General features: G+C 68.1%; 41 protein-coding genes and 12 pseudogenes (1 of these 53 only partly in view). 35 read left to right on the forward strand and 18 right to left on the reverse strand.

What is annotated here, in order from left to right; translation table 11 throughout:
• The 10 genes from OG963_RS43960 to OG963_RS44005 all read left to right on the forward strand — a co-directional run.
• A protein-coding gene (locus OG963_RS43960) for an amino acid adenylation domain-containing protein (protein WP_371800411.1) crosses the window boundary here: on the forward strand, window positions 1–11,217 show its 3' portion. It extends 804 nt beyond the left edge of the window; 11,217 of the gene's 12,021 nt are visible here — the last part of the coding sequence; its start codon lies off the left edge, out of view; it ends in the stop codon at window positions 11,215–11,217.
• A complete protein-coding gene (locus OG963_RS43965) occupies window positions 11,211–12,776 on the forward strand; it encodes an amino acid adenylation domain-containing protein (protein WP_331750237.1) in 1,566 nt (521 codons plus the stop codon). Before OG963_RS43960 ends, OG963_RS43965 begins: the two co-directional genes overlap by 7 nt.
• On the forward strand, window positions 12,773–16,015 hold the full coding sequence (locus tag OG963_RS43970) for an amino acid adenylation domain-containing protein (RefSeq protein WP_331750240.1): 3,243 nt from the start codon (window positions 12,773–12,775) through the stop codon (window positions 16,013–16,015). Before OG963_RS43965 ends, OG963_RS43970 begins: the two co-directional genes overlap by 4 nt.
• Complete coding sequence (locus OG963_RS43975) at window positions 16,012–20,484, forward strand: amino acid adenylation domain-containing protein (protein ID WP_331750242.1); 4,473 nt, start codon at window positions 16,012–16,014, stop codon at window positions 20,482–20,484. Before OG963_RS43970 ends, OG963_RS43975 begins: the two co-directional genes overlap by 4 nt.
• Before the next feature lie 264 nt (window positions 20,485–20,748).
• On the forward strand, window positions 20,749–21,474 hold the full coding sequence (locus OG963_RS43980) for a kinase (RefSeq protein WP_371800412.1): 726 nt from the start codon (window positions 20,749–20,751) through the stop codon (window positions 21,472–21,474).
• 10 nt (window positions 21,475–21,484) lie between these two features.
• The gene (locus OG963_RS43985) at window positions 21,485–22,597 is read left to right on the forward strand and encodes a pyridoxal-phosphate dependent enzyme (protein ID WP_331750246.1); all 1,113 of its coding nucleotides are present in this window, start codon (window positions 21,485–21,487) and stop codon (window positions 22,595–22,597) included.
• 11 nt (window positions 22,598–22,608) lie between these two features.
• On the forward strand, window positions 22,609–23,826 hold the full coding sequence (locus OG963_RS43990; RefSeq protein WP_371800413.1) for an ATP-grasp domain-containing protein: 1,218 nt from the start codon (window positions 22,609–22,611) through the stop codon (window positions 23,824–23,826).
• Window positions 23,823–25,295 (forward strand): argininosuccinate lyase, encoded by a 1,473-nt coding sequence (argH, locus tag OG963_RS43995; protein ID WP_331750250.1) that lies wholly within the window; start codon window positions 23,823–23,825, stop codon window positions 25,293–25,295. The genes OG963_RS43990 and argH overlap by 4 nt, the downstream gene beginning before the upstream one ends.
• Before the next feature lie 10 nt (window positions 25,296–25,305).
• Window positions 25,306–26,376 (forward strand): GntG family PLP-dependent aldolase, encoded by a 1,071-nt coding sequence (locus OG963_RS44000; RefSeq protein WP_331750252.1) that lies wholly within the window; start codon window positions 25,306–25,308, stop codon window positions 26,374–26,376.
• The gene (locus tag OG963_RS44005) at window positions 26,373–27,641 is read left to right on the forward strand and encodes an MFS transporter (RefSeq protein ID WP_331750254.1); all 1,269 of its coding nucleotides are present in this window, start codon (window positions 26,373–26,375) and stop codon (window positions 27,639–27,641) included. The genes OG963_RS44000 and OG963_RS44005 overlap by 4 nt, the downstream gene beginning before the upstream one ends.
• A gap of 375 nt (window positions 27,642–28,016) precedes the next feature.
• Here the strand turns inward: OG963_RS44005 and OG963_RS44010 are convergent, their stop codons facing one another.
• Entirely contained in the window at window positions 28,017–29,162 is a 1,146-nt protein-coding gene (locus OG963_RS44010) for an XdhC/CoxI family protein (RefSeq protein ID WP_331750257.1), read from the reverse strand.
• Between the two features lie 645 nt (window positions 29,163–29,807).
• Between OG963_RS44010 and OG963_RS44015 the strand changes: the two are divergent.
• A pseudogene (locus OG963_RS44015) lies at window positions 29,808–30,054 on the forward strand (helix-turn-helix domain-containing protein); the annotation flags it as partial.
• A gap of 66 nt (window positions 30,055–30,120) precedes the next feature.
• Window positions 30,121–31,119 (forward strand): annotated as a pseudogene (locus OG963_RS44020) (IS3 family transposase); the annotation flags it as partial.
• A gap of 94 nt (window positions 31,120–31,213) precedes the next feature.
• On the opposite strand, the gene OG963_RS44025 reads toward OG963_RS44020, so the two are convergent.
• Window positions 31,214–31,756, reverse strand: a complete 543-nt coding sequence (locus OG963_RS44025) for a hypothetical protein (protein ID WP_371800414.1) — start codon at window positions 31,754–31,756, stop codon at window positions 31,214–31,216.
• A gap of 101 nt (window positions 31,757–31,857) precedes the next feature.
• On the opposite strand from OG963_RS44025, the pseudogene OG963_RS44030 reads away from it, so the two are divergent.
• Window positions 31,858–32,615: pseudogene (locus tag OG963_RS44030) on the forward strand (transposase family protein).
• Between the two features lie 19 nt (window positions 32,616–32,634).
• Window positions 32,635–32,825, forward strand: a pseudogene (locus OG963_RS44035) (integrase core domain-containing protein); the annotation flags it as partial.
• A gap of 356 nt (window positions 32,826–33,181) precedes the next feature.
• Here the strand turns inward: OG963_RS44035 and panD are convergent.
• A complete protein-coding gene (gene panD, locus OG963_RS44040) occupies window positions 33,182–33,601 on the reverse strand; it encodes an aspartate 1-decarboxylase (protein ID WP_331750328.1) in 420 nt (139 codons plus the stop codon).
• 705 nt (window positions 33,602–34,306) lie between these two features.
• A pseudogene (locus OG963_RS44045) lies at window positions 34,307–34,492 on the reverse strand (winged helix-turn-helix domain-containing protein); the annotation flags it as partial.
• 398 nt (window positions 34,493–34,890) lie between these two features.
• Here OG963_RS44045 and OG963_RS44050 point away from each other — a divergent pair.
• The 11 genes from OG963_RS44050 to OG963_RS44100 all read left to right on the forward strand — a co-directional run bounded on the left by OG963_RS44050 (window position 34,891) and on the right by OG963_RS44100 (window position 50,968).
• Window positions 34,891–36,705, forward strand: a complete 1,815-nt coding sequence (locus OG963_RS44050; RefSeq protein WP_331750261.1) for an asparagine synthase-related protein — start codon at window positions 34,891–34,893, stop codon at window positions 36,703–36,705.
• Window positions 36,706–36,791: 86 nt separating this feature from the next.
• A complete protein-coding gene (locus OG963_RS44055; RefSeq protein ID WP_331750263.1) occupies window positions 36,792–38,375 on the forward strand; it encodes a condensation domain-containing protein in 1,584 nt (527 codons plus the stop codon).
• Complete coding sequence (locus OG963_RS44060; RefSeq protein ID WP_331750265.1) at window positions 38,372–39,619, forward strand: MFS transporter; 1,248 nt, start codon at window positions 38,372–38,374, stop codon at window positions 39,617–39,619. The genes OG963_RS44055 and OG963_RS44060 overlap by 4 nt, the downstream gene beginning before the upstream one ends.
• Window positions 39,620–39,765: 146 nt before the next feature.
• Window positions 39,766–41,067 carry a condensation domain-containing protein gene (locus tag OG963_RS44065; RefSeq protein WP_331750267.1) on the forward strand — a complete coding sequence of 434 codons (1,302 nt, stop codon included), beginning with the start codon at window positions 39,766–39,768 and terminating at the stop codon, window positions 41,065–41,067.
• Between the two features lie 281 nt (window positions 41,068–41,348).
• Window positions 41,349–42,296, forward strand: coding sequence for an amino acid--tRNA ligase-related protein (locus OG963_RS44070; protein WP_371800415.1), 948 nt, complete (start codon window positions 41,349–41,351; stop codon window positions 42,294–42,296).
• A 77-nt stretch (window positions 42,297–42,373) separates the two neighbouring features.
• Window positions 42,374–43,219: a class I SAM-dependent methyltransferase gene (locus OG963_RS44075; protein WP_331750271.1), complete on the forward strand. Its 846-nt coding sequence runs from the start codon at window positions 42,374–42,376 to the stop codon at window positions 43,217–43,219.
• Between the two features lie 92 nt (window positions 43,220–43,311).
• A complete protein-coding gene (locus OG963_RS44080) occupies window positions 43,312–44,202 on the forward strand; it encodes an FAD binding domain-containing protein (RefSeq protein WP_331750273.1) in 891 nt (296 codons plus the stop codon).
• Window positions 44,199–47,090 (forward strand): molybdopterin cofactor-binding domain-containing protein, encoded by a 2,892-nt coding sequence (locus tag OG963_RS44085; RefSeq protein ID WP_331750275.1) that lies wholly within the window; start codon window positions 44,199–44,201, stop codon window positions 47,088–47,090. The genes OG963_RS44080 and OG963_RS44085 overlap by 4 nt, the downstream gene beginning before the upstream one ends.
• A complete protein-coding gene (locus tag OG963_RS44090; protein WP_331750277.1) occupies window positions 47,087–48,328 on the forward strand; it encodes a His/Gly/Thr/Pro-type tRNA ligase C-terminal domain-containing protein in 1,242 nt (413 codons plus the stop codon). Before OG963_RS44085 ends, OG963_RS44090 begins: the two co-directional genes overlap by 4 nt.
• Complete coding sequence (locus OG963_RS44095) at window positions 48,325–49,401, forward strand: LD-carboxypeptidase (protein ID WP_331750280.1); 1,077 nt, start codon at window positions 48,325–48,327, stop codon at window positions 49,399–49,401. The genes OG963_RS44090 and OG963_RS44095 overlap by 4 nt, the downstream gene beginning before the upstream one ends.
• A 385-nt stretch (window positions 49,402–49,786) precedes the next feature.
• Entirely contained in the window at window positions 49,787–50,968 is a 1,182-nt protein-coding gene (locus OG963_RS44100; RefSeq protein WP_331750281.1) for a cytochrome P450, read from the forward strand.
• A gap of 391 nt (window positions 50,969–51,359) precedes the next feature.
• Here OG963_RS44100 and OG963_RS44105 read toward each other — a convergent pair.
• Both OG963_RS44105 and OG963_RS44110 read right to left on the reverse strand, forming a co-directional pair.
• A pseudogene (locus OG963_RS44105) lies at window positions 51,360–52,136 on the reverse strand (transposase).
• Between the two features lie 632 nt (window positions 52,137–52,768).
• Window positions 52,769–54,334 carry an amino acid adenylation domain-containing protein gene (locus OG963_RS44110; protein WP_371800416.1) on the reverse strand — a complete coding sequence of 522 codons (1,566 nt, stop codon included), beginning with the start codon at window positions 54,332–54,334 and terminating at the stop codon, window positions 52,769–52,771.
• Between the two features lie 484 nt (window positions 54,335–54,818).
• Between OG963_RS44110 and OG963_RS44115 the strand changes: the two genes are divergently transcribed.
• Together OG963_RS44115 and OG963_RS44120 are read left to right on the forward strand one after the other, a co-directional pair.
• Window positions 54,819–56,813: a BTAD domain-containing putative transcriptional regulator gene (locus tag OG963_RS44115; RefSeq protein ID WP_331750286.1), complete on the forward strand. Its 1,995-nt coding sequence runs from the start codon at window positions 54,819–54,821 to the stop codon at window positions 56,811–56,813.
• A 648-nt stretch (window positions 56,814–57,461) separates the two neighbouring features.
• Window positions 57,462–57,830 (forward strand): hypothetical protein, encoded by a 369-nt coding sequence (locus OG963_RS44120; RefSeq protein WP_331750288.1) that lies wholly within the window; start codon window positions 57,462–57,464, stop codon window positions 57,828–57,830.
• Window positions 57,831–57,849: 19 nt separating this feature from the next.
• Here OG963_RS44120 and OG963_RS44125 read toward each other — a convergent pair whose 3' ends face one another.
• Window positions 57,850–57,993 carry a hypothetical protein gene (locus OG963_RS44125; RefSeq protein ID WP_371800417.1) on the reverse strand — a complete coding sequence of 48 codons (144 nt, stop codon included), beginning with the start codon at window positions 57,991–57,993 and terminating at the stop codon, window positions 57,850–57,852.
• Window positions 57,994–58,330: 337 nt separating this feature from the next.
• Between OG963_RS44125 and OG963_RS44130 the strand changes: the two genes are divergently transcribed.
• The 3 genes from OG963_RS44130 (at window position 58,331) to OG963_RS44140 (ending at window position 60,690) form a co-directional block, all read left to right on the forward strand.
• The gene (locus OG963_RS44130; RefSeq protein WP_331750290.1) at window positions 58,331–59,080 is read left to right on the forward strand and encodes a hypothetical protein; all 750 of its coding nucleotides are present in this window, start codon (window positions 58,331–58,333) and stop codon (window positions 59,078–59,080) included.
• Complete coding sequence (locus OG963_RS44135) at window positions 59,061–60,302, forward strand: ISAs1 family transposase (RefSeq protein ID WP_371800418.1); 1,242 nt, start codon at window positions 59,061–59,063, stop codon at window positions 60,300–60,302. Before OG963_RS44130 ends, OG963_RS44135 begins: the two co-directional genes overlap by 20 nt.
• Window positions 60,303–60,456: 154 nt before the next feature.
• Window positions 60,457–60,690 carry a hypothetical protein gene (locus OG963_RS44140; RefSeq protein ID WP_331750294.1) on the forward strand — a complete coding sequence of 78 codons (234 nt, stop codon included), beginning with the start codon at window positions 60,457–60,459 and terminating at the stop codon, window positions 60,688–60,690.
• A gap of 532 nt (window positions 60,691–61,222) precedes the next feature.
• Here the strand turns inward: OG963_RS44140 and OG963_RS44145 are convergent.
• The 7 genes and pseudogenes from OG963_RS44145 to OG963_RS44175 form a co-directional block, all read right to left on the reverse strand.
• Window positions 61,223–61,492: a hypothetical protein gene (locus OG963_RS44145; RefSeq protein WP_371800419.1), complete on the reverse strand. Its 270-nt coding sequence runs from the start codon at window positions 61,490–61,492 to the stop codon at window positions 61,223–61,225.
• Window positions 61,493–61,609: 117 nt separating this feature from the next.
• A pseudogene (locus OG963_RS44150) lies at window positions 61,610–62,015 on the reverse strand (transposase family protein); the annotation flags it as partial.
• A 572-nt stretch (window positions 62,016–62,587) separates the two neighbouring features.
• Window positions 62,588–62,992, reverse strand: a pseudogene (locus tag OG963_RS44155) (transposase); the annotation flags it as partial.
• A gap of 55 nt (window positions 62,993–63,047) precedes the next feature.
• A pseudogene (locus OG963_RS44160) lies at window positions 63,048–63,149 on the reverse strand (IS5/IS1182 family transposase); the annotation flags it as partial.
• Window positions 63,150–63,458: 309 nt separating this feature from the next.
• Complete coding sequence (locus OG963_RS44165) at window positions 63,459–64,613, reverse strand: acyl-CoA dehydrogenase family protein (protein WP_371800420.1); 1,155 nt, start codon at window positions 64,611–64,613, stop codon at window positions 63,459–63,461.
• 119 nt (window positions 64,614–64,732) lie between these two features.
• Entirely contained in the window at window positions 64,733–65,569 is an 837-nt protein-coding gene (locus OG963_RS44170; protein ID WP_331750298.1) for an N-acetyltransferase, read from the reverse strand.
• Between the two features lie 353 nt (window positions 65,570–65,922).
• On the reverse strand, window positions 65,923–66,870 hold the full coding sequence (locus OG963_RS44175; protein ID WP_331750300.1) for an RNA polymerase sigma factor: 948 nt from the start codon (window positions 66,868–66,870) through the stop codon (window positions 65,923–65,925).
• A gap of 589 nt (window positions 66,871–67,459) precedes the next feature.
• Between OG963_RS44175 and OG963_RS44180 the strand changes: the two are divergent.
• Window positions 67,460–68,930 (forward strand): annotated as a pseudogene (locus OG963_RS44180) (NF041680 family putative transposase).
• 757 nt (window positions 68,931–69,687) lie between these two features.
• A complete protein-coding gene (locus OG963_RS44185; protein WP_331750302.1) occupies window positions 69,688–70,290 on the forward strand; it encodes a DUF4232 domain-containing protein in 603 nt (200 codons plus the stop codon).
• A gap of 118 nt (window positions 70,291–70,408) precedes the next feature.
• Here OG963_RS44185 and OG963_RS44190 read toward each other — a convergent pair.
• Window positions 70,409–70,705: pseudogene (locus OG963_RS44190) on the reverse strand (transposase); the annotation flags it as partial.
• Window positions 70,706–70,774: 69 nt separating this feature from the next.
• On the opposite strand from OG963_RS44190, the pseudogene OG963_RS44195 reads away from it, so the two are divergent.
• Window positions 70,775–71,086, forward strand: a pseudogene (locus OG963_RS44195) (transposase); the annotation flags it as partial.
• A 301-nt stretch (window positions 71,087–71,387) separates the two neighbouring features.
• Here the strand turns inward: OG963_RS44195 and OG963_RS44200 are convergent.
• From OG963_RS44200 to OG963_RS44210, 3 genes are all read right to left on the reverse strand, one after another.
• The gene (locus OG963_RS44200; protein WP_331750304.1) at window positions 71,388–72,860 is read right to left on the reverse strand and encodes a SagB family peptide dehydrogenase; all 1,473 of its coding nucleotides are present in this window, start codon (window positions 72,858–72,860) and stop codon (window positions 71,388–71,390) included.
• A 202-nt stretch (window positions 72,861–73,062) separates the two neighbouring features.
• Entirely contained in the window at window positions 73,063–74,346 is a 1,284-nt protein-coding gene (locus OG963_RS44205) for a YcaO-like family protein (RefSeq protein WP_331750306.1), read from the reverse strand.
• A 69-nt stretch (window positions 74,347–74,415) separates the two neighbouring features.
• Entirely contained in the window at window positions 74,416–74,577 is a 162-nt protein-coding gene (locus OG963_RS44210) for a hypothetical protein (RefSeq protein WP_319741337.1), read from the reverse strand.
• Between the two features lie 1,117 nt (window positions 74,578–75,694).
• Between OG963_RS44210 and OG963_RS44215 the strand changes: the two genes are divergently transcribed.
• Together OG963_RS44215 and mobF are read left to right on the forward strand one after the other, a co-directional pair.
• On the forward strand, window positions 75,695–78,832 hold the full coding sequence (locus tag OG963_RS44215) for a S8 family serine peptidase (RefSeq protein WP_331750308.1): 3,138 nt from the start codon (window positions 75,695–75,697) through the stop codon (window positions 78,830–78,832).
• Between the two features lie 1,103 nt (window positions 78,833–79,935).
• Window positions 79,936–84,444 (forward strand): MobF family relaxase (gene mobF / locus OG963_RS44220; RefSeq protein WP_331750309.1); only part of this gene is annotated, 4,509 nt, incomplete at its 3' end.

Below are 84,444 nucleotides of genomic sequence, written 5' to 3' on the forward strand. Positions count from 1 at the left end.
ACCTTCTGGGGCCATGGCGCCCGCCGACTGCTGTCCGCCGAGGCGAGCACCGCCCTGCGAGCCTACGCCCGCGACCAGCACGTCACTTTGTACACAGCCGTCCTCGCTGCGTATGCCGCGTTCCTGCATCGCTGGACCGGCGGACAGGAGCGCTTTTCAGTCCTGACTCCCGTGTCGGGGCGCGTCAGCGCCGCCACAGAACCGCTCATCGGCATGTTTGCCAACACGCTGCCCGTGCCCATGGACACCACCGACGCCCCCGACTTCGCGACGCTGACAGACCGAGTCCACTCTGCCGTCATGGGCGCGCTGGAGCACCAGGACGTCACCTTCGAGCAACTGGTCGCCGACGCCGGTCTGCCCCGGGACGGCTCCCGCAACCCCCTGGCGCAGGTCATGTTCCAGTGCATCGAGGCCCGCGAGCACGTCTGGGAGCTGCCCGGCCTCGTCGTTGAGCGCCCGCCCGTGCGCGCGGCGTCGGCGAAGGTCGACCTGTCCCTGATCGCCGTAAACCTGGAAGAGGGTGTCCGGCTCGACCTCGTCGGCGAGACCTCGCTCTTCGAACCCGCCACGGTGGAGCGCATGCTCGACTCGCTAGTCGAGGTGCTCACGCGTGCCGTCACCGCCCCAGACGTCGCCGTCGATTCCCTGGATCTGCTGGCAGCCGTCGACCGCGACCTGCTGGCCAAAGCGTGGAACCCTGCCGCGAATGCCCCGCCGGATGGCACCGTGTTGGACCTGTTTGGTGCCGCCGTGGCGGCCACCCCCGATGCGCCCGCCGTCGTCTTCGGCGAAGTCACCCTGACCTATCGCGAACTAGACGCGGCCTCTGACTGGGCCGCACGCACGCTGACGCTTGCTGGCGTTGCGCCCGGCGCCCTCGTCGGCGTCCACCTCCCGCGCAGCGAACGCCTAGTCGTCGCGCTGCTCGGCCTGTGGAAAGCCGGCTGCGCCTATCTGCCGCTGCCCCTAGACCATCCGGCTGACCGGCTGGAAGCGATGCTCGAGGACGCCGGGGCCGCCCTGGTCCTCGCCGAGCGCGGTCGGTCCGCCCCCGGCTCGGGACTGCCGGTCCTGCACCTCGAAGACGGATTTGCCGAGTCTGGCGACCCCCGCGCTCTCACGGCCGCCCGCGCCGACATCCCCCCGGTCAGCCTCGCGTACGTGTTGTATACCTCCGGCTCCACTGGCCGCCCCAAGGGCGTCGCCGTGCAGCACTCAGGGGTGCTCAACTTCCTATCCGGTCTGGGGGACCGCCTCGGCTCCGGGCCCGACGATGTGTGGCTGGGCCTGACCGACCTGTCTTTCGACATCTCGGTGGCTGAGATGTTCCTGCCGCTGATCACTGGCGGTCGCGTGGTCCTGACTCCCGAGGGCACGGCACGCGACGCCACCGCCGCGGCGGAGATCGTCCGCACCAACGGTGTCACCCACGTTCAGGCCACCCCGTCCGGTTGGCGCATTCTTCTGACGGCCGCCGCCAGGCTGCCCCGGCTCGCCCTGGCCATGACTGGCGGGGAGACTCTGCCCCCCTCGCTCGCCGCCGACTTGCGACAGACCGCCCGACGCGTACTGAACTGCTATGGGCCCACGGAGACGACTGTCTGGGCAACTTACGACGACGTCACCGACTCCGATGCCGAGATCACTGTCGGCACTCCGACCGCCCACGTCCGCGCCTATGTGCTGGACGCGTCGATGCGGATCGTGCCACCCGGTGTCCCTGGCGAGCTGTACATCGGCGGCGCCGGCGTCGGGCACGGATATCATGCCCGGCCCGCCCTCACGGCTGGCACCTACCTGCCGGACCCGTTCGGCCCGCCTGGCGCGCGCCTTTACCGCACTGGCGATAAGACCGCCCGCCGGCCTGACGGCCGCATCCGGTTCCTGGGACGCAACGACCATCAGGTCAAGATCCGCGGCCACCGCATCGAACTCGGCGAGATAGAAGCCCGTCTGAGCGAGCATCCCGACGTCTCCGACGCCGTTGTCGTGGTCCAGCAGACGCCTTCCGGTGCCAGCCTGGTTGGCTACCACGTCGGTGCCGCCGACGAAGGCGACCTGCGCCGCCACCTCGTCGCTACCCTCCCGGCAGCCATGGTGCCTGCCACATTCGTCCCTCTGGAGAGCATGCCGCTGTCCTCCAACGGAAAGGCCGACCGCAAGCGTCTGCCCGCACCGCGGGCCATCGCGGACGACGACGCGCAGGAACCTCCCGCGGATGGGCCGCAGCGCGTGCTCGCCGGGCTCTGGCGCGACCTGCTCGGCGTTGAGAAGGTCGGCCCCCGCGACAACTTCTTCGCTCTCGGCGGCGACTCGGTCAGCGCCGTCTTCCTGGTGTCCAGGGCCCGTGAGGCTGGCTTCACCCTCACTGCCCGACAAGTGTTCGCCCACCAGACGCTTGCCGAACTGGCTGCCGTCGCCGTCGTGCCCGACACCGCGTCGCAGTGCCCCGCCCCCGTGCCGGAGGACTATCCGCTCGCGGGCCTAGACCGCGCAAGCCTCGACCGCGTCCTTGACGGCACTGATCCCAACGGCGTCCAAGACATCTACCCCTGCACGCCGCTCCAGGCCGGCATGCTTTTCGAGGCCGTCCACGACCCCGGTGGTGACGCCTACTTCATCCAGTATCGCTGGGAGATAGAGGGCGACCTCGCCCCGGACACCGTCGCTACTGCCTGGCAGCATGTGGTCGACCGGCACGATGCCCTGCGCTGTTCCTTCCGCTGGGAGGGACTGCCCCGTCCGCTCCAGGTGGTGCATCGGGGCGTCCCCGTCGACCTCACCGTGCTCGACTGGCGGGACACCCCCGCCGCCGACCTCGAGGCCCGGCTGGAGCGCACACTCGCCGAGGAGCGCCACCGCGGCTTCGACCTGTTTCGCAGCCCGCCGCACCGCCTTCACTTGATCCGCACTGGCCCTGCCACCCACCACCTGGTCTGGCACAGTCACCATGTCCTCGCCGACGGCTGGAGCGTCGGACCCATCGTCAACGAGGTCTTCGCCACCCTCACTGCCCTGCGCCGGGACGGACATCCGCCGCGCAACCTGCCCGCCCCCGTCTCCCACCGTACCTACGTGGAGTGGCTGGAAAACCAGGACCCCCGCGCCGCCGAGCGCCACTGGCGCGAGACACTTGCCGGACTGACCGAGCCCACCCCCGTCCCCGTGGTACGCCCCGCGGACGCAGACCGGCCCCCCGGCCGCGCCCGCACTGTCGAACTCTGCCTGCAACCAGAGCTGGTCGAGGAACTCTCCCGACTGGCACGTGCCCGCAGCAGCACGCTCGGCACCCTACTGCAGGGCGCCTGGGCGGTCCTCCTGGGACGGTGGAGCCGACGCAACGACGTCCTGTTCGGACTCACAGTCTCCGGACGTTCGGTCGACCTCCCGCACATTGAACGCACCGTCGGCCTGCTCTCCAACACCCTTCCAGTCCGGGTCTGCTGGAGTGAGGACGACCGCTTCGGCCCCTGGCTCGCCCGGCTCGGCGCAGAACTCGGCGCGCTGCGCGACGTCGAGCACTGCGCCCTGGTCGACATCCAAGGATGGTCCGACGTACCTGGCGATCGTAGGCTCTTCGACAGCATCTTGGTCGTGCAGAACCTCGCCGCCACCGAGCGCGCCGACCTCGACGGGCTGCGGGTGCGGATGGGCCCGGTGCACCAGAGCAGCGGCTACCCGCTGATGCTGAACATCCGGCTCACCGCCGGCGGGGCGAACGCCGAGCTCATCCACGACGACGCGCGCGTGGACATGGCCGACGCCGAACGCATGCTGGCGTCCTTCGGCCAGCTTCTCGCCTCAGCCGCGGAGACCCCGGACTCTCGCATCACCGACCTCGCGATCCTTCCGGACAGCGACCATGACCTCGTCGTCCGCCGTTGGAATGACACCGCCCGTGCCTACCCCGCCGCTACGACCGTTCCGAGCATGTTCGCCGACCAGCTCGCCCGCACCCCGTGTCAGCCGGCCGTCACCAGCGGAACCGACACCTGGTCGTACGCCGAACTCGACTCCCGTGCCGAAGCGCTGGCGCAGCAACTGAGCGCCGCGGGCGTCCGGCCGGGTGACCGCGTGGCGCTGCGGATGGATCGCTCGGCGGCCCTGTTCGCCGCCGTCCTCGCCGTGTGGCGGGTCCGTGGGACATACGTGCCCGTCGACCCGGAGTACCCCGAGGAGCGGGTGGCCCACGTCCTCACCGACGCGGGCGTGCGCGTTCTGCTTACCGATAGCGACGCAACCGTCCCGTCCGGAATAACAGCGGTCGATGTACGCGCCGCAGTACCTGCGGAGCACGCTAGCGCCTCTCGCGAGGCGTGGCTGCCCCACCCGGACGACCTCGCGTATGTGCTGTACACCTCGGGCTCCACCGGCAGGCCCAAGGGAGTCGAGATCACCCACCGCTCGCTCGCCCTGCTAGTTGCCGCCATGACGGACGTACTTGCACCAGCCTCCCCACAGGTGTGGCTGGGGTTGACCGCACTGTCCTTCGACATCTCCACCGTCGAGATGTTCGTCCCGCTGACCACTGGCGGCCGAGTCGTTGTGGTGCCCGAGGAGGCCCGCTGGGACGCTGCCGCCCAGCGTGCCTTGATCCGCGCTCATGGCGTTACCCACCTCCAGGCCACCCCATCCGGCTGGCGGCTGCTGCTCGCCGCCGGATTCGGCCTGGGTGACGGCGTCTGTACGGGCGTCGTCGGCGGCGAGGCCCTGCCAGGCGCGCTTGCCACCGACCTCACTGCCCGGCTACCGCGCCTGGTCAACGTCTACGGCCCCACCGAGGCCACCGTCTGGGCCACCTACGACGAGGTCGACGGCGACGATGTCACCATCGGCCGCCCCTTGCCCAACGTCACCGCCCATGTGCTGGACGCGTCCATGCGGCCGGTGCCGGCCGGCGTTCCCGGCGAGCTCTACCTTGGCGGAGCCGGCGTCGGACGCGGTTACCGCGCCCGCCCCGCCCTGACAGCCCGTGCCTTCGTGCCCGACCCGTTCGGCCCGCCCGGCGCACGCCTGTACCGCACCGGCGACCTCGCCGCCTACCGCGACGACGGCCGGATCCGGTTCCTGGGACGCACCGACCATCAGGTCAAAATCCGTGGCCACCGCATCGAGCTCGGCGAGATAGAAGAGGTGCTCGCCCGTCACCCCCGAGTGGCTTCTGCCGCCGTGACGGTGTGCCGGGACTCGAACGGCGAGGAGTTCCTCGCTGGCTACGTGGTGGGCGCCTCCCCCGACCCGGCGGAGGTGCGCGCTTACCTGCGCACCGAACTGCCCCGGTCTATGGTGCCCGCTCGGCTGACCGTCCTGGAGCGGATGCCCCTCAACCCGGCTGGCAAGGTCGACCGCCCCGCCCTGCCTGCCCCCGACTCCGCCTTGACCGACACACCCCAGGTCGCCCCGCGGACACCCATCGAGCAGACTCTGGCCACGATCTGGTCAGAGATTCTCGGAGCCGCCGAGGTCGGCGTCCACGACGACTTCTTCGCCCTCGGCGGCAACTCGATGAAGGCGGTCCTGGTCGCCGCCCGCGCCCGGGAGGCTGGGCTGTCCGTCACTACCCGCCGGATTTTCGCCCACCCGACAGTCGAGGCCCTGGCCGCAGCCGCGGCCGACCTTGACTCCGCCCCGGCGCCCACCCGTGAAGCCGAGCCCTTCGCGCTCTGTGGACTAGAACCTGAGACCCTCGACACGCTCCTTGTCTCCGTCGGCCGCGAAGAAGCCGAGGACGTACTGCCGATGTCCCCGCTCCAGACCGGGCTGTTGCTGCACACGCTTGCGGAGACCGGCGACTACGTCCGCGCCTTCGCCGTGGACATCGACGGCGCCTTCGATCCGGCCGACTTCGAGGAGGCGTGGGCCCGCCTCGTTGACCGGTACGCCATCCTGCGGTCCACCTTCCGCTGGGTCGGCCTCCCGCATCCCGTGCAAGTCGTCCACCGCGCCGCGCCGCCCCGCTTCGAACAGACCGATCTGACCGGTCTCCCCCCACAGGAGCGGCAACGGCTGCTGGACGAACTGACCACGGAACACGGGCGGACCGTCTTTGACCTCGCCGCCGCGCCGCCCGCTCGCTTCTTGCTGATCCGCGTCGCCGACGACCACCACCGCTTCGTGTGGACCACCCACCACATCGTGTTCGACGGCTGGAGCCTGCACACCTTGTTCACGGAGGCGTTCGAGACCTACCGCGTCCTACGTGACACCGGCCGACTCCCCGACACACCGGCACCGCCGCCGTACCGGGAGTACCTGCACTGGCTCACGGAACGCAATGCCGCGGACACGCGGGATACCGGTACCGGCCACTGGCACACGGCCCTGGCCGGCTTTACCCGGCCCACCCCGCTGCCTGGTGCCCGCACCACTGGCCACGCCGGTGGGCTATGGAGCGCCCGACGCACCCTCGCCCCCACCCTGCTCGCCGACATCGAGGCCACCGCCCGCAGACGCCACGTCACCGTCGGCACCCTGGTGCACACCGCCTGGGCCTTGCTGCTCGCCCGCACGAGCGGGGAGGGGGACGTCGTCTTTGGCACCACCGTCTCCGGCCGCTTCGGAGACGTACCCGGCGTCGAACGCATGGTGGGCCTGCTGATGAACACCCTGCCCCTGCGGGTCGCCGTCGATTCCGGCCTGCGGCCGGGCGACTTGCTCGCCGACATCCATGCCCGCCTTACTGAGGTCGCCGCACGCGCCCACGTCGCGCTCACCGACATCCGCCGCGCCGCTGACGTACCTGCCGGACGCGAACTGTTCGAAAGCCTCGTGGTGTTCACCGACACCGGCGGTGCCACCCTCCCGCCAGGTGTGCGCTCTGTGGCGGAGGTTGAGGCCCGCCCCACTGGCTACCCGCTCGTGCTGGAGGCCGCGCACGGCGACACGCTCACCCTGGAGGTCGGCTGCGCACGCACACACTACGACCAGGCCACCGCTGAACGCCTGCTCAGCCAGACCGAGGCCCTGCTGGCTGGTTTGTGCGGCACCGCGCACGCCACCGTGGCCGACGTGCCGATGCTGTCCGCCGACGAGCGCTGGCAGAACCTGCACGGCTGGAACGACACCGGCACGCCATTCCCTGACGACCGCACCCTGCACTCCCTCGTCCAGGACCAGGCCACCGCCACCCCGGACCTGGTCGCCGTCCGCACCGCGACCGAGACCCTCACCTACGCCGAACTCAACACCCGGGCCAATCAGGTCGCCCATCGGCTGCGGCGCACCGGCATCGGCGCGGGAGCCCTGGTGGCGCTGTGCACCGAACGCTCTCTTGCTCACGTCGTCGGACTGCTCGGCATCCTCAAGGCGGGCGCCGCCTACGTCCCCGTCGACCCCGAGCACCCCACCTCGCGGCAGGAGTACCTCCTGGATGACGCCGATGCCAAGGCCGTGCTCACTCAGATCCACCTCGCGGGCTCCTTCCCCGGGGACGACGCCACCGCCGTTCCGGTCCTTGCCGTCGACGACCCCGCCGTGTGGGCCGACGAGCCGGAGCACGACCCCGACCCCCTGGCCCGCCCCGCCGACCTGTGCTCGCTCTATTACACCTCCGGCTCCACCGGCGCCCCCAAGGGAGTCGCCTCCCACCACGCCGGTTGGGTCAACAGGATGGCGTGGATGCAACGCCGCCACGGCCTGCGACCCGGCGACGCCGTGCTCCACAAGACGACGCTCACCTTCGACGACGCGGCCGTGGAGATTCTTTGGCCGCTTCTGTACGGCGGCCAGGTCGTCCTGCTGCCCCCCGGTGCGCACCGCGACGCACACGCCATCGCCGACGCTGTCGCCGCACAGGCCGTTGTCCACGTGCAGTTCGTGCCGAGCGTCCTGGAAGTCTTCCTGGACGTGCTGACCCCGGCGTCGGCCGCCCGGATGACCGCCCTGCGTTCAGTCCTCACCAGCGGCGAGGCCCTGCGGCCGGGCCTGGTACGGCGGTTCCGAGAGCTGTTCGGGGACCGTGTGAGCCTGGACAACACCTGGGGCGCGACCGAGGTGTCCATCGACTCCACCTGCCGGGTGTGCACCGCCGAGGACGCCGCCGCCGACAACGGAGCGGTCGCCCTCGGACTGCCCATAGACAACAACACCGTCCACGTTCTTGACCAGAGCCTGGCCCCGCTGCCCATGGGCGTCACCGGCGAACTCTTCATCGGCGGCCCCGCACTGGCTCGGGGCTACCACCAGCGCCCCGCGCTGACAGCTGAACGGTTCGTGCCCGACCCCTACGGACCGCCCGGTAGCCGGCTCTACCGGACCGGGGACCTGGGCCGCCGCCGCGCCGACGGCGTTCTGGAGTTCGTCGGCCGCAACGACCACCAGGTCAAGCTGGGCGGCGTACGCGTCGAACTCGGCGAGGTCGAGGACGCCCTGCGCCGTATTCCCGGGGTCCGCGACGCGGTCGCCGACGTCCGGTTCGTGGACGGCATGAAGTTGCTCGTCGCCTACTTGACGGGCGACAACGCCGACCCCGATCGCATCCGGACCGCGCTCCGCGCCGAACTGCCCGGCGTGATGATCCCCCGGGCCTTCGTCTTCCTGGACGCCCTCCCGCTCAACGCCAATGGCAAGACCGACCGTTCCGCCCTGCCCGACCCGCAGCCCGACAGCACGGCGAGTGACCCGGACACCCACGTCGCCCCCCGCACCGCAACCGAACAGGCCATTGCGGAGATCTGGGAGCGCGTTCTACGGATTCGGCGGATCGGCGTCCACGACAACTTCCGCGACCTGGGCGGCGACTCGATCCTGCTCATCCATACGGTGGCCCGTGCCCGCGAGGCCGGCCTCACCGTGACTCCACGTATGGTGTTTGACCACCCCACGGTCGCAGCACTCGCCGCCGCCGCGGACGCCGAGGCCACCCGCGGCCAGATCCCCGTTCATGCCGAACAGGGCCGGATCACCGGTGAGGTCCCTCTGGGACCGATCCAGGCCCACTACGCGGACCTCGGCCCCCGCGACCGTTTCAATCAGACGCTTTTGCTGCACGTCGACCCCTCCGTGACCGCAGATACCCTGCGCGCAGCCCTGCGAACGCTCGTCGAGCACCACGACGCTCTGAGGCTCCGCTGGACCCGCGACAAGGACGGCTGGCATCAGTACCTCACCGACGATCCCGCTGGCGACGACCCGCTGCTCGTGACCACAGACCCGGCCGGTACCGACACCGCCGTCGAGGTGGCGCACGCCGGACTCGACCTGGCCCGCGGGCGCCTGCTGCGGGCCGTGCTGGACGAATCGACACGTCGCCTGCTGCTCGTGGTACACCACGTCGCCGTCGACACCGTCTCCTGGACCATCCTTGCTGAGGACCTCGCCACCCTGTGCGCCGGCGGACGGCTGCCCGCCAAGACGACCTCCGTGCGTTATTGGGCCGAGCGGCTCGCCGGGCACGCGGAGAGCGAGGAGTTCCGGGCCGAGGCCGCTTTCTGGACCCTGCCCCGGCCCGCCGTCGCGCCCCTGCCAGTGGATCGCGCTGAGGGCCGCGACACCGAGGGCCGCTCCCGCACCGAACGGGTCGTCCTGCCCGCCGCGCTCACCGATGCGCTGCTGCGGCAGGCCGCCGCGGCCTACAGCGCTGAGGCCGAACACCTCATGCTCGCCGCTCTGGCGGACACCCTCACCCGGTCCACCGGCGGCGGCACTTGCATCGTCGACGTCGAACGCCACGGCCGGGAGCCACTGTTCGACGACGTCGACCTTTCCCGCACCGTCGGCTGGTTCACCAGCGTGCAGCCACTCGTCCTGACCCGTCCCGCCTCCGGCGACCCCGGCGACTGGGTGGCTGTGGTCGCTGAGCACGTACGCACTCCCGGAGACCGTGGCATCGGTTATGGCCTCGCCCGCCACCTGCGCCGCAGCGACCCCCGGCCGACCGGGCCCGGCGCCCAGGTCTCCTTCAACTACCACGGCCGCCGGGACACCGCCCCGACCGACGGTGCACTGCTGCGGCCCATGCCGCACACCCTCGGCACGCCGGTTGACCCCGACCAGGCGCGCTCGCACCTCCTGGAGATCGACTCGGCAGTCCTCGCGGGCGAACTTCACATGGAGTGGCGCTACGCCGGAGACTTGTTCGACGCCGCCACCGTGCGCGGCCTTGCCGAGGACACCGTGCGCCGACTCACCGCGCTGGTGAAGCGTGGCACCGCGCCTGGCGCAGTACGACGGCCCGCAGAACCGTTCGTCGCCCGGCTGTTTCCCGGCACGCCCGTCCCGCTGCCGCCGATGCTGCGCCACCGGGTGCCCGGCGTGGGCATCGCGATGATCGCCGACGGTGAGCTGCGCGGCGCGTGGGGGTTCGGCACCCTCGGTGCTGACGACCCCACCGCGGTCGACGACCGCACCCTCTTTCAGGTCGGTTCCGTCAGCAAGCACGTCACTGCGCTGGCCGTGGTCCGACTGGCGCAGGAGGGTCGCCTCGACCTCGATGCCGACGTCAACGCCCTGCTGACGTCATGGCGGCTGCCCGGCGAAGGGGTTACCCTGCGCCACCTGCTCACCCATACCTCGGGCCTCGGCGCCCAGGACTATCACGGCCACCGGTTCGGCGAGCCGGTGCCATCCCTCCGCGATGTCCTCGACGGCCGCCCGCCCGCCCCGACCCAGGCAGTCCGGCCCGACAACCCGCCCGGCTCGCCGTATCTGTACTCGAGCAGCAACTACAGCGTCGTCCAGCAGGTCCTCCAGGACGTCACGGGACAGGACTTCGGCCTTCTGATGCGCTCCCTCGTCCTGGACCCATTGGGGATGACCGACAGCGACTTTGCCCTTGATGCCCCCCGGCGCCACTGCGGGACTGTCGCGCGCAACCACGACACGACGGGCCACCCCTACCCCGAGGGCCCGCACCTGTACCCGCAAGCAGCGGCCGGCGGCCTATGGTCCACCCCACGCGACGTGGCTCGCGTTGCCGTCGAGATCCACCAGGCCATCACTGGCGGGCCCACCGCCTTCCTGCAGGCCGGGGCCGCCGCCGAGATGCTTCGCCCCCACCCTGGCACACCCGGTGGCCTCGGCGTGGTCGGCAAACCGTACGGCGACCGCCGCTGGTTCGGCCACACAGGAGGCGTGCCCGGTTTCCGGGCCCTGACCTGGTCGGACCCCGACCGCGGCAACGGACTGGTCGTCATGGCCAACTCCGACGCCGGCGAGGACTTTCTGCGCGAGCTACTGCACGAACTGGGCGTCGGACTGGAGAACGCACGATGGTGACGATCGACGAAGCATTCCGGCACTGGGTGAACCGCACCCCGGACGCCACTGCATTGCACGGCGACGACGCGCAGCTCACCTATCGCGAACTGGACACGGCAGCCACCCGTCTAGCGGACCGCCTGCGCCACCTCGGCGTACGGCACCAGGAGATGGTCGGCGTGGCGGCCGTGCCCTCCACGCAGTTCGTGGTGAATGTCCTTGCCGTCCTGCGGGCAGGAGCCGCGTACGTGCCGTTCGACCTGGGCTATCCCGCTGAGCGGCTCGATCACATGCGCCGTGACAGCGGCATCCGTGTCATCATCGCCGACTCCGGTGAAGACCTGCCCGCCGGCCTAGCCGACTGCCGGATCGTCGACCCACACCATCCCGCCGGCGACACCACCCCAGTCGGTCCCCTGCCGGACCCGGTGCCACCGACCTCGGGCGACCTCGCCTACGCCATGTACACCTCCGGCTCGACAGGCCTGCCCAAGGCCGTCCTGGTCGAACAGCGCAACGTCACTGCCTTCTGCCGCGCCCAGGACCTCGCCGACCTCGGCCCCGGTCGCACCATGCTTCAGAGCAGCTCCTTCTCTTTCGACGCCTCCGTGCTTGAGATCTGGGGCACGCTCCTCAACGGCGCCTGCCTGGCCTTCCCACCGGAGGACGTGCTGTGCGCCGCTGACCTCGCCCACGCCGTCGTGGCTCGCAAGGCCACCGGTTTGTGGCTCTCCGCCGGGCTTTTCCACCAGCTCGTTGAGGAGGACCCAAGAGCGCTCGCCCACCTGCGCAACGTCGTCACCGGCGGCGACGTCGTCTCGCCCACCCAGGTGCGGCGCGCCCTCGCCGCCAACCCGGGCTTGACCGTCACCCATGTCTACGGACCGACCGAGACCACCGTGGTCGCAGTTCGCCAAATCCTCACCGATCCCACCCGGTTGGAGTCCCCGTTGCCCCTGGGCACCCCGCTGCCCGGCGTCCGCATCCACGTCGTTGACGAGGAGGGCCGCCCGCTGCCGACGGGGGAGACCGGTGAACTCCTCATCGCTGGCGACACCGTCTCGCGCGGCTACCACGATCGTCCCGACCTCACCGCCCGCCGCTACGTCCCCGAACCCGGGACGGGCCGTCGCGCTTACCGCAGTGGCGACCTCGGCCGGCTGCGCCCCGACGGCACAGTGGAATTCGCCGGTCGCGCCGACCATCAGGTGAAGATCCGCGGCTACCGCATCGAACCCGGCGAGATCGAGGCCGCCCTTGGCGCTCTCGATGGCGTGCGCGCCAGCCTGGTCGTCGCCCGCCCCGCGCCCCCGGGCGACAAGCGCGTCGTCGCCTACGTCGTGCCCGACACTCGAGTCCGGCCGACCGCGGCCGGCCTTCACCGAGCCCTCGCCGACCGGTTGCCCCAGCACATGCTGCCAGCCGAGTACGTGGCCCTCCACGCCCTGCCCCTTGACGCCAATGGCAAGGAGGACCGGCGCCGACTGCCCGAACCCCAGTGGGGGCGAGGCGTTCTCGCTGACCTGGACCCCGCCACCGCGCCTCACCCCGCCACGAGAGGACCTAACTCACCGTGACCGCCGCCGTCGGCCCCACTGGGGTCCAGGTACCGCTCAGCCGAGACCAGGAACGTACCTGGTTTGTTGACCAGCTCAGCAGCCATCCTTCGGATTACCTCATTCCGCTGCGCCTGCACCTCGTCGGTCCCCTCGACCGGCGGGCTCTGCGCCGCGCGCTGACCGCGCTGGCTAACCGGCACGAGGTGTTGCGCACCGCCGTCGTCCCGCACGGTGAGACGCCCACCGGACTGGTCCTGCCCCCCGAGTCCGTCACTCTCCGCGAGACTGACGCGGCCGACCCTGCCGAGCGTGACCGCCTCCTGGCAGCGGAGGCCACCGCCCCCCTTGACCTCGCCGCCGGACCGCCGCTGCGCGCCTTGCTGGTGTGCCACGGACCCGAGGAACACACCCTCGCCCTGACGGTCCACCATGTCGCTGCCGACGACTGGTCCTGTGCTCTCCTCTACGAGGAACTCGCCGCCGACTACGCGGCCTTCACCTCGGGCGCCGCCTCCCCGGTGCCGCCGCTGGCCGAGCCCTACCGCACCGTCGCCGCCAGGCTGGACGAGCGGGCCGCCGCCGAGGCCGACGACGGGGGACTGGAGCACTGGCGCGACATCCTCGCCGACCACATCCCGTTTGAGCTGCCCGGCGATCAGCCGCGGCCCACGGTGCGCGCCGGGCGCGGCGCCGGCCGCACCGCCTTCGTGCTGGAGCCCGCGGTGGCTGACCGGCTAACCGCGCTCGGCCGCTCCCTCGGTGCCACCCCCGCCATGCTGCTGACCACCGCCGTCCAGACCGTCCTGCACCGCTACACCGGCCGAGACGACATCACCACTGGCACCACCTACGCACGCCGTGACGACCCTGCAACCGAACGCCTCGTTGGCGTCCTGATCAACATGCTCCCGCTGCGCGGACGACCACACCCGGATCTGACCTTCGAGGACTACGCCCGGCAGATCCGCGACGTCGCGCTCGACGCCTACGACCACGCCGAAGTCCCCTTCGACCGGATTGTGGAGGAGATCGCCCCCGAGCGCGACCCCGCCCGCACCCCTCTCTTCCAGATCCTCGTCAACTTCCGCAGCGGCCGCCGCCGCGCCCCCCGACTGCCGGGCCTGACGGTGACCGAACTGCCGATGCCGTTCGAGGGGGCCAAGTACGACCTCTGCGTCAGCTTCGAGCACGTCTCCGACGGCCTGTGGTGTGGCGTTAACTGGGACACCGACCTCTACGACGCCACCACCGTCGACCGTGTTACCGGCTGGTTGGAGCGGCTCCTGCGGCATGTCGCTGTGGAATCCGGAACCCGCCTCGACGACATCCCGCTGTTGTCCGACGCCGAACACGACGGGGTGCGCGCCTTGTCGTTGCGTTCGCCTGTCGACATCCCAACCGCGGGGCTGCACGACCTCGTCGCCCGCCGCGCCGCCGCCGCCCCCGACGCGGTTGCCCTGGTCGCCGACGACGGCACCACGACGACGTACGCCCAGCTGGACACTGCCGCCAACGCTGTTGCCCACGGCCTCGCCGATCACGGCGTCGGCCCCGACACACCCGTGGGCCTCCTCCTAGACCGGTCGGTGGAGATGGTTGTCGGTCTGCTGGGCATACTCAAGGCGGGCGGTGCCTATCTGCCTATCGAGACCGCCACGCCGGCTGCCCGCGTCGCCACTCTCCTCACCGACGCCGGTGCCTCCGTCTGCCTCACCGCACCCGAGCAAGTTGGCACCGTTACAAGTGCGGGAGCCGTCGCACTGACCGTCGATCCGCACGCCTCTGCCAGCCCACTACCCGTCACCACCCACCCCGATGACCTGTGCGCCGTCTACTACACCTCCGGATCCACCGGCCGCCCCAAGGGCGTGGCCTGCACCCATCGCGGCTGGGTCAACCGGATGACGTGGATGCAGCGTCGCCACGTGCTTCGCCCGGGTGAGACCGTCCTGCACAAGACGACGCTGCCGTTCGACGACGCCGCCGTGGAAATTCTCTGGCCGCTTATCGAAGGCGGCACTGTCGCCCTGCTGCCGCCCGGACTGCACCGCGACCCCCGGGCTCTTGTCGACGCTGCGGTGCGCCACCGCGCAGTGCACGTTCAGTTCGTGCCGAGCGTCCTCGAACTGTTCCTTGACGAGCTGACCGCGGAGGACATCGGCGCCCTGCGCCGCCGACTGCGCAGCGTCCTCTCCAGCGGCGAGGCCCTGCGCCCCGCACTGGTACGCCGCTTCCGCGACGCGTTCGGCGACGCCATCAGTCTCGACAACACCTGGGGAGCCACCGAGGTGTCCATCGACTCCACCTTCCACGTCTGCGAAGCGACTGACACCGAAGGCACCGGCGCGGTCCGGCTCGGACGCCCCATGGACAACAACGAGGTGCTCGTCCTGGACCACCGGCTCCGCCCGCTCCCGCCCGGCGTTCCCGGCGAACTGTGCATTGCCGGGATCGGACTGGCCCGAGGCTACCTTGGCGACCCGGCTAAGACCGCCGGCGTCTTCGTCCCGCACCCTTACCGCCCCGGCAAACGCGTGTACCGCACCGGAGACAGGGGGCGGATGAACTCCGACGGCACCTTCTCCTACCTGGAACGGATGGACCGCCAGGTCAAAGTGCGGGGCGTACGCGTGGAACTTGGCGAAGTCGAGGCCGCGCTGCGCGACCACCCCGCCGTCACGGACGCCGCGGTAATCGCCCGCCGTGCCCTCGCCGGTGACCTGCGGCTCGCCGCGTACATCGCCGTCGACTCCGGCACGACGGCCGCCCAGGTCCGCGAGAACCTCATGGCCCGGCTGCCCGGCTACGCGGTGCCCAGCACCATCACCGTGCTGCCGGAACTGCCCCGCTCCGCCAGCGGCAAACTCAGCCCGGCAGCGCTGCCCGATCCCGATCCCGCCGACCAGCCGCAAACCGACCACCTTGCCCCCCGCGATGAGACCGAACGCATCATCGCGGAGATCTGGTCGGAGGTGCTCGGCATGCCCCGGCTCGGCGTACTCGACGACTTCTTCGGCCTCGGCGGTCACTCCCTGCTGGCCACGCGCGCCGTCAACCGCATGCGGCAGGCGTTCGCCACCCACCTGCCGCTCAGCGTGATCTTCGAGTGCCCCACCATCGCCGCCGCGGCGGAGCGCATCCACGACTTGGTCCTCGCCGAGATCGAGGCCATGTCCGACGACGAGGTACAGCGCTTGCTCGCCGACCCCGCCGATTCCCCCGTCCCTGCGGACAGTGAACGAGGTACGACACGATGAGCACGCCCCTGTTGCACGAGGCGTTCCTGGCCCACGCCGCACGCACGCCCGACGCCCCGGCTCTCCTGTGGCGCGGCGACACCATTACCTACGGCACCTTGGAGCGCCGCTCGGCCGACCTCGCCCGCCGGATCGCCGCCGCAGACCTGGGACCGGACGGCTTGGTCGGCGTCTGCGTCAGTCGCGGACCAGCTCTGGCCATGGCCCTGCTAGCTGTGATGCGGGCGGGTGCCGCCTGGGTCCCGCTGGATCCGGCCTATCCCCAGGATCGGCTTGAGTACATGCTCCACGACTCCGGCGTCCGCCTGGTCGTCGCCGACGACGTCTCGGCTGCCCGACTCCCCGATGGCGTTCGTCTGCTGGACCCTGACGGGCCGGCCCCGGTCGGCACCCCGCCCGCGGACACCCTGCCAGCCCGTACGCCCGGCGACCTCGCCTACGTCATCTACACCTCGGGCTCCACCGGCCGTCCCAAGGGCGTCCTCGTGGAACATGGGACCGTCGCGGCCACCGTCGCCGGCATGCGCACCGAGTGGGGCGTCACCGCCACCGACCGGGTCCTGCAGTTCGCCCCGTCCAGCTTCGACGCTTCCGTCTGCGAGCACGGCATCGCCCTCACCGCTGGCGCCGCCCTGGTCCTAGCCGATGCTGACAGCATCGTCCCCGGACCAGGCCTGGTCGACCTGCTGGCCCGTAGTGGCGCCACCGTCGCAGTTCTCCCCCCATCGGTCGTCGCTGCCCTGCCCGACACGCCGCTCCCCGCCCTGCGCACCCTTGTGTGTGCGGGTGAGGCCCTGCCCGCAGAGGTCGCCGCCCGCTGGGGCCGCGGCCGACGCATGATCAACGCCTACGGCCCCACGGAGACTTCGATCTGCGTCACCACTGGCGACGTCACCGGCCCCGGCGCCCCCGACATCGGCCATGAGCTGCCCGGCGTTTACGTTGACCTTCTCGGCCCTGCCGGGCAGCCCGTGCCGTCTGGCGAGGTTGGCGAGATGATCGTCTCCGGCGCGGGTGTCACCCGCGGCTACCTCGGCCGACCGGCTCTGACCGCCGAACGGTTCGTGCCCGTCGCGGGAGGCCGCCGCGGCTATCGCACCGGCGACCTGGCCCGCCTCCTGCCTGACGGCCGCATCGCCTACGTCGGCCGCGTCGACCACCAGGTCAAGGTTCGCGGCTTCCGCGTCGAACCCGGTGAGATCGCCGAGGTCCTGCGCGCCCACTCGGCCGTCGCCGACGCCGTCGTCGTCCCCCGCGACGGGATCCTCGTCGGCTACGTAGCCGCCCCCGACACGTCCGCCGATCCGCTGGAACTGCGAGCCTGGTGCGCCCGAACCCTGCCCGCACACATGATCCCCAGCGCCGTCGTAGTCTTGCCCGCCCTGCCCCTTACTCCGAGCGGCAAGGTGGACCGCGAGGCCCTGCCCCCGCCCGGCCGTGCCAGCGCTGGGCTCGCCGGAGACCGCGAGGCGCCCGCCACCGCAGCCGAGCAAACCGTCGCCACTCGCATGTCCGAACTGCTCGGCGGTACGGACGTCGGAGCCACAGACGACTTCTTTCAGCTCGGCGGTCACTCCCTTCTGGTGGGCCGCCTCGCCGCCCGGCTCCGCGACGACCTGGGCGTCTACATTTCCCTCGACGACCTCTTCCACGACGCGACTCCGCGCGCCGTTGCGGCCCTCGCCGAAGCGAACAGCACCCCCAACCCTGCCCGGAGCACCGCGCCCGCCCCGCCTCCACTCCGGCCCGCCGACCGCACCCGCCCGCTGCCGCTGTCGTACCCGCAGGAACGCATCTGGTTCCTCGAACAGATCTCACCCCTCAATCCCGCCTACCGCGTCCAGGCCGCGCTCCACCTCACGGGCGCACTGGACCTTGCTGCACTGCGCGCCGCGCTCACCGAACTCGTGCGCCGCCACGAGATTTTCCGCACCGCCTTTCGGGAGGTCGACGGAGCCCCAGCCCAGTGCCCCGTCGATATGACTGACATCGACGTGGACGTGCCCCTGGTGGATCTCTCCGAGCTGTCCGAGAGCGCGCGTGAGGACGCCTGGCGGGACCTAGTCGCCCACGAGAAGGACCGCCCCTTCCACCTCGACCAGCCGCCGCTCGTACGCTGGGTTATTGCCCGCACCGCCCCCAACGCTCACCGCCTGCTGCACCTCGAACACCATCTCGTCCACGATGGCTGGTCGTTCGCCGTGTTCATCGATGAGCTGACGCGCCTCTACGCTGTGTTCGCCGAGGGCGCTCCCGCGCTGCCAGAGCCCGACCTCCAGTTCGCCGACCTCGCCGCCTGGCAGCGCGGCTGGCTCACCGGCCCGGTCCTTGACCGCTATCTCGACCACTGGCGTGCTGCCCTCGCCGGTGCTCCCGCCGCCCTGGAACTGCCCACCGACCGGCCCCGCCCGCCGGAGTTCACCTTCCGCGGTGATGTTGTGCGATTTGAGTTCGCCCCCGACGAGTACGCCCTGCTGCGTTCCCGGGCTCGGGAGGCCGGCGTCACCCTTTACTCCCTGATGCTCACCGCGTTCGCTGCGCTGATGTCCCGCTACAGCGACCAGGACGACTTCGTGCTCGGTGTCGGCGTCGCCAACCGCAGACTCACCGAGGCCGAGCCGCTGATCGGCATGATGGTCAACACCGTGCCGCTGCGGGTTCGCCTCGACGGCGACCCCACCTTCCGTGCCCTCCTCACCAGGGTGCACGCCACCGCCGTCGAGGGCTACGTCTGGCAGGACATACCGCTGCAGAGCCTGGTCAAGGACCTTGTACCCGTTCGGGACCTCTCCCGCAATCCGATCTTCTCCGCCCTGTTCAGCTTCCACGACTCTGCCGTACCCGACCTCGACTTCGCCGGACTTCGCGGTCACGTGTCCGTGGAGCACAACGGCTCCGCCAAGGCCGACCTGAACGTCGTCGTCATTCCGCGAGCAGAACAGCGCGCGAGTCTCGGCCCTAGTGGTGAGGACGACTCGATCACCGTCCTGTGGGAGTACGCGACCGACCTGTTCGACACCGCCACCATGCGCCGGATGGCACAGGCCTACCAGGATCTGTTGCGAGCAGTCCTCGACGACCCGGACAGGCCTGTATCCCGGCTGCCCCTGAGTTCGGCCGCCCCGGACGCCTCAGCCGCCCCCGCCATCGGCCCCGGTGTGCTCGAACAGGTGGAGCACCACCTTGCCCAGCGCCCCTGCGACCCGGCACTGACGATCGGCGCGCACACGCTCACTTATGGCGACCTCGGTGTCCGTGCGGACACTCTCGTCCACCGGCTCACCAAAGCGGGCGCGGGGCCCGGACGGACCGTCGCGATACGCCTGCCCGCGGGAGCCGACCTTGTTGTCTCCCTACTCGCAGCGGCGCGAACAGGCGCAGTGTGCACGGTCCTCGACGCTGACGAGGAGCCAGACGCTGCGGCGGTGCTGGTAACGGCTGCCCTTCACGGTGACCTGGTCCGGGTGACACCGGCCCTTGAAGCAGATGGGAAGGAACCGGACAGCTCAAGCCCCCGGCCACGGTCTGAGCCCTCGTCCGAGGCCGACACGCTAGCCGTCGCGGACGGAGCTGAGGTGACGCTCGGCGCCCTTCGGTCCGCCCTCGCAGCCCTGGATGCCCTCCGTCACGGACCGGGGCAAGTGCTTCAGGCCGCCGCGGTGACCAGTTCGCTGTTCCTTGTCGAACTCTGGACGACACTGGCCCGGGGTGGCACCCTCGTCGTCCCGGAGACGCCCGTTGACTCCGCCACGGGTCTTGCCGCGCTACTGCGCGCTCGCGTGGCACCGTTCACCGCGCTCATACTGCCCGACACCGTTGCCACCTCCCTACTTGCACACCATGACGGTGCCGTCGCCGAGGGTACGGAGGCCCTGCTGGTGCACGGCTCCAACACCGACCCATCCGCGCTGAGCGCCGCGGCAGGCGTTTGCCGCCTCGCGACTGGATGGGGCACATCTGCCCTGCCTTTGGCCTTCACCCGCGACTATCCCCCGAAAGCCGCGCGCGACGCCCTTGTCGTCCCCGTTGGCACCCCGGCCCCCGGCGTCACTGCCCTGGTCCTGGACACCCATGGCACCCCCGTTCCCCTTGGAGTTCCAGGTGAACTCCACCTCGCTCACAGCGAGTCGGGACCGCCCCGGCCCACTGGACAGCGTGCCCGTCGCACCGCCGCTGGCGAGTTTGACGTACTCGGACCGGTCGGCGCCTGGCCGATGGTTTCCGGTTTCCGGGTCGTCCCCCAGGAGACCCGCGCTCGGTTGACCGCTCATCGCGCGATCGCCGAGGCCGCCGTCCTGACCGCCGACGGCGAACTCCGGGCCTACCTAGTCCCACGCACGGGTGACCGTGTCCCCGACGATGGCGACCTCGTCGAATTTCTCGCTGGATGGCTGCCCGATTACCAGATCCCGAAGCGTTTCATCCCTGTGCGCGCGCTGCCCCCGAATCCGGCCCGTGTCTCGCGGTGAGACCGGTAGCCCGAGCGTGACCACAGCCCAGGTTACGGTCCCCACGATCTCGAGGAAGTCATGCCTTACGGTGCCTCCATACCCCTCGCTAGGACGACGGTCCGCGTCCTCGGCTCCCACCAAACCACTGGCCACCACGGAGAGATCCTGCAAGGCGTCTTCGAGACCCCCCGCGGGCTACGACGTGGCCTGATCACCCTGCCCTGCCCGTTGTACATCTCCCGCGCCAACTTCGAGCCATCCTCTGCTACCGATACCGTCACTGTGGACGAACCCTGGCGGATGAAGGCCGCCCGCGCAGCAGAACTAGCCCTGCGCACCCTTGACGGCCCCTCCACCGGCGGCACGCTCCGGGTCAGCAGCAACATTCCGCCCGGTCGGGGCTTCGGCTCCTCCACCGCGGACGTCCTCGCTGCCATCGGAGCGGTCTACGACGCGGCCGGACGCATTCCGGATCCGAAGGAGAGCGCCGTCCTGGCCGTGGCCGCTGAGACCGCCTCGGACGCGCTGATGTACCCGGACCGAGCTGTTCTCTTCGCGCACCGAGCGGGTGAGGTAGTCGCGGACTTGGGTGGCGCACTGATGCCGCTGGCCGTACTCGGCTTCGGCACCAGCCAGGCCGGCGCCGGCCTCGCCACTCTCGAACTGCCCCCAGCCCGTTACACGGTCTGGGAGATAGAGGCCTTCCGCCCACTCCTGGGTATGGCCCGCCGCGCCATCCGGACCAGAGACCTCGACCTGCTCGGACGGGTGGCCACCGCCAGCGCCCGCCTTAACCAGAGACACCTGCCCGTGCCCGGATTCGAGGACCTACTTGGGATCGGTGAGGCGGTGGGCGCGGCCGGACTCCAGGTTGCACACAGCGGGGACGTCGCGGGCCTCGTATTCGACCCGTGCTTGCCCGATCTCGCCGTCCGCACCGACGACGCTCGTAAGCGGCTCGACGCACTGGGTGTCCGAGAGACCTGGTACTTCACCACCGGAGGATGAGAGGCACCCAATGTCTTCACCCACTCTGCCTGCGCCCAGTGACTCTATCGTCGAGGCGAGCGCCCTGCCCCGTCTGATCCGTCTGGGCCCCAACCTGTGTGGGGCCGCGTTCACCCTTATGAAGCTGCTGCCTGCCCGATTCATGCTCGATCGGGCCGAGCAGCGGGGGGACCTCCGTCCAGGGACTACCGTTCTTGAGACGTCCTCCGGCACCTTCGCACTCGGTCTCGCAATGGTATGCCGCCTGCGCGGCTACCCCCTGGTGATCGTCGGTGACCCGGCGATCGATCCAGCGCTCCGCCGCCGTCTGCTGGAATTGAACACTCGCGTGGAGATCTGCCACGAGCCGAGCCCGGAGGGAGGTTTCCAGCGGGCCCGGCTGGACCGGCTGGAGGAACTGCGCGCTGAGTACCCCAACCACTATGTGCCGGGCCAGTACCACAACCGTGACAATCCCAATGCCTACGCCGCCGTCGCCGAGCAACTCACCGAAACGCTCGGGCTCGTGGACTGTCTGGTCGGCCCGGTCGGCTCTGGCGGCTCCACCGGCGGTACCGCAGCTTTCCTCCGGTTGCTCCAACCCCAGTTGCATCTCATAGGCGTCGACACCTCGCCCAGCGCCATCTTCGGCCAGCCTGACGGGCCGCGCACCGTGCGCGGACTGGGCAACAGCCTCGTACCGCCGAACGTGCGGCACGCCGCATACGACGAGGTGCACTGGACGGGTCCCGCCGAGGTCTTTCAGGCAACTCGCGAGCTCCACGCTCAGCACGCCCTGTACATGGGCCCCACCAGTGGTGCCGCCTACCTTGTCGCCCGCTGGTACGCGGAGCGCCACCCCGATGCGCAGGTAGTGGCTTTGCTCCCGGACGAAGGACACCGCTACCAAGACACCGTCTACCAGGACGACTGGTTGGCTTCTCAAGGCTTTCTCGACAAGCCATATGCCAGTGAGCCGCGCAGTGTCACCCACCCTGGTGCGGCGCTCGGCGGCTGGGCCCGCATGGACTGGCGCCGCCGCACCCTGGAGGACGCTCTCCGAACTTCGCACTCATCGGACACTCCGCAATCGTCCAACGACCCTCGGTCATCCAATGAACCTGCCATCGAGGAGCCCCGATGAATCCGCCGACCTTGGTCCTGGTCGAGTCCAACACCTCAGGCACCGGGCGGCTGTTCGCCCAGCGTGCGCGGGAGATGGGCGTGCGGCCGGTGCTACTGGCCGAAGACCCCGGCCGATACGCCTACGCGCAAGCGGACGGCGTCGAAGTGGTCCGCGCGTGCACCTCTGCGCCCGCCGGCGTCCTCGATGCGATAGCCGCACTGCCCGACGGTTCACCCGCCGGTGTGACCACCAGCTCCGACTACTTCGTGCCGGTCGCGGCTTCCGTAGCCGCGGTGATGGGACTGCCAGGCCCTGAGCCGGATGCCGTTGCCCGCTGCCGTCACAAGGGCACTCAGCACGTCACGCTCGCTGCAGGCGGAGTGCCAGTTGCCGCGCACGCCCTCGTCACCTCCGTGGACATGGCGCTCGACACTGCCGAACGGGTCGGCCTTCCAGTGGTCTTGAAGCCTGCCGATGGCTCCGGCAGCACGGGTGTACGGCTGTGCGTCACCCGGGAGGAGGTCGTGGAGCATGCCTCCCGTCTGCTTGTGCGTACCCACAACGAGCGGGGTATGCCAACTGCGCCTGGATTCCTGGTCGAGGAGTACGTCGACGGGCCGGAGTTCTCTGTGGAAGTGTTCGGCTGCACTCCGGTTGCCGTGGTGGCCAAGCACCTCGGTGCCGCCCCGCATTTCGTGGAGATCGGACACGACGTGCCAGCCCCGCTGCCAGCCGCGCAGGCCGAAGCCCTGGCCACCACTGGTGTGATGGCAGTCAAGGCCCTCGGTCTCGGCTTCGGCGCCGCCCACGTCGAAATGCGCTACGGCATCAACGGCCCGGTTGTGATCGAGGTCAACCCACGGCTTGCCGGCGGCATGATCCCGGAACTGATCCGCTCCGCGCTGTCCGTTGACCTGGTGCGCGCCCAGGTCACTGCGGCTCTCGGCCGTCACGAGGAGCTGGAGCCCCGAACCGCCATGCACTCGTCGCTGCGATTCCTGGTTGTTGACCGCCCTGCGACGCTACAGGAGCCGAGAGCCCGCCATACGAATCCGGCACGGTATGTCTCCGAGGAGACTCTCACCGGCCGTCGTGACGAACGCCTCGTCCCGCACCACGACCATCGCGACCGGGTTGGACATGTCATAGCGACCGCATGCACCGCTGGGGAAGCAGCGCTTGCGGCGGCCACCGGGCTCGACCGCCTGCGCACGGCGCTTCGCCCTGTTTCCAAGGCGGCCGTATGACCGCCGCGAAGGGACGCCTGACCTCCGCCGTCGCCCCTGCCGCCGCCGAAATCCTCTTTGACCGGCACCTACGGCCTCCAGCCGACCCGGTCGCCGGCGAGCTCTGGCCCACCAGTGACGTCGATCGTGCCCACGTTGTCATGCTCACCGAACAGGGGATCGTTCGGCGGGGTACGGCCGCCCGGCTGCTCGCCGGCATCGATGCCCTGCGTGCCGCCGGCTTCGCCCCTCTGCGGGATCGCCCCGCCCCCCGCGGCCGCTACCTGGCCTACGAAAGCTACCTCGTGGAGACTCTCGGCGAGGAGACCGGCGGTGTCCTGCACAGCGGTAGGTCCCGAAACGATCTCAATGCCACCGTGCTCAGGCTTCAGCTGCGAGGGCCCTACGACCGCCTACGGGCGGAGACGGACGCCCTGGGGCGCGCTCTGACCGACCGAGCCCACCGGTCGCACAGGACAGTCATGCCCGCCTACACTCACCATCAGCCGGCAGTACCAGTCACCTACGGTCACTATCTCGCGGGTGTGGCCGCTGCTCTTGTACGCGACCTCGAGCAACTCGAACACGCAGGTCGGGAAATCGACGAGAACCCCCTGGGGGCGGGGGCCACAGGCGGGACCACATTGCCGGTCGACCCCCGACGCACGACAGAACTCCTGGGCTTCGCGGTGCCCTTGGCTAACTCCCTGCACGCCGTCGCGTCCCGTGACCTCGTGCTGCGGCTGCTGTCCGCCTGCTCCGTCCTCGGCGTGCTCCTCACCCGTGTCGCACACGACCTCCAGTCCTGGACAAGCGCCGAAAACCCGCTGCTCAGGCTGCCGGACGACCTGGTCGGGAGCAGTTCGATGATGCCGCAAAAGCGCAATCCGTTCCTGCTGGAGAACATCCAAGGCAAGGCCGCTGTGGCCCTCGGCGCGTTCACAGCCGCGACCACCGCCATGTCCACTGCCCGGTACACCAATGCCATAGCGGTCGGCACCGAAGCCGTTGGCCACATTTGGCCCGCCCTGGAGGCCACCACCGATGCCGTACTCCTGCTGCGGCTAGTCGTTACAGGAGCCGAACCCGACGCCGAGCTCATGCGTCGTCGCGCTGCCGAGGGGCTCACAGCCGCCACCGCGCTGGCCGAACGCCTAGTCGTCGCCGGAATACCATTCCGCACCGCCCACCACGAGGTAGGCGACATCAGCAGGGTCGCCTTGAATACCGGCAGACCGTTCGAGGAGGTCGCCGCTGAACGCCTGGCCGGGCGCGCGCCCAACGCGCTCACCGCCCTCGACCCGTCCTCCATCGTCTGCGCCGCCACGGCGGGCGGCGGCCCGGCACCGGCCTCTGTGCTCGCAGCCCTTCAGGACACCACCGACCGCCTTGACGCCAACCTCGCTAGCGCCGCCGTGCGCCAGGCACGCTGGGCGACCGCCGAAGAAACTCTGGCCGACGCAGTGTCGGCCGTGACCTACCGATCGTGAGGTTTCCCCGATGAGCCATATCGTCGAACTGCGCAGCGACACCTTCACCCTGCCCACGACTCGCATGCTGGAGGCGGCGGGCCGCGCCCGCCTAGGCGACGACGTATACGGCGAAGATCCGACCGTGGCCGACCTGGAGCAACTAGCCGCCAAGTTGCTCGGCAAGCCCGCCGCGTGCCTCATGCCCAGCGGCACGATGGCCAATCTCACCGCGCTGCTTACGCACAGCCCGCGCGGCGGCAAGGCGATCGTCGGCGCTGAGTCCGACATCTACGTGTACGAGGCAGGCGGCGCATCCGTGTTCGGCGGCATAGTCTACGAGCCGGTTCCGGCTGCAGCCGACGGAATTCTGCCGCTTAACGTTGTCGCCGAGGCCTGTGAGGTCGACGCCGACGACCCACAATTCGCGCTACCGGCCGTCCTGAGCGTCGAGACACCACACAACCGGCGCGGTGGTATCCCCCTGCCCCTCGACTATCTCGCTGAAGCAGCCGCCCTTGCCCGGCGGTACGGCATTGCCTTCCACCTGGACGGTGCCCGGATTTTCAACGCGGCGCTGGCGCTGGGCGTTTCGGCGGCGGACATCGCCGCCCACGCGGATACTGTGCAATTCTGCCTGTCCAAAGGGCTTTCCGCCCCCATTGGCTCGATTCTGGCCGGCGACGAGGTCTCGATCGGTACCGCCCGCCGCTACCGCAAGATGCTGGGTGGCGGCATGCGGCAGGCAGGACTGATTGCTGCCTGCGGGATCGTCGCGCTGACCGAAATGCTTGACCGGCTCGCCGATGACCACGCCCACGCAGCCCGGTTGGCGTCCGGCCTCGCCAGCGTGGACGGATTGCTGCTGGACCCCGAACCGCCGCACACCAATATGGTGTTCTTCAGCGTGGACACGGAGCGCACCGCGCACACTACTGCCTCCCTCCTTGCAGGTGCCGACGAACGGGGTGTGCGACTCGCGGAACTCGGCCGTGATCGCATTCGAGCCGTCACTCATTCAGGCGTTACCGCCGACGATGTCGACCGGGCCGTCGAGGTGCTGAAAGAGGTTCTGGCCGCTGCCCCACGAGCCGCCCGGTGAGTGGGCCAGGCGCGATCACCGGGTCCCGGCCATCCGGACTACTCCTTCACCGTGCGTTCCGGACGTTCTGGGCCGCGGATACGGTCAGTCAGTTCGGTACATATGTCGGGAACACCGTGCTTGCGCTGGTGGCTGCCACGACACTGGCGGCCACTCCGCTGGAGATGGGGCTGCTCGGTGCCGCCGAGACCGCGGGCTACCTGCTGATCGGACTGCCTGCCGGAGTGTGGGTCACGCAGGCGAAACAGCGCCGATTGATGCGCCGGGTAGGCATCGTCCGCGCTGTGCTGATGGGGACAATCCCAGTGGCCTGGTGGGCTGGGGGCCTGACAGTCCCCCAGCTGATAGTCGTGGCACTGCTGTGCGGGGTCTGTGCGGTCCTCTTCGACATCGCCTACCAGTCTCACCTCCCGGTGCTGATCGCGCGCGACCAACTCCTTGAAGGCAATGCGCGGCTCCAGTCCAGCCAATCCCTTGCACAGATCACTGGTCCGGGCCTGGGCGGCGCCCTCGTCCAACTCAGTGGCCCCGCCTTCCCGGTGGCCGGCACGGCTGTCGGACACCTGACGGCCGCGCTGCTACTGGGCCGGGTGCGTGGGGATGACCCGGCGCCGTCGTCCACCTGCGGACACCCGTCGCTACTTGCTGAAATCCGCGCCGGGCTGCAGTTCACCGCGCAGACGCGCACCCTGCGCGCGATCACCGCCTGCACGGCCACCGCGAATCTCTTTAGCGGCATATTCGGCGCCACCCAGGTGTACTTCCTGACGCGCTACCTAGGCCTGTCTGACTCCGCCGTCGGCACGACGCTCAGTGTGGCCGGGGTCGGTGGAGCCCTCGGCGCGATATCGGCGCACCGCGTCCTCCGGAGCGTTGGCCAAGCACGTGCCGTGTGGCTGGTGCCAGCGCTCACCTTCCCTTGGCTACTTCTTGTGCCTTTGGCCGGTCCACACCTGTCGATCGCCCCTGCCCTGGGCGGGCTTCTGATCACCGGGTACGGCTATGTCGTCTACAACGTTGCCCAGGTTAGCTACCGGCAAGGCGCCTGCCCTGAGGACATGTTGGCCCGGGTCAATGCCACCGTCCGGTTCTTGGGCTTTGGCGCCCTTACTGTCGGTGCGCTGGCTGGCGGCGCACTCGGGGAACTTCTTGGTGTACGTCCGACTCTATGGATCGGCGCAGTGGGCACCTGCCTTGCTGTCCTTTGGGTGGCGTGCTCTCCGCTGCGCCGCATGCGTGACTTTGAGGTTGATCGCCGGCGGTAAATACAGGATTCACGCGGCAAATGACAGCGTAGTCGACATGATCAGCCGCTGTTCGAACTCGATCGGTGTGAGGTAGTCGTGGGCGGAGCGCCGTCGGTGTGTCCGCACCACAGGGGGCACCTCACTTCCAGCTTCACCCCCGACCCAGGGCTCCGCCTACCTCCAGCTTCAACCGGTCACTGCGATGACCAGCAGCGGGTTCTCCCGCCAGCTCGATTCCTCAGCGCCTCGTGGCCCACACCCGGTGTCGTCGATGATGAGAATCCCGCGATCCTTGCCGAGGAGCAGGGGAGGCCGTTTGCTCCCAGCTGCGCTGCCCAGGACTTCGCGTCGCTGTGCGGAGCGCACGCCTTAGCGCCGTGCCACTCCGCCGTATCAGACCGCCGATGTACCGTGGATCTGCCGCCGCGAGGCGTTGTGGTGGATCGGGCCGACGGCCCCCGTAAGCGGCGTTCCTGTGCCGCCACGGCCTACCGCGACGATCTCCGCGGCTATGGACAGGGCGGTCTCCTCTGGGGTGCGAGCACCGAGGTCGAGACCGATCGGAGAGCGCAACCGGGCGAGCTCCCGCTCCGTTACACCCGCCTCCCTAAGTCGCTCCACACGGTCGAGGTGAGTGCGGCGAGAGCCCATCGCGCCCACGTACGCGGCGGGCAGTCGCAACGCCCGCCGCAGCAGCGGGACGTCGAACTTCGGGTCGTGGGTGAGCACGCACAGCACTGTACGGTTGTCCGTCGCGGCACGGTCCAGGTGGACGTGCGGCCATTCCACGACGATCTCGTCCGCTTCGGGGAAGCGGGCCCGGGTGGCGAACGCCGGACGGGCGTCGCACACCGTGACGCGGTAGCCGAGAAACTTCCCGATTCCGACGAGGGCGCCCGCGAAGTCGATCGCACCGAATACGAGCATCCGTGGCGGCGATTGCGCGGACTCCACTAGCAGGGTCATCGGGCCACCGCAACGGGCCCCCTCCTCGCCGATCTCCAGCAGACCGGTGCGGCCCGCATCCAGGAACGCCCGTGCCTCGTCCGTGACCGTACCGTCCAAACCAGGGCCGGCCCCTAGGCCCCCTGCCAGGACGCCGTCGGGCCCAACGAGCAGTGCCCGCCCCAGCCGCCGCTGCGGGCCGGACACGACCCGGGCCAGCGCGACCGCGCGGCCGGCCGCTACGGCAGAGAGTGCGGCGGCGACCACCGGGCGCACCGGATCGGCAGTTCGCACCGGTGCGACGAGGACCTCCACGGTGCCGCCGCAGGTCAGAGCATCCAGACCAGTATCGTCGGCGGGACCGAAACGCTGTAAGACGTTCTCCCGGTCGCGGAGAGCCTGCTGGCACAACTCGTATACCGCCGCCTCCACACATCCCCCGGAGACCGAACCAAGGGCCGCGCCGCTGGCGTCCACGGCGAGCGTAGCGCCGGGTCCGCGCGGGGTGCTGCCCTCGACCGCCGCCACCGTCGCCACCGCGAAGTCACGGCCCTGCTCGGCCCACCGGTGCAGTTCCTCGGCGATTTCCAACATCGTTCGGCCCTTCTCAACGGCGGCGGGGGGAGCGGCAGCATCGCACAACCGCGCGACGCTTCTTGTCCCTAGAGTGCAGTTTCTCCTCTTTCGCTCCTCGTGGTCCTTGGTGTCGTGCAGCTATGTGAGCGGACCATCGGGGTCCCACCGCCGCGCGGATCACGAAAATCGACGGCGAGGCCCCCGCCCGGGGGCCAGCAGAAGGAGCGTGAACAACATGATCCTGCCTCTGCCTCTCATGCCCGGAGCGCACCGCACCTCGCCCGAGGACCCCGACAGTGGATGGGGTGGTTGAGCGCCGGGCCCGTGGCAGGCCGTCCGGCAGCAGATGACGAGACCAGGGCGAGGTCGCTTCGGTCGGTTGCCGCACCGCGACGTCTGGCCGGAAGGCCCCAGAGAGGACAACGGACGCGACGTCACTGCCCGACGGCCGATTCGACCAGCTCCTGTCGGGCGTGGGGCGTTGCGTTGTCATTTGGCATCCGGCCGTGACCAGCTCGTGATGGTATGCCCGTGCAGCGCGGACCTTCTTACCCAGACCCTAGGTGTATTGATCACGAGCGCTTTGGTACTCACGGGTCTTGATGATGGCGAAGACCTTCGGCGTGGTGGAGCTATGTAGGACTGCACCACACGGAGGTCTTCGTGGCCCACCGAAATGCCCGGCTGACCGTCTTCGGGAGACGGTTTCTTGCCGAGTGTCCGCGCCAGCCGGCCGGTCGCCCACGTGGCAGCCGAGATGGGTCTCTCGCGGGCGACCGCTTACCAGGGATGTGTTGGTGGCGGACCGAGGGCGAGGTGGGTCTGCACGACCGCTTCAGCCAGTACCACCCCGCATCGCACAGCACCCGAGGTGGAAGCCGGTGTCTGCGATCTGCGGCAGGCTCGCAAGTGAGGCTGATCCCTTGGAGTGGACACCCTGACAATGGATCTCGATGGTCCAGGGAGGGATATCCAGGTGGGACATAAGTCTCCGTACCCTGAGGAGTCCAGGAGAGACGCTGTCGCGCTCTATCGCGTCGCGGCCGGGAAGCGGACGTATGCGTCGGCGGCTACTGATCTCGGAATCCCCGCGGAGTCGCTGCGGACGTGGGTGCGCAAGGACGAGGCTCAGGCCGCGCCCGAGGACCGCGATGGCGGCGTGAGCGCGGCGGAGCAGCTGGCCCGGCTGCGGGCGGAGAACACTCGGCTGCTGAAGGCCGAGCCGGAGTGGCAGCTGGAGCGCGAGATTCTGCGCCGGGCAATGGCCTATTTCGCGCCGGAGTGAAGTGAGCCCTCCGCCGCTGGGACGTCATCTCCGAGAACTGCGCCGACTTCGGCGTCATGCGGATCTGCCGGGTCCTGGGGGTATCCCGCGCTGCCTACTACCAGCACTGACCACAAAGCAGGCCCGCGCCGAGCGCCGGGCGGAGGAGAAGCGGACCGTGAGCGAGACCTTGTGCCATACATGCTGAACACCAGGGAGCATATGGGGCTCCGCGCGTCCATGCTGAGCTGCGTGCGAGAGGACAGAGGATCTACCGCAAGTGTGTCACCCGGCTGATGCGGATCAACCTCATCGTCGACCGTCACCTGCGGAGCAAGAAGCGGTCGACGATCGCGGACAGAACCGCGTTGCCCGTGCGGGACCTGGTGATGCGCGACTTCACCGCGGACAGGTTGAACACCAGGTGGTTCGGCGGCATCACTTACATAGCCGTCGGCGGGACGTGGCTGTATCTGGCGACGGTGATCGACGTCTTCGAGGCAGGCGGTGGGCTGATCGATCGTCGACCACACGCACACCTCACTGGTCTCAGACGCGATCGAGATGGCCGGCCGCGGAGGCCTGGTCCGCAGCGTCGTTTTCCACACCGACAGGGGTGCCTAATACAGCGCGGCCGCCTTCGCCGAGTTCTGCGACCGGCGCGGCATGGGCCGGACCGGCTCGAGCTCCGACAATGCCCTCGCCGAGTCATTGAGCCCTTTCCACTCTGCCGCCAGAGACTCTTGTCTGCGGGCCTGCTCTTGCTGTCGGATGTCCTCAAGGTGAACCCGTGAGCTTCCGCTCGTCATGTTTCGCGGCTGCGGCACTTTGCTGCGGCTGCGCTGTGGCGTTGATACTGCTCCCGCCCGAGCTCTCTCATCCCGAGGCCACGGAACAGACCGTCTACTAGGTCGTGGACTAGCAGGTCCGGGTAGGCCCGCGTCACCTCGTCCAAGGCGGTCTGGGCAAACCTGAGGATCGCAGCCAGGAGGTCGACGAACAGGCAGGACGCTGATCGCTGGTCGTAGGGAGACGACAGGATCACAGTGGAGGCGTCACAAAACAGACTGACTTGCTCCCCGTTGTCCGCCAGCTCAACACACCCCTGGCTCCTCAGGGTCAGCTGCTCCAAGCCGAAGCGCCAGGACATGATGAAGTCGACGATGGCGGCACGCTGAAACCGGAACTCGGTGTCACCGACCCTCAGGGTGACGTCGCCGAAGAAGCTCCGCTCTCGGATTCGCCACTCTGACACGTCACGCAGCGCCTGCCAACCGTCGCGGGACAGAACCTCGCCGGCGACACCCACGTCGCCCAACTGCCAGGTCACTATGACTTGGCCAACCACGGGTGTGCACTCGCCTCCTGGTTCTCCTCCGGCTGCCGAGGTCGGCCAAGCTCTTGATGACGAGAACCGCAGTGACCGACACCGACTTCCAGGAGCTTCGTGTGCTTGTGTATCCATCGGCGATCGATCTGTCCAGCTCCGGGTTACGCCTGCTGTCGCGTGAACTGGCGGCCCGGCGGCGCCGCATCGGCATCCGTGGCGGCGGTTGACCTGTCACCGCTAGGCTCTGCTTTCCCTGGCCCATCTACGGTGCGGTGACACCTACCCCCAGCTCGCCGCAGCCTTCAACATCGGAATCGCCACCGTCTACCGGTACATCACCGAGGCCGTGGAGGTCCTGGCCGCACTCGCACCCACCCTCGAGGAGGCTGTGACTGTCGCGACCACCAAGGCGTTCGTCATACTGGACGGCACCCTGGTGCCCATCGATCGCATCCCTGCCGACCGACCCTTCTACTCCGGGAAGCACAAGCGCCACGGCATGAACGTCCAGGTGCTTACTGACCCGTTCGGGAAGCTGATCTGGGCATCTCCGGCCCTTCCCGGCGCGGTGCACGACATCAAAGCCGCTCGTACCCATAACATCCCCGAGGCCCTGACCCAAGCGGGCGTTCCGTGCTGGGCGGACAAGACGTACCAGGGGGCCGGCCCGGCCATCCGAGTCCCCTACCGCGGCCACTGGGACAAACTCTCCACAGGGCAGAAGGCGGTCAACCGCGCTCACGCGAAGATTCGCGCGGTCGGCGAGCAGGCTATGGCCACCCTGAAGGCCTGGAAGCTGTTGCGCAAACTCCGCTGTAGCACCACCCGCATCACAGACATCGTCAAGGCAGTCCTCGCCCTACAGGTCGCCGCATGAGCGCGAGGTTGGAAAACCCTCATTCTTCCAGGGCACCAAGCGCGAATTGCTCTATGGAGGCGCAGCACCGCGAAGGCGCAGACTTGGCTGGAGCTGTTCCGCTGGCTGTCGTACTACGACCGGTGCCGTCGGCATTCCGCCCTCGGCTACCTCGCACCAGCCGAGTTCGAAAGACTGATCACGTCACATACACTGTCGCTCGTCGCGTGAAACCCGGTGTCCATTCCCGAGGATCAACCTCAGTAGCCGTCTTCCAGGAGCGCGTCGGCGTCGGGGAGATGCTGGAAGCAGACGGCGATGCCTGTGTTGCGTGAGGCGGTGGCGTCATACATCGGCGCCGGCCTTCGCGGCTTGCTTTCTCACCCAGCTTGAGCAGCATGGCGGCGGCCCTCAACACATTCTTGCCACGGCTCAGCCAATAAGATCAAGTGGCGAGTGGCACCCGTGCACCGCTGATGCGCGAGCCCCACCGATGAACATGGCCATCAAAGGTGGATCATGCCAGCCGCCGGCGACGACGCCTCGCAGCTGTCACACACCAACTTGTATGGCCGTAGACGGTTAGGTCAGTCTCTGACAGCCTGAGGACTGCGGCGCTGATCCGATCCCGGCACTGGCTCGGACGAGTCGGCGCCCACTGCCACGATGCGGTTGTCACCGTCCACGTGTACGACCCGTGGGTTGAGCGTCCGGGCCTCATCATCAGCTACCTGAGCGTAGCTGATGATGATCACTAGGTCACCCGGCCTAATGAGGTGCGCGGCAGCACCGTTTATCCCGATGACGCCGGAACCGCGCTCGCCTTCGATGACGTATGTTTCCAGCCGCGCGCCGTTGGTGATGTCAACAATGTGGACGAGCTCGCCGGGCAGTAGATCGGCGGTATCGAGCAGGTCCGCATCTATAGTTACCGATCCCACGTAGTGCAGGTCAGCTTGAGTCACGGTGGCGCGATGAATCTTTGACTTGAACATAGTTCGAAGCATGGAAAATCCCCAACCAGTCTGCTTCTTACCTGGTTTGTGCAGGACAAGTGCCAGCAGAGTACAGCGATTCATGTTCCGATCGGCCGCCCCGATCCGTTCCAAACAGACGCACTGCTCCGCAACCAGTTCTGGGTGATGCCGGTACGCCATCCGGCCTGCATGCGATGAGTGGTGAGAGCAAAGACGAGAGGAGCCTGAGGTTGTTTGGTTCGGGGTTCGGGTGTCGTGCCAGTCGCGGTTGATTCTCAGGTCAGGCGTCGGCATACGATGCCGATCATTGCGACGTGGGTTATGGCTTCGGGCTTCGGCCCCCGCGCTGGCCTGCCTACGGCGGGCACCACCCTGCCGGTCATGGCGCCTTCCCTCACAGTGTGGCTACCACTGAGGTTCGAGCTCATCGAACACCCCGCCGAGATGTTGGCGACTCACGCCGCAGAACGCAGTAGTCGCAGACGGCCTCCTCGGGCTCGGACTCTTCCGCCCTGCTGTCAGGCGGGTGTGGAGCTTCTCCCAGACCATCACGATCGGGCCGACGAACTGGATGTTGGCCCGGGCGAGCATGTCGCAGTAGTCCTTCCAGGAGACACTCTTCTGGGCGCTCTTCAGCAGCAGGTGCCCGCGAGGCCGGTAGATCAGCGGACTCCTCTCGCCTGGCGGTGGTAGCACAGGGCCGCTACGGAGCTCCGCCGACGGGATCTGCCCCTCTCACTCGAATGACAGGGGCGTTTCCGCGCCGGCCCCAGGCCCCACACTCCGTCGCGAGCCCTTGGCCTGCGTAACGCCGCCGCGTGTTCGTCGCATTGAGGGCCCTGCGGGCGGGGCCTGCCAGGACCAGCCGTGCCGCTTCAGCAACCGCCACACCGTCGCCACCGACAGACTCAGCCGGAACCGGCGACGGACGACGGATCACACTCTGGACTCGGGCCAGCTTCCACCGCTCATCCTCGAAGTGATGCGCGACAGTGCCCTTGCCCAGCTCCTCCTCAAGCACGGCGAAACTGGGCCTCGGTGACGATCGGGGAGTTCGCCGAACCGGCAGGGTGCAATGCCTCCGCCGTGCCCTCCTCCCCGCCCTCGTTCCGCCCGGGTGCGCTCCAGGTTCCCCATCGAGGTGGCGCAGGCCCCCCGATGGAATCCGGACGGGGCTCGCCCCGGTACGGCACCGGCCTAGCGTGGCGGTGTCAATGCGACGCGGGATGCCGGGCGCGGGCAGTGGCCCGTACAGACCGGGACGAGCGGCGCGTCGCGCGCAGCGGACGCGCCACAGGCGAGGTGGGAGATGGGACGGGATGGCGGGCATCGCGGGATGGATCGACGGCGACCGTGATCTGACGGAGCAACACGTAGCGGTGGCCCGGATGGCGTCCGGACTCGTCGTGCGCGCCCGGCACGATGGCACCGACTGGACGGGACGGCGCGCCGCGCTCGTGCAGCGCACGGACCGGGCCTGGCGGGGGCCGACCGGGCCGGCCGCGGTCCAGGAAAACAGCCGCACGGTCGCCGTCGCGGTGTGCGACGGATACCTGCGTAACGCCGACAATCTGTGGAACGCGCTGGGTGGCGCCACCGGTCCGGGCTGCCCGCCGCCCTCGGCGTCCGAGGTGATCGTGCGCGCCTACCTGCGCTGGGGGAGTGAGCTGGCCGAGCGGCTGGAGGGACTGTATGCCTTCGCTGTCTGGGACGAACGCTCCGGCGAACTTCTGCTCGGTCGCGACCGGATCGGCATCAAGCCGCTCAGCTACACCGTGACGGATGGCGGCGTCCTGTTCGCGTCGGACGTCGCCGTGCTGGCCGCGCATCCCTTGGTCACCCCGGAGGCGGACGCCGGCGCCTTGTGCGCCCTGCTCACCCTGATGCGCGAGGACAGCCGGGGCGCGCTGCGCGGTATCCGCGAAGTGCCTCCGGCCACGGTCCTGCGGTTCACCGGGCATACCGTTCGTGCCCACCGGTACTGGAGGCTGGAGGCGCACGAGCATGTGCTCGACGCGGAGGCGACAACGAGGGAGGCCGACCATCTGCTGCGCGCCTCCGTGGCTGCCGACATCGCTGGGCATGAACCGGCCGTACTCCTCTCAGGCGGCCTGGACTCCAGCGTGCTCGCGGGACTGGTCGCCACCGGCACTCAGCGCGCGCCCGTCACTGCCACAGTGGCCTTCGCCCGGTCTGCGTCCCGGATACCCGACCGCCCCTTTATCGAGGATGTTGTCCGCTTCTGGGACTGCGACCACGAGGATGTCCTCGTCGACGTTGACCAGGTTTGCGACCCGGTCACGTTGTCTGAGGTGCTCGCCGCCAAGGACTATCCCACTCCTTGGGGCGACAAGAACGTCACCCCGTACATGCTGAGTCGGTCTCTGTCGGCGCGCGCCTCTGTCGGCCTATCGGGGGAGGCGGCGGACACCATGTTCGGCGGCCTCTACGGCGACCTGGACGGCGTACCCGAACTGACCACCTTTCCCTGGCTGGAGCAGGCCCGCCGGTTCGGCGTTGCACACGGCATCGGCACCGGACTGTTCGACCCTGACCTATTGCGCGTCCTGGACCTCGACGGATACCTGGAGCGCGTCTTTCAGGAGTCGGTTGCGCAGGTGCCCGTGCTACCGGGCGACTCACCGGGCCGCCGCACGGTACGGCAGATCGACTACCTGACAGTGACCCGGCTGCTCGAACAGACCATGCTGCATACCGAACGCCTTGGCGCGGCAGCCGGGATACAGATGCGCTTCCCCTTCGCTGACCCCGCGCTCTACTCGTTCATGTACAACGTGCCGGTCTCCATGAAGTTCACCGGGGGCCGCACCAAGAGCATTCTGCGTGACCTAGCGGCGGGCCTTGTTCCCCACTCGGTGCTAGAGCGTAAGAAATCCACTTTCCCTGCCCTTTACGACCCCCGCTACAAGGCGTCCGTCGTGTCCCGGCTGCGGGACCTGCTTGACGACTCGTCGGCACCCGTGCACGCCGTGACGGACCTGGGCGCCGCCGCTCGCGTCGTCGCCGACCCGGCACTGCTGGACCGGGGCGGCTGGTTCGGCCGTGCCGACGTCGAGATGCTCTTCCAGGTCGACGCGTGGTTGCGCCGCCACCAGGTACGGCTGCGGATCTGAACAGATCCACTTCCACCCGCGCCCCGGCCGCACCGGGGAACGCACCAAGACGAGACCACCACGCGCACAGCCCGGGAGAGGACTCCATGACCAGCACCCCGCACAGCGTGCCCCTTTCAGTGGGGCAAGAGGCCATGAAGGTGGCCTGGCAACTCGATCCGCATGCCTGGACCAACATCATCCCGTTCCCGCTCGCCGTGCGTGGCACGCTCGACCTCGGCCGGCTGTCCGTCGCCGTCGGCGCCCTGGCCGCTGCCTTTCCCCATCTCCGTGGCCGGGTCACCGCCGACCCCGGAGGTAACCGCCTTGATTGGTCCGACGCCCCGCCGATCCCGCTCACTGAGATCACGACCGAGCTGGGCCGCGAGGAGGCAGTGCGGCACGCCTGGCAGGTGCCGTTCGACCTGCACACCGGCCCCCTGGCGCGAGTGCAGGTCATCACTGGCCCTGACTGGCAGGTGCTGCTGCTGTGCGTGCACCATCTCGTGAGCGATGGCGCGTCCATGCTGCTCCTGCTGGAGGCACTGCGCCAGGCCTACACCGGCGAGCCCGTCACCGTTCCGCACGACCCGTACGCACTGGAGGCCCACGCCTTGCGCTCTGCGCGGCTGTCGCAGACCGCGGACGGCGAGCGGCACCGGGCTTACTGGACGGCCGAACTCGGCACCGATGTACCCGATCTCCGGCTTCCCGCCGCCCCTGAAACGCCGCCTCGATACAGCATGGTGAGCGACCTACTGCCTGCCGACCTGGTCGCCGGGCTGCGCGCCCGTGCCGCGGCTTGCGGAGTTTCGTACGTCACCGCCCTGATGGCGGGCTACTACGCCCTGCTGCGGCGGCACAGCGGCGCGTCGGATGTCTTGTCATTCGTTCCCTTCCACGGCCGGACGTTGGAAGAGGCCCAGCAGCAGGTGGGGTACTTCGTCAACCTGCTACCCGTACGGGCCCGCATGGGTAGGTCGGACACCTACGTCGATCTCATGCGACAGCTACGCGGCCGGGTCAAGAGCGCGCTCACCCATGGCGATCTCCCGCAGCCGACGATCATGCGGTGTGCGGGCATGGTCGGACCGCAGGCTCGAGAGTTGACGCACCGCAGCCTGTTCCAGTATTGGCACGCGGGCCTGCGCGACGGGCTTGACGTGATGGATCTGCGGCTGACCGTGCCCGGGTCACAGGCCGTCTTGAGCCTGCTTGATATCGAGAGTACCGCGGGCTTCACCCTGGCTGTGATGGTCCGTCAGGACAGTGCGGGAACCCACGTGCTGTGGAAGGACCCGGCCGGAGCACTGGGCGAATCCGTTCTCGCGACGCTGGCCGCCGACTACCACGAGGTGCTCTGGACGATCGCCGACGACCCCGACACCCCTCTCATCGAGACAGTCGGGACGCCCGACGTCCTCACGGCGGCCACCAACCCCGCGGCTGCGGGCACCACCGTCAACGCTGCCGCCCTGGCCGCGATGACCGAGGTGTGGGAGGACATCCTGGGAATCGACGGTATCGACCCAAAGGACAGCTTCTTCGAACTCGGAGGGCATTCGCTCCTTGCCGAGAGCCTCGTCATCGACGTCTCGCGCCGGTTCGGCCACGAGGTGGAGCTGCGCGCCCTGTTCACCTGGCCGCGCCTGGTGGAGTTCACCGAGCACGTCGTGGGACTGCTGGCGTGACGCCTGGGACCGCGCCCTCGGACATCCGACACCACCCGGTCCTGCGGGCCCTGTTCGCCGCCGAGTTCGTGTCGGTGCTCGGCAGCTCCCTGACCATTGTCGCTATTCCGTGGCTCATACTCACTGAGACCGGATCGGCCCGTGCCATGGGCGTGGTGATGGCGGCCCAGATGGCCGGGTCCGCCCTGCTCGGCACGTTGGGTGCCTCGTGGGCCGGACGCGCCGGGCCCCGCCGCACGATGCTGCTGGGTGACGCCTGCCGCGGCGTGCTGATCGCACTCGTCCCGCTGTTCACAGCCGCCGGTCCCCTTGCGGTGCCCCTCACCGCGGTCGCGATGTTCGTCATTGGCGGTCTCATCGCCCCCTATGCCGCCGCTCAGCAGGCGATGCTCCCCGGTATCGTCGGAGAGGAAGAGAGGCTGCTGAGCCGCGCCACCGCGGCCTTGCAGGGCACGATGCGGCTCAGCATGATGCTCGGCCCGCCCCTGGCAGGAGCGTTGGTCGGCCTGCTCGGCGCGACCCCAGTGGTCCTGGTGGACGCCGCGAGCTTTGCGGTGTCTCTCGTGCTGCTGCACCGCTGTCTGCCGAAAGAGGCCGCGACCGTGCCGCCGGCACGGCCGTCGCGCTTTGGTTCGGCGGGCGTGCGCACCTTGCTGGCCGACCCGCTGACGGCAACCTGGTCCCTGGCGCTGGTCTGCTCAGAGTTTGCCTGGCAGGGCCTGTTCGCGGCGATCCCCGTGGTGGCGCTGGAGTTCGGGGGCCGCGGAGCGACGGTGGCCGGCGTGCTGTCTGGTTCGTTCGCTGCCGCAGCCCTAACAGGGACCCTTCTGGTCGGACCTCTGCTGCGGCGGCTGCCCGCAGCGGTGCTCGCGGTGGGCGGGCGGCTGCTGCTCGCGCTGTCCTTCTTCGCGCTGCTGCTGCCGCTCGGCGTGACCGCCGTGCTGTGCTGTTTGGTGGTTGCCGGTCTCCTCAACGGCATATCAAGCGCACCGGTCTCGGCGGTGCGGGCGCTGCGCCTGCCGGCCAGCCTGCGCTCCGAAGCGCTTACCGTAGCCACAGCCGTCGCCCTGGCTGGCGGGACCTGCGGTCTGATCTTCAGCAGCTCCTCGATCCAGGCGACCGGCGCGCGGACCGTGTTCCTCGCTCTCGCCCTGGCCCAGGCCACGGCTGCCGTGCTGCACGTCGTCGGCCTGCTGGCCGCCCGCCGCCCGGTCGTCGTCCTGCGACAGGACACCGCCGGTTAGCCGTGATATCGGCCCGTACCGAGACGTCGTCACGCGACCTGAAACGGTGCACACCGGAACGGGCCCGTTTGCGACCGGCCCCGCCACCCGAGCGGGTCCGTGCCGACCTCCGGTCCGCACGGACCCCCGATCTTCCAGGAGTTCCGTTGACAGCCACTCCCGCCGGAGCGCCGGCCGACGTCTGGCGCAGCGTCCCACACCGCATGAGCATCGGCCTGAACCATCAGCTGCGCGACGACGGCTCGCTGCCCTCGGAGAACCTGACGTGCTTCGTGTTCGCCTTCCCTGGCTTGACCGTGGATGTCCCCCGGCTGGAACGCGCGCTAGCCCGGGCGGTGACCGTCAACCCCGCACTCGCCCACCGCTACCGAGTCGACCCGGACTACGGGCCGCAGTACCGAGAAGCGGACTGGCGGCCGACCGTCTACGTGGTCGAGACGACAGGTGCCGATGAGGAGGGGGTGTGGGCAGAAGCCCGCCGCGTCGCGGACGCGGAGATGCTCGCCCCCTTCGACCTACGCGACGGACGCCTGCTGCGGGTCGTTTGCGTGCGCGGTTCGAGCGGCGCGGGAACCGCCCTGGTGATCAAGGTTGACCACACCGTGTGCGACGGACTGTCATACGCCCAGTTGCTCGACGACCTCTCGGTAGCCTACGAGTGCAATGACGAGGCGGAGAACTTTGCCCCCACCCGGCGCCGTGCTTCCCTCGCCAGGGTCGCCGCCGCCGAGCGCCGCATCCTGGCGGGTGCCCAGCGGGATGAGCTGCGGGCGGCATGGCACGATCGGCTACCCGAAGGCGTCCCCGACATGGTGCTCGGCAAACCGACCCCCTGGCGCGCCTGCACGGCGGAGGGCGAGCAGGCCGCGGTCGTACTCACCGGAAGCGCGTACAAGCGGCATGCCCGGCAAGCCGCCGACCTGTCAGTTTCGAGCTTCATGCTCGCCACCGCGAAGCTCCTTCACGCGATGCGCCCAAGTGTGCTCGGACCGGACCTCAGCTTCTTCTCCCCGTTTCCCGGGCGATTCGTGCCCGCGGCCCGGGGCGTGCTCGGCAACTTCGTCAGCGTGCTTCCCGTCACCGTGGATGTCCCGCGCGTCGCCGGACTGCCCGCGACCGTCGAGGCGGTGCGCGAAGGCGTGCTGTGGACGATGCATCACCAGGGCATCCCCTTCGACGCGATCTTGGAAGCGGTGGGGAACGCCGATGCCACGAGCGGGGAATTCGCCTACCAACGCCGGTCGATCTTCTTCTCCGGCAACCCAGTCATGCGACTCGAATTGGAGGGCATAAGAGGCGAGCTGAGCGTGCCGACTTTGACGGACGCGATGTTTGACCTCAGTCTGTGGATCTCCGACACGGGCAGCGAACTGCGGGTCAGCGGCATCTTCCGCAAGCAGCTCCTCGATCGCGCCCTCGTAGAGGCCTGGCTGGCTGCTCTGTGCTGAGCCCCCGCACCTGGGCTCGCGTCGCCGCCGTCCCGATCGGGTTCTGCCCGGCTCTAGCCGCTTCAGGCGGACCGCAGAACGAACGGCAACGGAACCGGAATCACAGGCTGCGAAGCTGCGATCACTCGAACGGCCAACCCGGCGACGCCGGATGGCCATACGTGTCCCGGACCCGCCCGTGCTGGGCGTGCGTGCAATTGGAGGTTCATCACGTGCTGAAAGTCGAACCGAGCCCACCGCAGCGGCCCTCTGAGGCTGACCTGCCCCGCTTCCTGAAGATCTTGGACGATCCCATGTACGCGTCCCTCGTCGATCTTCAGGACCTGGTGAACTACGAGACGGCCGCATTCTGGCGGGCCCGCCGGGTCAAAGCGCTGCACCTGCCGGTGACCACGTCCTCGATCTCCTCGCCTATGGGCCTCGGCAGCGACTCGCTGCCGGTACAGGTGGACCTGTTCGGCATCCCCACCTACCTTGCCGACTCGATGCAGTTCCTGCTGGAGTACGGCTGCCGTATCGCAGACACCGGCTGCTACTACCTGATGCCCAGTTTCCGGGGCGAGGAGACGGACGCCACCCACCTCAGCCAGTTCTTCCACAGCGAAGCTGAGATCCCCGGCGGCTTGGACGACGTCATCGACGTTGCCGACGCCTACCTGCGTCATCTCACGGAGGCGGTCCTGCGCGAGCTGGAGGCCCCGGTCGCTCAGATCGCCGGCGGCGTCGAGCACCTCACCGACTTCCTGGCCAAGCCCACCACCCGCATGACGTTCGACGATGCCGTGGCCACCCTCGACGGCTCCGACGAGTACTTCGAGTTCCACGACGGGTGGCGCACCATCACCCGGGCGGGCGAACGCCGACTGATGGAACTGCACGGTCCGGCCGTTTGGCTGACCCACTTCGACCAACTGTCTGTGCCGTTCTACCAGGCCCACGACAACACCGGTCTCAAGGCCCTCAACGCCGACCTGCTGATCGGCCCGGGTGAGGTCATCGGCTGCGGCGAGCGCCACACCGAGGCCGCCCAGGCCCACAACGCCCTCACCGCGCACGGCGTCAGCCCAGACGACTACGACTGGTACCTGCGCATGAAGAAGGACAAGCCTCTGCACACCAGCGGCTTCGGGATGGGCGTCGAGCGCTTCTTCATGTGGGTGCTCCGCCACGACGACGTACGCGACCTGCAACTCCTGGAGCGCGCCAACGGCGTGCTCACCACCCCTTGACCCTCACCACCCCCTGACCCTCGCCACCGTCGCCGGCCCGGCGGCACCGCAACTCGTCCACCAAGGAGAAAACCTTCATGAATCTTGGCGACCTGACCGCTCAGCAGATCCGCTCCATGAACTACAACGAACTGATCTCCGTCGTGCGGGAGACCAACCGGCCGCCCGGTGGCGTCAGGACCATCTCGAACCTCGCCGCCCGTGCCCATCTCGGCAAGGACAGCCACGTCCTGGAAATCGGAACCAGCACCGGCATCACGGCCATTGAGCTGGCCCGGCTGGTGGGCTGCCGCGTCACGGCGATCGACATCAACGAGCGCAGTATCGCCGAGGCCCGCCGCCGTGCCGAGAGCCTCGGTGTGGCGCACCTCATCACCTTCGAGGTCAACGACGCCACTGCGACGGGCTACCCCGACGACACCTTCGACATGGTCTTCTGCGGCAATGTGACCTCCCTCATCCCCGACCGCGCGCAGGCACTTGCCGAGTACTCCCGAGTGGTCAAGCCTGGAGGCTTCATCGCAGCAATCCCGATGTATTACGTGAAGCAGCCCTCCGAGCAGCTGCTCGCGGACGTCACCGCAGCGATCCAGGTGACGGTCGAGCCACTCGAGGAGGCCTACTGGCTGGACTTCTTCCTCGGCGATGGCCGCGTCCCGTTCACCCAGGAGCAGTACACCTTCGACTGGATCTCCGACGAGGTAGTGGACTCTTTCGTCCGCGACATCCTCGCCCGACCGCACCTTGACGAGCTGTCGGCCGAGGCTCGTGAGGCTCTGGTGGAGCAGTACGCGGTCTACATGCGCCTGTTCCGCGACAACCTCTCCGAGATGGGCTACACCGAGCTGCTGGTGCGCTGCGAGGTTGACGAGCTGGGCGAGCCCGAGCTCTTCACTGCCAGCCCGGTACTCCCGCGTTCTTGACGCCCTCAGTCGGCACCGGACTTCCCTCCGTCCGGTGCCGGCCCGCCCGCCGTCGAGAGCGGGAACGCCCGTCCCGAAAGAGGCAACCGTCCGTGAAGCTTCCTCCGTTCGTCCACGTGGCGCCGAGCCGCCTCGGCGACGCGGTGGCCCACCTTGCCGAGGCCGCACCACGCGAGGCCCTGCCACTGGCGGGCGGCCAGAGCCTGATCCCGCTGATGGCGTCCCGGGCCCGCACCCCGCGCGTCCTCGTGGACCTTTGCGACCTGCGGGAACTGACCGGCGTGACAGAACGGGACGACTGCCTCGTGGCGGGCGCCATGACCCGCCAACACGCGCTGGCCGCGGACCCCCGGATTCAGGACATGGTTCCCCTTGTTGCCGACGCCGCCGCCTACACCGGACACGCCTCGGTACGGCACCGTGGCACCCTCGGCGGCACGCTCTCCCTTGCCGCACCTGCCGCGCAACTGATCACCGCCGCTCACGCTCTCGACGCCCGGCTCCTCCTCACCGGCCCTGGTGGGGACCGTGAATGCGCCCTGCGGACTTGGCTGCGCGGCCCGTACACCACAGGACTGCGGCACGGCGAACTCCTCACCGCCGTGGCCCTACCCCTGCGTAGGACAGGCAGCGGGCACGCCCTACGGCAGATGGTCCACCCGGCTGGCGGGCGGCCTGTCGCCTGTGTCGCCGCGATCGTGGATACCGCCCCGGACGGCACCGTACGGCGGGCCGAACTCACGGTTAGCACAAGGGTGTCCACGCCTTCTTCGGTCGACGTGACTGCCCGGCTTGCCGAGGCATCCGACTCTGCCGAGGCGACCGTTCCGGCCGACGTCGAGCAGGAGCGCGGGGCACCTCCGGCGACGTACTGCCGCCGCGCGGTACGCGTCCTGGCCGATCAGGCGCTGACCGAGGCGATCACCAGGGCACGCCGTCCGGACCCCAGGGCACTGCTCATCCCGAGGTGGGAGACACCATGACCTCCGAACCTACCCTCAGCGCTGAGTCGCGCGCAGGCCGGACACACCGGTCGAACTGCCGCACTCTGGCCGACCACCTGCGTGGCTGCCTCGGCCGCAAGTCGGTCCGGTTGGGCTGCGAGGACGGCGTCTGCGGCTCCTGCACCGTCGTCCTGGACGGCCGTACTGCCCGCTCGTGCACCATCCTCGCCCCGCAGGCAGAGGGACTCACAGTCCACACTGCAGAGGACACCGGAGACGCGCTGATGCGGCACCTGCGCGAGGTGCTGTGGGCTGAGCACGCCTTCCAGTGCGGATTCTGTGCCGCGGGCTTCCTTATGGAGATTCACGCCCTGCTCAGCGAAAACCTCAACGCGACCGAGGAGGAGATCCGGCGGAGACTGGCGGGCAATCTGTGCCGCTGCACCGGGTACGAGAGCATCGTCCGGGCGACGCTCACCGCCGCACAGACATACGCGCCGGGCCCGGCCTCCGACGGACACCCGGCCGCCGAAGCCACCGCGCTCCAAGACGCTGCCCCGGCGCATCCCGCCACCATTGATCCCCGAGTCGGCACCAGCGCGCTGCGCGAGGAGGACCGTACCGTCCTCAACGGCACAGCACGCTATATCGCCGACCTCGACGTCCCCGGCACCCTGCACGCGCGTTTTGTGCGCAGCACCCGGCCGCATGCCCGGATAACCGGCATCGACACCACCTCCGCCCGCTCCGTCCCCGGCGTCGTCGCCGTGATCACGGCCGCCGACATGCGCGACACCCACCATCCGATCGTCGTGGCCTGCCCACTTGAGGGCTACATGCCTCCGGCCTTCACCCCACTCGCCGCCGACCGGGTGCGCTTCGAGGGGGATCCGGTCGCCCTCGTCGTCGCCGACGACCCCTGTGTGGCCGAGGAAGCCGCCGAGCTCATCGGCATCGAGTACGACGACCTGCCCCCCGTGCTGGACGCCCGCGCTTCCGCCAGCGGCGCGTACCCACCGCTCTTCGCCGACCTGGACGGCAACGTCCTCTACCGCGAGCATCGCACCCATGGAGACGTGGAGCAGGCGTTCTCCCGGGCTACCCGGGTGGTACGGCACCGCTTGAGCCAGGAGCGCGTGCAGAATGCGCCCCTCGAACCCCGCGGCGGCCTCGCCGCCTACGACCCGCGCAGCGGACGGCTGACCTACGACGTGGCGTCCCAGTCTCCGAACTCGCACCGTGCCTTCCTGTCGCAGGTGCTCGGACTGGACCCGGAACAGGTCCGGGTGCGGGTCCCGGCCAACATGGGCGGCTCGTTCGGCATCAAAGGAGGCGTATTTCGCGAGGACGTGGCTGTGTGCTGGGCAAGCATGCGTCTGCGCCGTCCGGTGCGCTGGATTGAGGACCGCCGCGAGCACCTAACTGCGGCCGGACAGGCCCGCGGCGAGGAGATCGACATCGAGGTGGCGCTTGGCCCGGATGGCGGTCTGCTGGCGCTGCGCGCGGACCTCGTCGTCGACCAGGGTGCCTACCCTGTCCCCCCGATAGCCAGCGCCGTCTTCGTCGCCATTGTTCGTTGCCTGATCCCCAACTGCTACCGCGTGCCGGCCTACGAGTTCACCGGCCGCCTGGTCCTCACCAACCGCACCCCGTACGTCGCCTACCGTGGCCCCTGGGAGATGGCCACCTTCGCCGCGGAACGCACCATGGATCTAGTCGCCCGCGCCTTGAACGAGGAGCCCGTCGACTACCGGCTGCGCCACCTGGCTCCGGTCGACGGACCGGACCCGCGCATGATCACCGGTGCCCGCCTGGTCGATGTGCCCGAACTAGGCTGGACCCTGGGCCGCGCCCGGCGTGAGGCGGCCCTGGAGGAGTTCAGGGACCGGCAGGAACGGGCGCGGGCTGAGGGCCGCCTGCTTGGTCTCGGCATCACCTCTCTGCTGGAACCTGCGCCCGGCCCGTGGAGCCTGCACGAGGCAATGGGCGCCCACATGGGGCCGGAACCCGTCCGACTACTGTTCACCCCGGCAGGCCGGCTGGAGGTCAGAACCGGACAGATCCCGCACGGCCAGGGCCACGTCACCACGCTCGCGCAGATCGCCGCGGACACTCTGGGTTTGCCGCTGGACGCCGTCGACGTCATCTTCGGCGACACCGCGGCCGTCCCCTACAGCCTGGCCGGGACCGGAGCCAGCCGCGCCGCTGCCCTCGCGGGTGGGGGAGTGCTGCGTGCCGCGCGCACCCTGCGCCACCGCCTGCTCGCTGCTGCGGCGGCCCGCAGCGGACACCGTGTCGACGAGCTGGACGTTGCCGCCGGACACGTAGTCACGGCCCGCGACGGCCGTACCCTGTGCTCGCTCACTGCTCTGGCCGCCGAGTACGCCGCCACACCGCAGGGACGGACCCGACTGGACGTGTCCCAGGTGTTCGACAGCGAAGAAACCGGTTGGGCAGAAGCCACCCACTGCTGCTGGGTGGAAGTCGACGCGGACCTCGGCACGGTCGCCGTACTCCGCTACCTGATTGTGGCGGACAGCGGACGCATCATCAACCCGGCCGTCGCGGATGGCCAGTTGCGCGGCGGGGTCGTCCAGGGCATCGGCACGGTGCTGCACGAGAGGTCTGGTTACGGCCTCGACGGCAGACAGCTCTCCCGCGACCTCACCGAGTACCTCCTACCCACCTCGCTCAGCGCTCCGGCCATCGACATTCTCCACCTGGAGTCGCAGCGCCCAGGCGACGTTCCCTTCCGCGGACTCGGTGAGGGTGGCGCCGTGCTGGCCCCCGCCGCTGTGGTCGGTGCGGTCGAGGACGCGCTCGCCCATCTGGGCGTCCGTCTCACCGAACGTCACCTGCCGCCCTGGCGGGTGCTGGAGATGCTGGCGGCCCAGCGCATCCCGACAGCTGCACCGGAGTACCGATGAAACTGAGCAAGATTCCGCACGGTGAACAACTGGGCGGCCCCTTCCCTGATCCGCATACTGACGCCGACCTGCCGCACCACCTCGGCCTCACCCGCTTCACCGACGCTGGCTTCCCCTGGTTTTCCCCGGTCGGCCAACGCCTGATCACCCGTATCCAGGGAATCGTGCGCGACGAGATGGAACGCGTCGGCTACACAGAGTTCCGCGGACCGGCCATCAGCCGAGTGGACACCGTGGCGCCAGCCGGCTGGCTGGAAAGGTTCGGTGACGAACTCATCGACTTCGCCCCGCCGTTCGACCAATACACCCTAGCCGCCACCAGCGAGGAACCGCTGCTGGCGTACCTCGGCTCCGCCGGCCTGACTTCCCACCGGCAGTTGCCAATGCGTCTGTTCGAGTTCCGGGAGATCTTCCGCTTCCGGGACCGGCCGCAGGGCATCTACAACTCCCGGCAGTTCCAGTGCTGTCTGTTTGCCAGCCTGGACGCCGACCACGCCGGATACCTGCGCAGCGCGGCCCACGCCCAACGCACCGTCCGCGCGGTCCTGAAACGGCTGCACCTGCGTGCTGAACTTGTCAGCGACGCATCGACCGGCGGCTTCGAGTTCATCTTCCCCTATGCCCGCGGCGACCGGCCGCGTAGCCGCACCATCCCCTACCACCGAGACCCCTCGCGCCCCACCACCGCGGAGGACGACGTCCCGCAGGGCGGCATCGCGATGGGCTACGGCTATGCCCACGTGTCCTCCTTCGACGTCCGCTTCCGCGATGCGGACAATCAATTGCGCACCCCGGTCATGGGAACCTACGGCCTGGGCGTCCAGCGGTGCGTCCTCGCGCTGCTGGAGCAGCACCGCACCCCAAACGGAGTCGCGCTGCCCGCCGCCGTACGCCCCTTCGACGTACTGGTCACAGCACAGGGCAGAAGTCCCGCCGCTACCGAGGCAGCCGAGTGCATCTACGACGACCTGGTCGCGGGAGGCCTCAGCGTCGTCCTCGACGACCGCCATGGTGCCTCCATGGGCAGGCGCATGCGATTCGCGGACCAGGTCGGCGTGCCCTGGCGCGTGGTGATCAACTCCGCAGGGACCGTGGGATTGCGTGCCGCGCGCGGCTCGGACGAACCCGAACGCGAACTGACCAGCACCGCCCTGCTGGAATACATGATCCTGCGCGGCCACGAGGAGTGGGCGGACCTGCAGTCCTTCCCCGTCGAGACAACAGGAGCAAGCCAATGACCGCACCGAGCGCGACCACCACGGCAGATCCGAAGCACGCCGACCGGGCCCGTTGGCCCGCGCTGCTGCCCGCGAACGCCACCCTGGGCGTGTGGGCACCGAGCAGTCCGGCACCCGTGCTCTTTCCCCGCCGTTTCGCGCGCGGTCTCGCGTCACTGCGTGAGCGCGGGTACACCGTGGTCGTGGGGGAGTCCTGCCGTGCCGCGCAGGGAGCAGGCACCCTGCCGCCGCAGGCGCTCGCCGAGGAACTGCATGGCCTGCTGGAGGAGACCGCAGGTGTGATTGCGGCCGTCGGCGGGTGGACACTGACCCCTGTCCTCCCGTACTTGGACTTTGACCGCATCGGCCGGGCCGGCAAGCCACTGATCGGGTACAGCGATCTGACGTCCCTGGTGAACCTGGTGCCCCGGCGTTCCGGGCTGGTCGCCTTTCACGGCCCGATGGTCGTCTCGGAATGGGGCGAGTGCGCTGGCCCTTGGGAGCTGACGGCGGCTGAGTTCGACCAGGTGCTGGGTCGGGACCACTCCTGGATCGAGCGGCAGGTGGGCACGGCGGGACAGGCGGAACAGTGGTCGGACGAGAATCTCTTCTGGGACCGCGACGACGATCGCCGCAGGCAGGGAAACAGCGGTGAGCAGCCGCCGCGGACCCTGCGGACCGGAGAGGCGACGGGACCCCTGTGGGGTGGCTCCTTGCTGGTGCTGGGCTTGTTGCTCGGAACGGACCTGTGGCCCGATCCGGCCCCCGGCTCGATCGTCTTCCTGGAGGCCGACGGTCTACCCCCGGACGAACTTTGGGCACGACTGGAGCAGTTCCGGCTGGCCGGGGTCTTCGACCGCGCCGACGGTGTGATCATGGGTAAGATTAGCAACCCTCGAGCGACACCTTTCGGCTACACCGGTTACGACGACGTCCTGCGCCGTACGCTGCCGTCTTCGATCCCCGTCGCCGCGGGCTTCGACCTGGGCCACGCGGACCCGATGTCCACCCTGCCAGTTGGCGGCCGGGCACGTCTGACCTGCCGGGACACGGCCACACCGACACTGAGCCTGCTGCGTGAACCGTCCCAGTGACCTGGATTACCGCGCAGATGGTCCTGATATCCCCCAGTGGATCACCGTCCCGCAGCACATCCCACCGTGCGCTGCGCGAGGCCAGCGGCCGTTACGTGTTGGCTGGGTCCACGCGGCGGAGTCCCACGACGGCACCGGCGGCGACGAGGAAAGTCGCCGGCCTGATGCGGCGGCGCCCGAGGCATGGGAGCGTTTCGGTTCGTTCCGTTTCCTCCCTCTCAAGGGTTTGCGGGCAGCCTTCCGTCGACTGCGCAAGAAGAAGTGCTTACCAACACAGAGCCTTTGGGCTGAGCACATACATGTGCGCTGATTCGTGATTGTTGAGGAAGGATGCGATGATGCAGAGTTCGATTTCCCATGGTGCTCTCGAGGGAGTGGAGTATCCGTGACTTCTGATGATGCTCTTTTGGAGGGTGTGGATCCTTACGGTGCCCAGGTTTTGCGTGAACCCGCAGACACCTACGCGAAAATTCGAGAGGCAGGTCCTGCGGTCTACTCTCATGATCGAAAAGTTTGGCTCGTAGGTCGATATGACTCTGCATCTCAAGTGTTGCGGAATTATCGTGAATTCCGCTCCGGGCTCGGGGCAGGCTATACGCGGGTGCCGGAGCACGGAAATAACTACCCACTGGTTGACAGCGATCCGCCTCGCCATACGCGTGTTCGACGCTCCGTTCAGCCAGAGTTCGGCCGTGAGTCGATGGAGAAGCTTCGTCCGGTAGTCCGCGCAGTTGCTGTCGGATTGGTGGAGGCGGCCACTGTGGCCGGCCAGATCGACGCCGTTTCCATGTTTGCGTCACGACTGCCCGATCTGTCTACCCGGCTGCTCACTGGTGTTGAGCCACCCGATTCCCTCACTATGCAGGCCTGGAGCAACGCGGTGGGCCAACTGCATGGCCCGAATCTTGACCCGCGCGAGAGCGACTTGGCTTTTCAGGCGTTCAACTGGCTGTCCAATGAGGGCGTGGCTATGTTGCCGAAGCACTGCATGGGGCACCGTATTATGGAAGAAGGTGGAACAAACGGTGCCCTGGCAGACTCTGAGCGGTTGACGATGCTTTTCTCCATCTGGTTGGCTGGCATCGATTCCTCAAGCGGGCTTATTGGTAATGCAGTGAATGCCTTCGCCGAGTTTCCTGATCAATGGGATGCTGTCCGCGCCGACCCCAGACTGATTCCGAACGCTGTGGAGGAATTGATGCGCTGGGACTCGCCGCTGCGCTCTGTGTACCGCCGCACGGTTGCCCAAGTGGACGTTGGTGGGATTGTCATTCCCGCTGATGCGGACGTGTGCGTGCTGATACCGCCCGCCAATCGTGATCCACGTAGATTCACCGAACCAGACCGCTTGGATATCAGCCGCGTCGACGCCAAGGCGCATCTAGCCCTCGGCGCATCGATCCACCTTTGTGTGGGAGCTCCTCTCGCGAGGATGGAGGCGGTCGAGTTTCTTACAGCTTTGTCCCGACGAGTCCGCCGCATTGAGCGCACCGGGCCTGCGATTCGTGCGGCAAGCCAGACTATGAGCAAGTTTGAGTCGTTGCCGGTACGGCTTATCGCCGGCTGATCCCTGGGCCGGGGGCATCGGGCGGGAGGAACCCCCGTAGTAGCGATTGACCGTGAGTCCCGACCTTGCCGTCGTAGCCCTTGGCGGTGTCTTCAAAATCTTGAGTGATGGATCATAGGCAGGTGATACGTCGCCATGAACTGTCGGATGCGGAGTGGGAGTTCGTCCGGCCGCTGCATACCCGGTTCCTCCGGTGGGCTCTGGACGGCACGTCTGAGCGGATGCTTCAGGCTGCGCAGGTGAGAGCGGATGCGGCGGGGGACATCGACTGGCTCGTGTTGGTCGGCTCCACCGTCGTACGACAAGGCCACCGAGTCCTACCAGGCAGCCGTCACCCTCGCATCGCTCCTAGCGTGAGCGTGATATTTGAAGACAACTCCTAGCTTGATCTTCAACCTGTGCGGCGGGGCCGTGGTGTCGCGGACTTTTTGGGTTCTCGGGTTCGTGGTGTCTGTTTTGCGGACTGTGTGCACGTCGTGGCGTGGGGTGGGTCGGGTGTTCTTGCGGCCTGGGGGGGCGTCCGGGGCCGGGGCGGGAGGGTTTCGGTGCTTGAGCTGGGCAGGCGGCTTTGGGGTGGATGTGCTGAAAGTTGCGGTGTACTCGGGCGGGGGTGAGCCTGTCCGGTGGTGTTGGTCTCTCCCACGGCCGGCGTAGGTCGGCTGCCAGTGTTCGGGCGAGTCGTAGTCGGGTGTAGGCGGCGAGGATGAGCCAGGTCTGTCGCACCTACGGTCGGGGCAAGGGCCAGCACATCCCGGTCCCAGGCTGGCCGTACTCGATCGTCTGCGCGCTCGAGCCGGGCCGCACCTCATGGACCGCACCGCTGGCCCCACTGCGTCTGAGACAGGATGCGTTCCGGTGAGGTGTGGGCGTCGGGCCGCAGCCAGCAGGTGAGGTCGACGGCCAGGACCAGCCGGCCGTCGGCAGCCCGCGACGGTGGAACCCCGGCCAGTGCCCGCAGGAGCCGGCCGGTATCTGCCCGTCCATGCGCCACAGCCGCGTAGAGCCCGCCATGACCGCGGCGGTGTTCACCCACCAACGACAGCTCGGCCAGCGATCCCACCGGCCCGTCGCCGCACAGAACGGCATCAGCCAGCTCGAACAAAACGTCCGAACGAGCGGTCAGACAGGCGCAGAACACGCGCGCGCGTGTTCCTTGGTCGGAGCACATGATCAGACGAAGGCCGCCTCCATGTACGGCGGTTACCGAACCGGGTGATCAACTTCGACGCAACCTTCGACGACGGACGTTAAAGATCAAGCTAGGGGCTGGCCACCCTAGTGGTCTGGCTCCGAACATGATTCGACAGCGAGGTCTACAAGAAGCGCATCACCGTCGAACGCGCCATCAGCCGCCTCAAGGGCCCACACCTTCACCTCGGCCGAGAGCCCGGGTGAGGACTTCACCTTCCTCTACTTCGGCGACGCCCAGAACGACCCGTCGTCGAGGTGGGCCCCCGGTGGTGAAGCAGGCGTACGGGCGCCCCCCCGACGCGGTCGGCAGCGTCAACGCCAGCATCGGTGACGGCCGTTCGATGGCGGCCCCCGCCGTGGCTTTCCGCATGCAGCCAGGACCCTCCGGACCCGGAGAAGCTGTGGCTGGAGATGCAGAGCCGCTGGCTCGACGAGATCCTCGAAAGCGACCCCAACAATGGGGCCGTCGCAGTGTTCCACCAGCCCGTCTTCTCGGCCGCCGCCGGCCGTGACGAGAAGCCGGTCCGCGATGCGTGGCTGCCGGCCTTGCAGCGCAATGACATCGACCTTCCGGTGTGCCGAGTACGGGCATGGCCCGTCCGTGACCCCTCACCCGCCTGCGGCCGGAACCTCAAATCGGCCCGCCCGGTGTTCGCGGGCGATCTCCTCCAGCCGGGTCCGGTCCAGCTTGCCGCTGAGCGTGAGGGGCATCCCGGACAGCTCAAGGAACTTGACCGGCACCATGTGCGCGGGCAGGAACGCGGCCAACTTCCCGGGCAGCTGTCCCGCCACGTCCGAGCCGCCGTCCGTATCCCGGGGCACGAAGCAGGCCACCAGCATGGGTTCGCCCCGCCGACTCGGCACCATCACCACTGCACCAGCCACAACCCCGGCACACTGCTGGAGGCGGCTCTCGATCTCGCCCAGCTCCACGCGCATCCCGCGCACCTTGACCTGACGGTCAACCCGGCCTAGGTAGCGCAGCGTGCCGTCGCCTTTCCGGACAGCGAGGTCCCCGGTCTTATACCACACGGAGCCGTTGGCGCTACGCAAGAACACCCGTGAGGTCAGATCGGGACGGCCGAGATAGCCCTCTGCGATACCGCGGGCGAGGTGGATTTCCCCGATCTCCCCATCAGGCACGGCTTGTCCGTCCGCGAAGAGTTCCACGTCGACATGCGGGAGGGCGGTGCCGATGGGCGTGCCCGGCGCGTCGTGCTGTGCCAGCACCCGCGGGGTGAGTTCCTGGCATGTCGCGTACACCGTGCCCTCGGTCGGCCCGTACAGGTTGTGGTAGCGAGCCTTCGGGGACAACCCCAGCGCCGACCAGCGCGCCACCATCGCTGGCTCCACTGGCTCACCCGCCAGCAGCACCCGGCGCAGGTCGGGAAAGGCCGCGCCGGTTCGCTCGGCGGCGTCGAGTAGGTAGCGGAAGACGGTGGGGACCTGGCTGAGGACTGTGGCGCCCTCCTCTGTCAGTAGGGAGGCTAGGCGCCGTGGATCGCGCAGCGCGGACTCCGGCACCGCCAGCAGACGGGCGCCAGTGACTAGCGGAGCCCAGGACTCCGCCAGGCTCACGTCGAAGCAGGGGGAGGTGGATTGCGCCCAGGCCTCGTCGGGGCCGAGCTCGAAGGTCGCCACAAACCCCTTGAGGAAGGCGGCTAGGCTGGCGTGGGACACCACGACCCCCTTGGGTCGGCCCGTCGAGCCCGACGTGTGAATAACGTAGGCGGTGCCAGCCGGTACCTCGGGGGCGGCGGTCTGTACCGCCGATGACGTGTTCAGGATGAACCCGCCATCGTCCGTAGCCGTCACCACGGCCCGCACGCCTGCGTCGGCGAGCACAAAGTCTTGGCGGGCCTGCGGGTAGGAAGGGTCCACCGGAACGTATCCGCAGCCGTGCTGCCAGATGCCCAGCACGGCCGCGTAGGTGCGCCAGCCGCGCGGCATGCGCACCCCCACGAGCCCCCCGGGCTCGATGCGCGCTCCCTCCAGCAGGCGCCGGACGTGCTCAGCGCCCGCTCCGAGGCCGTCATAGGTGACGACACGCCCAGGCTCGGTCACCGCGATTCTTCCGGGATGGTCGGCAATGATCTTCCCGACCCAGGAATGTACACGGTCATCCATGGCGTCGAACCACCCCTCTGCTGGAAAATCCGTAGTGCGCGAGGGCACTGTCGAGCCGGGACGCTAACGAGCCGGTGAGCGGCTGGTCAACACGTTCCTGGCCCGTTCCGTCCGAGGTGCGAACCCCTTCCGGGCAGGAGAAGAGACCGCGCCGAAATTCAGTGGCCAGAGTTTCGGCCGTACTGGGATCCGATTCTGCGGGAATGCGGGCGACGGCGGCTGGCTGAAGGCGGCCTGAAGCGTTGCCCGAGGCAACCGAGGCGGAACCGAGGCGGAACCAGCGGCAGACACGAATGCCCCGCTGTTCCTGTCCGGTCCGGAAGCCGCGGGGCGGCCCTGGGCCCGCTGAGGAATGCCGCAATTGCTCAGGCTGGCGGCTTTTCGGGCCCCGATACTTTGCTGCTGTGCAGGTCGGTGAGGTGGCCGGGGTATGGCAGGCACCGGACGCACAGGTGATCGTGGGAGACGATAAAGCCGGTTACCCCGTGGCGTCGGCGCACGCCCGGAACGTAGCAGAAGTCGGAGACTCCCCATGCCCCAACGTGACCTTCAGGAGGTCGATCCCGCGGGCCCGCGCAAGCCGGTGTTCCGGGTACTGGGCCCACTGGAGATGTGGAACGAAGACATCCGGATCAACCCGGGGGGCAGCAGACAGCGCCATGTCCTGGCCACGTTGTTGATCTACGCTGACAAGGTGGTCCCGGTCGGACGGCTGGTCCGCGCGGTCTGGGGCGAGGACGTGCCCCATACTGCCGACAATCAGATCCGCAAAATGGTCTGGGACCTGCGGCGGAGACTACCGGCCTCGGTGCCCATCGTCACCGAACCACCGGGCTACCGACTCGTGGTGGGAGAAGGCCAGCTCGACGCCCGCTGCTTTGAGACCCTACTGAGCCGGGCGGAGACCGCGGTTGCCGAGGATCGTGTCGACGCCGCCGTGAAGCACCTGTCCGATGCCCTGGGCCTGTGGCGTGGACGGGCGTTGAGTGGCATGACTGGCTCGGTGGTCACGTCCGGCGGACGCGACTTGGACGAGCGACGGCTTGTGGCGACCGAACGGTGTATCGACCTGCGGCTGGCACGTGGTGAGGCCCGGTCCCTAGTGCCCGACCTGTACTCCTTAGTGGCCGTCCACCCCTTGCATGAAGGGCTGCGTGAGCGACTCATGCTCGCTCTGTACCGGATCGGCCGGCGCGCGGAGGCCCTGGACGTGATGGCGCAGGGGCGTGTTGAACTCGTGGAACTCGGCATCGAGCCGGGCACCGGACTGTGCCGCCTGCAGGAGCGCATCCTCAACGACGACCCGAGCCTCACCCTCCCCGAACCCGAACCTGACTCCAAATCTGAACCGGAGCCTCGGGCAGTGGCCTCCGGTGATGCGCCGACCAGCACCACCTCCGTACCCCCCAAGCACGAAGCCCTCTCCGCTTCCAAGTCCACGGACACGCTTTCCCTCCCGCAGCGGCCACACGGCAACCTCCCCTACGACCTACCTGACTTCACCGGCCGCCGCCGCGAACTCGACGTCCTGATGGAACTCGGCGCCCGAGTCAGCGACCAGACGCCCACAATCGTCACGCTCACCGGCATGCCCGGCGTGGGCAAGACCGCCCTCGCCGTGCACGCCGCCCACCGCCTGTCCGGTGCTTTTCCCGAAGGACAGCTCTTCCTGGACCTGCAGGGGCTCACCCCACACAGCGGCCCGCCCACTCTCGCGGATGCCCTGCAGCACCTGCTGCTCACTCTGGGCACGCCCTCGGACGGCATTCCCGATGATCTCGTAAGCCGGCTGGCGACCTGGCGGCGGGCCGTGGCCGGACGCCGTGTGCTGATGGTCCTGGACGGTGTGGAGGACACGGCAACGATCCGTCCGCTACTGCCGGGTACCGGCGGTTGCCTCGTCATGGTGACCAGCCGCACCGTCGTAGCGGACCTGGATGGGGCTGTCCCGCTGCCCCTGGCCCCGCTACCCGAAGCGGACGCCACCGACCTTCTTGGCCGCATCATCGGCGTTCACCGCATCGGAGACGCCGCCGAAGCCTGTGCCCTGGTCACCGCCTGCGGCCGGCTCCCGCTGGCGGTGCGGATCATGGGTGCCCGGCTCAACAACCGCCGATCCTGGAGCCTGGAGTACGCGGTCCACCGGATGCACCGGCATGATCTGCGGCTGCGCGAACTTACCTTTGCCAACCGCAGCGTGGCCGCCGGGATCGACCAGTGCTACCGCCGGCTGAGCCCCGCTCAGCAGCACCTGTTGCTCACCCTGCGCTCGACGCCGTCTGGCGGGTTCGACGACCGCACCGCCGCGCTTCTCGCGGGCGTCCCCACGACTGAGGCGGAGGACGCCCTGGACGGCCTAGTCGATGCCTGCCTGCTGCAGGCTCTCCCCCACCCAGGCCGCTATGCGCTGCCCGAACTGATCCGCAGCTTCGCCGTCCAGAAGGCCACGGCGGCTGGCTCCGGCACCGGACCCACACTAGCCGCCATGGGTCCGCGCGAACACACCCGGCAGCCCGTGGAGGTCTGACAGCCCTGCCTTGTCAACGATTGGCGGGCTCCGTCTGTGTCGGCGCCCGTCCGGGCCCGCCGGTGGGCGGGGCCGCTTGCGGAATGGCCGCTCAGTGTGCGTCGCGGTCGATGCGGCGGCGCTGGTGCAGGGCGGCCCGCTACGGGTGCGCGCGCCTCCTTGAGTGCTGCGCGGTCTCGCTTGTGGGCGGCCCGCTGAAGCCAGGTCCGACTGTCGTCCTTGAGCGGTTCACCCAGGACGATGAAGCGCTCCGCGATGTCGATGGCGCGTCCGGCAAGCTCCACGCGCCGCACACTGCTTGCCGCTCCAGCGGCCCTGGCTTGGCCTCCCTGCCCCCGGCCGGTTAATCGAGCTGCCTGAGCTGCCCACCGGTGCTCATCAGGTCGCTCGGCACTACCGCTTCACGAGCGGCCCCGCGGTGCTCCTCACTCCTGGACACGTCCGCCGCTACTACAAGTGGCTCACGGATGGGCAGGAGAGCCCGCTGCCCACAACTGCCCGCGTGGACCTGGGCAGGCTGAAGTAGCTGGAAGCCACCCTGATCCACTACGCGCGCCAACTCCACCTCGCCGGCTTGCCCTCCTGATCAGCCGCCCGCACTGTCCGGCCCGGTCTTCCCTTCCGGGCCGGAGGGTTTCCCGCGCCCTCGTGTTCGAGGACGAGCCGCGCATGACGATCGCGCTCCACGACGGCGACGGGGCGCGCCTGGCAGTCACAGGCGCGGCCACCGGCTACTACGAGATGCGGCTCGACGCGGCGGAGGCCGCCACCCTGCTGGCGGGACTCACTCGTGCCGTGGCGTACGACCGCGACGCCATCATCACCGTGGCCGGCCTCGCCGATATCAACGGAGACCACTCCTACGGATGGACGTGGCGCATCGCGGACGGCTCCCTGGACGACGACGCAGCCCGTCCGCTGTTCGACCCCTACACCGAACTCAAGGGCGCCGAATTCCCGTACAAAGCGCGCTGTGGCATGAGTTCAATCAAGCCGCATGGAGGCATGTCGAGTTGACCACCCTTGAGGCCAGCTCCTACGGCACCGCCACCCGGCCCAGGCGGCGCTTCCTGATGGCAGTGCGCAGCGGCGCGCTCAGCGTGCCCGCCTCCCCGCGGGAGCCCATGCCGACGACCTCGTTCGGCGCGGCGCTCGGCTGGCCGGCGGGAGAAGAGGTCAACACTCGCGGCGTGTGCGGTGTCGATCCCGCCACCGGGCGACCGAAGGGGGCCTCCCGTTCTCATCGATGTCGACATTCCGACGCACTAGGTGCCTCCCGCAGTCGTGAATAACTGCTGTCGTGAGTCGTCGATAAAGCCAGATGTACCGCACCGGGGACGTGGTGCGTTGGATTGCAGGGCGTCGGCGTAGTCGGCGGGCGTCCGTTTCGTGATCACGTGAGCTGAAGGATGGCGAGCCGACGGTTCCCTGCTCACGGACGTTGCGCCTCGGGGCTGTTGCGTCTGCCAGCACCGTCAGGTGGAGCGAGCCGACTGTGCTGGGGGATGATCTCCTGCGTGGTTGAAGAGGCAGGTACAGGTGCCGGTGCGGACGACGCTTGTGCATGGGATGAGCGACTGGGCTGGGCGTTCGGACTGATAGCGGATGATCCGGCTGCGAGGACCGCAGCGCTTGCCTATTTGGCTGAGGCACGGAGGCAGGCCGCGGACGCGCTCGGTCGGTCCAACGAGATGTGGCGGCTGACGCTGCCCCTGGGAGCGGAGGAGCAGTACAGGGAGCGGGCCTTTCTTCAGGCGCGTCGGAGGCATCACCAGGCGCAGAGACGTTCACTGCCTGACGGGCTGTGGGGTCGCCCTGCGAGCGGGGATCTGGCGACTTGGCCGGGGTTGCCCTATGCGTTGCTCTTCTTGGAGTGGGAAGCGAGATACCCGCGGGAGTGGACGCAGCATGCGAAGGCGTGGGGTACGAAGCAGAGTCTTATCCGGGATATGGCCCTGGTTCACCAAGAGGAGGCGATCAGGGCGAAGCTCACCGATCTGGTCGAGATCGTCGTCCTCCGCGCGTATCGCTGCAAAGACCGCGAGTACGTGCGGGTTGCCAGGGCTGTCGACAGCGCTGACCTGCGCGGCAGGCTCGGTCGTGCGGTCGATTCGGACAGTCCGTGGGCCCGGTGCCATGCAGAGTATGTGCTCTGGCTCCTTGACCGCCCTGACATGCCGAACACACCTCATGTCTGGCGGGCCTGGGTGGCAGGCGAGGCTGCGGCGTTGATGTGGCCTGGGGACGATGCCAGGAAGGTCCCGTGATCATGGAGTGCTCTACGCCTTCGTACCTGCCTGGAAGACCGTGCCTGCCGACGCATCATCCGCGATCCCGCTCGCCCTTGACCAGCTCCGAGAGCATCTCGACGTCGGACCCGGGGAGGTGCCCGGCCTGCTGGAGCGGCTGGCCCAGGTGCCGGACCCGCGCGATCCGCGCGGAGTGCGGCACGCGCTGGCCGTCGTCCTCGCGCTGACCGCGTGCGCGGTGCTGGCCGGGGCGACCTCGCTGCTGGCGGTCGGCGAGTGGATCGCGGACGCGCCACCGCAGGTGCTGGAGCGACTCGGCGTACAGCCTGATCCAGTGCTGCCTCGGCGGCTGGTCCCGGCCGAGGCGACGGTCCGCCGGCTGCTGACCCGCATCGACGGAGACGCCCTGGACCGGGCGGTAGGCGGATGGCTCGCCGACCGTCGACCTGCGAGCGCCGGGCTGCGCGGACTCTCTGTGGACGGCAAGTCCCTGCGCGGCGCGGCCAAGGCTCGGGGGCGGAAGATCCACCTGCTCGCCGCGGTGGAGCACACCACCGGGCTCGTCCTGGCCCAGTTCGACGTCGGCGAGAAGACCGGGGAAACCAGGCGCCTGCAGCCGCTGCTGGACAACATCGCTGACCTAGCCGGAACCGTGGTCACCAGCGACGCGCTCCACACGCAACGCGAGCACGCCGCCTACCTCCTGGGCCGCCGCGCCCACTACATCGCCATCGTCAAGGGCAACCAGAAGAACCTGCATAAGCAGCTGAAGTCCCTGCCCTGGAACGACATCCCGCTCCAAGGCCGCACCCACGGCGCTGGCCACGGCCGCGCCGAGATCCGTCGCATCAAGGTCGCCACCGCGGGAAACCTGCTCTTCCCCGGCACCCGTCAGGCCGTTCAGATCAAGCGCCGACGCACCGACCGCAAGACCGGCAAGACCACCATCACCACCGTCTACGCGGTCACCAGCCTGACCGCCGAGCAGGCCACTCCCGCCCAGCTCGCGAAGCTCATCCGCGACCACTGGAAGATCGAGGCCCTGCACCACGTCCGCGACACCACCTTCGCCGAGGACGCCTCCCAGCTGCGGACCGGCAACGCACCCCGCGCCATGGCGACCTGCCGCAACCTTGCCGTCGGAGCCCTGCGAATGAACGGCGTGAAGAACATCGCCTCCGGCCTCCGTCGCAACGCGCGCGTCGCCCGCCGCCCCCTCGCGCTCCTCGGCCTCGCGTGATCACAAAACGGACGCCCGCCGACTACGCCGAAGCCCTGCGTTGGATTGCGGAAGGCAGTCTCGAGTACCTCGGCCGCGCCGACGACCAGGTCAAGATCCGTGGGTCCCTGATCGAACTCGGTGAGATCGACCCCACCTGGCCTGCTGCGAGAGTGTGGCCCAGGCCGCTGTCGTGGTGCGCGAGGACACCCCTGGGGTGAAACGACTGGCGGCCTACGCGGTCCCGGGCACGGCAGCCGGCCTTGACACACCAGAACTGCGTGAACGCCTGGCCGCCGTGCTGCCGGACCACATGGTGCCCGCGGCGTTCGTGGTGCTGGAGGAACTGCCTCTCACTCCCAACGGGAAGCTGGCCGCAAGGCCCTGCCCGCACCGGGCGGGACCGTGAATCCTGGCCAAGGCCCGCTCCACCCGATCGAGTCAGAAGTCGACGAAACCACGCTCCCGGCCCAACTCACTGCATGACCTCAAAGTGGATCATTGAGTGGCCGTCGATGCACCACTCCAGCGGACGTGACCCGGCCCGCACAGCTGGCCATTGCCTGGATAGAAGGCCGCGCCTGCCTGCGGTCTTGGCGCCGCAGGGCCCACTCGCGCGGGGGCCCAGACCCGCCGGGATGGTCGCGAGTCGCGCAGTCACATCCACAAGTGGACGAACCGGACTGGGCGACCGCGACCCCCGCGACACTTCGACAACGGAGCTTCTTTGTTCTCGCGGGACTCGGCATCCGCGAGATACCAAGAGGACCTTCTTCCATGCAGGCCGGCCAGCTCACCTGAATCAGGATGCTGTTCGTGCGCCACCGACCACGCGAGCGGATAGAGAACAGCCTGTGAGACCACCCATGTTGCCAGCCAACACGGGATGAAAGAGCTCAGTCATATTACGAGGGAATGATTATCAATCCCCGCGATAGGCATTAGAAGCGCGCGCCGAACAGGCCGTACCTGCCGTAGTCCAGGAACTCGCACTTATATGCATTCCACTCGCCCTCGTTCACAACCCTATCGCCCTCTTTTATGCAAGCAGCCATGCTGGGCCAATCGGAAAGGTGGAACCAGGCATTGGCAATAGCCGGTGTCACTCGCTGGGTGGCAGTAACCTCATTTGTCGCACTCGCACTGGTTGCCATTCCGGCTGTGGCTATCACGGCCAGCGTGATAGTGGCGATTGCTCGCTGCTTGAACATGAATCCTCCCTAAAACAGAACGGCTTGATCTCTCTCGGGCAAGCTAGCAAACGACCAAGTGCCCTCTATGGAATCTGCGTGCCTTTCTTTCCGGGACGAGTAGTCATTAAGGCTATTTCATCCGGGATATGTGCAGTTCAGAAGGGTGTGGATTGCCTGACTGATGGTGCCGATTCGCCGGGTGGAGCATCTGGCTTGCCGGAGCAGCTGCCAGGTCTTCAACTGTGCGAAGGAGCGTTCGCCTGGGCCCGCAGTCGGGCGTGATCACGGTTGAACGTCGGGTAGTGCTCGGGTTGTTCGCGGTGGTGGTAGTAGGGGGTGCGGACCGCGGCGCCGGCGCCCTGGTAGGCCTGGTCCGCGAGCACGAGGATCTGTCGGGTCAGGCAGGTCTGGACGATGCCGTGGGCGCGGGCCGCGGTCGGGTCATGGGTGCGTCCCCGTGTCGCACGTGATAACCAGAGCGGGGTTCCGTCCGGCCGTGCGATGACCTGGACGTACGTGCCGTGCTCCTGTGTTTCTGTACGGGACGTCGAGCGTGGAAGGATACGGAACCAACAGGCCTCGGTCCCCGGCGTGATGAGTGATATCACCACGCCAACGACAAGGGGCCTTGTGCCAGCGCCACAACGCCTGCGATGAGGGCCGTCTACCTGATGCTCTGGAGCGCAGCGACCCGCTGGCAGGGTCTGGGGCAACGGGGCCACCACATGGCGACTACCGAGCGGCAGAGATGAATACTGCGTGAACTCGAATCAGGCAGCCCACGGCATGAGATCGGCTCCCGCACCGGAATGAAGCAGCGAACAGTCGAACGGGAACTTCTGTCCCTGCGGGACAAACCCGGAGGCTGGACCATCTATCAAGTCATGCCCTGGTAGGGGCATTCCGCTGAGCGGGGTCTGCTGTAACACAACCCACCGGTGCGCCACGCGGACCGCACTACCACCACAGGGACATGATCGTGTGGCTTCTGCATTTCTGCACGGTGAGCGCGACTGATTACGAACGCATAGCGGGCGGCCCGGATGGTGACGGTCCGGGTGGGGCCTCCTGTGGGCCCGCATCACGGGATAAAATCATGATAGAAACGCTCACTTAGAGGTCGTTTTCTCCTATTCTTTCATCATGGGGTGTCGGCTTGGCTCGGTTTTGTCGATCGTGCCAGGAGATGGTGTTCTCGCCGTGAGACGGCCGGCCATGAGATCGGTCATAGCAGCATGGATCATGGCTTCCGAGCGAGCGGGATGGGTTTCGTAATCACGAGCGAGTCGGCGGTGGAGCATGAGCCACCGTAGGTTCGCTCCACTGTCCAGCGTTTAGGGATCGGTGCGAATCCCCTGGTCCCGGGGGCGCGTTGGACGATTTCGAGGTCGATGCCGAGGGTGGCGGCGTGTTCGAGGAAGTGTTTGCGGTAGCCGCCGTCGACCCAGACCTTGCGGATCGTGGGATGGGCGGCCGCTGTCTGGTCGAGGGGGTCTGGCCCGCGGCGGAGTCCTGGACGCCCCGGCCGCGGGTGCCAGACCGGCAGGCGCTGTGCGGGATCCTGTTCGTGCGTGCGCTCTACCGCCCAACGGAAAAGTTCAGCGATGACCCGGCGGATGCCGCGTTGCCGCAGCAGGCGCCGGTACTTGTCTTTGTCGTAGCCGCGGTCTGCGAAACCGCAACGACGTCACCCAACTCCTGCCCCTGCTCGACACGGTCCCCGCCGTGGCCGGCGTCGCCAGCCGGCCCAGACAACGGGCGACGCGCTCCTCGCGGGGCGTCGGACGTGGCTGCGCGCGCTGTCCTGGTCAACGACGGCTGCCACCACCGGACATGCAGGCCCCCTACGCCCAGCCTGAAGTCGGCCATCGCTTCACGACTGGGGTGGGCATACTCCTGGACCTGAAATTCCTACCCAGCACGCGCCTGTACGTGGCGCTGGCCCTGGTGAGCGCCTGCGTTATCACGGGGCGTCAAGCCTGTGTCAGAACAGCATCCGGCCGGGGGCGAAGCCGAAACGGACACGGCCAACTGCCTCGAAAAGGGTCGCGGAGTGGTTGGCGTGTTGAAGCGCGACCATGCCGTCCCGAAAGAGCCGCTCGATGGGATTGCCCCGATAGAGGGATGAAGAACTGCCGAGCTCATACATGTCCAGCAGTACCTTTCTGCTCACCTGGGCACCGTGGCTCATCGCGGCGCGAAGAAGCGCACGCTGCTCGATGGTGACAGGCTCAGACTTCTCACCAGCGGCGTCCAACGCCGCAGCCGCCGAGAGCAGCAAGAGCCGGGCCGCCTGAAGAGCGGCCTCGGACTGGGCGATCACCTCTTGGGTGCGTGCGGACTCGGCCAGGGTCCCGCCTGCGGGCGTCTTCTTGGACGTGACCAAGGCGACGGTCTCGTCGATGGCTGCCTGCGCCACGCCCAAAACGACAGCGGTACATCCAGGAAGGACAAGCGCGGGTACGTATCCCTGGTACAGCGGCCGGTCGATGCGAACCGGCCCCTCAATGCCGGCGACCAGTTCGTTCGGGACGAAAGCGTCGTGCACGGCAACGTCATTGCTTCCCGAACCGATCAGGCCGCTGACATTCCACGTGTCCTTCATCTCCCACTGGCCTCGACGGAGGATGAAGAGTCGGACGTCGGGCGTTCCTCGTTTTGTCAGACGCTGGCTGCCGTCCTCCACGATGACGCAGACCACAGCGAGGCAGTCTGCCTGACCGATACCGGTGACGATTTTCCAGGTGCCGGACAAACGATAGCCACCGTCGACGGGTACCGCTGTTCCGGGTGATCCTGAGTTCGCGAAGATGGGCTCGCGACCATCTGCCCAGATCTGGTCGCAGCCAGCCTGGTCGAGCATGGCCCCGACGAATCCCCAGTTGGCATTCCATACCGTCCAGGCCACAGAAGCATCGAGGCGGCCAAACGCGGCATACACCTTGAGCACCGTCTCCAACGGGGCTTCGAATCCGCCGTACTCGCGTGGAGTGAGCATGCGGAACGCCCCATGATCACGCAACTCATGAAGCAGCTTCTCGGGCAGGGACCTGCTTGATTCTATGTGACTTACAGCTGCACCGATGGAAGGTGCCAGTCGCCTGGGAAGCTCCAACAGGCTGGACTCGTTCGTACTCATCATTTCTCCTGGTGTCTCTATGCACAGCCTGGCGGGCGTCGGGCACAGCATTCTGTGGCCTGTAAACCAATGCCAAGGTTCGAGCCGGTTGGGCGTGACCGCCGATCCGAGGACCGGGGTTACTTGCGCCACAACCAGGTGACTCGGTCGTACATCGGCTCAAATCCTGCTCGCCGCATGTTGTGAAGCGATGTGTTGTGTTCGCCGGGGCCTTCAGCTCCGGTCTCGGCCACCAGCCACCGGCAGCCCTCGGCCAGTGCCGCCCGGGCGCGGATGGTAAGTAGCGCGGACTGGGCTCCACGGCCCCGGCTGTCTGGGAGTGTGCCTCCGCCGAACATGTTGGCGCAGTCTCCGTTAACGAACAGGCTTCCGACGGCGACGATCCGCTCGCCTTCCCACACGCCATATTGCTGCCAGCCAGGCCTGCCTACACACGACGCGGCTACGTCGATCATTCCGGTCCCGCTCATGCCGAACGCCGCCATCATGACGGTGGCCCACTCATAGGCATGGTGAGGCTCGACCTTGGCGACGCGAAGGCTCGGGTCGAGTGCCGAGATGCCGTCGGTGGCAGACTGCACGGCCTCCGTTGCGCAGCCGAGCTTGACGAGCCGACCTCCGGGAGTCAGGTTCAGATCGCCGACGATCGTTTCCCAGTCCGCCGGCAGCAGCTGCGGCGCTATCACGAACCGGCCCTGAGCGACTCCTTCGCTGCGGTAGAAGTCACATATCTTCGCCAGGACGTTCGCGTCGATCGGCTCGCCCAGACCGAAACCACCGGCCCGATTGAAGAAATCACTCGGATCCTCCCGCACCGTCGTAGCCTGCACGGACCCGACGTTTAGCGAAGCGACACCCATCGCCTGCCGGACCGGCACGGGCGCCCCTGTGACGAAGTCCACGTACGCCTTGATTTCGGTCTGCTCGGCCTCACGGACCGGCACGGTGGTGCTCATGCTCGTTTCTCTTCCCATAGTTGTTCTGCACAGCCAGTACTGCGAAGGCGAACGCCCTCCGCTATGCCGGAGCTGACCGCTCTTGGGCGTGCCTGCTCAACCGTGCGTCACACCTCTCGGCGTGTATCCGGGCCAAGGCATCCCCTGTGAAGGCGGCCCGGAAAAGGGCCCTATGTGAGGTCCTTCGGTGCGGCCCGCCGACAGCGCCTGACGCGCACCGCCCACCAGCGCAGTCCGCCGTGGAGTCGCCCAGATCTCGGACGCCCGACGTCAAGGAGCTGTCGTTCTTCGCAGTCACACCCGCATGATGCGGTGGGGGGCGGAAAAGTTCGCTCTGGAAGCGAAGATATTTTTCAGAGGGCGCGGGGGTGGTACAGACGCAGCTTCGTCACGCGTCCCCTGTCCAGGGACTGCACCCATAGGCATCCGGGCGGACAGTGGAAGGGGTCGTCTGGAGGACTGAGCAGGGCGGTTTCCCAGATGACGACCTCACGGCTGGCCACCACGTTCAGGAGCTGCTGGCGCACCCCGATGGACTCGTTATGGTCGTACGCGGTCTGCAAGTAGTCGATGCCCGTCCGTTTACTGGTCGGCCAGATCACGTCCGCCTCCGGCGACCAGCGGCCGGACAGCGCCGACAGGAGCTTCCCTCGCCGCCCGGATTCCAATGTCTCCTCCGCCAACTCGCGGTGTGCAGCTCTCAGAGCAGTGGCATCGTCGTGTGCCTGGTCAGCCGAGCCGAGTAGCACATCGACCAGCTGTGAGCGCGCTTTGTGGAGCCTGCTGCGAACCGTCCCGACCGGCGTGGCACACAACGTCGCGATGTCGTCATAGGAACGAGCATCAGTGAAGTAACGCAGCATCGTCACAAGCCGCAGGTTCGGGCTGAGGTCCTCCAGCGCGCTCCACACCCAGTCCCGCAACGCATGCTGTTCAAGCAACTCCGCCGGGTCGGAGAGACCGTCCAACCGTTCCGAGGTGACGGCCGTCATGGGCTCGGCCATGGGTACGGGCGACTTTTTCCGCAACTGTGCGCGGCACACGTTGCGGACCACCATGCGCAGCCATGGGCCGACCGCGTTGGGGTCTTTGACGTCGCCGATGCTGCGCAGCGCGATGAGCGCAGCCTCCTGTACAGCGTCTTCAGCGTCCTGGCTATGGCCCAGCACAGCCAGGGCGACAGCACGCATACCTGCTTGATGTCTGGCGAGCAGCAAGCCAAGGCAAGCGGCGTCACCGGCTTGTGCAGCGCGCACCAGCTCGGAATCTTGGGCCGCCCCGCCCGCCAGAAAGTCAGCCATCCCGAAAGAATACCCGAGGTCATTACTCGGACCCGGGGCCCTTGCTTCCACCATTGCGGAGGATGAGCCCCGGCATGAAAGATGGTGCGTGGGCGAGCCTCAGCAACTCCATGTCCGCAACCCCTGGCGGCTGCTCCGGCAATCCAGATGCTCCACCCGGCGCATCTGCACCTCAGTCAGGCCATCCACACCGTCCTGAACTGAACATATCCAGGGTGAAAGAGGCTCAGCACTGACACGAGGTCACTACCGGGGCCGGCGGAATTCCGGGCCCTGCCCCGTCTATGGGCTGTCCCGTATTCCCTGGCGGGCGCGTGACGACGGCTACGGAACCTCGCCGCGTTGTCGGAACGCCCGGATGCGACCGGTATGAGGACGCCCCTCCGCCTTGCGATGCAACGCATCTGACGCCGCGCGCTGATCCACCAGGGATTACGGGACAGCCCTTAGCTTGATCTTTAACCTCGGGGTCCGAACAACTCGTCGCACTTGATCACTCGGAGTGGTAACTGCCCTACATGCAGGCGGCCTTCGGCTGAGCATGTGATCCGACCAAGGAACACACAACGCCCAGCACGAAGGCCGTGGGATGAGTCTGCTGCATCACGTCGTCCGGCAGGATCCGTTTGCGGAACTGTCACGCTTCCGGGGCGAGTTCTGCTCCTGTCTGACCAGGCGTGCGGACGCATTGTTCGAACTCGCGGACGCGGTGCTGTGCGCGGACGGTCCAGTCCGGTCGCTGGTGGAACTGTCGCTGGTCGGCGAACACCGGCGCGGGCACGGCGGGCTCTACGACGCCCTGGCCGCGGGCCGGGTCGATATCGCCCGGCTGAGATGGGCTCTGGCCGCGGTGCCGCTGCCGCGGTGCCGCTGCCGCGGGCGGCGGACGGCCGGCTGGTCCTGGCCGCCGACCTGACCTGCTGGCTGCGGCCCAGCGCCCGCACCTCACCGCAGCGAATCCTGTGCCACACCTACGGACGGGGCAAGGACCAGCACATTCCCGTTCCCGGCTGGCCCTATTCGGTGATCTGCGTGCTCGAGACCGGACGCAGTTCCTGGACCGCACCGCTGGACGCACTGCGTCTGGCACCGGGTGACGACGCCGCCACGGTCACTGCCCGGCAGATGCGTGAACTGGTCGAGCGGCTGATCACCGCCGGGCAGTGGAAGGACGGCGACCCGGAGATCCTGATCGTGGTGGACGCTGGCTACGACGTGCCCCGTCTGGCCTTCCTGCTCAAAGATCTGCCCGTGCAGGTGCTGGGCCGGATGCGCTCGGACCGCGTCCTACGACGTGCAGCACCGTTCCGCGAGCCCGGTGTCCGGGGCCGGCCGCCCGCCACGGCGGCGAGTTCGTCTTCGGTGACCCGGCCACCTGGGGCACACTCGACGCGGCAACGGTGACCGCAACCCGTCTCTACGGGACCGCCACCACACGGGCCTGGGACCGGCTCCATCCCAGACTGACCCACCGCTCGGCCTGGACCGTTGAGCTGGGTGCCCTGCCGGTAATCGAGGGCACCGTGATCCGTCTGCAGGTCGAGCATCTGCCCAGCGGTGCGACACCAAAGCCGGTCTGGCTGTGGTGGTTGGGCACCGACGCCACCACAGCCGACGTCGACCGTTTGTGGCAGGCGCTTTTGCGGCGCTTCGACATCGAGCACACCTTCCGGCTGTTCAAGCAGACCCTGGGCTGGACCTGCCCGAAAGTCCGCACCCCTCAGGCAGCCGACCGGTGGACCTGGCTGATCCTCGCCGTCTTCACCCAACTACGGCTCGCCCGCCCATTGGCGGCAGACCTGCGCCGACCGTGGGAGAAACCGGCCCCGCCCGACAGGCTCACCCCCGCACGAGTCCGCCGCGACTTTCGGCACCTCCGCCCGAAGACCGCCTGCCCAGCCGGAGCACCGAAATCCTCCCGCCCTGGACCTGGACGGCCACCCGGGAGCAAGAACACCCGACCGGCCCCACACCACGACGTGCACACAGTCGGCAAACCAAGCTCCGCCAAGCGGCGCACGAAGAAGGCAACGACCCCACGTCCCCGCCGCACAGGTTAAAGATCAAGTTAGGACCCGGAGCCCGAGGAAGACCCTGCCAGGTGGCTGCCGAGCACGGCGTGATAGGGCGACCACCGACGCCCTTTGTGCTCTGGGCGGCGACTGGCGAAAGCCGCGTGACCAGACGATGAGCACCGCCGACACACGCCATGACCGTTGAACGCGAGCACTTCTGTCCAGCTGGAGCAGGACCCGTGGCCACCTCGATTACGCCCGAGTCCACGGGACGGGCTCGCCGAACGTTGACCTTTCTGTCTCGTCGATCTCGATGGCGACCTCAACCTGCCACTCGCCTTCTGGCGGCACCTCGACCGAGCAGCCCGTGAGATGCGGCTCTACAGCGATGCGCTGCACACCCCCCCACCCCACGGACACCGACCTCGGTCGCCGCCATCTCGCAGCGGCCTTCGAAGAGGAATGACCCGTCAAACCGGCAAACCTTCCCGATCAGGGCACGAGTTGCAGAGTCGGACGCCAGGTGCCTGTGGCATGGATATTCCTTTCTCAGGCACTTCTATTCATGACGATGCACCTAATTTCTGCTAGGGCATGTAGCTCTTCCGAATCAGTCTCTGTGTTAATTCGACGATGCGGGCACGTTTACTCCTCTCCTGTCACAATGTATCGACACATGTCACAAAAGTGTATTGGTGGGCCTCAGGCGTCGACCGGAGGCGCAGCAGCGAATATCTTATAAAGCGGCAATACTCGCTTGGCCGGAGAATGTGACCGGCACTGCTTCCCAGGAAAATCACTGATGAGTCTCAAGAAGATATCTGCTCTCGCTCTCGTCGTTGCTGCCGCCAGCCTGCCGCTGACCGCCTGCAGCACAAACGCAGGCGCAGCCAATTCCGCCGCCAACGCGTCCTCGGCTTCGCCCGGTGCCAGCGCGGGGAGCGCGCGCACCACGAGGCACGCGTCCTCGGCGGGCTCCACATGCAAGACCAGTAGCCTCGGGTTCAGCGCTTCCGCCACGGGCGTCAAGCACGAGCTTGTCGTCAACCTAAAGAACAGCGGTGCCAGCGCGTGCAGCCTGCATGGCTTCCCCGGTGTCCATCTCGTAAATGCCAACGGCTCGAGGGCTGCCGGGCCGGACGCTGCTCTCACTGACATCTCGCCGGACTCACCGCCGACCGTCACCATCGCACCCGGTGAGGAGACCCGCTTCCTGCTGGACTACATTCCGGACACCAGTGGCTCCGGGAAGACCTTCACCAAGCTCTCGGTCGCTGCGCCCAAGGACTCGGTCTCGAAGATTGTGGATCTCGAGGGACTGGACATCACGATCGCATCCCCCGGAAGCGACGTTCCTGACGTCTACGTCGACCCCATCGGCTATCACGTGGGCTACGGCAAGTGAGAATTGTGGCAGCGAAGCGACACTCTTCGCGACGGTGGCTGGATCAGTCAGCTTGGTGGGCCGCGCGAACGATCAGGCGGTGGTGCGGATTGACGAAGTTCTAAGATTGGGGCGGTCGTTCTATTGACACTGTCCAGCCCACATCGTCACCGGAGTCCGCTGCGGACAGAATCGCCGCGAGAAGTCGTTCCCAGGTGCCGACAACAGCCCATCGGATCAGGCGTTTGTGCGCGGTCTGGAACGAACCGAGCTCGCTGGAAGATCTCGCCATGGCGAGCAGGTGCGGTATTTCCACGCGATCGCCTCCAGGGTCCGACGGTGGTCCGCCCCCCCGTCGCCCACGGACCGGATCGGCCGGCATCAACGGCTCGATCCGGTCCCATATTGCATCAGTGATCATCAGCCGGACAGACACATCCGATCAACTGACCAACCCATCAAAGAGACACGGTCACTAACAGAATTAGGGGTGGATTGGTTCGGCTTGCCATGCCCTGGGCGGGAGTTGACTGTTCGGGGTGGTGTGGGGACTTCGCCGTGGGTCGTGTCGGATGAGCTGTGGGACCGCCTGGAGCCGCAGCGCGAGCGACGCTTCCGGTATCCCGGCCGCAAGCCGTTGCCGGACCGGGAAGTGCTGTGCGGGATCTTGTACGTGCCACACACCGGGATCCAGTGGGAGTACCTGCCGCCGGATCCCGGCTACGGCACGACCTGCTGGCGGCGCCGGCGGAAGTGGCGCGAGGCCAATGTCCGGCAGCGGCTGCACGAGGTCCTGCTGGCCGAGCGAAACGCGGCCTACGACTGGACTGGAAGCGGGCAGCATCGGCCGGACGAACTTCCACTCTGCACCGGACAGTTCATAGGCGTATGACAGTACCGTGGTCCACCAGTCAAGATCGCCAGCTCTCACGACATCATGATTCCCAAGCTCGACGAGTTCACCCAGGACATCATCACGCCACTGCGGACTATCAGCTGACCACGGACACGTGTTCAAGGGCTGGGCCCGACATCGCCGTTGGCCGGGTAACTACGCAAGGGGAGGTGCGTGACTCGATCCTGAAAAATCCCGTATCCATGAATTCGGAACAGTTCACTCACGCTGCCGCGGGGTGTCTGCTCCCGAGGAGAAACTCACCCACGGTCGACTCGGTTTCCCACGACAGCCCCGTAGCGGCGGCAAAGGCGTCGGAATCACCACTTCCCAGGCCGCAGGCCGCCAACCCCATAGCCGTGGCGACGCTGTACATGACCTGATAGAGCACCCCTACATGCTTGAGTGTCATCGCGTACCCCATGGCGGAGTACTTCCACATGACCCGCCCGAACCGTGCAGTGATCAGGAGTGTCACCTGCGGAGGAGAAGGCATCTGTGCCGTTAGGCGAGACATCTCGGACAGGCGCCGCAGGGCGGGCCCCGGCCGCCTCATTAGCTCGAGCTGATGTTGATCGGGGTCGTAGTGGTACAGGCCTGGCGGAACCCCATTGACACAATTGACGAGGGGATAGACCTCCAGCTCGTAGGTACGACCTCCTGACGGATAGGGCCGGTCGCCCAACTGCTGCATTCCGTCGTTGTAAGAGTCCCGGTTACGAGCACAGCGGTAGAGGAACTCGCCGAGCTGAGTGATGGTGAGCGGTACCGCGTCGTCGTGTAGTCGCAGCGACCGACGATCCTCCAGTGCTTCAGTGAGAGTTCGGTCGCCCGTGCGCAGTTCCTGAAGATTTGCCCGAGGAAGTTTGATGACAGGTCCGTCGAATGGTGGAGCTACTGCAGGCAGCGGGTCAAAAGTCCCTACCGCCCAATAGGTTCCCCCGAAGGGTGCGTCATGGCGTCCACCGCGAGTTCGACTATGAAACAGCAGCTCATGGGGAGTCCATTGAGTAAATCTGAACTCGCGCTCGTGGCCGCCGTCGCGTGGAACAAGAAATCCGTTGCGAGCCAGTGCACCCAGCACCTCGGGAACCGCCTCACGCCATCCTGTGGGGTGAATATGCGCCCCCCTTGTGTCATCTGTTTCCTGGTTTTTCAGTGAGGCCAGCAAGCCCACGAGCGCGGCATCGTGAATTTCAACCGCAACATGCGCCAGGGGAGATTCCATGACCATACCCGAAGTGTCGGCGCGCAACATGACGAATCGGGACATTCGAAATTCGAAGGGGTCAACCGCAGGATGGAGGGCGACCGGAACTGCCGGTCCGAGCGGTCTGAAGGTCAAGATTTTCGTCTCTCCCGCCTTCAGTGTGGTCGAGACCCAGCCGCCCGCTCGCAGCTTTTGCAGCAACTCGCGCACCCCGAGAAGAGCCTGCTCTCCTTCTTTCCTCCGGACGATATCCAGCAGCGTATCGCTGTCCTCTAACCTGGTGGACAATACTTCCAGAAGTGAACTCTGACCCAATGTCAGAGATCCAAGGTTTATGCCACGACTTCCGGAATATACTCGGGTAACACCGGAATGATCCGACGTCACCCGAGCCTCACGATAAAGAGACAGAACTTCGCGAATGGGGTGTGAAAAATCTTCGATGAGATCCTCCGCTTGGCAGCAGGAAGCATCGAGTCCGCTCACTGCTTCTCGAAATGATGTGGAGTCAGAAAAAAAGTGATGCCTGCGAGCTTCGGGGCGAGACGATGGAATCGCCTGGCGGTATTCAGGACGAGCGAAAGTATCGACGCAAACTATTGAAAATCCCGCAGACCGGTCCGGGCGTGCGACAGCCGAGATGCCGGCACCTGAACAGCTGGTGCTGGTCCGAGGCCGGATCCGCGGTTCAGCCCCCCATGAAACTTCGCCCACGGGGGCCAGGAAGGACCAGGACGCCGTCGGTCACCAGCATGAAGCGCTCCAGTCCTGGGACGAAGATGTTGACAACAGCGAGGCCCTCCGGTGTCACGGCCTGGCGACGGAGAACCGAGTATCCCTGCCCGGAGAGCTGGCGCAGCAGCTCATCGAGATGCTCTTGGGGAGTTGCTGGATGGCTCGTCGACTCGAACGAAACCATGTCGGCGGTCGGTAGGCGACCAGCGAAATCTGCTAGCCGGCAGGCCCGCAACGCCGGGTACTCCCGAGTACCGTCGTGGCGGGGGAACATCGCAGAAGGGAAGACACTCTCCGAGTCCTTGAACTGTGCGGCCCCTTGGATCTGGATGAGTTCGCTAAGCGCCCGCTGCGCCGCATGATCGGATGACAGGGATGCACCACAACCGCGTATGCGAGCAGGGTCTCCGTTCTTCGGAGGCAGGAAGGCGAGATAGGAAGGGACCGATAAATCTGAGGTCATGTCGATCAGGTAAACGGTTCTGCCGGTGACTTCGTCGGCAAGTTCCACCAGCCTCGAGAGCTCTGGGGGGAGAGTACTCCTGTCCACGACACGCAATGGTTGACGCGGGCGGCGAAGGAACTGGTGGATCAGCAACATCGAGAAAGCGTCACGTTCCACTACTTCATTGAGTGCATGCACAGTGGCCTCGGCCGCCGTGACACCCGAAGCCCAGCCGTTGTTGCTGGAGTACCGCCACACCGCGGAGTAGTCGTAGGTGTCACCGAGAGCCGCACGAAACGACGGGTCGGCATCGACGTACCCGGGGGTAGACAGAAAGATCGGGACGGAAATGCTCGAGCCTGACGAGATTTCTTCGTACTCAAGGCATCCGATATCTCCATCGGGAAATTCGTTGAATAATTGAACTGCTTGATCTTGATTCAATGCACCATCGGCGCGCGACAGAGTGTGGGCCCGTTCGCTTCGTACCGAGCCGGGATCGAAGTAATCTTTTTCACTCACGTAGTGTTCAAGCGCCTCGAACAGTGCGCCCACTCGCGCCGCCTCCCGCCCTCCCTTCCCGAGGCCGAAGCCGTCCTGAACTCTCTCTTCGCCATTCCGCAATTCGCATGCCCAAGCGCCGGGATCACTGTCCAAGACGGGGATAAATCTAGCTTCCAGCCCCAGGGCCCGAGCGGCAGATATTCCGTGCCGAAATGCGTCGGAAAGTTCGTTCTCCCGCTCGCCTGCCTGTACAGAATTGAAGGTCGTTGCCTCAGTCATTTCCGTCATCAATAACCCTCTCCGAAAATTGAATGCCGCAGCCGACTCCGGAGGAGACGGCTGCGGTCACATCAGAACCTAATTATCGGATGGCGTCGAAAGGATTCGCTGGCTGATGTTCTCGTCCTCGAATCCAGCGCTGAGAATTACAGCAATCGCTGCACGCTCACTTTCCGAGAGAATGTTTTCCTGGTTGCCGGTGGCGGCGGTGCAGAGCAATTTGAGGTCTCCAGTACCCATGGCATGCACTCCCTTGAAGAACGTTCAGGTCAGATGTTGCATGAAAAAGCTTACCGGTGAGCAGCTGGTCAACACGTTCCTGGTCCGTTCCGCCCGAGGTGCGAACCCCTTCCGGGCAGGAGAGAGACCGCACCGAAATTCAGTGGCCGGGGGTTTCGGCCGTACTGGGATCCGATTCTGCGGGAATGCGGCCGACGGCGGCTGGCCGAAGGCGGCCTGAAGCGTTTTCCGAGGCAACCGAGGCGGAACCGAGGGGGAATCGGCGGCAGAGACGAATGCCGGAGCTCACGGTGACCACGACGCAGGACAAATCCTTTGAGGCAGCGACGAGCTGCGATTTCTACGCGTCGAAGCCCAACCACAGCGGCTCCCGGATGACGGGCACCGGAGGCATCAGGACGTGCTCAGATGGACCCGCAGCCTGTACCAGCGAGGCGGACCTCGAGTACTACAGCAACACTTCGAGCGAGTGGTACACGACAGGGACCGCGCGTCACTCCCTGTGCGCGCCACCGCTGCGGTCGTCGACCACAGCGGCAACCTGCGTGAACGAACCATGCCGGTGACCCGAGCCGTGCCTTCCGTACCACTACGAACGGGACCGTCGTGAGCTCGAGCGGCTCCCCCGCTAGCGGCACCGTATACAGCGACGTTCTGTACGTGCCCTGCACGTAGTGACAAATTGGAGGGCCTGGTGGTCGTCGAATTGGTCTTCGGCCCCAGGCCGTCCACTCGCCGTCGAGAGGATCGACGGTGCCCCCCGAGCACGGCATGCTATGGCGTCGTTGCGCTCATCTGGGCCGTGTCCTGTTGCCGTTGGTAGACCAGGAGCCGTGGCGGCAGGCTCATCGCCACGAGAACCTGCAGGCCTGGGGCATCGACGCGACGGCTAGCGAGCGACTGATCGAGCTCTTCGCGGCTCGGGCGACCCATGCTGTCGCAGTCGACACTTCATTGTCCGCCGCAGAATTAGATGATCTGTTCCTCAAAGCCGTGGCCGACGCGGCGACTGGCAAGCGCGACTACGAACTGCTCGCCGGGCACTCCGGCATCCTTCGCGAGGGCGCGGACTGCTGGTGGCGCGTCCCGTGGAACGCTGGCGGGCGGGGTCGCGAAGGTGTGGCTGGACGGGAAGGTCACGGCCACGCTGTCCGATACCACCGCGCAGATCGGGGCTCCCGAGGTCTGGGCGGGCGGGGACACCGGGCAGGGCGTGGACGTTGCGGTGCTGGACACCGGGATCGACGCCGCGCACCCGGACTTCGCCGGCCGCATCGTGGCCACGGAGAGTTTCGTGCCGGGGCAGGACGTCACCGACCGGCAGGGTCACGGCACCCATGTCGCCTCGACTGTCGCCGGTACCGGGGCGGCGTCCGGCGGCAAGGAGAAGGGTGTCGCCCCGGGCGCGGGGCTGCACATAGGCAAGGTGCTGGACAACGACGGCAGTGGTCAGGACTCCTGGATTTTGGCGGGGATGGAGTGGGCGGCCCGGGACCAGCACGCCAAGGTTGTCAGTATGAGCCTGGGGGGCGGGCCCACCGATGGCACCGACCCGTTGAGCCAGGCGGTGAACCGGCTCAGTGAGGAGACCGGAACGCTGTTCGTCATCGCGGCCGGCAACTCCGGTCCTGAGGCGTACAGTGTGGGCGCCCCGGGAGCGGCGGATGCCGCGCTGACGGTCGGCGCGGTGAACGGTCCGGGGAAGGGCGTGGATCAGCTGGCGGAGTTCTCCAGCCGCGGCCCCCGCGTGGGCGACAACGCCATCAAGCCCGATCTGACCGCCCCGGGTGTGAACGTGCTGGCGGCCCGCTCGCAGTACGCGGCGGAGGGTGAGGGCGCCTATCAGACGATGAGCGGTACCTCCATGGCGACACCGCACGTCGCGGGCGCGGCGGCCCTGCTGGCCGCCAAGCACCCGGACTGGACGGGGCAGCAGCTCAAGGACGCCCTGGTCAGCACCACCGCGAGCACCCAGCGGTTCAGCCCCTTCGAGGCCGGCAGCGGCCGGCTCGACATCGCCGCCGCTGTGAAGGCCACACTGTTCGCCTCCGGGTCCGCGTTCGCCCAGGCCCACTACCCGTACACGCCGGGCCAGACCGTCCGCAAGGACGTCACCTACACGAACACCGGGTCCGAGCCGGTCACCGTGGACCTGTCCCTGAGCCAGGACCAGCTGCCCGAAGGTGTGTTCACCCTCACCGACTCGCGGCTGAGCGTGCCCGCGCGCGGCACCGCCACCGTCGGCGTGATCACCCACCTCGACGCGGCGGAGGACAATGCCGCCTACTCCAGTCGGCTCACCGCCACCCGCGCCGACGGCACGGTCCTCACCCGCACGCCGGTCGGCGTGAACAAGGAGGGCCGCCGGGTCACGCTGTCCGTCACGGCGAAGGACCGCCACGGGGACGCCCTGCCCGGCACGCTCGTCCTGAAGGACATCGAGCGCAACACCGCGCCCAAGATGTATGAGATCGACGCCTCGGGCCGCATGAGCCTGCGCCTGCCCCCAAGCACCTACTCGGCGTGGATGAACACCGCCGTGCCAGGGATCGACGGCACGCACACGCTGGGCTTCGCCATGTTCTCCGCGCCGCAGATCGACCTCGACGCCGACCGCACCGTCCGCTTCGACGCCGCGAACCTGCGCAAGGCAGCCGCCTATACCCCGCAGCCGACCGCCAACCAGTTCATGCGAGTGGACCAGTACCGCACCAACGGCGACCTGTTCCCGTTCATGGACAGCTACATGCCCGAGTACTGGCGGTACGACAGCCTCTGGGTGACCCCGACGCCGAAGGTGACGAAGGGCTCGTACACCTTCGCGACCCGCTGGCGGCAGATCCAGCCCCCGCTGACGTTCTCCTCCGGCTCGCAGACCTACGACGACGTCGTCATCCAGAGCCTGTCCCGCGCGCTGCCCGAGGGCACCGGCACCTACCGGGCCGTCTGGGCCGGCAACGGCTCGGGCGCGGACTTCCGCAAGCTGAAGGTGCGGGGCCAGGTGGCGGTCGTCCGCCGTAACGACACCGTGCCCGCCCCGGACCAGGCCGCGGCGGCGGCGAAGGCCGGCGCCAGGCAACTGCTGATCCTGAACGACGGCTACGGAAAGTTTGACCCCTGGGCCGACCTTCCCGACACCGCCCCGCTGCCGACGGCCTCGCTCGGCACCGACGACAGCACTCGGCTGCTCAGCCGGCTCCGCAAGACCGGCACCGCGACGCTGAAGGTGGTCTCGCACCCGCATCCGCGCTACCTCTATGACCTCGTCCGCCATCACGACGGAGCTATCCCGCGCGACCCGTCCTACCGTCCCGGCTCGGGTGAACTGGCGCGGATCGACGAGTCGTTCCGCGACACCAAGCAGGGCGAGGCCCGCCAGTACCGCGATGACGTGTCCGCCATCTTCAACGGCCCCATGCTCAGCAACTCCACGCCGGTTGCGACCCAGGGCACGCTGACGTCGTGGGTCACGGCAGACACCGGCGTCCGCTGGGTCTCCGGCGCCGGCATGAGCGACCTGGGCCAGCGGGGCCTGGCGCGTTCGTACCAGCCGCGCAGCACCACCGGCGAGAGCTGGTTCTCACCCGTCCAGCGCCCGCGACTGCTCAACGACGGCATCAGCTGGCAGGCCCCCTTCCGGGCTGGCGACGTCATCAGCACGTCCGTCGTACCGGCCTGGGGCGACGCCGACGGTCACGCGGGTGTCGTCTGGGCGGACAGCGACACCTCGAAGATCTCGCTCTACCAGGGCGACGAGCTGCTCGGCGAGGACGTCAACGAGCGGATCGTCACCGTCGAAAACGTGTCACCGGACCCGCTGCCCTACCGGATGGTGGTCGAGGGCAAGCGGAGCCTGCCGGACCGGCCGTATTCGACCCGTACGCGCACCGAGTGGGGGTTCACCTCCAGCACCAAGGACTACGCGGTTCTCACGCCTCTCCCGCTGGTGCAGCTCGACTATGCGGTGGCCACCGACCTGTCCGGCAAGGCGCACCGGCGGACCGGGCTGACGGTCACCCCGTCGCACCTGAAGGGAGCGGCGGGCGCGGGCGCGATACGCACGGCGACGGTGGAAGTCTCCTACGACGACGGTGTGACGTGGCGCCGGACGACACTGAGGCAGTCGGGCGGCGCCTGGAAGGCGCAGCTCGACGCGCCGTCCCGGGCCCGCTTCGCGAGCCTGCGCACGACGGCGCGGGACACGAAGGGGAACAGCGTGAGCCAGACCGTGATCCGCGCCTTCGGCCTGAAGTAGCGACGGCGGGAGGCTGACGAAAGGGCCCCTGTCCGCGGTGGAGACCGCGGACAGGGGCCGCACGGGTATGCCCGCAGCATCGGCCATGTGCCTGCTGACCACACCTCGAGCCCGGAGTGGCGTCGCGAGCTGGTTGCCCGCTACAGCACTGAAGAGGGTGGTTGCGGCCGAGGTAGCTCGGGACTTGGTGACCGGGTCGTGCCGGCGGCTGGTTTTCGCCGACCCGGTGGACCGGCTCGGGGCGGTGAACAAGGCCCGCGCATACGTTCTGCGTGCTGGAGCGGCTGCACCGGTGGCTGCAGCGGCGGCGGGACGGGTACGCATGCGGCTGTGACCGAGATCTTTAGGTGGCGGGCGAGAAGGATTGTTGGCGGATCCTTCGGTCACACCGAGGACTAGCGCGCCCACCTGCGGTGACGTGCTCACGGTCGGGGCCGAAGGTGGCATGGTCTGCCAACAATCCTTCTCGTGATCTGCCAACCAGCTTTCTCCGAACGCCTCTGACCTGCACCGGAGCAAGCGCGATCCGCCACCTACCGTTCTCGGTCACAGTGGCGCGGACCGGTGGGGCGACCGCGCGTCAAGCTGCTGTCCGGCGAACGCTGGCAGGCCGCGGCCCCGTGGGTGCTCACCGCCCTCGGGCTGGAGGGCGAGCGCGCCGGGTGGGATCTCGTCGGGGTAGATCAGGTCGTGGGGGACGTGGTGGTGGCGCTGTCAGTTGGGTGGCGCGTCGGTTGTTGGCGGTGGACCGGGGACGGGGGTCGGTGTCGTCGCTGTATGTGCGGGTGGTGGCGGGGGTTGTCTGTCGGGTGTGTGCCGGTGGGTGTGTGCCGGTGGGTGAGCGTGAGGGTGGGTCGGGGTGGTGGGGTGCTGCGTCTGGGCGGCACGCCGGGTGCTGGACAGCTGTGAATGGGGGTGGGGTGGTCTGCGGGTGGTGGGGCTGGTTGTGGGACACACCTCTGGCACTTTTTGCCGCTGCCCGCTCAGGAAGCGGGCTTTCCCGGGTGGCGGGAGGTGTTCGTAGGTTGTTTCCGAGGCTTTGGGAGGTTCCGGTTCTGGGCGCGGGTGTGTCTGGTGTGGGGTGTTCGGCTGGTGTTGTGGGGATGACGGCGAAGGGGCTTACGGCGAGGAACTACTCCTATTACCGGCGCAGTATCGCGGCGGGTGATGGTGCTCGGGGTAGTGGGGTGACTGTGTCCTCGGGTGAGCCTGGTGTTCCTCCGGGGGTGTGGCACGGCCGGGCGGCCGGGGTGCTGGGGTTGTCGGGTGTGGTGAGTGAGCCGCAGATGGGTGCGCTGTTCGGCTTGGGTATGCACCCGGACGCGGTGGAGATTGTGGCCCGGGTGCTGGGTGACGGTGGCACGTCGAAGCAGGCTTTCAGGGCGGCGAGGCTCGGCCCGGCTGTTCCGCGACTGTCCGAGCTCTCGCCGTTGGACGAGGAGATCGAGGAGGTTCTGCAGCACGCTGTCGAGGAGTTGTGCCGGCCGCTGACGAAGGCGGAGACACGGCACTTGCGGATGCGGTCTGCGGCGCGCGTGTTCGAGGCCGAGTACCACCGTCCGCCCGTTGATGGCGCCGAACTCGGCCGTTTCCTGGCCGTCCGTACCGGCCCCCAGCGTCACGCCCGGACCGGCTTCGACCTGACCTTTGCCTCCGAAGAGTTGTCCCTCCTGTTCGCCCTGGGCAGCCCCGAGGTGCGGCGGATCGTCCTGGAAGTCCTGGCCCAGGCCCGCGCAGAGACGGTGGCCTGGCTGGAGGAGAACGCCCTCGCGGTACGTACCGGGCCAGGCGGAATCGCCCAGCAGCGGGCCGTACCGGGCCTGCTGGCGACGGTCTACCTCCACTACGAATCGCGCGCCGGAGACCCGATGCTCCACGAGCACGTGGTCATCAGCCCCCGCGTCAAAGGGCCGGACGGGCGGTGGCGCAACCTCGACTCGAGGCTGCTGCTGCGGGAAGTGGTCGCGGCCAGTGAGCTGTTCAACCAGCGGGCCCTCGAGTTGGTCTGCGCCCGCCTGGGCCTGGTCGCCGAGGAAGTCGAGGTCACCCCGGGACAGCGTCCGGTGATGAGAATCGTCGGCATCGACCGCCGGATCCGGTCGGAGTTCTCGCAGCGGGCCACCGCTGTGCGGACCATGGCGGAGACCTTGTTCGACGATTACCGGCGCCGTTACGGACGGGAGCCGGGCCCGTCCATGCGGCCGCGCCTGCAGGGCCGCGCGACCCTGTTGACCCGCCCACGCAAAGGCAAGGCCCGCTCTCTCGACGACCTCCTGGCCACCTGGCGGACCCGGGCGATCGCCGCGACCAGCCGGGCAACCGTCGACAACCTGCTCGCCACCGCGCAGGCCGCCGCCACAGAGCAGCACCCCCACACGGGCGTCGATCCCGAGGCGGCGGCCGCGGAGGTGCTTGCCGCGGTCAGCGAACGCCGCACCACCTTCCGCCGCCGCCACATCCTGGCCGAGGCCCGCCGCTACCTGATGCGCACCTACGGCGGTGCCACCGCCCCGCACGACCTGGCCGAACAGATCACTGACCGGGCCCTCGTCCACGGCGACTGCCTGGACATCACCCCACCCGAGATCAACCCCACCCACCCCGACCTGGTCCGCGCGGACGGCAGCAGTGTCTACCGGCCGATCGGGTCCGCCGCCTACACCACCCACTCGCTGTTGGCCGCTGAGAACCGGCTGCTGGCCGCCGCTCGCACCCACGTCATCCCGCCCGTGGGACGCGGCACCTTCGAACGGGTCGCCGCCCTGCATCGCGGTCCGATGGATGCCGGGCAGCGTGAACTGGCCCGCTCGTTTGCATTGTCGGACCGGCTGCTGCTCGCCGGTCTCGGACCCGCCGGTGCCGGGAAGACGACGGCGATGCGGCTCGTGGCCCGGGCGATGGACGCCTCGGGAGGCCGGTTGATACCGCTCGCACCGTCGTCCCGTGCCGCGAAGGTTCTCGGCGCGGACCTGAACCGGCGCGCCCACACGATGCATTCCTGGCTTCATCAGCGCGGCCGCGCGGCCGACGGCAAGGAGGTCGGCAAGGACTTCCAGCTGCGCCCCGGGGACGTGGTCCTGGTCGACGAGGCGGGCATGGCCGGGACGCTGCTGCTGGACCGGATCCTCACCGACGCAGCGGCCGTCGGTGCCGTGGTGCGGCTGCTCGGCGACCCGCACCAGCTCGCCGCTGTCGAGGCCGGGGGAGCGCTGCGGCTCATCGCCCGGGCGGGCGGCGCGGTCGAGCTCGACCGGCTGCACCGCTTCCGCACCCCCGGCGAAGCCGACGCCTCCCTCGGTCTGCGCGACGGCGACAATCACCGCGACGCGTTCACGTGGTACCGGGACAAGGGGCGGATCGTCGCCGGAAGCTACGACGCGATGTGCGACGCGGTCTTCGACGCCTGGGCCAAAGACTGCGGTAAAGGCATCAACGCGCTCATGACCGCGGCCGATACGGCGACGGTCACCGCCCTCAATCAGCGCGCCCAGGCCTGGCACATCGCCGCCGGTGACGTCGACACCCGCCGTGCGGTCGCCCTGCGCGCCCGGCAGCACGCCCACGTCGGCGACGTCATCGTCACCCGCCTCAACCGGCGCCGCATGACCCTGCGCGGTGGCCGGGACTTCGTGAAGAACGGCGACACCTGGACCATCCAAGCCATCACCGCCAACGGTGACGTCGTGGTCCGGCACACCGGGCACCGCGGCCGGATCCGGCTGCCCGCCGACTACGTCGCCGCCCAGTGCGAGCTCGGCTACGCTTCCACGATCCACCGCGCCCAGGGCATGACCGTGGACACCTCCCACGCACTGGCGTCGACGCGCTCCAACCGTGAAGGCGTCTACGTGCAGCTGACGCGCGGTGCCCGCACCAACCGGCTCTACGTCGCCCTCGAGGACGGCGACCGGCTCGATGACGTGCTGGCCTCCATCGCCGCCCGGCGCAGCGCCCAGCTGTCGGCGACCGAGTCGATCGCCGCCCTGCAAAGAGAGATCAGCGCCCCCGGTCAACTGTGCGCGGAGTTCGCCGACGTCGCCGAGCGCGCCACGACCGCCCGCCTGACCGGCGTCCTCGAAACCGTTCTCGGCGCCGACCGGGCCGCCGCGTTCATGGCCGCCGACGCCTACCCGGCACTGATCCGCGCGCTGAGCGACGCCGAACGCGCCGGGTTCGACCTGCCCCGCCTCCTTCAGCGCACCGCCTACCGGCGTGGTTTCGCGGACGCCGACGACATGGCCGCAGTCCTGACCTGGCGGCTGCGCGAACGCCTGGCCGACGCAGCCACGCTCCAAAAGGAGGGCCGCACCCGGCCGTTGGCCCGACTCTCGCTGCACCAACTCGACACCCTGGCCCGTCTCGCAGCCGACCACCGGGCCGCCGCGCGCGAAGAGCTGAAGGCAGCCGACGCCGCTGTCACCCAGCTGCCTACCCCCGTCACCACCCGGTCCGGCCACACCCATCCCGCGTGGCCCGACCGCCCGCTGGGACCCTTGACCCGCAGCGAACTCGCCGCCCAGATCGCCACCATCCGCACCCAGATCCGCCGGGCCCAGGCCAGGAGAGCTGCTCTGTCACCGGCGGCCCGGCAGATGATCGCAGCCCTCACCCACGAGTCACAGCTACGCCGCAACCTGCGCTGGCGCGACCAGGCGAGGGAGGACTTCCAGCGCGAACCAAGCGCCCATCGCCCGCCCACCCGCACCCAGTCCCTGGCCGTCACCCGCCACACGGTCGCCCGGTACCGCGTGACGACCGCGCAGCGCCTGCACCGCGCGAAGACCAAGCTCGCCCGCGCCAATGGCGTCGTCGAGAAGATCGCCGCCGAGCTCCGCCTGCGCGACCGGCTCCCGAACCACCTTGCCCACCGTCCCGACCACCGCGGTGAGATACCCGACTGGGTCGCCGACCGGCACGCCCTCACCCACCGGGCAACGCCTGAGCACTGGCGCCACCATCTTGCCGAGCGCCACCGCATCCTGGCCCGTTCGCTGGCCGACCGTGGTCACACACTGGCTGCCGCCCCGCCCGCCTGGGCCCGATCACTCGGACCACCGCCACCCCACACGGCGCCGCTGCGCCGCACGGCCTGGTCCATGACCTGTGCCCTGGTGGAGCTGTGGCGTACCCGCCATGCCATCACTGCGGTGCCGGGTCTGGGTCCCCGGCCGGCCGGCCCGGACGACGCGACCGCCTGGGACGACCTCGAGATGCGGGTCCGTGCGCTGACCGGGCGCCGCCGCCCGGTGCAGCTGCCGTCCCCCGACGCGCCCGCCTCGGTCGTCCTCGAAGCCGCCCTCAACCACCTGAACACCCCGCCCGACTCCGGGGCGCTGCCCGACCACCCCGCGCTGCGCGACCCCGGCGGCATCGCCCCGCTCAAGTACACGGCTCTCGACGCGCGCCTCGCCCGCCGCGCCTTGGCCGCCGTCCTTGCCGGGGACACCGCGCCACAGGCGTGGATGGAGGAGATCACCGCCCCGGGTGAGGACGACGAGGACGAGCAGCTCACCTACACCAAGCTGCTCACGGCGATCAGCGACTACCGGCGCCGCCACCCCCAGGCCGGTCCCGATGTCCTCGGGCCGCGGCCCCAAGGCCTCGACAGCGAG

The sequence above is a fragment of the Streptomyces sp. NBC_01707 genome (genome assembly GCF_041438805.1).
GTDB lineage: Bacteria > Actinomycetota > Actinomycetes > Streptomycetales > Streptomycetaceae > Streptomyces.

Excerpts from the sequence above, each read along its gene's own strand:
- panD (WP_331750328.1), bottom strand. The coding sequence starts at position 33,601 with ATGCTTCGAACTATGTTCAAGTCAAAGATTCATCGCGCCACCGTGACT.
- argH (WP_331750250.1), top strand. The coding sequence starts at position 23,823 with ATGACCGCCGCGAAGGGACGCCTGACCTCCGCCGTCGCCCCTGCCGCC.
- OG963_RS44075 (WP_331750271.1), top strand. The coding sequence starts at position 42,374 with ATGAATCTTGGCGACCTGACCGCTCAGCAGATCCGCTCCATGAACTAC.
- OG963_RS44090 (WP_331750277.1), top strand. The coding sequence starts at position 47,087 with ATGAAACTGAGCAAGATTCCGCACGGTGAACAACTGGGCGGCCCCTTC.
- OG963_RS44175 (WP_331750300.1), bottom strand. The coding sequence starts at position 66,870 with ATGGCTGACTTTCTGGCGGGCGGGGCGGCCCAAGATTCCGAGCTGGTG.
- OG963_RS44210 (WP_319741337.1), bottom strand. The coding sequence starts at position 74,577 with ATGGGTACTGGAGACCTCAAATTGCTCTGCACCGCCGCCACCGGCAAC.
- OG963_RS43985 (WP_331750246.1), top strand. The coding sequence starts at position 21,485 with ATGTCTTCACCCACTCTGCCTGCGCCCAGTGACTCTATCGTCGAGGCG.
- OG963_RS43975 (WP_331750242.1), top strand. The coding sequence starts at position 16,012 with ATGAGCACGCCCCTGTTGCACGAGGCGTTCCTGGCCCACGCCGCACGC.
- OG963_RS44165 (WP_371800420.1), bottom strand. The coding sequence starts at position 64,613 with ATGAGTACGAACGAGTCCAGCCTGTTGGAGCTTCCCAGGCGACTGGCA.
- OG963_RS43965 (WP_331750237.1), top strand. The coding sequence starts at position 11,211 with ATGGTGACGATCGACGAAGCATTCCGGCACTGGGTGAACCGCACCCCG.
- OG963_RS44145 (WP_371800419.1), bottom strand. The coding sequence starts at position 61,492 with ATGTTCAAGCAGCGAGCAATCGCCACTATCACGCTGGCCGTGATAGCC.
- OG963_RS44115 (WP_331750286.1), top strand. The coding sequence starts at position 54,819 with ATGCCCCAACGTGACCTTCAGGAGGTCGATCCCGCGGGCCCGCGCAAG.
- OG963_RS44000 (WP_331750252.1), top strand. The coding sequence starts at position 25,306 with ATGAGCCATATCGTCGAACTGCGCAGCGACACCTTCACCCTGCCCACG.
- OG963_RS44010 (WP_331750257.1), bottom strand. The coding sequence starts at position 29,162 with ATGTTGGAAATCGCCGAGGAACTGCACCGGTGGGCCGAGCAGGGCCGT.
- OG963_RS44050 (WP_331750261.1), top strand. The coding sequence starts at position 34,891 with ATGGCGGGCATCGCGGGATGGATCGACGGCGACCGTGATCTGACGGAG.
- OG963_RS44185 (WP_331750302.1), top strand. The coding sequence starts at position 69,688 with ATGAGTCTCAAGAAGATATCTGCTCTCGCTCTCGTCGTTGCTGCCGCC.
- OG963_RS44135 (WP_371800418.1), top strand. The coding sequence starts at position 59,061 with ATGCCAGGAAGGTCCCGTGATCATGGAGTGCTCTACGCCTTCGTACCT.
- OG963_RS44055 (WP_331750263.1), top strand. The coding sequence starts at position 36,792 with ATGACCAGCACCCCGCACAGCGTGCCCCTTTCAGTGGGGCAAGAGGCC.
- OG963_RS44170 (WP_331750298.1), bottom strand. The coding sequence starts at position 65,569 with ATGAGCACCACCGTGCCGGTCCGTGAGGCCGAGCAGACCGAAATCAAG.
- OG963_RS44205 (WP_331750306.1), bottom strand. The coding sequence starts at position 74,346 with ATGACGGAAATGACTGAGGCAACGACCTTCAATTCTGTACAGGCAGGC.
- OG963_RS44085 (WP_331750275.1), top strand. The coding sequence starts at position 44,199 with ATGACCTCCGAACCTACCCTCAGCGCTGAGTCGCGCGCAGGCCGGACA.
- OG963_RS44095 (WP_331750280.1), top strand. The coding sequence starts at position 48,325 with ATGACCGCACCGAGCGCGACCACCACGGCAGATCCGAAGCACGCCGAC.